The 110,087-nt window shown below is 66.1% G+C and carries 111 protein-coding genes and 1 pseudogene (1 of these 112 running past the window's edge); 57 read left to right on the top strand and 55 right to left on the bottom strand.

What is annotated here, in order from left to right:
• A protein-coding gene (locus VXJ37_RS10110; RefSeq protein ID WP_331322907.1) for a glycosyltransferase family 2 protein crosses the window boundary here: on the bottom strand, positions 1 to 499 show its 5' end (the start). The gene continues 1,460 nt to the left of window position 1, outside the view; only the first 499 of its 1,959 coding nucleotides appear in the window; it begins with the start codon at positions 497 to 499; the stop codon falls past the left edge of the window.
• A complete protein-coding gene (locus VXJ37_RS10105; RefSeq protein ID WP_331322906.1) occupies positions 496 to 1,608 on the bottom strand; it encodes a PP2C family protein-serine/threonine phosphatase in 1,113 nt (370 codons plus the stop codon). Before VXJ37_RS10105 ends, VXJ37_RS10110 begins: the two co-directional genes overlap by 4 nt.
• A gap of 259 nt (positions 1,609 to 1,867) precedes the next feature.
• Here VXJ37_RS10105 and VXJ37_RS10100 point away from each other — a divergent pair, with 259 nt between their 5' ends.
• Complete coding sequence (locus VXJ37_RS10100) at positions 1,868 to 2,149, top strand: hypothetical protein (protein WP_331322905.1); 282 nt, start codon at positions 1,868 to 1,870, stop codon at positions 2,147 to 2,149.
• 229 nt (positions 2,150 to 2,378) lie between these two features.
• Here the strand turns inward: VXJ37_RS10100 and VXJ37_RS10095 are convergent, their stop codons facing one another.
• The 8 genes from VXJ37_RS10095 to VXJ37_RS10060 all read right to left on the bottom strand — a co-directional run bounded on the left by VXJ37_RS10095 (position 2,379) and on the right by VXJ37_RS10060 (position 10,350).
• Entirely contained in the window at positions 2,379 to 2,792 is a 414-nt protein-coding gene (locus VXJ37_RS10095) for a hypothetical protein (protein WP_331322904.1), read from the bottom strand.
• A gap of 141 nt (positions 2,793 to 2,933) precedes the next feature.
• Positions 2,934 to 3,413 (bottom strand): thioredoxin-dependent thiol peroxidase, encoded by a 480-nt coding sequence (gene bcp / locus VXJ37_RS10090; protein WP_331322903.1) that lies wholly within the window; start codon positions 3,411 to 3,413, stop codon positions 2,934 to 2,936.
• 81 nt (positions 3,414 to 3,494) lie between these two features.
• A complete protein-coding gene (locus VXJ37_RS10085; RefSeq protein WP_331322902.1) occupies positions 3,495 to 4,145 on the bottom strand; it encodes a winged helix-turn-helix domain-containing protein in 651 nt (216 codons plus the stop codon).
• Between the two features lie 9 nt (positions 4,146 to 4,154).
• Positions 4,155 to 5,498, bottom strand: a complete 1,344-nt coding sequence (gene allB / locus VXJ37_RS10080) for an allantoinase AllB (RefSeq protein WP_331322901.1) — start codon at positions 5,496 to 5,498, stop codon at positions 4,155 to 4,157.
• Entirely contained in the window at positions 5,491 to 6,684 is a 1,194-nt protein-coding gene (locus tag VXJ37_RS10075) for a glycerate kinase (RefSeq protein ID WP_331322900.1), read from the bottom strand. Before VXJ37_RS10075 ends, allB begins: the two co-directional genes overlap by 8 nt.
• Positions 6,685 to 6,686: 2 nt before the next feature.
• Complete coding sequence (gcl, locus tag VXJ37_RS10070; RefSeq protein ID WP_331322899.1) at positions 6,687 to 8,477, bottom strand: glyoxylate carboligase; 1,791 nt, start codon at positions 8,475 to 8,477, stop codon at positions 6,687 to 6,689.
• A 153-nt stretch (positions 8,478 to 8,630) separates the two neighbouring features.
• Positions 8,631 to 9,509, bottom strand: a complete 879-nt coding sequence (locus VXJ37_RS10065) for a 2-hydroxy-3-oxopropionate reductase (protein WP_331322898.1) — start codon at positions 9,507 to 9,509, stop codon at positions 8,631 to 8,633.
• A 40-nt stretch (positions 9,510 to 9,549) separates the two neighbouring features.
• Complete coding sequence (locus tag VXJ37_RS10060; RefSeq protein WP_331322897.1) at positions 9,550 to 10,350, bottom strand: hydroxypyruvate isomerase family protein; 801 nt, start codon at positions 10,348 to 10,350, stop codon at positions 9,550 to 9,552.
• 193 nt (positions 10,351 to 10,543) lie between these two features.
• On the opposite strand from VXJ37_RS10060, the gene VXJ37_RS10055 reads away from it, so the two are divergent.
• Positions 10,544 to 11,371, top strand: a complete 828-nt coding sequence (locus tag VXJ37_RS10055; protein ID WP_331323013.1) for a hypothetical protein — start codon at positions 10,544 to 10,546, stop codon at positions 11,369 to 11,371.
• 148 nt (positions 11,372 to 11,519) lie between these two features.
• Entirely contained in the window at positions 11,520 to 12,563 is a 1,044-nt protein-coding gene (locus VXJ37_RS10050; RefSeq protein ID WP_331322896.1) for a LacI family DNA-binding transcriptional regulator, read from the top strand.
• A gap of 108 nt (positions 12,564 to 12,671) precedes the next feature.
• Here VXJ37_RS10050 and VXJ37_RS10045 read toward each other — a convergent pair whose 3' ends face one another.
• Both VXJ37_RS10045 and VXJ37_RS10040 read right to left on the bottom strand, forming a co-directional pair.
• Entirely contained in the window at positions 12,672 to 13,961 is a 1,290-nt protein-coding gene (locus VXJ37_RS10045) for an MFS transporter (RefSeq protein WP_331322895.1), read from the bottom strand.
• A gap of 73 nt (positions 13,962 to 14,034) precedes the next feature.
• On the bottom strand, positions 14,035 to 15,249 hold the full coding sequence (locus VXJ37_RS10040) for a M20 metallopeptidase family protein (protein WP_331322894.1): 1,215 nt from the start codon (positions 15,247 to 15,249) through the stop codon (positions 14,035 to 14,037).
• Between the two features lie 140 nt (positions 15,250 to 15,389).
• On the opposite strand from VXJ37_RS10040, the gene VXJ37_RS10035 reads away from it, so the two are divergent.
• The 6 genes from VXJ37_RS10035 (at position 15,390) to VXJ37_RS10010 (ending at position 20,865) form a co-directional block, all read left to right on the top strand.
• Positions 15,390 to 16,409, top strand: coding sequence for an Lrp/AsnC family transcriptional regulator (locus VXJ37_RS10035; RefSeq protein WP_331322893.1), 1,020 nt, complete (start codon positions 15,390 to 15,392; stop codon positions 16,407 to 16,409).
• Positions 16,410 to 16,583: 174 nt separating this feature from the next.
• Positions 16,584 to 17,981 (top strand): cation:dicarboxylate symporter family transporter, encoded by a 1,398-nt coding sequence (locus tag VXJ37_RS10030; protein WP_331322892.1) that lies wholly within the window; start codon positions 16,584 to 16,586, stop codon positions 17,979 to 17,981.
• 59 nt (positions 17,982 to 18,040) lie between these two features.
• Positions 18,041 to 18,340 (top strand): putative quinol monooxygenase, encoded by a 300-nt coding sequence (locus VXJ37_RS10025; protein WP_331322891.1) that lies wholly within the window; start codon positions 18,041 to 18,043, stop codon positions 18,338 to 18,340.
• Positions 18,341 to 18,434: 94 nt separating this feature from the next.
• Entirely contained in the window at positions 18,435 to 19,313 is an 879-nt protein-coding gene (locus tag VXJ37_RS10020; RefSeq protein ID WP_331322890.1) for a Rieske 2Fe-2S domain-containing protein, read from the top strand.
• Between the two features lie 78 nt (positions 19,314 to 19,391).
• Positions 19,392 to 20,027 carry a GyrI-like domain-containing protein gene (locus VXJ37_RS10015; protein ID WP_331322889.1) on the top strand — a complete coding sequence of 212 codons (636 nt, stop codon included), beginning with the start codon at positions 19,392 to 19,394 and terminating at the stop codon, positions 20,025 to 20,027.
• Positions 20,028 to 20,037: 10 nt separating this feature from the next.
• Complete coding sequence (locus VXJ37_RS10010) at positions 20,038 to 20,865, top strand: MBL fold metallo-hydrolase (RefSeq protein WP_331322888.1); 828 nt, start codon at positions 20,038 to 20,040, stop codon at positions 20,863 to 20,865.
• Positions 20,866 to 20,936: 71 nt separating this feature from the next.
• Here VXJ37_RS10010 and VXJ37_RS10005 read toward each other — a convergent pair whose 3' ends face one another.
• From VXJ37_RS10005 to VXJ37_RS09985, 5 genes are all read right to left on the bottom strand, one after another.
• Positions 20,937 to 22,337 (bottom strand): HNH endonuclease signature motif containing protein, encoded by a 1,401-nt coding sequence (locus VXJ37_RS10005; protein ID WP_331322887.1) that lies wholly within the window; start codon positions 22,335 to 22,337, stop codon positions 20,937 to 20,939.
• A 163-nt stretch (positions 22,338 to 22,500) separates the two neighbouring features.
• A complete protein-coding gene (locus VXJ37_RS10000; RefSeq protein ID WP_331323012.1) occupies positions 22,501 to 23,700 on the bottom strand; it encodes an N-acetylglucosamine-6-phosphate deacetylase in 1,200 nt (399 codons plus the stop codon).
• Complete coding sequence (locus VXJ37_RS09995) at positions 23,690 to 24,505, bottom strand: copper homeostasis protein CutC (RefSeq protein WP_331322886.1); 816 nt, start codon at positions 24,503 to 24,505, stop codon at positions 23,690 to 23,692. Before VXJ37_RS09995 ends, VXJ37_RS10000 begins: the two co-directional genes overlap by 11 nt.
• Positions 24,490 to 25,269: a glucosamine-6-phosphate deaminase gene (gene nagB / locus VXJ37_RS09990; protein WP_331322885.1), complete on the bottom strand. Its 780-nt coding sequence runs from the start codon at positions 25,267 to 25,269 to the stop codon at positions 24,490 to 24,492. Before nagB ends, VXJ37_RS09995 begins: the two co-directional genes overlap by 16 nt.
• Positions 25,270 to 25,307: 38 nt before the next feature.
• Positions 25,308 to 26,558, bottom strand: a complete 1,251-nt coding sequence (locus VXJ37_RS09985; protein ID WP_331322884.1) for a PTS transporter subunit EIIC — start codon at positions 26,556 to 26,558, stop codon at positions 25,308 to 25,310.
• A 33-nt stretch (positions 26,559 to 26,591) separates the two neighbouring features.
• Here VXJ37_RS09985 and VXJ37_RS09980 point away from each other — a divergent pair, with 33 nt between their 5' ends.
• From VXJ37_RS09980 to VXJ37_RS09970, 3 genes are read left to right on the top strand one after another with little or no spacing between them, the layout of a single operon-like run.
• On the top strand, positions 26,592 to 26,813 hold the full coding sequence (locus VXJ37_RS09980; protein ID WP_331322883.1) for a hypothetical protein: 222 nt from the start codon (positions 26,592 to 26,594) through the stop codon (positions 26,811 to 26,813).
• Positions 26,788 to 27,018, top strand: coding sequence for a glucose PTS transporter subunit EIIB (locus tag VXJ37_RS09975; protein WP_018760887.1), 231 nt, complete (start codon positions 26,788 to 26,790; stop codon positions 27,016 to 27,018). The genes VXJ37_RS09980 and VXJ37_RS09975 overlap by 26 nt, the downstream gene beginning before the upstream one ends.
• Entirely contained in the window at positions 27,018 to 27,476 is a 459-nt protein-coding gene (locus VXJ37_RS09970; protein WP_331322882.1) for a PTS sugar transporter subunit IIA, read from the top strand. Before VXJ37_RS09975 ends, VXJ37_RS09970 begins: the two co-directional genes overlap by 1 nt.
• An 8-nt stretch (positions 27,477 to 27,484) precedes the next feature.
• Here VXJ37_RS09970 and VXJ37_RS09965 read toward each other — a convergent pair whose 3' ends face one another.
• Entirely contained in the window at positions 27,485 to 28,237 is a 753-nt protein-coding gene (locus tag VXJ37_RS09965) for a GntR family transcriptional regulator (protein WP_331322881.1), read from the bottom strand.
• Positions 28,238 to 28,380: 143 nt separating this feature from the next.
• Here VXJ37_RS09965 and VXJ37_RS09960 point away from each other — a divergent pair, with 143 nt between their 5' ends.
• Complete coding sequence (locus tag VXJ37_RS09960; protein ID WP_331322880.1) at positions 28,381 to 29,265, top strand: hypothetical protein; 885 nt, start codon at positions 28,381 to 28,383, stop codon at positions 29,263 to 29,265.
• 102 nt (positions 29,266 to 29,367) lie between these two features.
• Here the strand turns inward: VXJ37_RS09960 and VXJ37_RS09955 are convergent, their stop codons facing one another.
• Together VXJ37_RS09955 and VXJ37_RS09950 are read right to left on the bottom strand one after the other, a co-directional pair.
• Complete coding sequence (locus tag VXJ37_RS09955) at positions 29,368 to 30,855, bottom strand: cation:dicarboxylate symporter family transporter (RefSeq protein ID WP_331322879.1); 1,488 nt, start codon at positions 30,853 to 30,855, stop codon at positions 29,368 to 29,370.
• A gap of 157 nt (positions 30,856 to 31,012) precedes the next feature.
• Positions 31,013 to 32,269, bottom strand: coding sequence for an SLC13 family permease (locus tag VXJ37_RS09950; RefSeq protein WP_331322878.1), 1,257 nt, complete (start codon positions 32,267 to 32,269; stop codon positions 31,013 to 31,015).
• A 265-nt stretch (positions 32,270 to 32,534) separates the two neighbouring features.
• On the opposite strand from VXJ37_RS09950, the gene VXJ37_RS09945 reads away from it, so the two are divergent.
• Positions 32,535 to 32,798 carry a hypothetical protein gene (locus VXJ37_RS09945; protein ID WP_331322877.1) on the top strand — a complete coding sequence of 88 codons (264 nt, stop codon included), beginning with the start codon at positions 32,535 to 32,537 and terminating at the stop codon, positions 32,796 to 32,798.
• 1 nt (position 32,799) lies between these two features.
• Positions 32,800 to 33,732 (top strand): threonine/serine dehydratase, encoded by a 933-nt coding sequence (locus tag VXJ37_RS09940; RefSeq protein ID WP_331322876.1) that lies wholly within the window; start codon positions 32,800 to 32,802, stop codon positions 33,730 to 33,732.
• A gap of 41 nt (positions 33,733 to 33,773) precedes the next feature.
• Here VXJ37_RS09940 and VXJ37_RS09935 read toward each other — a convergent pair whose 3' ends face one another.
• The 3 genes from VXJ37_RS09935 to VXJ37_RS09925 all read right to left on the bottom strand — a co-directional run bounded on the left by VXJ37_RS09935 (position 33,774) and on the right by VXJ37_RS09925 (position 36,229).
• Positions 33,774 to 34,127 (bottom strand): hypothetical protein, encoded by a 354-nt coding sequence (locus VXJ37_RS09935; RefSeq protein WP_331322875.1) that lies wholly within the window; start codon positions 34,125 to 34,127, stop codon positions 33,774 to 33,776.
• A gap of 300 nt (positions 34,128 to 34,427) precedes the next feature.
• Entirely contained in the window at positions 34,428 to 35,060 is a 633-nt protein-coding gene (locus VXJ37_RS09930) for a YitT family protein (protein ID WP_331323011.1), read from the bottom strand.
• Between the two features lie 50 nt (positions 35,061 to 35,110).
• Positions 35,111 to 36,229, bottom strand: a complete 1,119-nt coding sequence (locus VXJ37_RS09925; RefSeq protein ID WP_331322874.1) for a histidinol-phosphate transaminase — start codon at positions 36,227 to 36,229, stop codon at positions 35,111 to 35,113.
• Positions 36,230 to 36,312: 83 nt separating this feature from the next.
• Between VXJ37_RS09925 and VXJ37_RS09920 the strand changes: the two genes are divergently transcribed.
• Complete coding sequence (locus tag VXJ37_RS09920) at positions 36,313 to 36,792, top strand: Lrp/AsnC family transcriptional regulator (RefSeq protein ID WP_331322873.1); 480 nt, start codon at positions 36,313 to 36,315, stop codon at positions 36,790 to 36,792.
• Positions 36,793 to 36,989: 197 nt separating this feature from the next.
• Here the strand turns inward: VXJ37_RS09920 and VXJ37_RS09915 are convergent, their stop codons facing one another.
• A complete protein-coding gene (locus tag VXJ37_RS09915; protein WP_331322872.1) occupies positions 36,990 to 37,946 on the bottom strand; it encodes an SRPBCC family protein in 957 nt (318 codons plus the stop codon).
• A gap of 252 nt (positions 37,947 to 38,198) precedes the next feature.
• Here VXJ37_RS09915 and VXJ37_RS09910 point away from each other — a divergent pair, with 252 nt between their 5' ends.
• Positions 38,199 to 38,810, top strand: a complete 612-nt coding sequence (locus VXJ37_RS09910; RefSeq protein WP_331322871.1) for an NADPH-dependent FMN reductase — start codon at positions 38,199 to 38,201, stop codon at positions 38,808 to 38,810.
• An 87-nt stretch (positions 38,811 to 38,897) separates the two neighbouring features.
• Here VXJ37_RS09910 and VXJ37_RS09905 read toward each other — a convergent pair whose 3' ends face one another.
• The 3 genes from VXJ37_RS09905 to VXJ37_RS09895 all read right to left on the bottom strand — a co-directional run bounded on the left by VXJ37_RS09905 (position 38,898) and on the right by VXJ37_RS09895 (position 41,303).
• On the bottom strand, positions 38,898 to 39,371 hold the full coding sequence (locus tag VXJ37_RS09905) for a sensor histidine kinase (protein WP_331322869.1): 474 nt from the start codon (positions 39,369 to 39,371) through the stop codon (positions 38,898 to 38,900).
• 90 nt (positions 39,372 to 39,461) lie between these two features.
• A complete protein-coding gene (locus VXJ37_RS09900; RefSeq protein ID WP_331322868.1) occupies positions 39,462 to 40,178 on the bottom strand; it encodes an ABC transporter ATP-binding protein in 717 nt (238 codons plus the stop codon).
• Positions 40,179 to 40,202: 24 nt separating this feature from the next.
• A complete protein-coding gene (locus tag VXJ37_RS09895; protein WP_331322867.1) occupies positions 40,203 to 41,303 on the bottom strand; it encodes an FtsX-like permease family protein in 1,101 nt (366 codons plus the stop codon).
• A 166-nt stretch (positions 41,304 to 41,469) separates the two neighbouring features.
• Between VXJ37_RS09895 and VXJ37_RS09890 the strand changes: the two genes are divergently transcribed.
• The 4 genes from VXJ37_RS09890 to VXJ37_RS09875 all read left to right on the top strand — a co-directional run bounded on the left by VXJ37_RS09890 (position 41,470) and on the right by VXJ37_RS09875 (position 45,457).
• Positions 41,470 to 42,780, top strand: coding sequence for a sensor histidine kinase (locus VXJ37_RS09890; RefSeq protein WP_331322866.1), 1,311 nt, complete (start codon positions 41,470 to 41,472; stop codon positions 42,778 to 42,780).
• Positions 42,777 to 43,436 carry a response regulator transcription factor gene (locus tag VXJ37_RS09885; protein WP_331322865.1) on the top strand — a complete coding sequence of 220 codons (660 nt, stop codon included), beginning with the start codon at positions 42,777 to 42,779 and terminating at the stop codon, positions 43,434 to 43,436. Before VXJ37_RS09890 ends, VXJ37_RS09885 begins: the two co-directional genes overlap by 4 nt.
• Before the next feature lie 117 nt (positions 43,437 to 43,553).
• The gene (locus VXJ37_RS09880) at positions 43,554 to 45,167 is read left to right on the top strand and encodes an AMP-binding protein (RefSeq protein ID WP_331322864.1); all 1,614 of its coding nucleotides are present in this window, start codon (positions 43,554 to 43,556) and stop codon (positions 45,165 to 45,167) included.
• A 101-nt stretch (positions 45,168 to 45,268) separates the two neighbouring features.
• Positions 45,269 to 45,457 (top strand): hypothetical protein, encoded by a 189-nt coding sequence (locus VXJ37_RS09875; protein WP_331322863.1) that lies wholly within the window; start codon positions 45,269 to 45,271, stop codon positions 45,455 to 45,457.
• 189 nt (positions 45,458 to 45,646) lie between these two features.
• Here VXJ37_RS09875 and VXJ37_RS09870 read toward each other — a convergent pair whose 3' ends face one another.
• Positions 45,647 to 45,949 carry an antibiotic biosynthesis monooxygenase family protein gene (locus VXJ37_RS09870; RefSeq protein WP_331322862.1) on the bottom strand — a complete coding sequence of 101 codons (303 nt, stop codon included), beginning with the start codon at positions 45,947 to 45,949 and terminating at the stop codon, positions 45,647 to 45,649.
• Positions 45,950 to 46,153: 204 nt separating this feature from the next.
• On the opposite strand from VXJ37_RS09870, the gene VXJ37_RS09865 reads away from it, so the two are divergent.
• The gene (locus tag VXJ37_RS09865) at positions 46,154 to 47,335 is read left to right on the top strand and encodes a GAF domain-containing sensor histidine kinase (RefSeq protein WP_331322861.1); all 1,182 of its coding nucleotides are present in this window, start codon (positions 46,154 to 46,156) and stop codon (positions 47,333 to 47,335) included.
• A 61-nt stretch (positions 47,336 to 47,396) separates the two neighbouring features.
• Here VXJ37_RS09865 and katG read toward each other — a convergent pair whose 3' ends face one another.
• The 3 genes from katG to VXJ37_RS09850 form a co-directional block, all read right to left on the bottom strand.
• A complete protein-coding gene (gene katG / locus VXJ37_RS09860) occupies positions 47,397 to 49,691 on the bottom strand; it encodes a catalase/peroxidase HPI (protein WP_331322860.1) in 2,295 nt (764 codons plus the stop codon).
• A 516-nt stretch (positions 49,692 to 50,207) separates the two neighbouring features.
• Positions 50,208 to 50,528, bottom strand: a complete 321-nt coding sequence (locus tag VXJ37_RS09855; RefSeq protein ID WP_331322859.1) for a DMT family transporter — start codon at positions 50,526 to 50,528, stop codon at positions 50,208 to 50,210.
• The gene (locus VXJ37_RS09850) at positions 50,525 to 50,881 is read right to left on the bottom strand and encodes a DMT family transporter (RefSeq protein WP_331322858.1); all 357 of its coding nucleotides are present in this window, start codon (positions 50,879 to 50,881) and stop codon (positions 50,525 to 50,527) included. The genes VXJ37_RS09855 and VXJ37_RS09850 overlap by 4 nt, the downstream gene beginning before the upstream one ends.
• A gap of 279 nt (positions 50,882 to 51,160) precedes the next feature.
• Here VXJ37_RS09850 and VXJ37_RS09845 point away from each other — a divergent pair, with 279 nt between their 5' ends.
• Together VXJ37_RS09845 and VXJ37_RS09840 are read left to right on the top strand one after the other, a co-directional pair.
• On the top strand, positions 51,161 to 52,894 hold the full coding sequence (locus VXJ37_RS09845; RefSeq protein ID WP_331322857.1) for an ABC transporter ATP-binding protein: 1,734 nt from the start codon (positions 51,161 to 51,163) through the stop codon (positions 52,892 to 52,894).
• Positions 52,891 to 54,918 carry an ABC transporter ATP-binding protein gene (locus VXJ37_RS09840; protein WP_331322856.1) on the top strand — a complete coding sequence of 676 codons (2,028 nt, stop codon included), beginning with the start codon at positions 52,891 to 52,893 and terminating at the stop codon, positions 54,916 to 54,918. Before VXJ37_RS09845 ends, VXJ37_RS09840 begins: the two co-directional genes overlap by 4 nt.
• Positions 54,919 to 55,173: 255 nt before the next feature.
• Here VXJ37_RS09840 and VXJ37_RS09835 read toward each other — a convergent pair whose 3' ends face one another.
• Positions 55,174 to 56,265: a type I restriction endonuclease gene (locus VXJ37_RS09835; RefSeq protein WP_331322855.1), complete on the bottom strand. Its 1,092-nt coding sequence runs from the start codon at positions 56,263 to 56,265 to the stop codon at positions 55,174 to 55,176.
• A gap of 268 nt (positions 56,266 to 56,533) precedes the next feature.
• Between VXJ37_RS09835 and VXJ37_RS09830 the strand changes: the two genes are divergently transcribed.
• The 4 genes from VXJ37_RS09830 to VXJ37_RS09815 all read left to right on the top strand — a co-directional run bounded on the left by VXJ37_RS09830 (position 56,534) and on the right by VXJ37_RS09815 (position 61,242).
• Entirely contained in the window at positions 56,534 to 58,000 is a 1,467-nt protein-coding gene (locus VXJ37_RS09830) for an HNH endonuclease signature motif containing protein (RefSeq protein ID WP_331322854.1), read from the top strand.
• 419 nt (positions 58,001 to 58,419) lie between these two features.
• On the top strand, positions 58,420 to 59,478 hold the full coding sequence (locus tag VXJ37_RS09825) for a hypothetical protein (protein ID WP_331322853.1): 1,059 nt from the start codon (positions 58,420 to 58,422) through the stop codon (positions 59,476 to 59,478).
• 177 nt (positions 59,479 to 59,655) lie between these two features.
• Positions 59,656 to 60,111, top strand: a complete 456-nt coding sequence (locus tag VXJ37_RS09820; protein WP_141945734.1) for an SRPBCC family protein — start codon at positions 59,656 to 59,658, stop codon at positions 60,109 to 60,111.
• A gap of 237 nt (positions 60,112 to 60,348) precedes the next feature.
• Positions 60,349 to 61,242, top strand: coding sequence for a patatin-like phospholipase family protein (locus tag VXJ37_RS09815; RefSeq protein WP_331322852.1), 894 nt, complete (start codon positions 60,349 to 60,351; stop codon positions 61,240 to 61,242).
• A gap of 53 nt (positions 61,243 to 61,295) precedes the next feature.
• On the opposite strand, the gene VXJ37_RS09810 is transcribed toward VXJ37_RS09815, so the two are convergent.
• From VXJ37_RS09810 to VXJ37_RS09800, 3 genes are all read right to left on the bottom strand, one after another.
• On the bottom strand, positions 61,296 to 62,657 hold the full coding sequence (locus VXJ37_RS09810) for an MBL fold metallo-hydrolase (RefSeq protein ID WP_331322851.1): 1,362 nt from the start codon (positions 62,655 to 62,657) through the stop codon (positions 61,296 to 61,298).
• A gap of 128 nt (positions 62,658 to 62,785) precedes the next feature.
• Positions 62,786 to 63,070 (bottom strand): DUF427 domain-containing protein, encoded by a 285-nt coding sequence (locus VXJ37_RS09805; RefSeq protein WP_331322850.1) that lies wholly within the window; start codon positions 63,068 to 63,070, stop codon positions 62,786 to 62,788.
• 82 nt (positions 63,071 to 63,152) lie between these two features.
• Positions 63,153 to 63,512 carry a VOC family protein gene (locus tag VXJ37_RS09800; RefSeq protein ID WP_331322849.1) on the bottom strand — a complete coding sequence of 120 codons (360 nt, stop codon included), beginning with the start codon at positions 63,510 to 63,512 and terminating at the stop codon, positions 63,153 to 63,155.
• Between the two features lie 262 nt (positions 63,513 to 63,774).
• On the opposite strand from VXJ37_RS09800, the gene VXJ37_RS09795 reads away from it, so the two are divergent.
• The 4 genes from VXJ37_RS09795 to VXJ37_RS09780 all read left to right on the top strand — a co-directional run bounded on the left by VXJ37_RS09795 (position 63,775) and on the right by VXJ37_RS09780 (position 65,730).
• Positions 63,775 to 64,089, top strand: a complete 315-nt coding sequence (locus VXJ37_RS09795; protein WP_331322848.1) for an ArsR/SmtB family transcription factor — start codon at positions 63,775 to 63,777, stop codon at positions 64,087 to 64,089.
• On the top strand, positions 64,086 to 64,493 hold the full coding sequence (locus tag VXJ37_RS09790) for an SRPBCC family protein (RefSeq protein ID WP_331322847.1): 408 nt from the start codon (positions 64,086 to 64,088) through the stop codon (positions 64,491 to 64,493). The genes VXJ37_RS09795 and VXJ37_RS09790 overlap by 4 nt, the downstream gene beginning before the upstream one ends.
• Positions 64,494 to 64,596: 103 nt before the next feature.
• The gene (locus VXJ37_RS09785; protein WP_331322846.1) at positions 64,597 to 64,845 is read left to right on the top strand and encodes a hypothetical protein; all 249 of its coding nucleotides are present in this window, start codon (positions 64,597 to 64,599) and stop codon (positions 64,843 to 64,845) included.
• A 180-nt stretch (positions 64,846 to 65,025) separates the two neighbouring features.
• Positions 65,026 to 65,730, top strand: coding sequence for an SOS response-associated peptidase (locus VXJ37_RS09780; protein ID WP_331322845.1), 705 nt, complete (start codon positions 65,026 to 65,028; stop codon positions 65,728 to 65,730).
• Between the two features lie 396 nt (positions 65,731 to 66,126).
• Here the strand turns inward: VXJ37_RS09780 and VXJ37_RS09775 are convergent, their stop codons facing one another.
• The 3 genes from VXJ37_RS09775 to VXJ37_RS09765 all read right to left on the bottom strand — a co-directional run bounded on the left by VXJ37_RS09775 (position 66,127) and on the right by VXJ37_RS09765 (position 68,357).
• Positions 66,127 to 66,690 carry a hypothetical protein gene (locus VXJ37_RS09775; RefSeq protein ID WP_331322844.1) on the bottom strand — a complete coding sequence of 188 codons (564 nt, stop codon included), beginning with the start codon at positions 66,688 to 66,690 and terminating at the stop codon, positions 66,127 to 66,129.
• A gap of 69 nt (positions 66,691 to 66,759) precedes the next feature.
• Positions 66,760 to 67,878, bottom strand: coding sequence for a DUF5671 domain-containing protein (locus tag VXJ37_RS09770; RefSeq protein ID WP_331322843.1), 1,119 nt, complete (start codon positions 67,876 to 67,878; stop codon positions 66,760 to 66,762).
• On the bottom strand, positions 67,875 to 68,357 hold the full coding sequence (locus tag VXJ37_RS09765) for a hypothetical protein (protein ID WP_331322842.1): 483 nt from the start codon (positions 68,355 to 68,357) through the stop codon (positions 67,875 to 67,877). Before VXJ37_RS09765 ends, VXJ37_RS09770 begins: the two co-directional genes overlap by 4 nt.
• A 323-nt stretch (positions 68,358 to 68,680) precedes the next feature.
• Here VXJ37_RS09765 and VXJ37_RS09760 point away from each other — a divergent pair, with 323 nt between their 5' ends.
• From VXJ37_RS09760 to VXJ37_RS09750, 3 genes are all read left to right on the top strand, one after another.
• Positions 68,681 to 70,051: an MFS transporter gene (locus VXJ37_RS09760; RefSeq protein WP_331322841.1), complete on the top strand. Its 1,371-nt coding sequence runs from the start codon at positions 68,681 to 68,683 to the stop codon at positions 70,049 to 70,051.
• 86 nt (positions 70,052 to 70,137) lie between these two features.
• The gene (locus tag VXJ37_RS09755) at positions 70,138 to 71,394 is read left to right on the top strand and encodes an aminopeptidase P family protein (RefSeq protein WP_331322840.1); all 1,257 of its coding nucleotides are present in this window, start codon (positions 70,138 to 70,140) and stop codon (positions 71,392 to 71,394) included.
• Between the two features lie 73 nt (positions 71,395 to 71,467).
• Positions 71,468 to 72,304 carry an IclR family transcriptional regulator gene (locus VXJ37_RS09750; protein ID WP_440589794.1) on the top strand — a complete coding sequence of 279 codons (837 nt, stop codon included), beginning with the start codon at positions 71,468 to 71,470 and terminating at the stop codon, positions 72,302 to 72,304.
• A 40-nt stretch (positions 72,305 to 72,344) separates the two neighbouring features.
• Here the strand turns inward: VXJ37_RS09750 and VXJ37_RS09745 are convergent, their stop codons facing one another.
• Positions 72,345 to 73,097 (bottom strand): ZIP family metal transporter, encoded by a 753-nt coding sequence (locus tag VXJ37_RS09745; RefSeq protein ID WP_331322838.1) that lies wholly within the window; start codon positions 73,095 to 73,097, stop codon positions 72,345 to 72,347.
• A gap of 120 nt (positions 73,098 to 73,217) precedes the next feature.
• Between VXJ37_RS09745 and VXJ37_RS09740 the strand changes: the two genes are divergently transcribed.
• Complete coding sequence (locus VXJ37_RS09740) at positions 73,218 to 73,682, top strand: peptidase (RefSeq protein ID WP_331322837.1); 465 nt, start codon at positions 73,218 to 73,220, stop codon at positions 73,680 to 73,682.
• 54 nt (positions 73,683 to 73,736) lie between these two features.
• A complete protein-coding gene (locus VXJ37_RS09735; protein WP_331322836.1) occupies positions 73,737 to 74,027 on the top strand; it encodes an antibiotic biosynthesis monooxygenase family protein in 291 nt (96 codons plus the stop codon).
• Between the two features lie 86 nt (positions 74,028 to 74,113).
• On the opposite strand, the gene VXJ37_RS09730 is transcribed toward VXJ37_RS09735, so the two are convergent.
• Positions 74,114 to 75,730: a PucR family transcriptional regulator gene (locus VXJ37_RS09730; protein WP_331322835.1), complete on the bottom strand. Its 1,617-nt coding sequence runs from the start codon at positions 75,728 to 75,730 to the stop codon at positions 74,114 to 74,116.
• A gap of 106 nt (positions 75,731 to 75,836) precedes the next feature.
• Here VXJ37_RS09730 and VXJ37_RS09725 point away from each other — a divergent pair, with 106 nt between their 5' ends.
• The 3 genes and pseudogenes from VXJ37_RS09725 to VXJ37_RS09715 all read left to right on the top strand — a co-directional run bounded on the left by VXJ37_RS09725 (position 75,837) and on the right by VXJ37_RS09715 (position 79,663).
• Positions 75,837 to 77,369 (top strand): purine-cytosine permease family protein, encoded by a 1,533-nt coding sequence (locus tag VXJ37_RS09725; RefSeq protein ID WP_331322834.1) that lies wholly within the window; start codon positions 75,837 to 75,839, stop codon positions 77,367 to 77,369.
• 64 nt (positions 77,370 to 77,433) lie between these two features.
• A complete protein-coding gene (locus VXJ37_RS09720; RefSeq protein WP_331322833.1) occupies positions 77,434 to 78,381 on the top strand; it encodes a polysaccharide deacetylase family protein in 948 nt (315 codons plus the stop codon).
• Positions 78,382 to 78,427: 46 nt separating this feature from the next.
• Positions 78,428 to 79,663, top strand: a pseudogene (locus VXJ37_RS09715) (amidohydrolase).
• On the opposite strand, the gene VXJ37_RS09710 reads toward VXJ37_RS09715, so the two are convergent.
• Positions 79,660 to 80,496, bottom strand: a complete 837-nt coding sequence (locus VXJ37_RS09710) for a helix-turn-helix transcriptional regulator (RefSeq protein ID WP_331322832.1) — start codon at positions 80,494 to 80,496, stop codon at positions 79,660 to 79,662. The pseudogene VXJ37_RS09715 and the gene VXJ37_RS09710 overlap by 4 nt on opposite strands.
• Positions 80,497 to 80,581: 85 nt before the next feature.
• Between VXJ37_RS09710 and ilvD the strand changes: the two genes are divergently transcribed.
• The 5 genes from ilvD to VXJ37_RS09685 all read left to right on the top strand — a co-directional run bounded on the left by ilvD (position 80,582) and on the right by VXJ37_RS09685 (position 85,951).
• Positions 80,582 to 82,441, top strand: a complete 1,860-nt coding sequence (gene ilvD / locus VXJ37_RS09705) for a dihydroxy-acid dehydratase (protein ID WP_331322831.1) — start codon at positions 80,582 to 80,584, stop codon at positions 82,439 to 82,441.
• A gap of 81 nt (positions 82,442 to 82,522) precedes the next feature.
• Positions 82,523 to 83,296, top strand: a complete 774-nt coding sequence (locus tag VXJ37_RS09700) for a hypothetical protein (protein WP_331322830.1) — start codon at positions 82,523 to 82,525, stop codon at positions 83,294 to 83,296.
• Positions 83,297 to 83,353: 57 nt separating this feature from the next.
• On the top strand, positions 83,354 to 84,172 hold the full coding sequence (locus VXJ37_RS09695) for an oxygenase MpaB family protein (protein ID WP_331322829.1): 819 nt from the start codon (positions 83,354 to 83,356) through the stop codon (positions 84,170 to 84,172).
• A 103-nt stretch (positions 84,173 to 84,275) separates the two neighbouring features.
• A complete protein-coding gene (locus VXJ37_RS09690; protein WP_331322828.1) occupies positions 84,276 to 85,511 on the top strand; it encodes an MFS transporter in 1,236 nt (411 codons plus the stop codon).
• Positions 85,512 to 85,555: 44 nt separating this feature from the next.
• Complete coding sequence (locus VXJ37_RS09685) at positions 85,556 to 85,951, top strand: (R)-mandelonitrile lyase (protein WP_331322827.1); 396 nt, start codon at positions 85,556 to 85,558, stop codon at positions 85,949 to 85,951.
• Between the two features lie 76 nt (positions 85,952 to 86,027).
• On the opposite strand, the gene VXJ37_RS09680 is transcribed toward VXJ37_RS09685, so the two are convergent.
• The gene (locus tag VXJ37_RS09680; RefSeq protein WP_331322826.1) at positions 86,028 to 86,450 is read right to left on the bottom strand and encodes a universal stress protein; all 423 of its coding nucleotides are present in this window, start codon (positions 86,448 to 86,450) and stop codon (positions 86,028 to 86,030) included.
• A gap of 121 nt (positions 86,451 to 86,571) precedes the next feature.
• Complete coding sequence (locus tag VXJ37_RS09675) at positions 86,572 to 87,465, bottom strand: helix-turn-helix transcriptional regulator (protein WP_331322825.1); 894 nt, start codon at positions 87,463 to 87,465, stop codon at positions 86,572 to 86,574.
• Positions 87,466 to 87,604: 139 nt separating this feature from the next.
• Here VXJ37_RS09675 and VXJ37_RS09670 point away from each other — a divergent pair, with 139 nt between their 5' ends.
• Positions 87,605 to 88,621 (top strand): zinc-dependent alcohol dehydrogenase family protein, encoded by a 1,017-nt coding sequence (locus VXJ37_RS09670; protein ID WP_331322824.1) that lies wholly within the window; start codon positions 87,605 to 87,607, stop codon positions 88,619 to 88,621.
• Positions 88,622 to 88,782: 161 nt separating this feature from the next.
• Positions 88,783 to 89,823, top strand: a complete 1,041-nt coding sequence (locus VXJ37_RS09665; protein WP_331322823.1) for an NAD(P)-dependent alcohol dehydrogenase — start codon at positions 88,783 to 88,785, stop codon at positions 89,821 to 89,823.
• A 113-nt stretch (positions 89,824 to 89,936) separates the two neighbouring features.
• Here VXJ37_RS09665 and VXJ37_RS09660 read toward each other — a convergent pair whose 3' ends face one another.
• From VXJ37_RS09660 to VXJ37_RS09630, 7 genes are all read right to left on the bottom strand, one after another.
• Positions 89,937 to 90,974 (bottom strand): nitronate monooxygenase, encoded by a 1,038-nt coding sequence (locus VXJ37_RS09660; protein ID WP_331322822.1) that lies wholly within the window; start codon positions 90,972 to 90,974, stop codon positions 89,937 to 89,939.
• 85 nt (positions 90,975 to 91,059) lie between these two features.
• Positions 91,060 to 91,518: an SRPBCC family protein gene (locus tag VXJ37_RS09655; RefSeq protein ID WP_331322821.1), complete on the bottom strand. Its 459-nt coding sequence runs from the start codon at positions 91,516 to 91,518 to the stop codon at positions 91,060 to 91,062.
• A 190-nt stretch (positions 91,519 to 91,708) separates the two neighbouring features.
• A complete protein-coding gene (locus tag VXJ37_RS09650) occupies positions 91,709 to 91,903 on the bottom strand; it encodes a hypothetical protein (protein ID WP_331322820.1) in 195 nt (64 codons plus the stop codon).
• Positions 91,904 to 92,118: 215 nt separating this feature from the next.
• A complete protein-coding gene (locus VXJ37_RS09645; RefSeq protein WP_331322819.1) occupies positions 92,119 to 92,376 on the bottom strand; it encodes a hypothetical protein in 258 nt (85 codons plus the stop codon).
• Positions 92,377 to 92,989: 613 nt separating this feature from the next.
• Positions 92,990 to 93,778 (bottom strand): ATP-binding cassette domain-containing protein, encoded by a 789-nt coding sequence (locus VXJ37_RS09640; RefSeq protein WP_331322818.1) that lies wholly within the window; start codon positions 93,776 to 93,778, stop codon positions 92,990 to 92,992.
• Entirely contained in the window at positions 93,775 to 94,830 is a 1,056-nt protein-coding gene (locus tag VXJ37_RS09635; RefSeq protein WP_331322817.1) for an ABC transporter permease, read from the bottom strand. The genes VXJ37_RS09640 and VXJ37_RS09635 overlap by 4 nt, the downstream gene beginning before the upstream one ends.
• 86 nt (positions 94,831 to 94,916) lie before the next feature.
• Positions 94,917 to 96,035: a substrate-binding domain-containing protein gene (locus VXJ37_RS09630; RefSeq protein WP_331322816.1), complete on the bottom strand. Its 1,119-nt coding sequence runs from the start codon at positions 96,033 to 96,035 to the stop codon at positions 94,917 to 94,919.
• 114 nt (positions 96,036 to 96,149) lie between these two features.
• On the opposite strand from VXJ37_RS09630, the gene VXJ37_RS09625 reads away from it, so the two are divergent.
• The 5 genes from VXJ37_RS09625 to VXJ37_RS09605 all read left to right on the top strand — a co-directional run bounded on the left by VXJ37_RS09625 (position 96,150) and on the right by VXJ37_RS09605 (position 99,806).
• Complete coding sequence (locus tag VXJ37_RS09625; protein ID WP_331322815.1) at positions 96,150 to 97,202, top strand: LacI family DNA-binding transcriptional regulator; 1,053 nt, start codon at positions 96,150 to 96,152, stop codon at positions 97,200 to 97,202.
• A 190-nt stretch (positions 97,203 to 97,392) separates the two neighbouring features.
• The gene (locus VXJ37_RS09620) at positions 97,393 to 98,127 is read left to right on the top strand and encodes a GAF and ANTAR domain-containing protein (RefSeq protein WP_331322814.1); all 735 of its coding nucleotides are present in this window, start codon (positions 97,393 to 97,395) and stop codon (positions 98,125 to 98,127) included.
• A gap of 92 nt (positions 98,128 to 98,219) precedes the next feature.
• A complete protein-coding gene (locus tag VXJ37_RS09615; RefSeq protein WP_331322813.1) occupies positions 98,220 to 98,552 on the top strand; it encodes an ArsR/SmtB family transcription factor in 333 nt (110 codons plus the stop codon).
• 12 nt (positions 98,553 to 98,564) lie between these two features.
• A complete protein-coding gene (locus VXJ37_RS09610) occupies positions 98,565 to 99,062 on the top strand; it encodes an SRPBCC family protein (protein WP_331322812.1) in 498 nt (165 codons plus the stop codon).
• Between the two features lie 150 nt (positions 99,063 to 99,212).
• Positions 99,213 to 99,806 carry a J-domain-containing protein gene (locus VXJ37_RS09605; RefSeq protein ID WP_331322811.1) on the top strand — a complete coding sequence of 198 codons (594 nt, stop codon included), beginning with the start codon at positions 99,213 to 99,215 and terminating at the stop codon, positions 99,804 to 99,806.
• Positions 99,807 to 99,849: 43 nt separating this feature from the next.
• On the opposite strand, the gene VXJ37_RS09600 is transcribed toward VXJ37_RS09605, so the two are convergent.
• Positions 99,850 to 102,021 (bottom strand): transglycosylase domain-containing protein, encoded by a 2,172-nt coding sequence (locus VXJ37_RS09600; protein ID WP_331322810.1) that lies wholly within the window; start codon positions 102,019 to 102,021, stop codon positions 99,850 to 99,852.
• Positions 102,022 to 102,199: 178 nt separating this feature from the next.
• On the opposite strand from VXJ37_RS09600, the gene VXJ37_RS09595 reads away from it, so the two are divergent.
• Positions 102,200 to 102,826, top strand: coding sequence for a PadR family transcriptional regulator (locus VXJ37_RS09595; protein ID WP_331322809.1), 627 nt, complete (start codon positions 102,200 to 102,202; stop codon positions 102,824 to 102,826).
• Between the two features lie 72 nt (positions 102,827 to 102,898).
• On the opposite strand, the gene VXJ37_RS09590 is transcribed toward VXJ37_RS09595, so the two are convergent.
• The 3 genes from VXJ37_RS09590 to VXJ37_RS09580 all read right to left on the bottom strand — a co-directional run bounded on the left by VXJ37_RS09590 (position 102,899) and on the right by VXJ37_RS09580 (position 105,671).
• Positions 102,899 to 104,233: an ammonium transporter gene (locus VXJ37_RS09590; RefSeq protein WP_331322808.1), complete on the bottom strand. Its 1,335-nt coding sequence runs from the start codon at positions 104,231 to 104,233 to the stop codon at positions 102,899 to 102,901.
• 324 nt (positions 104,234 to 104,557) lie between these two features.
• Positions 104,558 to 105,352, bottom strand: a complete 795-nt coding sequence (locus VXJ37_RS09585; protein WP_331322807.1) for a carbon-nitrogen hydrolase family protein — start codon at positions 105,350 to 105,352, stop codon at positions 104,558 to 104,560.
• Positions 105,353 to 105,434: 82 nt separating this feature from the next.
• Positions 105,435 to 105,671, bottom strand: a complete 237-nt coding sequence (locus tag VXJ37_RS09580; RefSeq protein ID WP_331322806.1) for a DUF2630 family protein — start codon at positions 105,669 to 105,671, stop codon at positions 105,435 to 105,437.
• An 84-nt stretch (positions 105,672 to 105,755) separates the two neighbouring features.
• Between VXJ37_RS09580 and VXJ37_RS09575 the strand changes: the two genes are divergently transcribed.
• Positions 105,756 to 106,154 carry a hypothetical protein gene (locus VXJ37_RS09575; protein WP_331322805.1) on the top strand — a complete coding sequence of 133 codons (399 nt, stop codon included), beginning with the start codon at positions 105,756 to 105,758 and terminating at the stop codon, positions 106,152 to 106,154.
• 12 nt (positions 106,155 to 106,166) lie between these two features.
• Here the strand turns inward: VXJ37_RS09575 and VXJ37_RS09570 are convergent, their stop codons facing one another.
• The gene (locus tag VXJ37_RS09570) at positions 106,167 to 106,526 is read right to left on the bottom strand and encodes a YnfA family protein (protein WP_307304114.1); all 360 of its coding nucleotides are present in this window, start codon (positions 106,524 to 106,526) and stop codon (positions 106,167 to 106,169) included.
• Between the two features lie 54 nt (positions 106,527 to 106,580).
• Between VXJ37_RS09570 and VXJ37_RS09565 the strand changes: the two genes are divergently transcribed.
• The 3 genes from VXJ37_RS09565 to VXJ37_RS09555 all read left to right on the top strand — a co-directional run bounded on the left by VXJ37_RS09565 (position 106,581) and on the right by VXJ37_RS09555 (position 110,042).
• A complete protein-coding gene (locus VXJ37_RS09565; protein ID WP_331322804.1) occupies positions 106,581 to 107,606 on the top strand; it encodes an LLM class flavin-dependent oxidoreductase in 1,026 nt (341 codons plus the stop codon).
• A gap of 143 nt (positions 107,607 to 107,749) precedes the next feature.
• Positions 107,750 to 108,847 carry a ferredoxin reductase gene (locus VXJ37_RS09560; protein ID WP_331322803.1) on the top strand — a complete coding sequence of 366 codons (1,098 nt, stop codon included), beginning with the start codon at positions 107,750 to 107,752 and terminating at the stop codon, positions 108,845 to 108,847.
• A gap of 13 nt (positions 108,848 to 108,860) precedes the next feature.
• Entirely contained in the window at positions 108,861 to 110,042 is a 1,182-nt protein-coding gene (locus tag VXJ37_RS09555; RefSeq protein WP_331322802.1) for a fatty acid desaturase family protein, read from the top strand.
• The last annotated feature ends 45 nt before the right edge of the window (positions 110,043 to 110,087 follow it).

The raw sequence follows: 110,087 nt of genomic DNA, 5'->3' as shown, positions 1-110,087 counted from the left end.
GGTCCGCGTCCAGGATCAGCAGGAACTCGCCGTGGGTGACCATGAGGGCATTGTTGAGGTTGCCGGCCTTGGCGTGCCGCGGCAGGTCCTTGGTCCAGTCCCCACTGCGCGTGACGTACCCCAGGCCGTGCTGTTCGCACAGGGACTTGAGCTCGGGGCGGGCGCCGTCGTCCAGAATCCAGGTGCTGTGCGGGTGCCGGATCCTCTGGGCCGCCAGCGCGGTGGTCAGGACCATGTCCAGGTCCTCGTTGTACGTGGTGATGAAGACGTCCACGGTGGCGTCGTGCGGTGGCTGCGGAGCGCCTTTCCGGATCTTCAGCTTCCACACGGTCATGCCGAAAAGCATCACGTCGATGAGGCTGTACGTTTCGGCGGCCACCAGGGGGAGGGCGATCCACCAGGCGTCCCAGTTGAGGGACGCCATCCAGCGCCAGGCGATGTAGTTCAGGCCGGTCAGGACGGTCAGCACCACCACTACCCGGGTCCAGAACCGGGTCACGCGGCTGACTCCAGGGGGAGCCGGCGGACCACGACCACCGTGACGTCGTCTTCGGCGGTCTCCGCGGGGGCAAGTGCGAGGATGGCGTTGCTGGCTTCCTGGGCAGATCCTGCAGACTGGGTGGCCTGCCTGACGGCGTCCGTGAAGTCCTCCACGGACCCGAACACGTCCAGCACGCCGTCGCTGACCACCACCAGCGAATCGCCCGGGGCCAGCGCTAGCTCCGACTTGGGCCATTGCGTCCCCGGCCAGGCGCCCACAGGCGGTCCACCCGAGGGCAGGCGGTCCGCGGGCCCCTCGGGCTGGACGTGCAGCGCAAGCCCGTGGCCGGCGTCGACGTAACCCACCTTGCCGGAGGCGGCGTCCAGCCGGGCGTGGAACAGGGTCACGAAGGAATTGGACGAATCCAGGTCGCTGGCGATCGCCTTGCTCGCTGCCGCAAATCCGGCGTCCAGATCCTGCCGCAGGCCCGTGGAGCGCATGACGGCGCGGACTGTTGCCGCGATGAGCGCTGCGCCCATTCCCTTGCCCATGGCGTCGGCGAAGGTCAGGTGCAGCCCCTCGGGCGTCTGGTACCAGTCGTAGAAGTCACCGCCCACACTGCGGGACGGGCGGAAGAGGCCGGCGACGTCGTAGCCGTCCACCCTGATGTCCTCCTTGGGCAGGAGGCTTTGCTGAACTTCCGTGGCGCGTTCAAGTTCGTTGCGGGCCGCGGAAGCCGCAGCGGGGGAGGGCCGGCGGCGGAACAGGGCATTGATGCGTGACTGCAGTTCCCTGGGGCTGAAGGGCTTGCTGATGTATTCGTCGGCACCGTTGTCCAGGCCGGTCAGCTTGTCCAGTTCGTCCGCCCGGGCGGTGAGCATCACTATGAATGCGTCGGAAAACTCGCGCAGGAGCTTGCAGACCTCCAGCCCGTCAAGGTCCGGCAGATTAAGGTCCAGGGTCACCAGGTCCGGCTTGATCCGGCGCACCTCCTCCACTCCCGGCAGCCCGGCGCCGGCCTGGGTGACGTCAAAGCCCTGCTTCGCCAGGACACGGACCAGCAGTCCGCGAATGTCCGGGTCATCTTCGATGACCACCGCACGGCGGGATTCGGAGGGAGAGACCATAGCTCTACTTCTACAGTATTAAGCCGCACACAGCATGTCTTAGGGTTCACAGTTTCCGGTGACTTCGCTGACAGCCGGATACGTGCCCTCCTCCTGCCCCAGGAGTGGCTCAGCAGATCTTGCGGAAATCTTGGCGTCTGCTTGCCGGGACGTTGAGGTGGGGCAGCCACACTCGAAGGAAACGCAGCAGCTTCGCGGCCACGAGGTACGACGACGAACCGCACGGAAGCTGGACGGCTTGCGGAAGGCGGGGAAGCCAATGGAACAAGTAAAAAGGAGTGGAAGGGACAAAGGCAGGGCACTGCTTCGCCTCTACTTCCACTCACGAAAGGTAAGGGCGGCCGCCAGGGAGTTGGAACACGCGCTCGCGAAATCACGGGAAGTATCCAGTTGGCCGGGAGACCGGCTCCCCGTCGGCGAGGAGATGTCCCGGCACGTGGAGAAACTGACGCGGCGGCTGAAGCTGGAGACCGAGGCGCACCACAGGCTCGAAATCCTTTTTAAGACTGCGGGTGGAGGGCATTCCATAGCGGCCCTGTAGGTGCCACACTTAGCAGCAATCGATTGGCTGGGGGATAGTCAGGAGATTGCTGTGAGTTTGTTCCTCGGCTGGTCGTACCTGTTGGCGGGACTCATGACCATGGATGCGATGCTGCTTGCGTTGTGGGCCATGGAAGTCGATTGGGGCAAGTACTGGCGCCGCAAGTAGCCCTCACGGAACCCAGGGCCAGCCCCGGGCCGCGACGCACCCCGATGGCAATGCGGTCACCCTACTCTTCCGGAATCCGGCCGATGCTCCAGGCGGCAACCCGGCGGACATCAACCCTGGTTGCCTGCAGCGGCAGCTTGGTTCCGCACGAAAGCAGTACGGGTCCCAGGAAGTGGAGGTACCGTCGCCCGGCTTCTGTGCCGGCGCCAACCGCCGCCGGCTCCCAGGAATCGAGGACCCCGGCGATGGCCCAGCTGCCGATCCGCACCTGGTCGTTCTGCCGCTGCCTCCACGCCTGCTCCGACACCAACGACCCCGAGATGACGGCACCGTCAACCACCACGGTCAGTTCCAGGGTTGCGTCGGGGCCTGTCCCAAAGACCGAGTCCAATACCAGCGCCAGGCGCGGGTCCGCCCCGTACTCCGGCGCTTCCTTATCCATCCCGTCGTCCATGGCCGTCCCTTTCCTCATCATGGGTGGAGCTGAATGCCTGTTCAGCCCAGTTTTCCCCCCCATATGCGCAGGTCGCGGCAGAGACCGCCGGTTAAACGCCGGACGCCCAAGCAGTATGTGCTGGGGCGTCCGGGGGAATGCTGCAGGAAGTGATGGCGGGTCCTAGACTCCCAGGGCTTCCTTCAGGCGGCCGACGTGGCCGTCGGCCTGGACCTGGTACTGGGCCAGGGTGACGTTGCCTTGGGGGTCCACGACGACGGTGGAGCGGACAATTCCCTCATGGATCTCGCCGTTGACCAGTTTCTCGCCCCAGGCGCCGTAGGCCAGGGCGACTGCGTGGTCGGGGTCAGAGAGCAACGGGAAGGTCAGCGAGAAGTCGCCGCTGAAGCCGGCCAGGGCTTCCTGGGCGTCGGGGGAGATGCCGATAACCTCGTAGCCCTTGCCCTGCAGCGATGCAAGGCTGTCGCGGAAGTCGCAGGCCTCGGTGGTGCAGCCGGGGGTGGCGGCCTTGGGGTAGAAGTACACGATGACGTTCTTGCCACGGTAATCGGCCAGAGAGGTCTCGCGGCCCTGGGCGTCCCGGAGGGTGAAATCAGGAGCCGGGGTGCCGGGCTGAAGCTTGGTGGTCAGGGTGGGGCTCATGGCGTTCCTTTGTAAGACTCGGTCAGTGATGGCCAAACATCCAGTGAAGCGGGTCACCGCTTACTGATTCAAACCAGCGCGTCATATGCAGTATTCCGCAGGACCCCGAACGGCCGCGTGCGGACCCGGAACGAACTGGTACCCGCCGCCGCGGACGGTGGCCACGGCATGGCGGGCAGTGCCCAGTTTCTTGCGGATCCTGCCTACATAAACGTCGATGGAGCGTGCGGTGGCGCCGGGAAAATCCAGTGATTCCAGGAACTCCTGCAGTTCCTCGCGGCCCACCGTGCGGGACAGGTGCGTCACCAGGTACCGCAGCACCTTGTACTCGACACCGGTCAGGGCCACCGGCTTGCCGTCCAGCAGGACGGCGTCGGCGGCGAGGTCCACGGCGACCCGGCTGACGGGCCCGGCCGACGGCGGCAGGCGGGCGCCGCCGTCGTCCATTGAAAGAGCCGGGCTGGTTGCCTCCGCCGCGGAGGAAGCGCGGGAGGAGTCATCTTTTGCTTCCTCCGCGGCGGACGTGGGGGCTCCGGCGGCAGGCCAATGGACTTCCGCCTCCGGAGCAGTCTGGAGGGCCCTGGCAAGGACCATTTGGGCGGCGTGGTGCAGGACTTCGGGACTGGTTCCTTCGGCCGGAACCACCCAGACGGCCAGGCCATGTGCGGTGGCTCGCCTCGGCGGAACCCGGTGCGGAGCCGTGGTCCGTGGATGATGGGCTTCCACTGCCATGACGGGCCCTTATACGCCGCCGCGGCGGAGCAGCCTGCCCGTTGGGGTCTGGCCGTCCACTACGGCGCCGCGGAGAAAGGTCCTGCGCACCACACCGGACAGGGCCTTGCCGTCGTACGGGGTGATGGGGTTCTTGTGCTTGAGCTTGGACACGTCCACCACGAACGCCTCGTCCGGGGCGAAAACGGCGAAGTCGGCGTCGTAGCCCAGCGCCAGCTGCCCCTTGTTGGTGAGGCGGGCCAGGTTGGCGGGCTTCTCCGCCATCCAGGAGACGACCTGTTCCAGCGGGATGCCGCGGTGGCGTGCTTCGGTCCAGATCAGGGACAGGCCCAGCTGGAGCGAGGAGACGCCGCCCCATGCGACGGCGAAGTCGCCGTTCTCCAGGTCCTTCAGGTCCAGGGTGGAGGGGGAGTGGTCCGAGACGATGCAGTCGATGGTGCCGTCCTGCAGGCCCTGCCACAGCAGCTCACGGTTGGACGCCTCGCGGATGGGCGGGCAGCACTTGTACGCGGTGGCGCCGTCCGGGATTTCCTCCGCCATGAGCGTGAGGTAGTGCGGGCAGGTCTCCACGGTGAGCTTCACGCCGTCGCGCTTTGCGCTGGCAATCATGGGCAGTGCGTCCGACGACGACAGGTGCAGGATGTGCGCACGCGCACCGGTCCAGCGGGCCCGCTCGATGACCTCGGCGATGGCCTTGTTTTCGGCGCCGCGCGGACGGGAAGCCAGGAACGTGGAGTAGTGGTCGCCGCCCGGGTGGGGTGCGCGGTCGATGGCGTGCGAGTCCTCGGCGTGGACGATCATGAGCGAGTCGAAGGACTTCAGCTCGACCATGTCTTCTTCCATCTCGTCCGCGTCCAGGTGCGGGAACTCGTCCACGCCTGAGTGCAGGAGGAAGCACTTGAAGCCGAAGACGCCCTCGTCGTGCAGGGGGCGGAGATCGGCCTTGTTGCCGGGGATGGCGCCGCCCCAGAACCCGACGTCGATGAACGCCTGGTCCTCGGCCACCTCGCGCTTGAGCTTGAGGTTCTCCACCGTGGTGGTGGGCGGAACGGAGTTTAGCGGCATGTCGATAATGGTGGTCACGCCGCCTGCCGCTGCAGCGCGGGTGGCGGACGCGAAGCCCTCCCACTCGGTGCGGCCCGGCTCGTTGACGTGGACGTGGGTGTCCACCAGGCCGGGCAGCAGGGTCTCGTCGTCGGCAAGTTCGATCACTTCGGTGCCGGCCAGGCCGTTGCCCAGCGGCTCGATGGCCACGATCTTGCCGTTGCGCACCCCCACTTCGCGGGGGGCGATGCCGGCAGTGGTCAGGATGCGCCGGCCCCGGATGACGAGGTCAAAACGTTCTTCAGACACGGAGGTCCTCCTTGGTACTTGCGGCGGCAGGCCTGTTGGCCGCCAGCCCCGCACTGATTTGGGTGCCCAGCTGCTCGAGCAGCGGCCCTGCCTCTGCTATGCACCTGTTTACATCGGTTTCGAGCGCCGTCAAAGCATGGATGTCCTCGAATCCTGCTGCGGCCGCCTGCACCGGACCCAGGGTGGTCCGTCCGCAGACAGCGACGACCGGGACACCCTGGGCCGCCGCTGCCCGGGCAACCCCCATGGGCGTCTTGCCCAGCAGGCTTTGTTCGTCCAGGCTGCCTTCGCCGGTGATCACCAGGTCGGCGCCGGCGAGGCGGTCCGCCAGCCCCGTGAATTCGAGGACGACGTCGATGCCCGGCCGGCGCGTTGCGGCCAGCACGGCGATGGCTGCGTAGCCCACGCCGCCGGCTGCCCCGGCTCCCGGTGCTTCCGCGGCTTTAACCGCGCGAAATCCGATTTCCCTGGCCAGGACTTCGACGAACCTGGCCAGGGCGGCGTCGAGCATGCCGACGTCTTGTTGTGTGGCGCCCTTTTGCGGACCGAACACGGCTGCGGCGCCCTGTGCGCCCAGCAGCGGGTTGTCCACGTCGGACGCCAGCACAAAGCGGGTGTCCACCAGGCGGGGCTCGAAATCGGTGAAGTCGATGCTGTGCAGGTTTGCCAGCGCAGCCCCGCCCGGGGGAAGTTCGTTGTTCCTGCTGTCCAGGAACCTGGCGCCGAGCCCCTGGAGGAGCCCCGCGCCGCCGTCGGTATTGGCACTGCCGCCCACGCCGAGCACGATCCGCCGGCAGCCGGCGTCGAGGGCTGCCCGGATGAGCTGGCCGGTGCCAATGCTGGTGGCGGCGGCGGCGTCCGCCGACACCGGACGGCCACCCTTCCGCACATTAGGGACCAAGGCAAGCCCCGACGCGGTGGCCATCTCGATGACGGCCTCGTGCCCGCGGACCGCGTAGTCCGCCACCACCGGCTGCCCGGTGGGCCCGGTGACCGTTGCCGTGCGGCGGGTGAAACCGGAGCCGACGGCAGCGTCGAGGGTGCCCTCGCCGCCGTCGGCCACCGGAATCCGGACCACGTCAAGGTTGCCGCCGGCACCGCGCTGCAGACCCTTTTCCAGGTGGCTGCACACCTCCGGGGCCGACAGCGATCCCTTGAACTTGTCCGGGGCGATCACGATGCGCATGGTTAGGCCTGCAGTGCCAGGATGGCGGTGGGGGCGTCGGCTGCGGTCTCGGCCAGTTCCTCGAACTCGTTCACGGCGTTGATTTCCACGCCCATGGAGATGTTGGTGACCTTTTCCAGGATCACTTCCACCACCACGGGAACCTGGAACTCGCCCATCAGGGCCTTGGCCTTGTCGAACGCGGCAGCGAGGTCGCTGGGGTCCTCCACACGGACGGCCTTGCAGCCCAGGCCCTCGGCCACCTTCAGGTGGTCAACGCCGTAGCCGCGGGTGTCCTCTGACAGGTGCGCGCTGTTGATGTTCTCGAACGCCAGGGACACGTTCTGCTCCATGTTGAACCCGCGCTGGGACTGGCGGATCAGGCCCAGGTAGGAATTGTTCACCACCACGTGGATGTAGGGGAGGTTGAACTGCGCGCCCACGGCCAGTTCTTCGATCATGAACTGGAAGTCGTAGTCGCCGGAGAGGGCCACCACGGTCTGGTCCGGGTTGGAACGGGCGACGCCGAGCGCAGCCGGGGCGGTCCAGCCCAGCGGGCCTGCCTGGCCGGCGTTGATCCACTTGCGCGGGCCGAACACGTGCAGCATCTGCGCGCCGGCGATCTGCGACAGGCCGATGGTGGACACGTAGGTGGTGTCGCGGCCGAAGGACTTGTTCATCTCCTCGTACACGCGCTGCGGCTTGATGGGGATGTTCTCGAAGTGCGTCTTGCGGTGCAGGGAGGCTTTGCGATCCTGGCACTCGGCAACCCAGGCGCTGTAGTCCGGCAGGGACCCTGCCGCTGCCCGCTCCTTGGCGAGCTCAACCAGCCCGGCCAGCGCCGCGCCGGCGTCGGACGCGATGCCCAGGTCCGGCGAGAACACGCGGCCGATCTGCGTGGGCTCGATGTCGATGTGCACAAACTTGCGGCCGGCGGTGTAGGTTTCCAGGCCGCCCGTGTGGCGGTTGGCCCAGCGGTTGCCGATGCCGATCACGAAGTCGCTCTGCAGGTAGTTCTCGTTGCCGTAGCGGTGCGAGGTCTGCAGGCCCACCATGCCGGCCATCAGCTGGTGGTCGTCCGGGATGGTGCCCCAGCCCATCAGTGTGGGGATGACCGGAACGTTGAGGGTCTCGGCCAGTTCCACCAGCTGCGCGGAGGCGCCGGCGTTGATGATGCCGCCGCCGGCCACGATCAGCGGGTGCTTGGCGGCCAGGAGCATGTCCAGGGCCTTTTCCAGCTGCTTCCGGGAGGCCTTGGGCTTTTCAACGGGCAGCGGCTCGTACGTGTCGATGTCGAATTCGATTTCGGCCATCTGCACGTCGATGGGCAGGTCCAGCAGCACGGGGCCGGGGCGGCCGGAACGCATCAGCTGGAAGGCCTTCTGGAAGGCGCCGGGAACCTGGCCGGGTTCCAGGATGGTCATGGCCATCTTGGTGACGGGCTTGGCGATGGACTCGATGTCCACGGCCTGGAAGTCTTCCTTGTGCAGCTTGGCCACGGGGGCCTGGCCGGTGATGCAGAGCATTGGGATGGAGTCTGCCCAGGCGGCGTAGAGGCCGGTGACCATGTCGGTGCCGGCAGGGCCGGAGGTACCGATGCAGATGCCGATGTTGCCGTCCTTGGCGCGGCTGAAGCCGTCGGCCATGTGGCTGGCGCCTTCAACGTGGCGGGCCAGCGTGTGGCGGATGCCGCCGTGGGCGCGCATTGCGGAGTAGAAGGGGTTGATGGCGGCGCCTGGCAGGCCGAACGCCTCGATGGCGCCTTCCTTTTCCAGGATGGCCACCGCTGCATCAACGGTACGCATCTTGCTCATGGGGTGCTCCTTGAAAGCTTGAAAGTCTGTTTTTGGGTGTGCTGAAGTACCCCCACGAGCCGTCGTGGGGCACTTTGGGGGTGGCCGCCGTCGTAATGGACGACGGCGGCCGGAGTGTCCGTGTCGAAGTGCCCCGTTTGGGCGGGGCTGCTCCTACTTCCTGCCGCTGAGCTGCAGGACCTGCTTGAAGAGTCCGGAGTGGTCCAGGCCGCCGTCGCCCTGGTTGACGGTGGCGGCGACGAGCTGGGCGGCGACGGCACCGAGCGGGATGGCGACGTTGGCTTCGCGGGCCGCGGCGGTGACGATGCCCAGGTCCTTGTGGTGAAGGGCAAGGCGGAAGCCGGGGTCGAAGTTGCGGTCCAGCATCTTCTGGCCCTTCTGGTCCAGGACCTTGGAGCCGGCCAGGCCGCCGCCGAGGACCTTGAGGGCGGCGTCGGTGTCCACGCCGTAGGCCTCAAGGAAGGCGATGGCCTCGCCGAGGACCTCGATGTTGACGGCGACGATCAGCTGGTTGGCAGCCTTGACGGTCTGGCCAGAGCCGGAGGGACCGACGTGGACAATGGTCTTGCCCACCGCGTTCAGGACATCCTGGGCGTCGTCGAAGTCTGCCTTGTCGCCGCCCACCATGATGGAGAGGACGGCGTCGATGGCGCCCTGTTCGCCGCCGGAGACCGGGGCGTCGAGCGGGCGGATGCCGGCTTCGCGGGCTTCGTCGGACAGGCGCTTGGCGACGTCGGGGCGGATGCTGGAAGCATCAATCCACAGCGTGCCCTTTTTGGCGTTGGCGAAGACGCCGTCCTTGCCGCTGACCACGCCTTCAACGTCGGGGGAGTCCGGCACCATGGTGATGACGACGTCGGCTTCCTTGACGGCGTCAGCGATGCTCGAGGCGCCCTTGCCGCCTTCGGAGACCAGCTTGTCGATCTTGTCCTGGCTGCGGTTGAAACCGGTGACGGTGTGGCCGGCCTTGACCAGGTTGATGGCCATGGGCAGGCCCATGATTCCGAGTCCGATGACTGCAACGTTGCTCATGATGGTTCTCTTTCTGAAGTCTGTATGGTCTTGGCGGTGGTCAGCGTGCGGCGTGCTGGCGGATGGCCCAGCTGAAGGCCGTCTCCTGCGGTTCCTTGTACTCCAGGCCGATGTAGCCTTCGTAGCCAAGTTCGCGGCTCCGGGCGATCCATTCGCCGAGCGGCAGGGTGCCGGTGCCGGGGGCGCCACGGCCGGGGTTGTCGGCGATCTGGATGTGGCCGAAGTCCTTGGCATGGTTTTCGATGACGGATTCGACGTCGTCGCCGTTGACGGCCAGGTGGTAGAAATCGGCGAGGAGCTTGACGTTGCCGACGCCGGTTTCCTCCTTGACGCGGGCGATGACCTTGAGTGCGTCGTCGGCGGTGAGGAGCGGGTACCTGGGTGCGCCGCTGACGGGTTCGAGGAGGACGGTACCGCCAATGCGGGCAACGCCTTCGGCTGCTGCCGCCAGGTTCTTGACGGCCAGCTCATCCTGCTCTTCCGGGGTGAATTCGTCCTGCCGGTTGCCGTAGAGGGCGTTGAAGGCCTTGCAGCCCAGGCGCTCGCCGATGCCTGCAACGACGTCGATGTTGTCCTTGAACTCCGAGCAGCGTCCCTTCCAGGAAACAAGGCCGCGGTCGCCGCCCGGCATGTTGCCGGCGTTGAAGTTCAGCCCGGTGAGCTGGACCCCGGCGTCCTTGATGGCGTTCTCGAACCGGGTGACCTCGCTGTCCGCCGGGACGGAGGTCTCGAAGGGCCACCAGAACTCGACGGCGTCGAAGCCTGCTGCCTTGGCGGCGGCCGGGCGCTCGAGCAGGGGAAGCTCCGTGAGGAGGATGGAGCAGTTCACTGTGTACGTCATCGTAGGTCCTTCCGGGGAGGGGCTTTGATCTATCTTCCATCGCTTCCGGCATCCTTGCTGTTTCCGCTTTGTGGAATTTAGATTCTGCTTTATGAAAAGTGTAGGGAACTTCTGGTGGGGTAGTCAAGGGGAGGCGCGGGCGGGAGACTGGTAATGGAGTAAGTCCGCTCTACTGGAATGGATGGGAGCGATGATGGCCGGCGCCCGCCTGCGTCTCCTGGCCTGGTTCATGGCCCTGGCCGCAATCCTTGCGGGCTGTACCCCAGGAGGGAGCCTCCAGCTGTCCGTGACGGCTCCAGCGCAGGATGCTGCCACGGCTGCCCCGACGGCAGCTGCGGCCCCCGCGCGGGCGCCCATCCCCGCGCCGGCACCCGCCACGTCACAGGCTCCGTCACCAGCGCCGGCGCCCGTTGCCGCGCCCCAGCCGTTCGCCCTGGACCTGTACCGGGAAGGCGACTTTGTTCCGCAGTACACCTTCGACTGGTGTGTGGCCGCGAGCGTCCAGATGGCCCACAACCTCATCGACGCCACCGGGGGTGGAACCTGGGCGGACCGGGCCCAGCAGAATGAACTGTGGGAGATGGCCCGTGCCCACTCGTCCGATTCGTTCAACGGCGCGAACCCCTTCGGCTGGGCGCAGGTGCTGACCGACGCCGGGATGGGGCCGTACCGCGTGGTGAGCATTCCCGGCTATGAGGAAGCGCTGCGCACCGCGGCAAACGCCCTGACGGATACAGGGAGGCCGGTGGGTCTGGTCATGTGGAGCGGGCGGCACGCGTGGGTGATGAGCGGATTCGAGTCCTCCGGTGATCCGCACCAGTTTCCGGCGTTTGCGGTGACCGGCATCCGCGTACTGGATCCGCTGTACCCCTACGGCAGCGGGCAGTGGGGGCCTTCGCCCGCGCCCGACGCCCTGCTCAGCCCGGAACAGTTGGCCACGCAGTTCGTGGTCCGCGAGCCGCGCCGCTGGAGCAGCGCGCTGCCGGCGGGGTATCTGCTGGTGTTGCCCGTCGCCGCCTGACCAGGTTCCTTGCGTGCCGCGGCGCGGGGTTCCCCAGGGTGATCCGGGCCTTGCCGCTGCCTCCGGGCCATTGCTTGCGGATCACCGGCAGCGAGTAGCCTACTGGTAACCCAAGGGGTATTGCCGACCATGAGGAATTTGTACACAGATGAGTAACAAGAACGTCGGCATCAGGGACGTGGCAGTGGCCGCCGGTGTCTCGGTGACGACCGTTTCCCACGTCCTCAATGATGTGTCCTATGCCAGGGTGAGCGCGGAGACGCGTACCAAGGTGCGGTCCGCCGCGGAGCAGCTGGGGTACGGCCCAAACCGCCTGGCCCAGGCCCTGCGTACCCAGCGGACAGGCATGCTGGGCCTGGTCAGCGAGGATATCGCCACCACGCCGCACGCCGGGCGCATCATCCTGGGTGCCGACGAGGCCGCCAAGGCCCGCGGCTACAACCTCATGATCATCAACACCTCCGGCTCCGCCAGCCTCGAATCCCGGCGGGCAGACGTGGCGGCCCTCCTGGACCGCCGCGTGGACGGAATCCTCTACGCCACGATGTACCACCGGAACGCGGAACTGCCGGACAACCTCGGGAACGTGCCCTCCGTCCTGGTCGACTCTGTGGCCGCAGGCGGCAACATCACGGCCGTCATTCCGGATGAGGAAGGTGGAGCCCGGGCGGCTGTTCGCGCGCTCCTTGATGCGGGCCACACCCGGGTGGGCTTCATCAACAACACCGTCGATGTACCGTCTACACGCCAGCGGCTCCGGGCTTTCCGTGCGACCCTCACGGAAGCAGGGCTCGACGGCGCCGCGGCACCTGTCGAGACGGAAACCGCCGGAGTGCCGGGCGGCTACGAGGCAGCCCGCCGCATGCTGGCCCGGGAGGGACGGCCTACAGGCCTGTTCTGCTATAACGACGAGATGGCCATGGGCGCATACCGTGCTGCTGCTGAGCTGGGCCTTGCCATTCCAGCGGACCTGTCGATTGTCGGTTTTGATGACCAGGAACTGATCGCCGCCAACCTCCATCCCGGCCTCACTACGGTGGCGCTTCCCCATTACGGCATGGGTGCCTGGGCAGCCGAACAACTCATTGACGGCATCGAGGGCAAAGTGGACCTTTCACGGACCGCACTTTCCCCCACCATTCTGGGCTGCCCGCTGGTGGCCCGGGACTCCGTGGCGGCGCCGCAGCACTGAGCGGCCCCCAGATTCGGGCACAGCCCGGCAGTGGCCATGCTCCAGCAACCGGCAAAGGTTCCCCCGGTGCCGGTGAGCGCGCCGGGGGACCCTTTGACGGGCAGGGGCCTAGTGGGTGAGGTCCTTGCCCTTGGTTTCAGGGATGGTGAATACGAATGCCGCGCTGATCACCAGCAGCAGCACCGCGTACACGTTGAACACCTGCGGTGCGCCCAGCGAGGTGCCCAACCACTGCTGCAGGTACGGCGCGGTGCCGCCGAAGACTGCCACGCAGATGGAATAGGGGACGCCTACTCCCACGGTGCGGATGGATGTGGGGAACAGTTCGGCGTACACGGCCGGAACAATGGCAGCGCTCGCGGCGACGAAGACCAGCATGACGGACATGCTCACTGCCAGCTGCCAGGCCGAATCCTTGAGCAGCCAGGTCATGGGGAAATGCAGCACCGCGGAACCGATGGCGCCGGCCCAGAGAACCTTCTTGCGGCCAATGCGATCGGAGAGCTTGCCCCAGACCGGGAGGGCCGCGATGAAGACAATGTTGGCCACCACACCTGCCCACAGCGCTTCGCCGCGGTCGATCTTCAGGGCGGTGGTGGCGTAACTGGGGGCCACCACTCCCCAGATGTAGTAGATGACGGTGAGGCCAACGGTCAGTCCGATCACCTGGAGCGCCTGCTTGCGGTAGCGGACGATCTGCGGCCAGATCGGGGCGCGCTTTGCGGTGGCGGCCTCGCCCTGGAACGCTTCGGTTTCGTGCAGCCGCGACCGCATGATCAGCGCATACAGGCCCATGGCGGCGCCGATCAGGAACGGCACGCGCCAGCCCCAGGCGTTCATCGCCTCGGTGCTGAGCGCCATGTTGAGCACGGCGCCCAGGAGGGTGCCGAACAGGATGCCCACGGTCCCGGATGTGTAGATGAGGGTGGCCCAGAAGCCGCGGTGTTCCCTGGGGGCCATTTCGGACAGGTACGTCTGCGACGACGGCAGCTCACCGCCGTGCGCCAGGCCCTGCACCAGCCGGGCCGCCAGGAGCATCATCGAAGCGAAGGCTCCGACGCTGGCGAAGGTGGGTGCGATGCCAATCATCAGGCTGCCCAGCGAGGCGAGGCCAACGGCGAGGGTCATGGAGGACTTGCGGCCAATGCGGTCGCCAATCCACCCGAAGAGGAAGCCGCCGAAGGGCCGTGCCACGAAGCCGACCGCGAAGATCGCCAGGGTGGACAGCACGGCCGACGCCGGGTCCTCCTTGCTGAACAGCTGGCTGGCGATGAACGGGGTGAAGGTGGCGTAGATGGCCCAGTCGTACCACTCGACGGCGTTGCCGATGCCGGTGCCAACGATGGTCTTGGCGGTGGACATGCGTCCAGTCTGGGGCTTGCTTACTGCAACGGACATGGTCTTCTTCCTGCTCGGTTGGTTTGCTGGCCCGGCAGCGGCGCTGCTGCCGGGAACTGCATGGTTTCGGTGGTTAGGAGGCTGTGGCGAGTGCGGCCAGCCGCGAGATGGCGAGTTCCGTATAGAGCGCGGCCCCGTCAGCCAGCACGGCGTCGTCGAACGTTGCGTACGGTGAGTGGTTGAACGGCGAGGCGTCGTGGTCGCCGTCCGGGGCCACGGCGCTGAGCCCGATGAAGGTTCCGGGCACCTCTTCCAGTACGCGGGAGAAGTCCTCCGAGCCGCTCAGCGGGGTGGCCCAGCGTGAAAGGCGGCGCTCGCCGAACAGCACCGTGATCACCTTTTCGGCCGTGTGTGTTTCATCCTCGCTGGTGATGGTGAGCGGATACTCCTGCAGGTAGTCGACGGCGACCTCCACGCCGTGCGCAGCCGCGATCCCCTTGAGCAGGCGCGGTACCGTGTCCATCATTTTCAGCCGCGACGCTTCCGAGAATGTCCGGATGGTGGCCTCGATCCTGGCGGTTTCGGGAATGACGTTGCGTTTGGTCCCGGCGTGAAGCACGCCGACGGACAGGACCACGGGATCGAACATGTTGAACTGCCGGGTCACCATCACCTGAAGTGCCGTCACCATCTCCGCGGCCACCGTGACGGGGTCCTTCGCCGAGTGCGGGGCGGAGCCGTGACCGCCGGCGCCGAGCACCGTGACCTCCAGGCCGTCAGAGGCACTGAGCATGACGCCCGGCTTGGTGCAGAAGGTGCCGTGCGGTTCCAGTGACGAAAACACATGCATGCCGTAGGCCGCGCTGACCCGGGTGCCGGCGGCGTCCAGGACGCCTTCACGGAGCATGTAGCTGGCGCCGTCGAAGCCCTCCTCGCCGGGCTGGAACATCAGGACGACGTCGCCCTGGAGCTGGTGCCGCTTCTCCGCCAGGAGCGTGGCGGCTCCGGCGAGCATGGACGTGTGCAGGTCGTGGCCGCAGGCGTGCATGGCTCCGTCGACCTGGGAGGTGAAATCCAGTCCGGTTTTCTCCTGCACAGGCAGTCCGTCCATGTCCGCCCGGAGGAGGACCGCGGGGCTCCGTCCGCCGGCATTCCCACCCCGAAGGACCGCCGTGACGGAGGTCGTTTCCTTGCCCAGCGTGATCTCGTAGGGCAGACCGTCCAGCGCCTCAAGGACCCGTTCCTGCGTTCGGGGGAGATGGAGGCCTACTTCCGGCTGCCGGTGCAGGTCGTGGCGGAGTCGGACCAGGTCTTGCTGCAGGTCTTGGGCGTCGTCGGTAATGGGCACGTGGCTACTCCTTGGAATCAGGCATCAGGACTTGGGGACTATTCTGAAGTGGCGTGGTTCACATCCGTGGAAAGCGCTGGAATTATTTACTCGGCATCTGTTTCGGGCAGGATTCGCGCAGTGGGAGAAAGTGGTGCCAGATGGAGCTCAGTGAGGATGACCTGGCGCTCATCCAGGTCCTGCAGGCCTGGCCGAGGCTTGGCTGGTCGGATGCCGCGAAGGTGCTCGACGTGCACGCCACCACGCTGGCGGCCCGCTGGGAGCGGCTCACCTCGAGCGGGGCCGCATGGGTCACGGCGCATCTCGCCGGCGATCCCAAACAGATGCTCCTTGCCTATGTGGCCGTGGACTGCGAGATGCACCGGCGGGACAGTGTCACGGCGGAGCTTGCCGCTGTTCCGGAGATCGTTACCGTGGAAGAGGCAGCCAGCAACCGGGACCTGATGCTGACAGTGATCACGCGCTCGCTGGAGGAGTTCAGCGAGAAGATCATCTCCCGGCTCAAAACCGTAGAGGGGCTGACCAAATACCAGGTGGCGCTGTGCACCCGGCTGCACAGCAGCGGCGACGACTGGCGGCTGAACGTCCTGAGCCGGTCCCAGCTGGCAATGCTCCGGACGCTTGCGTCCCCCGCGGGACCGGAATCCGCCCAGGCATCCCAGCTCCCGGAGAGCCACCTGGACCTGCTGCCGTTCCTGGCCCGTGACGGCCGGGCCACCGCCGCGGACATTGCCCGCTCCCTTGGCCGGCATCCTGCCACCGTCCAACGCCAGCTGAACCGGGTACTGGCCAGCGGCATCCTGTCATTCCGTTGCGAAATTGCCCAGCGGTACTCGTCGTTCCCCGTGACCTGCCAGTGGTTCGTCAATGTTCCGGCCGGGCAGCATGAGGCGGCAGCCGCGGAAATCCGCACCATCAGCAATGTCCGCCTCAGTGCCTCCACCACCGGGCCCACAAACTTCGTGATCATCATGTGGCTGCACACGCTGGCCGATGTCATGTCAGCCGAGCTTGCGCTGCAGCAGAAGGTCCCCGGCATCGAGATCGTGGAAAGTGCCGTGATGCTGCGGACCGTCAAGCGGGTGGGCTGGATGCTGAAGCAGGATACGACGGCGAGTGGCGCCGTCGTGCACGCCGGAAGCCTTGGCGCCGCAGACTGAAGCGGCAGGGCGGCGCAGGTACTTCCCGGCGCGAGCTTAATACTTCCGCATTACGGATTTATCTTTCCGGAAACATGGGTTTTTTAGTTTGGGATGACCAGCGGCGTTCATTGCGCCGCCTCCCCAGGCAGTTCCCGCCCAGGCGGCCTGCCTCATGACGAACAGGCACAGAGCATGAAGACCTTCCCGCCCGCTACCCTGACGCCACCGACCGCCAATGCCCGCAGAAAGCCCTTGTACGCCTCTCTCTTCGTCCAGATCCTGGTGGCGGTAGTGGCGGGCGTGTTGATCGGGCACTTCTGGCCGGACCTCGGCGCGGGCCTCCGCCCGCTCGGCGACGGGTTCATCCAGCTGATCAAAATGATCATCGCGCCATTGATCTTCCTGGTGATCGTGACCGGCATCGCCGCGGTCAGCGACGTTAAGGCAGTGGGCCGGGTCGGTATCAAGGCGCTGGCCTACTTCACCGGCGCCACCCTGTTCGCCCTTGTCTTCGGCCTGCTGGTGGCCAACCTTGTCCAGCCGGGAGCGGGGCTCAACATCGACCCTGCCACCCTGTCCCAGGACGCCCTCAACGCCAAGACCGCCACCGCCCCGCCCAAGGATGCCGGCGCCTTCGTGCTCGGCATCATCCCTACCAGCGTTGTGGGCGCCTTCGCCAGCAACAACCTCCTCCAGGTCCTCTGTTTCGCCGTGTTCTTCGGGGCGGCGATCGTCGTCGTCGGCCGCGAGCGCTGCCAGCCGGTGATCACCCTGATGGAAACCGTGCTGGAACTGTTCTTCAAGATCATGGGCTGGGTAATGCGCGTGGCTCCGATCGGGGCGTTCGGGGCCATGGCCTTCATCATCGGCCAGTACGGCCTCGACTCCCTCGGAACGTACGCGGTGCTGATCGGCGCCTGCTACGGCGCCGCGGTGGTGTTCATCGGGCTGCTGTTCGTGGTGGCGTGGGTTTACCCCCGTGTGCCGCTGTGGCAGTTCCTCAAGTACACCCGCGAGGAGTTCCTCCTGGCGCTGGGCACGGCATCCACCGAGTCTGTCCTGCCGCGGATCATGACCAAACTGACCAACGCCGGCTGCTCCCGCGCCACCACCGGACTGGTGGTCCCCACCGGCTACTCCTTCAACCTGGACGGCGCAGCGATCTACCTGTCCATCTCCTTGCTCTTCCTGGCGCAGGCTTTCGGCTACAACCTTGACCTGGGACAGCAGCTCGCGGCCCTGGGAATCCTGATGCTGACATCCAAGGGCATGGCAGGAGTTCCGGGATCCGCCTTCCTTGCCCTGTCCGCCACGGCAGGGGCACTGGGGATCTTCCCAGTGGCCGGAGTGGCCCTGCTCCTGGGCGCCGACCGGCTGATGGACTCCATGCGTGTGGTGGTGAACCTGCTGGGCAACTGCGTAGCCACGTTCGTGGTGGCCAAATGGGAAGGCCAGTTCGACCGCGAGGCGATGCTGCGGGCATTTGCCGGTGGCGATGCAGCTGCCGACGAGGCAGACCAGCCAACCGTTGCCCCGCTGCCCACCGCTGTCACTCCCTCTGCCCCCGCCGCCCCCGCCGCGGTGCGCTAGGTGCATCACGCCGTCGTCCGGTCCGTGCTGGTATCTGGTCCGTGCTGCACACTGTCCCTATGACTTTTGCGAACGTGGGAATGCTCGGAACCAAGCCCGGCCAGCGCGACGCCCTCGTGGCCATCCTGCTTCGGCCCAAGCCAGGGCTGAGGGAAGCAGGGTGCCTGCTCTACGAAGTGGGGGTCAATGAGGACGTTCCGGACACCGTGTTCGTCTCCGAACTGTGGGAGTCGGCGGAGGCGCACCAGGCGTCGCTGCAGCTGGGCAGTACCCGCGCTGCCATCGCCGAGGCCATGCCGTTGCTGTCAGGGGAAACAGCGGCGCACCGGTTCACGGTTCTGGGGTCGCCACTGCGGTGACCCCGGACCCGGCGTATCCTCGCCCCCTGGTACTGCCTCGAAACATGGGGGTTCCGTGATGAGTGTTCGACCTCATTCGGGGTAAGGGGGACACATGAAACCGTTGCCCGCACTTGAGCTTGTCACCCGCCTTGAGGACGCCGAATGGCTTGACCCGCTGGCCAAGAGGGTCCGGAAAGCCGTCAAAAAGGTCATCAAGCCCCAATGGGCCCGGGATATCCTGCACGGCGTCCCCATCGGCCACCCGGTGCATCCCCTCGCGGTCCAGGTTCCCATCGGTGCGTGGCTTTCGGCCGGCGTGCTCGATGCCGTCCCAGGGGGCGAGAAGGCTGCGAGGCTGCTGATTGGCGTGGGCGCTGCCAGCGTGCTCCCGTCCGCGCTCGCCGGGTTCACCGACTGGTCCCAACTCCACCCGCAGCAGCAGCGGGTTGGCCTGGTGCATGCAGCGGCCAACGTCACGGCGACGGGCCTCTACGTCGCGTCGCTGGTCCAGCGGGCCAGGGGCAGCCAGGGCAGCGGCAAGGTGCTCGGATACCTGGGGCTTGCCACGGTCAGTGCCGGCGGCTTCCTCGGCGGCCACCTCTCCTACCGGCAGGCGGCAGGGGTCAACCACAGCGAGGAAATCCCGCACCGCTTCCCGTCGGGTTGGCACCCGCTCATCCCGCTGGCGGAGCTGCCGGAGGGAGGACTTCACAAGCAGACCGTGGCAGGCATTCCGCTGCTGGTTCACCGCGACGGCGACACCGTCAACGTGCTCTCCGACGTCTGCAGCCACCTTTCCGGACCGCTGCACGAAGGCAAGATCAAGGACGACGGCGGCGACCCGTGCGTCGTGTGCCCCTGGCACCGGAGCACCTTCTCGCTGCGCACCGGCGAGGTGAAAGCCGGGCCCGCCACCTCCCGGCAGCCCGTCTTCCAGACACGCGTCACCGGCGGACTCGTGGAAGTCTGCCTGCCCGGGGCGGACGGGTAGAGGCCGTTCGGCCCTACCGGGGGCGGCCGGGCGGCGGAAGACTGGGTCCGTGACGGGGTCCAGGGGAGTGGATGCCAGGTGAGCGATCTTCGCGAGGACGTGTCGGTCCTCTACAAGGGGCGGAAAGGGTCGGTCGACTTCATTGACGTTCCCTTGCTGCTCTTCGCCCTCATACCGGGCCAGGGTGACCCGGAGGGACCGGAATTCGCCGACGCGCTCCAGGCGCTCTTCACGCTGAGCTACGCTGCGCATTTCGGGCTCAAGAAGCAGACCGGCGAGCTCACGAAAGTGATGCCGCTGGAAGCGTTGTGGTGGTTCGATGGGGCCGGGGATGAGGACTCCCCGGAGGCAGTGCCAGCGGGCTTCGGCGGCCTCCCGGGAACCGGACGCGGGTCATGGCGCTGGCAGGCCATGATGGTGCAGCCCGAACCCCTCGATGAAGCCTTGCTGGAGCAGGCCCGGGAGCAGTCCCGCGGCAAAGAACTCCCTGCACTGGACCGCCTGCGCTTCGAACGGTGGGAAGAGGGCCGTTGCGCGCAGACGCTCCACGTGGGTCCTTATGCTGACGAAGCTGGCACCATCGCCGTGCTGGACGCCGCCATAACGGCCGCCGGGTTGAAGGTCCATGGCAAACACCACGAAATCTACTTGGGCGACCCCCGCCGCAGTGCGCCTGAAAAACTGCGCACACTGATTCGCCATCCCGTGGCGTGAAGGCCCCATCATGCGCCTGACCGAACCACGGGAGATTGCCTCCGGCGTGCTGATGATGACCGCAGGGTCCGGTCCCTTGGCCGTGAACCTGTACCTCGTCAGGTCCGGCCCCAGTTGGGCCCTTGTTGATTGCGGCTGGGCCCACAGCGCGGACCCGGTTCATCGGGCGGTGGAACGGGTGCTCGGCCCTGGGAATGCCCCCAGTGCCATCTTCCTGACGCACATCCATCCCGACCATTCCGGTGCTGCCGGTGCCCTTGCCCGGCTGTGGGACGTGCCGGTGTACGTCCACAAAGCCGAGTTGCCCATGGCGGCCGGCAGATACGTCCCTGAATTCTCAATGCCGTTGGACCGCTGGATCGTTGCGCCGTTCCTGTGGTCGCTCCCGGCGCGTGCCCGTCGTCGGCTTGAAGCGGCGGGAGATATCAGCGACGTAGTCCACGGCCTGCCGGGGGACCGGGAGCTGCCGGGTCTGCCTGGCTGGACTGCCGTTCCTACCCCGGGCCACACCCCAGGTCACGTGGCCTACTGGCGATCAAGCGATGCTGTCCTGATCACCGGTGATGCAGTGGTGACCGTGAACTTAAACTCGGCAGGCGGACTCCTGCTGGGAGTACCGGATCTGTCCGGGCCGCCGCGCTACACGACGTGGAACTGGAAGCAATCCATGGACTCGGTTTCGCAGCTTGCCGGCCTGGGACCACGAGTGCTGGCGCCCGGCCATGGCCGGCCACTGGCCCTTGGCACGGTCTCCCGGTTGAGGGCCCTCACCCAGAAGGAACGCGCGCGACGGCTGGCATTTCGTCGACGGCTCGCTGGAGCGCCCAGGCCGATCTAGCCTGGCGCGCCCAATCCGAAACAGCACAGCCCTTGAGTCCGTTGTACTGTCCCCCTTTCTCCTCCGCCCGTTTAGAGCGCGAGGCGCTGCAGCAGCACGACCTCCAAGGGACTTTGCACGGAAGGCAGGAGCCATTGCGGCCAGTGGGGTGGTTGGGGGTCCGGGTGTTCGGGTTGGTAGTGGCGTCCGGTGGGTGAGGTCCAGCCCGGTGGGTGTTTCGTGGTGGCTGGATCCGGTGTCCAGGTGCTGTGGTGTTTGAGCCGGTGGTGCTTCGGGCAGACCTGGGCGAGGTTGCTGACGTTCGTGCTGCCGCCGTGGTCCCAGGCCTGCAGGTGGTCGGAGTCGTTGTCGGGGGTGTGGTTGCTGCAGCCGGGGAAGGTGCATTTGGCGTCCCGCATCCTGATCCAGCGTTTGATGGTCTCGGTGAGCCGGTAGTTTGTCCGTCCGATCTCCAGGGGTGCCCCGTCGCGCGGGTCGATCAGGACCCGGTAGAACGATTCCGCCGCGTCCGCGACGAGTCTGCGGGCCATGGCGGCCGGGATCGGTCCGAAACCGTCGAGCGTGGCGGGTTCGTCGGTGAGGCCGAGGAGGGAGAACACCGGCACGGTGACCAGGACATCGGCACGCGGGGCGGGGACTTTCCCGGGCCTGGTGCTGGTTTCGGCAGCCTCGTGTGGAGTTTCGCTGGCAGAGGCGGCAGTTCCTGTGCCCGTGGCGGTGTCCTCGGCCTGTTGGGTCATGCCGGCGCCGAGCAGGAGGGATGCGGCGATGTCGGGCCGGAGCTGGGTCAGTGTTCTGTCCTCCGCCGGGTTTTGGAGGCCCCGGGCTGTGGCGGTGGTGCGGTTCCAGATGGCGCAGGCTGTGTCCCCGGGGAGGTAGAGGGAGAGCCAGGCCATGCCGTCCCTGTCGGGGGTGTATTCCATCCGCCGGTCAGCGGCACCTTTGGCGTGGCGTTTCCCGATGGACTCGGGGTGGTGGCGTTCCCGCCAACTGCGGACTTTCGCCCGGAACCGTGAGGGGACAAGTTCGCCGGGGGCTGCGCCCCGGGAGGGGTTGGGCGCGTCGGGGTCGAAGAAATGCTCCACCAACGCAGCCGCGTCGATCGGGTCGAGGCCCTCGGTTTCGTCCGCCACGATGCGGGCGTGCTGCCAGGACACGGCCCCGGCGGACAGGGCCTCGAGCACCGGCGGCAGGGAACAGACCCGTCGTGACTGCTCCACCAACGCCCCGGCGGCCGCAGAGCTGACGGTCAGGACCCCGGCGATCTCCTCCACGGTGGACATCTCCGCGTAAGTGCGGTCCTGCACGGAGGCATCCGGCGGAGACATGGCCTGCTGCAACCCCATGCAGTCCGCCGCATCCCGCGCTTTCACTGCCGCGAGCTGCGCCTCCAGCCGGGCAACAACCTCCAACCGTCCCAGGCACAACTCATACCGCCGCTGCAGGACGTCACTATCTCCAGAGGGCAGCACTCAGCGCAGGATGTTCGAGATTCCGGTCCTCAAGAACCAGCGCGTCAAGGGCAGCCACAGAGGCACGAACACCCTCCAACACCGCCCCACAACCACCGCTGATTCCCATACCCACATCATCCTGCGGGGGTCTGACAATTAGCTTTGGCCAGGGCCACGCAGCTCAGCCGGGCTCGCTGACCCACTCGCCACGGCGCAGCACCTTGGCCAGGTCCAGGTCCTGGCCAAGGACCACGACGTCGGCCTGCATCCCGGGGCGCAGGTCGCCCACATACGCAGAGAGGCCCAACAAGGATGCCGGGACGGCCGAGGCTGAGGTCACCGCATCCCGCAAAGGGACGCCGGCAGCCACGCAGGAGCGGACAACGTCCAGCAGCGTGCTGGTACCCCCGGCAATGGCCCCGGTGGCGTCAACGCGGGCCACGCCGCCGGCCACCGTGACGGAGAGTGACCCCAGCCGGTACTGTCCGTCCGCCAGGCCGGTAGCGGCCATGGAATCCGTCACCAAAGTAATGTTCCGGGGCCCCACCAGGTCAAATACCAGCTTCACCGTTTCGGGTGCCAGGTGCACGCCGTCGGCAATCAGCTCCACCGCTGCCTTGCCGGCCCGGGCCGCGCTGAGGCTCGCCGATACGGGGCCGGGGGACCGGTGGTGCAGTGGAGGCATGGCATTGAACAGATGGGTCACCGTTGGGCGCTTTCCGCCGTCGGGGTGGCCCGCCACATCCAGGGCCGCTGCGGCGCGCGCCAGGAAACCCCCAGCGGTCGCATGGTCCGCTGCGGTGTGTCCCAGGGACGGGATGATGCCGCGGGCCCCAATCCGGCCGGCGAGTTCGGCGGCGCCGGGCAGTTCGGCAGCGAGGGTCATGGACGCCAAGGTTGGCCCGGCCGCGGCCAGCATGCGGTCCACCAAATCCGGGTCGGGTCCCAGGAGCAGGCCGGGATCGTGTGCGCCGCACTGCTGGCCCGAGAGGAACGGACCCTCCAGATGCGAGCCTGCAATCAGCCCGAGGCCCGCCAGCTCCCGCAGCATTCCAAGGTTCCGGACCAGGTCCTCCGGCTCTCCGGTAACCAGGCTGGCCAGCAGTGTGGTGGTTCCACGGCTGTGCAGGTAGCGTGCCGCCCGCCCGGCGCCGTCCGGATCGCCCTCGGAGAAATCCGAACCATAGGCACCATGGCAATGCATGTCCACCAGGCCGGGGACCAGGACCTGGGCCGCGGGTGCGTCCGGCGGAAGTTCTCCGGGGAAGTCCTGAGCGGGCCCCGCGAAGGTGACCAGGCCGCCGTCGGCCGCCACTACCCCGTCGGCAATATCCAGCGACGCGGTGACGATGCGGCCGCGGAGGACAACGTCATCGCCCATCATTGAAGGTCCTTCGTTCGTCGGTTGCGTCAGCGGCCACTGCGGCAGCCATGCGTGCGGCCAGGTCCGGATCCGCGCCGCCGCCGGCCCTCTCCCCGCCGCCCTCAGCGCGCCAGCGCCGGGGCCGCGCCGAGGTGTGTACGGCGTGGACTCCCGCTTCAATGAGTGACGGTACCAGCGCCAGGGTGACACCGCCGCCGGCCATGATCCGGACCGAGGGTGCGCTCCGGCGTCCCTCCTGCACCATCCTGCCCAGCATCGCCAACCCCGCGGCGCAGTCGGCGCCGCCACCGCTGGTGAGGACCCGGTCCACCCCGGCGTGCTCCAGCCGGGAGAGCGCTTCCGCCGGGTCCATCCCGGCGGCCAGGGCTGCATCGAATGCACGGTGGAACGTGACCTCGGCGTCCGGCTTCACGGCCCTTGCTGCCGCCACAATACGGTTGATCGCGGGAACGTCCGGGCCGCCGTCGGACGCCAGCACACCCACCACCACTCCGGCGGCTCCGGCTGCCAGGGCCATGACGGCATCGCGCTCAACGACATCCAGTTCGTCCCGGGCGTAGGTGAAGTTGCCCGGCCGGGGACGCACCAGGACGTGGACGGGAAAGCCAAGGCCGCATGCCTGCTCAATGGTGCCGGTGCTCGGCGTGATGCCCTCTGTTTCCGCCAGGGCTGCGCACAGTTCAACGCGGGCCGCGCCCACCCTGGCGGCCAGCCGGACGCCGTCGGCATTCTCCACAGCCAACTCCAGCTGTGGCACGGTCCGGGCGGCGGGAACCCGCCGGGAGCTCAGAGTCCCTGCCATGCCGGCTTCCGGCTGAAGGTGTCCTGGTAGTACCCGCGGTGAGCGAGCCGTGAGGCTGCGGCCTCGTCCAGCAGTACCGATACGTGCGGGTGCAGTTGGAGGGCCGAGGCCGGGCAAAACGCCCCGACGGGACCTTCGACGGCGGCAGCAACAGCCTCTGCCTTGGCCTCGCCCATGGCAAGCAGCAGCAGATGCCGGGCCTCCCTGATGGTTCCCAGGCCCTGGGTGAGAACATGGTCCGGCACGTCCTCCGCGGCGTCAAAGAAGCGTGCATTGTCCAGGCGGGTTTGCCGGGTAAGCGTCTTGATGCGGGTGCGGGAGGCGAGCGAGGACATGGGCTCGTTGAAGCCCACATGGCCATCCGTCCCGATGCCCAGGAGCTGGATATCCACCCCTCCCGCGGCGGCGATCCGGTCCTCATAGGCGGCAGCCTCCGCCTGGGGATCCAGGGCCATGCCATCCAGCCCGTGGACCGCACCCGCACCGAAGTCCACGCTCGCCGTGAATTCCGCCCGGATGACGGAATGGTAGGACTGCGGATGCCCGGCAGGCAGGCCCACGTACTCGTCCAGCAGGAACGCCTGGGCTGCTGCAAAGCTCAACCCGCCATTGCGGTGCCGGTCGATGAGTTCCCGGTACGTGCCCAGGGGAGTGGAGCCTGTGGCCAGTCCAAGGACGGACGGCCCGCGGCGGACCTGGTCCTCGATGGCGTCCGCGGCCGTCCGGGCAACGTCGTCAGGGGTGGGAAGAATGATGATTTCCATGCGGTCTGATGCTTTCGGCTGGAGCTGGTGTTGGCGGACTACTTTGCGGCTTCGGTTTCCACCGTTACTTCGTCGTCTTCGCGGCCCGGCGTGCGCAGGTTCCAGCGCTTGATGACGAAGGAGAAGAGGAAGTAGTAGATCGCCGCGTACCCCAGGCCGATCGGGATCAGCAGCCACGCGTTCTGCGCCTTGCCGAAGTTGAGGACGAAGTCGATCAGGCCGGCTGAGAAGGTGAAGCCGTCGTGGATTCCCAGCGCGTTGACCAGGGCCATGGAGGTTCCGGTCAGGGCTGCGTGGACGATGTAGAGCGGGAAGGCGACGAACATGAACGAGTACTCGAGTGGTTCGGTGATGCCGGTGAAGAACGCCGTGAGCGCGGTGGAGAGCATGATGCCGCCCACGATCTTCTTCTGCGAGGGCTTGGCGTGGCGCCAGATGGCGAGGGCCGCGGCGGGGAGGCCGAACATCATGATGGGGAAGAAACCGGTCATGAAGGTGCCCGCGGCGGGGTCTCCGGCGAAGAAGCGGTTGAGGTCGCCGCGGACCAGGTGGCCGGATGCGTCGGTGTAGTCGCCGATGAGGAACCAGACACCGGAATTCAGGATGTGGTGGAGCCCGGCCGGGATCAGCATGCGGTTGGCGAAGCCGTAGATGCCGCCGCCGAGTACCGCGTTGCCTGCCACGGCCTGGCCCACTGCGGTGAGGCCTGCGTTGAAGAGCGGGTACAGGAGGGCGAGGACGACGCCGGCCACCAGGCTGGTGACGGACGTCAGGATGGGCACCAGGCGACGGCCGCTGAAGAAGCCGAGGAAGTCAGGCAGCTTGGTGCGGTAAAACCGCTGCCAAAGCCCGGCGGACAAGAGGCCCACCACGATTCCGGCGAGGACACCGTAATTGATCATGGCCTGCTTTCCCGCGGGGTCCAGCTGCCCGTCGAGGACGAGGGGGGACATGGCCTTGAAAACGCCGTCGATCACCATGTAGCCAACCACTGCTGCGAGGGCGGTGGAGCCGTCTGCCTTCTTGGCCCAGCCGACAGCAATGCCGACGGCGAAGATGAGTGGCAGCCAGGTAAAGACTGCGTTGCCGGCGGCGGAGATGACCGCGGCTCCGCCCTCGAAACCGGGGATGGCACCGAGCAGGTCGGCCTGGCCGATACGCAGCAGGATGCCCGCTGCGGGCAGGACTGCGATGGGGAGCATCAGGCAGCGGCCCAGCCGCTGAAGGGTGGCGAAGGCCCTGTTCGGCTTCTTCTCTGGGGCCAGGGCGGTGGTCTCGGACGTTGACATGGTTGCACCTCTGCGGGGTTCGGATGGGGGCTTGTGGAGAAACGGTTCCAGCCGGTACTGTCTGGTTATGACCAGTTCAGTGTGATTCATCCCACGGTCGGTGTCAAGGAAGGAAATTTCCTCCAGGACAAGCCGCCCGTGGCAAAAGAAGCCATCATTGGTCGTACCCGGGCCGCCGGCCCAGGTTTGAAGGATGTGCTCCGCGCGGGCACCGTCAGAAAGGGCAGCCATGTCCAAAGCAGAAAAAATCATTGAAGGCCTGGGCGGAGCCGGCAACATCGTGGAAGTGGAAGCGTGCATCACGCGGCTGCGCACCGAGGTCAAGGATTCCTCGCTTGTGAACGAGGCCTCCCTCAAGGCTGCAGGAGCCCATGGTGTCCTGGCCGCCGGCACCGCGGTCCAGGTGATTGTGGGCCCCGAGGCGGACACGCTCGCCGAAGACATCGAGGACCTCCTCTAGTGGCGGCGTCCTTGCCCGTCCTTGCCCCGATCGGCGGCGTGGTCGTTCCGCTGGCCGACGTCCCGGACCCTGTCTTCGCTGGACAGATGGTGGGTTCCGGCGCGGCGGTGGAACCACCTGCGGGGGTAGCGTTCGACGTCGTGTCCCCGGTTGCGGGGAAAGTGGTCAAGATGCTGCCGCACGCCTTCGTGGTGGTTGAGGCGTCCGGCCGCGGCGTCCTCACGCACGTGGGAATCGACACCGTAAAGCTCAAGGGCGAAGGATTCAAGGTGCTGGTCAGCCAGGGCGACACGGTTGAAGCCGGCGAGACGGTCATGCACGTGGATCCCACTTCAGCCCTGGCCGCGGGTTACTCGATGGTGAGCCCCGTCGTCGTACTGGATACCAAGCCCGACACCGCGACCGTCAGCGCCGGCGGCTCGGTAGCCGCCGGCGAACTGCTGTTTACGCTCGGCTGAAGCGCCTTCTAGAGGCGGACCTCCATGGTGAGGGAGTAGCGGTCCGAACGGTACCAGGAGCGGGAATGTTCGATGGCCAGCGCGCCGGAATAGGACACCCGGTCAAAGGCAAGCACCGGCGCGCCCGTTCCCGTTCCGAGGAGCGCCCCGACGTCGGCCGGGGCGCCCTCGGACCGGACGCTCTGGCGTGCCCTGTCAATCTGGTGCCCGAACTGCGCAGCCAGGGCTTTGTACACCGAGCCGGTGAGGTCGATGCCCAGCAGTCCGGGCGCGTGCTGGGGGTTGTACCAGGCGTCGTCCACGCTCACCGGCCGGCCGTCCGCCAGGCGGAGCCGCTTGAGGTGGAAGGCCTCCGTGCCCGGGGCGAGGCTCAGGGCGTTTGCAGTGTCTTCCCGCGCTGGGACTTGTTCCGCCACCAGCACCACCGTGCTGGGAACATGGCCCATCGCTTCCATCTCCTGCGTGAACGAGGCCAGGTGCAGCGTGGACTGGACGGGTGAGTCCGCCACGAATGTGCCCTTGGCCGGAACCCGCACCAGGTGACCTTCGTTGACCAGACGGCCGATCGCAGCGCGCACGGTGATGCGGCTGACGCCGTAGGAATCCATGAGGGAGCGCTCGCTGGGCAGCCGGGCGCCGGGCTCCAGCTCCTCCTTGGCAAGCTTGAGGATAATGAGCCGGAGCTGCTCATGCTTGGGCACCTGCGAGTTGTTGATGGCCGCGTTGGCCACCTGCGCGGTGCTGCCTGGTGTGGCCGACATCCAGCCCCTCCTCATTCTGGAGCGGTCCGGTTAGGACCACTTCCTCGGATTATTCCACACCAAACCTGCGGTTATTTTGTGTTCACAGTGGGAACCTTTGAAATACAGGTACTAAGCATGCTGTCTATTTGGAGGGTCACCTGATGCGAAAAGTTTCTGCGCTTGGAGTTGTAGCTGCGGCGATGCTGGCGCTGGCCGGCTGCTCGGGAGGAGGCGGCGGTACTGCCAGCCCGTCGGGCACTGCCACCACGTCCGCCTCTGCCAGTGCGACTGCGGAGGCCAAGGTGTATTCGGAGGACGAGTTGCGCAACCTCATCTCCGGGATGAAGGACGATGACGGCAACGAGCTCAAGTTGTACTCCAAGGACCAGGTCGCCCAGGGCGGCAACATTGCCAACCTGCTCATGAGCACGGCCACCATCGATCCCAAGGACTGCAAGGACATCGCAACCGCCGGCCTGCTGGACAAGGTGGAGAACGGTAACGTTGCCGTCGCGCTTTCTGAAGGTAACCAGCCGCGCACGCTGTCCGCACAGTCCGGCAGCGACGGTCCGGATGCAGTCAAGACCCTGAATGACATCAGCGGCAAGATGGACCAGTGCGCCAAATTCTCCGTTTCCGCACTGGGACAGAAGTACGACGTCTCCAGTCAGGAACTCCAGGCGAAGACCGACGCTGACAAGACCTTCGCCACCGTCAGCACCCGCAGCGGCGATAACCAGCAGAAACTGATGCAGGTTTCCGCCGCCCAGGGACGCCTGCTGGTGGTTGCCACCAAGAGCGGCACCGACCTGGGAGACAAGGACCAGAAGGAGCTTGAGGGCCTCATCAACGATGTCCTGAAGAAGGCTGAGGGCGGCGCAACCTCAAGCCCCGGCTCCACCAGTTCGTCCGGTTCGGCAGGCATGTCTTCGCCGGACAGCTCGGCGTCCTCCACTGCCTCGTCCACCTCGTCCTCCACCTCTTCGGCGACGATGTCCTCGGGCAGCGACGCGTCGTCGTCGGCTTCCCCAACGTCCTCGCGGTAGGCGCAGCACGGCAAAAAGCAGCACGGCAAAAAGCAGCGCGGCAAAAAGAGGGTGCCGCCCGGGACCTGAAGTCCCGGGCGGCACCCTCTTCTCTGTGACTGTTTACTTCGCTTTGCCACCCAGGTGGACGCCGGCGCCAGTGTCCACGGGAAGTTCGGAAACCAGGTCACGGGTGGGCGCGCCGCGGAACTTGGGTGAGGGTTCCTGCCCTTCCGTGAGGCGCTGCAGTTCCTGCCCCTCGAAATCCTCCTCCTTGCCGAGCAGGATTGCCGAGTCATGGTTGGTGATCTCGCCCCTGAAGGCCCGGACCATGACGCTGCGGTCGAACTGGCCTTCCCATTTGGACACCACAAACGTGGCGACGCAGTTGCCCAGGAGGTTGACCACCACGCGCATTGAGTCCATGAGCCGGTCTGCGCCCAGGAGGAGCGCGACGCCGGCCACCGGGAAGATGCCGAGCGCTGCGGCGGTTGCCGAGAGGGCAAGGAATGACGAGCCGGGGACGCCTGCCATGCCTTTGGATGTCAGCAGCAGCACCCCAAGTGCTGCCAGCTGCTGGCCGAGGTCAAGGTGGTGGCCAAAAGCCTGGGCCAGGAAGAGCAGCGAGATCGAAAGATAGATCGCTGCCCCGTCCAGGTTGAAGGAGTAGCCGGTGGGAACCACCAGGCCCGTGGTGGCGCGGGAGCAGCCGGCGTTGGTCAGTTTGGTCATGATCCGGGGCATCACTGCTTCGGTGGATGCCGTGCCCAGGGCCAGGAGGAATTCCTCCCGGGTGTACTTCAGGAACTGCCAGAGCGGCACCCGGGCAAAACTCCACGCCACAACGAAGAGCAGGCCGATGAAGATTACTGCGGCGCCGTAGCAGGCCGCGATCAGGACCGCGTAGGTGCTTAGGGTATCCAGCCCGTACTGGCCGATGATGAACGCCATGGCTCCGAATGCGCCAAGCGGTGCCACCTTCATGATCCAGGCCATGATCTTGAAGATCAGTTCCAGGACCGTTTCCATCAGGTTGATGACCGGCAGGCATTTCTCCCGGCCGATGACGACGATTGCAGCGCCGAAGAAGACGGAGAAGAACAGGACCTGCAGGAGGCTGTTGCTGGCAAATGCGCCGATGACGCTGGCCGGAATGATGTCAAGGATGAATGAAGCGGCATCCTTGGGCGGCGCCGTGCCGGTCTTCGCATCCAGGTCCGCCTGGGACAGTGTTGAGGGGTCGATGTTCAGGCCGGCGCCCGGCTGGACGATGTTTCCGACGATCAGTCCAAAGACCAGGGCGAACAGCGTGGCTGCCGTGAAGTAGAGCAGGGCCTTGACCCCAACCCTTCCAACCGCCTTGACGTCGCCTACGGCTGAAATTCCGGTAACAATCACCAGGAAGATCAGCGGCGCGATGATCATCTTGATGAGTTTGATGAAGCCATCTCCAAGCGGCCTCAGTTGGGAACCGAGGTCGGGCCAGAAATGCCCGATGAGTACACCTGCCACGACGGCGATCAGAATCTGGAAGAAGAGCGACTTGTATAGTGGCTTCCTCTTCGCGGGCACCGAACTCGCCTTCAGTGCCTCAGGGTTTGGGATCTTCATTGACCTTTGCCTATCAATTGGGAACAACCCGTTTGCGGGGCTGTTTCCAAAGTAATCCTCATCACACTTATTCCGCAAGAGGAAAACGAATTTCCGCATTATGGAACACTAATCGCGCTTTGTGACCGCTGACCCGTGGGCTCCCGGGCATCGAGCCCTAGATGATGCCGGTCGGCACCAAAAGCGCCCAGGCAAGGGCGGGAGCCACCAGCACCACGCCGCCCGCGTAGAACATGAGCTGCCGGTAGACCCGCTGCCTGTCGTCCTCGCGGGCATTGGCCACCACCAGGGCGCCGTCCGTGGAGAAAGGGGAGACGTCGACGACGGTGGCTGCGATCGACAGCGCGGCCACCGTCCCGGAGGCGCTGAGCGAGCTTGTGGCGAGCAGGGGGCCGGCCATGGGGATGAACGCGGTCAGCAGCGCGGTGGAGGAGGCGAAGGCCGAGCCAACGCCGATGACGTAGCAGAGGACCAGTGCGATCAGCAGCGGAGCGCCCAGGGCCAGGGCCTGGTTGGCCACGGTGTCGATGACGCCTACGTGCTGCAGCAGGGAGACGTAGGTGATCATGCCGGCCACCAGCAGGACCGTGGACCAGGAGATACCGCTGATGAAGGTCCTGTGCTCCTTGATATTGATGAAGGCGAGCAGGAGGCCTGCGGAGAGGGCCACGAAACCGATGGGCATGTGGAAGCCGAGGGTGCACACGAGCATCGCGGCGATCAGTGCCAGCGTCAGGACCTGCTCACCGTGGGGCCGGTCGGTGACCGGCGTATCGATGTGCGCGTGCTGGCCGCCGGTGCCGTCCCGGAGCCTGCCGGTGAGGGCGAACAGGATGATGGTCAGCACCGAGAGGATCAGGTTCAGGACGAAGCTCGCGGCGAACAGGCCGCCCTGGGAGATGGGGAAATGGTTCCGCAGGGCGATGTCATGGACCAGTACCCCGGCGACCGAGAGCGGGGAGAAGCCGCCTGCGTGTGCGCCGTTGATAATAAACGCGCCCATGGCCACGGGGTGGAGCCGGGATTCGTAAGCGAACCCAAGGGCCGCGGGAGCCAGCAGCGCGATCGCGGCGGGGGAGAACGTGCCCAGCGAGGTCAGCGCTGCAGCGGCCAGGAAGAAGACCCAAGGCAGCAGCAGCGTCCTTCCGCGGACCATTCGCACGCAGGCCCTAACCAGGATGTCGATGGTGCCGTTCCGCTGCGCCATGCTGAAGAAGTAGGTCACGCCGATGATGGTCAGCACGATGCTGGCCGGAAACTCCTCCAATATCTGCTGGTCGGACATCCCCAGCATGAAATAGCCGACGCCGAAGGAGGCCACCAGCGCCATCACGCCGATGTTGAGGGGCCACCTGGTGGCGATGACGAACATCGCCACGAGGATTACCAGTGGGATGATCTGCACAACGGTCATGATCGGCTCCGGGCTCGGGCGGCCGCCTGGTTTAACACGCCGCGGAGAACGAGGGCAAGTGTACCCGGGATGGCCACGCCGGCCACCGTCCAAGCAGGATACGACGCCGGGTGGGAGTGTGCGCGTGCGCCTCCGGAGTTTCCGGGGCACCGGAGGGACAAAACTGCCTGTGGTTTTCATGGCCGGGTCCTGGAAAGCCCTTAGGCTGGAGGCCGGGCAGGAGCTTCCCCGCCCGGCAAAGCAGTCCCAGGTGAAAGGCAGGACCATGACCGTTTCCAGCGACGATCCCCAGAACACCACCGACCTTCGGGGGCCGGGCGACCCCGACGAGGCCAAGGACCAGGCCGCGAAGGCGCCCCAGTCCGGCCAGCATCCGGAACAGCCGGGCGCAGCGAACATCCGTGAGGAACAGCAGGCCCATGCAGCCGGAACCGTGCCGGCGTCGTATTTGGGAGGCGAAGAGGCGGCCGGGGAGTCCAAGCCGGAAGAGGCTCTGGAGGAACCAGGCAGCTGGGACGACGAAGTCTGAGATGATCTTCCGCGCCGATATTGATCAGGCCGCGCGCCGCACCGCAGGCCTCATCCGCAGGACGCCCGTCATGGCGGCGGATACGGATGGCTTTCCCGGCTCCGTGTGGTTCAAATGCGAGTTCATGCAGCACACCGGGACCTTCAAGGCACGTGGCGCCCTGAACCGCATCCTGGCCAGCAAGGAGCGCGGGGAACTGCAGGCCGGCGTCGGCATCGTGGTGGCGTCCGGCGGGAACGCCGGGCTGGCCAACGCCTATGCGGCCAGGCAGCTTGGCGTGCCGGCCACAGTGTTCGTCCCCGAGGCCGCGCCTGCCGTGAAAGTGGCCAAGCTGAAGGCCATCGGCGCCACGGTGGTCCAGGGCGGGGCGGAGTATGCGGCAGCCTATGAGGCCGCGGTGGCGCATGCGGAAGAAACCGGCGCCGTTTACTGCCACGCCTATGACCAGCCGGAAATCGCCGCCGGCGCCGGAACCGTTGGGACCGAGCTGCTGGAACAGGTGCCGGACGTGGATACCGTCCTGGTGGCCGTGGGTGGAGGCGGGCTGATGGCGGGAGTGGCTGCCGGCGTCGAAGGATCAGCGAAAGTAGTGGCCGTGGAACCTTCAACAGCACCCACCCTGCACGCCGCACTGGCCGCCGGGAAACCCGTGGACGTGGCGGTGTCGGGCGTTGCAGCAGACTCCCTGGGTGCCCGCCGCGTGGGCGATATCGGCTTCTCAGTGGCGGTCCGCTGCGGCGTCGAAAGCGTCCTGGTCAGCGACGCGGACATCATTGCCGCACGCTCGGCACTCTGGAACGACTACAGGATGGTGGTGGAGCACGGCGCTGCAGCGGCCTACGCTGCGTTGACCTCCGGCGCATATGTGCCGGGGACGAACGAGCGCGTTGCCGTCATTCTCTGCGGTGCCAACACGGATCCGGCCACGCTTTGATCCAGCCCGGGCAGGCAGGCCGCCCGGACTGGACCAGCTGACTACTGGCCGCCGGCCTGGCCGCAGAACTTCGTGTAGGTGCTGCCGGCTTCCTGGTAGCCGGCCTGGAGATCGGCCAGCTTGCCCTTGTCAGGGTCTTCCTTGGCCTGCTCGTCCGTGTACGCCAGGATCTGGGCAAGGGCGGGCTTGAGGTCGTCCGAGGCCACCGCGTGGATGGGGCGGATCTGGTTGGCGAGGTTGTTCATGCCAGTCTTGCCGGCGTTGTTTGCGGGGTTCGACACGACGGCCTGGATCCGCTCGCACGTTTCGGCGGTGGTCAGTTGGTGTGTGGCTGTGCAGGCCGTGGCAGAGGCAACGAGGCCGGCGGCAAACAGGGCTGTGGCGAATTTCTTCATGGGTCCCTCGGTAGTGGTCAGAGGTTTCGATTGTAAGCAGATTGGGTGCCCCCATGCCTTCGCAGGTCCTCCACCTGCCTGAAAGTAACGCCTGGAAGTAGTTCCCTAACACGGAACCGGCCGGCAGTTCCAAACTGCCGGCCGGTTCCGCGGGATGCCCGCGTTGGAGATGGCGGGGTACTGGATGGTGCTTCCAATATGTCCTGCGCCCATGATTCCGATTGTTGTCACACGGGCGGCAACACCCGCCCTTGACAGATATTTCACGTGGCTGCGGGGAATAAAAGGCAGGGTGCGTGCCTACTTTCCCAGGTATCGGCCGGGCCGGTGGTTCAGGGCAAGGACCAGGTTCAGGAGGGTGGCGCCGGCAGCGGACAGCAAAACCATCAAAGGAGACACGAGGACCAGTGACGCCAGGACAATGGCAACGTCAAGGACCATCTGCACATACCCTGCCCGCCATCCCAGCTTCTCCTGCAGCAGCAGGGCCAGGATGTTGAAACCGCCCAGGCTGGATTTGTGCCGGAACAGGATCAGGAGTCCGACGCCGGCCAGCAGGTTTCCGGCGAGCACGCCATACAGCGGATCGAGATGAAGCGACCCCAGCGCTGCCGGGTGCAGGCTGGCCATCAGCGAGACAAGGGCAATGGCGCCGCCCGTGCGGAGGGCGAAGTTCCAGCCCTTCTTCCAGACCGCCAGGCCGAAGAACGGCAGGTTCACAGCGAAAAAGATGATGCCGAATGGGAGTGCCACGGAATAGCTGAGCAGCAGGGCCAGGCCGGCGGTCCCGCCCGTCACCGCTCCGCTCGACTTGAGCAGGAACAGCCCCAGCGACGCCGCAAAGGTGCCGGTGAGGATGCCCAGGACGTCCTCAACCACGGAATGGCGGACGGCCGACGGCGGCGCGGGAGGTCCCGCCGTCGGCTCTTCCACGTGCGCGGCAGGCGCAGCAGTGGAAACTTCGGAAGTTTCCGCGAAGGTGCTCACTCAGCGGCACCCCCTTCAGGCACGAACCGGCCGCGGTCGGCCAGCACGGCAAGGACCCGGTCGTTGGTAGCGGCGTCAGCGAGGGTGATGCGGACGCCGTCCACGGCGTAGCCGCGCGCCAGGATATCGGCCCCGGACAGTGCGTCCAGGAGCTGCATGCGCAGCTCGTCGGAGGCCCGGATCCAGTAGAAGTTGGCCTGGCTGTCAGGGACGTCCCAGCCGTAGCCGCGGAGGGCCTGGATAACCCGGCGGCGTTCCCGGGCCACCGCCTCGGTCCGCTCGATGATTTCCTCGCCGGCGGCCAGTGAGGCAACCGCGGCTGCCTGTGCCATCCGGTTTACACCGAAAGGGATGGCGGTCCGGCGCAGGCCTTCGGCAATATCGGGGTGCGCGATGGCGTAGCCGATCCGCAGCCCCGCGAGCCCGTAGGCCTTGGAGAAGGTCCTCAGGATGCAGAGGTTGGAGTACCGGCGGTAGAAGTCCAAGGAGTCGACGCCGGGGCCGCGCTGGAATTCGATGTAGGCCTCATCCAGCACCACCAGCACGCGCGGTGGCACTGAGCGCAGGAACTCCTCCAGTGCTTCCGGGCTGATGGAGACGCCCGTGGGGTTGTTGGGCGAGCAGAGGATCACAACGCGGGTTCGGCCGGTGATGGCTGCTGCCATGGCATCCAGGTCATGGTGCTCGCTGGCAAGCAGTGGCACGGGCACGGACACGGCCCCTGCCACGGCCACCAGGATGGGGTAGGCCTCGAAGGACCGCCAGGCGTACACCACTTCATCGCCATGCCCGCAGACGGCGGAAATGATCTGCTGCAGTACGCCGGAGCTTCCCGGCCCGCAGGCTACTTCGTCGGCAGTGAGATCGAAGTGGCGGGCAATGGCATCACGGGCCTCCACGGCGCCCATGCTGGGGTACCGGTGGATCCGGTCTGCCTCGGCAGACATCGCTTCAAGGACCGAGGGCAGGGGAGGGAAGTGGCTTTCGTTCGAGGCAAGGGCGGCCGTCAGGTCAGACTGGGCGCTCTTGCCGGCCACGTAGGCGGGGAGTTGGGACACGGCGGTGCGGACCTCGGGGGCCGTGGCTTCCGGAAGGGTGCTTGTCATGGACAGCATGGTGCGGGAGTGCAGTGCAGTTGCGCAACAGAGCTGTATCCGGCAGGACAGATCCCCTTCCTCGAAGCGTGGATGGTGGCAAAATGCTCACTATGCACCTCATTGATGCTCTTGACGCAGAGATCCTCCTCACACTGGACCGGGACCCGCAGGCAACGGTCCTGTCCCTCTCGAGGACGCTGGGAGTTGCCCGCAATACCGTCCACGCCCGGCTCCGCCGCCTGGCCAATGATGGCAGCCTGGCTCCTTTCAGCCAGCGCGTGCGGACGGAGGCGCTGGGCCTGCCCCTCATCGCCTTCATCTCGATTTCCATCAGCCAGTCGGTCAGCGACAAGGCCGTTGCCGCGCTGCAGAACATCCCGGAGATCATCGAGATGCACGCCACCACGGGAGACGCCGACCTGCTCGCCAAGGTGGCCGCGAAGGACCCCGCCGACCTCCACCGCGTCACCAACGCGATGCTGGCGATTGACGGCGTCGTCCGCACCAGCACAGCCATGTCGCTGGTGGAAGTGATGCCCACCCGGACGCTGCCGCTGCTCCAGGCGGCGGCGCGCAAGTAGCGGATGCGGTTCAGGCGAACAATTCCAAAGCGTCGATGCGGGCGCCCACGAAGGCGGTAAGGATGGCAGGCTGGATGCCTCCGGTCATGGTCTGGATCTGGCCCTGTTCTGCCCCTGACAGCAAAGCGCCGCCCGCCTTGGGGGAAGGCGGGCGGCGCTTTGCTCATGGTTCAGGCGCTTTGTTTCCTGACCGGGACCTAGTGGCCGCCGAGGTTACCGCCAACAGGCGGCAGGCCGCCGTCGGCATTGCGGTCGTCTTCGCGGCGTTCGCCGGCGCTCAGGTTTTCGCCCGCCACGGTGTCGTCGGACTCGCCCGTCGTGTCCACCAGGCCGTTGGTCTGGTCGAAGGCGTGCCCGATCCTGTCATCACCAAGGTCTGCGACCGAGCCGGTTGAGCCGGCTGCCGCCGTCGTGCCCGCTGCAGGCACCGTGCCCGCGTCCGCCGCACCGGCTGTGGAGCCTGTGGTGAGCGGTTCTGCTGGAACCGCCGGCTCTGCCGGAACCACCGGAGTGGTGTCCGCAACCGTCACGTCTGCCGTCTCGGTCTTGTCCTTGTTGCCACCGGCCGCCATGGCAGCTGCTGCGCCCGCAACCGCTGCAATGCCCACACCGGCAGCTACCTTCCCGGAAACCCCGGCCTTCCCGGAATCGCCGCGGGACGCGCCTGCATGCTCAACCCCCGGGGTGCCTACCGTTGTGCCGGGGTTGACCGCACCGCGCCAGGCGCCGCTTGCATAGCCCTCGTCTTCGATGAATTCCTTGAACCGCTGCAGGTCGGCTTCGGCCTGCCGGTCAACAACGTTGAGCTTGTCGCCCACCTTCTCGATCAGGCCTTCGGGCTCGTATTCAAGCGTCAGCTGCAGCGATGTCTGGCCGCCGCCCACGTCCTCGAACTCCACGGCGCCAGCGTTGGTGGCGCCGTCCGTTGCTGCCCAGGCAACCTTGCGGTCCGGGACTTGCTCAAGGATTTTGGCCTCCCACTGCCGGCGGACGCCGCCGATTTCGGCCACCCACTCCAGCCGGTCATCGCTGAGCTGCGTCACGCTCTTGACGCCGCCCATGAAGTGCGGGAAGTCCTCGAACTGGGTCCACTGGTTATAAGCCGTGCTCACCGGTACGTTCACCAGAATGCGTTTTTCCACCTTCGTGCTCATAACGTCTCCTTTGCTGTGTCACCGGGAGCTGATGACTCGGTAATAATCATCAGCATGCTTACCAATGTACCTTCTGGTCCGGCATGTTTCCAGAGTCGTCCCGGTCCGTTCCTTTGGCTGGGTGGAGAGTGTCCCCACACCCTGGCCGGAGCTCGCCCGCGTGTGCTGGACTGGTGGAGCAATGAGCACCACCCGCCGTTTCCAACCGAACCCAGCCAGCCGGCGCAGGCCGGCTGTTGGAAAGGACCACTCATGGCAACGTACAAGATCGGCTACTTCGTGGGCAGCCTGGCCACCGGCTCCATCAACCGGGTCCTGGCCCAGGCCCTGATCAAACTGGCACCCGAAGAACTCGAATTCAAGGAGATCCCCATCAGGGACCTCCCGCTCTACAGCTACGACTACGACTACGACTTCCCACCGGAAGGCCGCGCCCTCAAGGACGCCATCGAGGCCGCTGACGGGATCCTGTTTGTGTCGCCCGAATACAACCGGTCCATTCCCGGCGCCTTGAAGAACGCCATCGACTGGGGCTCCCGTCCGTGGGGAACCAACTCCTTTGCGCGCAAGCCCACGGGGATCATCGGCGCGTCCCCTGGCAGCATCGGCACCGCGGTCATGCAGTCCTCCATGCGCGCAGTCCTCAGCTTCCTGGACGCCCCGCAGCTGAATGCTCCCGAGGCGTACGTCAAGTACGACCCCGCTGTGTTCGGCGCCGAGGGCGAAGTGAAGGATGAGTCCACAACCAAATTCCTGCGCCACTATATGGATGAGTACGCCGCGTTCGTGGCCAGGGTCCTGGCCGCCAACGCCCCCGGCCACATCGGTGACCTGGAGCCGGACTCCGCCAAGCTCTCCCGGTAGGTCGCCGGCGGAGGTTTCCCGAAAGTGGCATACGGATGCCCGCCGTCCCAGCGACGGCGGGCATCCGAGTCTGGTAATCCGGTTCTGTCAGTCCAGTGGCAGTGTCACAGTGACGCTGGTGCCTTGGCCGGGGGTGGAGCTGACATTGACTGAGCCGCCCGCTTCATGCACCGCCACTGTCATCAACCGCAACCCATATCCGTGGTGCCGCCCGGAGGTGGCGAGGTTGCTGTCGAAGCCCGTGCCGTCGTCGGACACTACCAATCGGATACCGTGGTCAACCGCCGCCAGCTGAAGGGTGAGCGTGTGTGCGGCAGAGTACTTGTAGGCGTTGCTGAGTGCCTCCCGGGCCGACTGGTACAGAAGGGATGCAGCGTCCGAGGGGATCTCAAGTCCCCAGTGCGGGGTGTCCCAGAGGACCGCGGTCCCTCGCTGGCGGAGCGGCGCGGTGAGCCGGTCGATGCACCCGGCGAGCCCCAACGACTGGAAATCCAAGGGGTGCTGGTCTGTCAGCACACCGCCTACGGCGGTAACTTCGTTGTCTGCTGTCTTGCTTCCCATGACTTCCTGCTCCCCACAAGCTGGTTTGGTCTATGGCTCCAGCGTGGACCCGCATCGTCTAGGGACGGCAAGGTTTGCCTCAAGATCCCATCAATTCTCCGTGTGATGGCCATAAGCAGGGACCACCGGCGTGCTGAGCCTGCCGTCGCGCATGATGGCCACCACGTCCGTCAGCGGCACGAATTCGGTGTCATGGGTAACCATCACCGTTGCCACCCCGAACTCCGAGGTCACCTGCCGCAGGAGGCCGATGATCGAGGCGCTGCGCTCGTGGTCCAGCGCCGCCGTCGGCTCATCCACCAGCAGCACCTTGGGACTTCCCATCAGTGCGCGGGCGATGTTCACACGCTGCCGCTGGCCCCCGGAGAGCTGGTGCGGGAGCTTGCCCGCGCTTGCGGACAGCCCCACCACGTCCAGCAGTTCGGCTGCCCCGGCCTTGGCCGTTTTGGCGGATCGGCCGCGCAGGTGGTGGCTGATGATGAGTTGCTCGGCGGCAGTGAGGGACGGAAGCAGATTGGGCTGCTGGAAGATGATGCCCACCTTCTCCCGGCGCAGAGCGGTGAGTTCCTTGTCCTTCATGCCCGCGGTGTCGGCGCCGTCAATGACGACCTGGCCGCTGGTGGGGCGGACCAGGGTGGCGGCAGTGGCCAGGAGGCTGGACTTACCGGAACCCGACGGCCCCACAAGGGAGACCAGCTGTCCCGCGTGGGCCGTGAGGCTGACCCCGTCCAGGGCAGTGGTGGTTCCGCCGCCGTCGGGGTATTCGAGGGTGACATTGACCAGGCTAAGGGGAGCGGTGGTGGTCATAGTGGTTCCTTTCAGGAGGATGGATTAGTTGCCGCCGAGTGCCAGGAGTGCATCGACCTTGGTGACGCGGCGGACGGCCAGTGCCGCACCGGCCAGGCCCAGGGCAACAATCCCGACGACGGGAAGCACCGTGGTGCCCACGTTCAGCTGGAACGGGGCAGCCTGGGCGGCGAAGGTGCCGGCGGCAACGCCCGCTGCCCCGCCGGCACCAGCACCTGCCAGCAGGACGATGGCCGCCTGGGTCATGGCATCCCGGAGGATGTAGGAACCGGGGGCGCCCATGGCCTTCAATACAGCGATGTCGCGGGTCCGCTGGATGGTCCAGACGGTCAGGAAAGCCACGATCACCAGGGCGGAGATTCCGTACAGGAACGCCTGCATCAGGGTCAGGGACCCGTTCTCGCTCTTGAAGGAGCCCAAGGCCTGGAAGGATCCGGTGCGGGACGCACTGACGGTGTGGGCTGCAGCGTTCGCCGCGGCCTCATCCGCAGACGCCCCGGGCCCATAGGTGACGGCCACGACGGTGGCCAGTTGGGCGCCGGTCACGTGCGCCGTCCTTGCCCACGCGGGCAGCGCGGTCCACACCACGCTGGTGTGGGCGTACCACTGGTCCGGCACCACGGCGGCGACGGAAAGCTCCGTGCCGCCCAGGGACACCTTGTCTCCCTGGCCCACGGACAGCGCCTCCGCCGTCGACGAGCCGAGCACCGCCGTTCCGGTGGACACCTCAACCGGCGCCAGGTCGCTTCCCGGCCGGATACCGAACACGGCGACGTTCGCCGTTCCGGGGCCATCCGCCGCCTGCGCGCGGGTCTGCGTGATGCCCAGCGGCTCGGCCGACTGGACGCCCAGCTGGCTCTTCCAGCTGTCCACCTGCGCGGCCGTCACGGAGCTTTCCGTGTACGAGCCCTTCGGGGTGCCGGCGCCGGGGGCGCCGAAGACGATGGTGTCCACCGGCTTCGCGGCGGCCACGCCGAGTTTGCCGATGGCGGATGTGGATTGTTCGGCGAGGCCCGCGGTCAAGCCGGACAGCATCACCAGCAGGAGGGTGATCAGGGCTACGACGCCGCCCATCATGGCGAACCGGCCTTTGGCGAAGCGGATATCGCGGATTGCCAGGAACACGTTGATTCTTCTCTCAGCAGGGGTGGATTCTTCTGTCCTTCCACTCTCCCGGGGGCCGGCCGCGCGGGCATCGCGGGGACGGTTGATCCGCAGGAATGAAAGGGTTGAGCTGCGGGTCAACCTTTTGGTTGATCCGTCCTGGGCCCCCCGCGCATAAGCTGATGGAATGCCTGCCACGTCCCTGCCGCAAACACCGGAGAGGCCCGGCGGCGTCCCTGCGCGGGGGCCGTTGAATGCCCTGGAGAATGCATCCTCGGCTGCCATCCTGAGGGTCCTGCGGGTCACCCTGCACGCAGGTTTTGCCGTGCTGCTGGCCGTCGGCCTGGTGCGGATGCTGACGGCCGGTGGGCCCCTGCGATGGGTGTGGGCGGGCGCCGGAGTAGTCCTCGCCACCGTCTACCTGGCCGGCACCGTGCTGGAAAAGCGCCACGCCGAAGGCCGGACGGGATTGGATCCGCGCCGCTACGGCCTGCTGTGGCTGGGATTGGTCACCGGGCTGTGGGTGGTCCTGCTGGCCGGAAGCGCCGACTTCGCCTGGCTGGCCTTCCCTATATTCTTCCTTCACTTGCACCTGCTGCCCCGTCGCGCCGCGCTGCTGGCCATCACCCTGATGACCTTGGCGGTGATCGCATCCCAATGGGCTGCCAGCGGTGCCCCCGTGCCGCACGTGGCCGCCGTCGTCGGCCCGGTCCTCGGGGCGATCTTCTCGGTGATCACGGGCCTGGCCTATGCCGCCCTGTACCGCGAGGCCGAAAACCAGCGGCGTGCGGCGGACGAGCTGCGCCGCACGCGGGAGGAACTGGCGCTATCCCAGCACGGGGCCGGCGTGCTGGCAGAGCGGGAGCGGCTGGCCCGGGAGATCCACGACACCTTGGCGCAGGGCCTGTCCAGCATTGTGCTGCTGGGGCGGGCCGCGGAGAAGTCCCTCGCCGAGGGCGATGCCGCCACTGCGTCCGGCCGCCTGGCATTGGTGCAGCAGACGGCGGCGGACAACCTTGCCGAGGCACGCAGCTTTGTCCGCGGCCTGTCCTCGCCACAGCTTGAAGGGACCACGCTGGTGGAAGCCCTGGACCGGCTCTGCGGGGCCACGGAGACCGGCGCCGCGGCCGCCGGACTTGCGCTGCGCTGCCGGCTGGAGGTGGACGGCCAGCCGCAGGACCTGCCCCAGCCCGTTCGCGTGGCCCTGCTGCGTGCGGCGCAGGCGAGCCTCGCCAACGTCCGCAAACACGCCGGGGCCGCGAACGCCGTCGTCACCCTTGCCTTCCTGGACACTGAGGTGACCATGGACGTGTACGACGACGGCACGGGCTTTGACCCGGCGGCTGCGGCAGGTGCTGCGTACCCGGCGGACGGCAGCGGGTTCGGGCTGCGCTCGCTGGAGGAGCGGGTCGCCGCGTTGAACGGCTCCCTGGCGGTGGAATCGGCGCCCGGCGAGGGCACGGTGGTGGCCATCCGGTTGCCCCTGGAGGAGCGGTGAGCGAAGTACGGGTCCTGCTGGTGGACGACCACCCGGTGGTGCGTGCCGGGTTGCGGGCCATGCTCACCGGCTTTGAGGGTATTGCGATCGCCGCTGAAGCCGCCGACGGCAGGGCGGCCCTGGAGGAACTGGCACGGTTGAAGGCCTTGGGCGACGTGCCGGATGTTGTGCTCATGGACCTGCAAATGGGGGCGGGGATGGACGGCGTCACGGCCACCGCCGAGATCCGGAAGCTTCAGCCGGCTCCGCCGGTGCTCATCCTCACCACCTATGACACGGATGCTGACATCCTGGCCGCGGTGGAAGCAGGGGCCAGCGGCTACATGCTCAAGGACGCGCCACCGGAACAGCTGCAGCAGGCGGTCCTGCAGGCTGCCGCCGGCGGTACAGTCCTTGCGCCCCGGGCTGCCGCCCTGCTGATGGACCGGGTCAGCAACCCGGGCACCTCGCTGACCCCCAGGGAGGTACAACTGCTGGAACTGCTGGCGACCGGCCTGTCCAACCGGGCCATCGCCAAGCAGGTCTTCATTTCCGAGGCCACGGTCAAAACCCACCTGGTGCATATCTACGGCAAACTCGGTGTGGATAACCGCACTGCCGCGATCGCCGCCGCCACGCAGCGGCGCATCATCCGGCCGCCTGGCGCCAAGGGGTGACCTGTGGGCGCATGGCGGCAGGACGTGTCATGTGACGGCCACTCCAGTGCAGTAGGTTGATTCCACTGCGTTTACACATGCCGGTGTTCCAAGGTGCCGTTGTTCAAAGGAGAATGAATGTCCCATCCGGTTCCAGCCGTCGATGCCCTTCTCGCCGCTTATGGTGCGCCGGACGCCTGCGCGGCCGAGCTCCTGTGCGACAGCCACAATCCCAACGCTGTTGCCTTCACCGTGGTTGAATCAGACCTCTCCGCGGAGGACATCACCTACGGCGAGCTCCGGGAGCGCTCCGAACGCGGTGCTGCCGCCCTGGCGGAGCTTGGCGTCGGCCCCGGGGACGCCGTGGCCACCCTGATGGGAAAGTCGGCAGATCTTGTCGTGATGCTCCTTGCCATTTGGCGGCGGGGGGCCGTCCACGTGCCGCTGTTCACGGCCTTTGCGTGGCCGGCCATCGAACTCCGCCTTACAGCGTCCCGCGCCAAGGTGGTGATCACTGACGCCAACCAGCGGGAGAAGATCCAGGAAACCGGGGCAGCTGTGGTGGTTGCCGGTGACGAAGCCTCCCCGCCGGACCTTGCGCTCACGCCGCTCCTGGCCAGCCAGCAACCCGGTATCGCGGCCGAGGCCGTGGGAGGTGACGGTCCCCTGGTCCTGATCTTTACGTCGGGAACCACGGGCGCCCCCAAGGGTGTGCCGGTGCCGGTCAGGGCGTTGGCCGCCTTCCGTCAGTACGTCGGGCTGGGCCTGGACGTCAGTGAAGAGGACGTCTTCTGGAATGCCGCTGACCCCGGCTGGGCGTACGGCCTGTACTACGGGATCCTTGGGCCCATGGCGGCGGGACGGCGCAACCTCCTCCTGCGCCCCGGGTTTTCCCCGGAACTCAGCTTCAAGGTGCTGGAGGCATTTTCCGTCACCAACTTCGCGGCGGCTCCGACGGTGTACCGCACCATGCGCGCCAAAGCCGACGCCGGAACGGGCCCTTTCCACCTTCGCCGTGCATCGTCCGCAGGCGAGCCCCTGACCCCGGAGGTGATCGGCTGGGCCCGGGAAGTGCTGGGTGTTCCGGTGCGGGACCACTACGGACAGACCGAACACGGGATGATGATCATCAATGCCTGGCACGATGACGTGCGGACGGAGCTGAGGCCAGGTTCCATGGGCCGCCCCCTGCCGGGATGGAGTTGCGCGGTCCTCAAGGACAACGCCGACGAGCCGGCCGCGCCGGGTGAACTGGGCCGCGTCGCCGTCAACGTGGCGGGGAGCCCCATGATGTGGTTCACAGGGTATCAGGATGCGCCGCAGAAGACCGCCGAAAGGTTCAGTGCGGACGGCAAGTGGTACCTGACCGGTGACGCGGGCATGGTGGACGCGGACGGCTACTACTTCTTCTCCTCCCGCGACGATGACGTGATCATCATGGCCGGATACCGGATTGGCCCCTTCGATGTGGAAAGTGTTTTGTCCACCCATCCGGCGGTCCTGGAAAGCGCCGTTGTGGGCGCTCCCGACGAACTGCGCGGGGAAGTCCTCGAAGCCTATGTCGTGCTGGCCGACGGGACCACGGGCAATGATGCCCTGGTGGCCGAACTCCAGGCCATGGTCAAGACGCAGTTCGCCGCACACGCCTATCCGCGCCGCATCCACTTCGTGCAGGACCTTCCCAAGACGCCGTCAGGAAAGCTGCAGCGCTACATCCTGAGGCAGCAGCGGGCCGCGGCATCCGGCAGCTAGCAGGCGACCCCCATTCTGCGGGGCAAAAATGTCTGGGTGTCCCAGAGCCTTTTCCATTCGAGGCTGTTAGCGTGGAGGGCCCAGCCACAGAAGGAGGAGCGATGTCCATCAATTCACCTGATTCACTGCCTGAGGACGATCCGCAGGAGGGCACGGCAGCCAGCAAGGGCAACGCCGACGGCGGGATCCCCGGCGGGAAGGACGGCGTCGGGATTTCTGATGGCGCCGCACCCAACACCTTTGAACCCGAAGAGGACCCGGACGCCGCCGCAGGAGCCGACGACGACTGACGCCGGTCAAGTGACGGGCCCACTGCTCAAGGTTGGCTCAAGATTGCCCCAAGAGGCTGGTTTTGGGTGTAGCCGCCTACCTACCGGCCGGTAATTTCTTAGTAGCTTCCACGTCAGTTCCCCGGCAGGAAGCGTTGGAAGTCCCCGCGCTGGAGCCTGACTCGCGCGGGGACTTCTCCCAATCCCAATTCACGGTCTCCCGGCAAGTACCGGCTCGAAGTGCCCAACCACGGGAAAGGGCTCGTAGAACCGGTGGAGAAGGGCCCGCCATTGCTGATATTCCGCGGAGCCGCGGAAACCGACGGTGTGGTCCTCCAGTGTCTCCCACTCCACCAACAGCAGGTAGGTGTTGGGGCTTTCGATTGAGCGGGACAAAGACAGCGCCATGAAGCCGGGCATCGAAGCAATAATCGTCCGGGCTTGCTGGAAGGCTGCCTCGAACTCCTCTTCCTGGCCCGGGATGACCGGTAGCAGGGCATGTTCAGTAATCACTTCGCCAAAGTATCAATCCAGTAGTGCCTTCGCGGCCTGGCTCCGACGCCGCGCGGCCGGCAGGTGGGAATCGGTTCCCGGGATATCGTTGCCGGGTTGTACCATCACCCGGTGACCCTTTTGCGGTCTGGAAAGGGACGAACAGTGGCGGCCACTCACTCGATAACGGCAGCTCCCGGGGATTCAGCCGCCCGGGATGACCTATTGCAGGAATACGGTCTGGCCCTTCCCGCCAGCGAGGGGCGGCAGTCCGGCGTTGACGTGGCGCTGTCGATGGAGCCACTCCAGAACCTGGTCCAGCTGGCCGCCAAGCTCTGTCGAGTCCCCTTCGGCGTGATCAACGTCGTCACCAGCGACGAGCAACAGCAGGTGGCCGCCGTCGGCTTTGAAGCCACGGTCTGCGCCCGAAAAGACTCGATGTGCTCAAAGGTCTTCCTGTCCGGGAAGACAACTGTTGTCCCGGACGCATCGCTGGACCCCCGGCTCGCATCGAACCCGTTCGTGACAGGGGAAATCGCCTCCGTCCGGTTCTACGCGTCGGTGCCGCTGGAGACGTCGTCGGGGTTTGTGTTGGGGTCCCTGTGCGTCTTTTCGAACTCGCCGGGGACGCCTGCGAAGGACCAGCTGGACATGCTGGAGATCCTGGCCCGCCAGGCAGTCCAGCTCCTGGAACTTCAGCGGCGTACCCTGCAGCTGAAGCGCGCCCTTACTGAAGTCAGGGAAAGCAACGCGAAGCTTGCAGAGTTTGCCGGCCGTGTCAGCCACGACCTGCGCGGGCCCCTCACCACCATGCTGGGCTACGTGGAGATGGCCGGGGACGAGGTTGAAGGAGGCCACCCCGCAGCGGAATACCTCCAGATCATCGGCGCCAGCGGCCAGCGGATGCTCGCGATGCTCGAGGACGTCCTGACCTACTCCCGAATGGGCGGCAGCATCCAGCGGCAGCGGGTTTCCCTCCACGCCGTGGCGGCAGAGGTTGCCAGAGATCTTGGCCTGTCCTTCGGTCCCGGCGCCGTCCTGGACAGCGAAGACATGACGCTCCACGTGGACCGCGGCCAGCTGCGCACCCTGCTGCAGAACTTGGTGGCCAATGCGGTGAATTACCGGAGCCCGGACCGGGACCTCAAGGTGCGCATCAGCGGCATCGCCAACTATCAGGGAACCACGCTGCTGGTGGCAGACAACGGCAAGGGAATTGCCCCGCAGGACCGGCAGCGGGTGCTGGAACCGCTGGTCCGGCTGCACCGGAAGGGCGACGGATCCGGCTCCGGCCTGGGGCTGGCCATCTCGCGGCGGATCGTCGAAGCCCACGGCGGAGAGCTGGCCCTGAAGGAGACGCCGGGAGGCGGCACTACCGCTGCGATCAGTCTGCCGGCCGAACAGTAAGCGGGGCCCGGACTGGCTGCGCGTGCGCCAGTCCGGACCCCCGTCAGTCAGTTGACCGGCCTCAGTTCAGGTCGAAGCGGTCCAGTTCCATGACCTTGGTCCAGGCGGCCACGAAGTCGTTGACGAACTTCTCCCTGGCGTCCTCGCTGGCATAGACCTCGGCCAGCGCCCGCAGCTGTGAATTGGAACCGAAGACCAGGTCCACCGGCGTGGCCGTCCACTTCAGTTCACCGGTGGCAACATCGGTGATCTCGTAGACGTTCTCCTCGGACGCGGAGGCCTTCCATTTGGTGCCTGGCGAGAGCAGGTTGACGAAGAAGTCGTTCGTCAGGGCCTGCGGCTTGTCCGTCAGCACACCATGGTTGGAGCCGCCCACGTTGGTGCCCAAGGCACGCATGCCGCCCACCAGCGCCGTCATCTCCGGTGCAGAAAGGTCCAGCATGTATGCCTTGTCCAGCAGCAGGGTTTCGGGCTGGAGCTTCAGGCCGGGGCGCAGGTAGTTGCGGAACCCGTCGGCGCGCGGCTGCAGGTAGCCGAAGGACTCCACATCGGTCTGCTCCTGAGAGGCGTCCGTGCGGCCCGGGCGGAAGGGCGCGGTGACGGGGAATCCGGCGTCGGCCGCTGCCTTCTCCACGGCAGCCGCGCCGCCAAGGACAATCAGGTCCGCCAGCGAGACCTTCTTGCCGCCGGGCTGCGCCGAGTTGAACTCTTCCTGGATGCGCTCCAGCACCGGAAGGACTGTGTCCAGCTGCTCCGGTTCGTGGGCCTCCCAGCTGCGCTGCGGCTCCAACCGGATCCGGGCACCGTTGGCGCCGCCGCGGCGGTCCGTCTTCCGGTATGTGGCCGCCGAGGCCCAGGCCGTGCCCGCGAGCTGCGGGATGGTCAGGCCGGAGTCGAGAAGCTTGGCCTTCAGGGATGCGATGTCCTGGTCGTCGATCAGTTCATGGTCGACGGCGGGAACCGGATCCTGCCACAGCTGCGCCTCCGGGACCCACGGGCCCAGCATGTGCGGACCCACGGGGCCCATGTCACGGTGCAGCAGCTTGTACCAGGCCTTGGCGAACGCCAGGGCGAACTCGTCCGGGTTCTCCAGGAACCGGCGTCCGATCTTCTCGTAGGTGGGGTCGAACCGCAGCGACAGGTCCGTGGTGAGCATGGTGGGGCGGTGCTTTTTGTTGGGGTCGTGCGCGTCCGGGATGATCTCGGGAGCGTCCTTGGCAACCCACTGGTGGGCGCCGCCGGGGCTCTGGACCAGTTCCCATTCGTATTCGAAGAGGATCTCCAGGAAACGGTTGCTCCACTGCGTCGGCTTGTCCGTCCAGGTGACCTCAAGGCCTGACGTGATGGTGTCGCCGCCCTTGCCGGAGCCGTACGTGCTCAGCCAGCCCAGGCCCTGCGCCTCAAGGTCCGCGGCCTCCGGCTCGGGGCCCACGTGTGCGTCTGCGGGGCCGGCGCCGTGGGTCTTGCCGAAGGTGTGGCCGCCGGCAATCAGTGCGAAGGTCTCCTCATCGTTCATCGCCATCCGCTTGAAGGTTTCGCGGATGAACGCCGCTGCGGCAACGGGGTCCGGGTTGCCCTTGGGGCCTTCGGGGTTGACGTAAATGAGGCCCATCTCGGTGGAGCCGACCTTGTCCGCCATGGTGCCCTCACCGGTGTATCGCTCATCGCCGAGCCAGGCGTCCTCGGGGCCCCAGAAGATCTGCTCGGGCTCCCACACATCCTCGCGGCCAAACGCGAAGCCGAACGTCTTGAAGCCCATGGACTCAAGGGCAACGTTGCCGGCGAGGACCAGGAGGTCCGCCCAGGAAAGCTTCTGGCCGTACTTCTGTTTGACGGGCCACAGCAGGCGCCGGGCCTTGTCGAGGTTGGCATTGTCCGGCCAGCTGTTCAGCGGTGCGAAGCGCTGGCTGCCGTCGCCTGCGCCGCCACGGCCGTCAAAGACGCGGTAAGTGCCCGCAGCGTGCCAGCTCAGGCGGATCATCAGGCCGCCGTAATGGCCGAAGTCCGCCGGCCACCAGTCCTGGGAGGTGGTCAGGACTTGGCTGATGTCCTGCTTGAGGGCATCGACGTCGAGCTTCTGGAATTCCTCGCGGTAGCTGAAGGACGGGCCAAGCGGGTTGCTTGCCTGGCCCTGCGTGTGCAGCACGGACAGGTCCAGCTGGTTGGGCCACCAGTCCTGGTTGGTCCGGGGGCGTGTGCCCTTGGGCTGCGGGGTATCAATGGCAGGATTTTCACTTTCACTGCCGTTGGCGGTGGCACTGCCATGGGCCACCGGGCACCCGCCCTCAACCTTCTGGTCCAGGCCCTGCGCGCTCCCGGGGGTGGGGACCGGGGGATGGTCTTGGGGTTCGGTCATGTGCTTATTCCTTCCGTTGGGCCGAGGCCGCGGTTGGACTCGGGCAGCCGGTGCAACTCTCCTATTTGAACATGGACGCGGGGGAGGGCAAGACCCCTCCTTCGATGCCGGGTCCGTTCGTTTGGGTTAGTGGTCCGTAACAGTCGGTAAACGGTTGTGGGACATTCCGGGTGCCATCCCATAATCAAAATGCGGCTCTTCCCTGTGCCAGCCTCCCGTGATCGACGATCGGCCGGACAGGCTCCAGATCCGCGCCCAAAACACTCCCGTTCCACCTTTGCGTGGAGACCACCAAAATTTCAGGAACAACTTCATGGACGGTTCAAGCCTTGTCGCTCTCTTCCTCGCAAGGTGTGACGATACTGCCACGAGCGCGCTGCCCCGTGCGCCTAGGAGGGTCCGGGCAGCGAAGCTTGGCCTTTCCCGGCGGGAAGCCTTCAGGGGCCGGCTGGCAAGTGCGCTGCACCGACTTGCATGGGCGATTGAACCTGAGCCGACGGGCACGTACTAGCGCCGTCAGTGCGCTGCACCCAGCTCGATCAGCAGGACGCCTCCGATGATGAGGCCGAGCCCCAGCATCATGACAAGGGTGATGGTTTCCCGGAAGAAGATGCGACTGGCCACGGCGGTCAGAGCCACGCCTGCTGCTGCCCAGATGCCGTAGGCCACCCCAAGGGGCATCCCCTGGTCCAGGGTCAGCGTCAGGAATGTGAAGGCCACGGCGTAGCCGACGCCGACTGGTACATACCAGCGCCGCTTTCCACCGGAGGCCACGCGCAGGAACATTGTGGCGGTCACCTCCGTCAGGATCGCGCCCGCCAGCAACAGCCACATCATTGACTGGCCATTTCCGCCGCAGGTTCCTCGGCGGGCGCCTTGTGCGAGCCGAGTTCGACGCACAGGACCCCGCCGATGACCAGGGCAACGCCGATCAGCATCACCGGACTCAGTGCCTCGCCAAAAATGAGGGCCGCCAGCAGCACGGTGAGGGTGACGCCCAGGGCAGCCCAGATGCCGTAGGCAACTCCAAGGCCCAAACCGTGGCGGAGGACTCCCGCGAGAAGGGCGAAGGAGGCAGCGTACCCGAGGACAACCACGACGAAGAGGCCGGGATTGTCCAAGGCGGCCTTCAAGGAGAGGGACGCTGTCACCTCACTGAGAATCGCCCCGGCGAGAAAGATCCATTTCATCCAGCAGTCCTTGCACGTCGTTTGGGTGGGTTCCCGTGGGTGCAACACCGCGATTGCTCCGGGTGTTCCCGGTTTTCCGCGAAGGGTGTTGCTGGTCATGCAGCCCACCAGGGTGGCGAATGTCCATGGCATTCTTCCGATGCCATTCTGCCGCCGCCGTACGCCCTGAGAGAACCACACAAGTTCTTCGGAGAACGCCCGATTAAGTCTGAGGTTCCGGACGTACACTGACCTTCGCACCACGTTTGTGGACATTCCGTCAGGTGAGGGCTTTTGCGTATGCTCTGGAAGTTGCTCGTCGAATACCTGCGGCCGCACCGGCCGCTGCTGGCCGCCGTCGTGGTCTTCCAGCTGGCGCAGTCCATCGCGTCGCTGTACCTGCCCACGATGAACGCCGACATCATTGACCAGGGCGTGGCCCGGGGCGATACCGGCTACATCCTGTCCACCGGCAGTGTCATGCTGCTCATTACGCTGGCGCAGATCGCGTGCGCAGTGGTTGCCGTGTACTTCGGTGCCAAGGCCGCCATGGGGTTGGGCCGGGACCTGCGCGGGGCCATCTTCGAGCGGGTGGGGCAGTTCTCCGAACAGGAGGTCAGCCGGTTCGGTGCCCCCAGCCTCATCACCCGCTCCACCAACGATGTGCAGCAGGTGCAGCAGCTGGTGCTGATGTCGGCCACGCTGATGGTTGCGGCACCCATGCTCAGCATCGGCGGGGTGATCATGGCCATCCGGCAGGACGCCCAGCTGTCCTGGCTCATTGCCGTGTGCGTCCCGGTGCTGCTCATCGCCGTCGGCCTGATTGTCACGCGGATGGTGCCGCTGTTCCGCAAAATGCAGGCCCGGATCGACACCGTGAACCGCGTGCTGCGCGAGCAGCTCACCGGCATCCGCGTGGTGCGGGCGTTCGTGCGCGAGGACATGGAAACGGAACGGTTCGCCGGCGCCAACACGGACGTCACCGACGTTGCCCTCCGCGCAGGGCGCCTGATGGCCCTCATGTTCCCCACGGTCATGCTGATCCTGAACGTCTCCAGCGTGGCGGTGATCTGGTTCGGTGCCTTCCGGATCGAGGACGGCTCCATGCAGGTGGGCACCCTGATCGCCTTCCTGAGCTACCTGATGCAGATCCTGATGTCGGTCATGATGGCCACGTTCATGGCGGTGATGATTCCGCGTGCGTCGGTATCGGCGGACCGGATCGGCGAGGTGCTGGGGACCAGTTCCAGCGTGGTGCCGCCCGAGCGGCCGGTCACCAGTGCGGTCCGGCGCGGCGAGCTGGAAATGCGCGACGTCGGATTCGCCTACCCGGGTGCCGACCAGCCCGTCCTTTCCGGGATCAGCTTCACCGCCCGTGCGGGGCAGACCACGGCGATCATCGGCAGCACCGGTTCCGGCAAGACCACACTGGTGAACCTGATGCCGCGGCTCTTCGACGTCACCTCCGGCGCCGTGCTGATGGACGGCGTGGATGTCAGGGACCTGGACCCGGACCTGCTGTGGGGACACATCGGCCTGGTCCCGCAGAAGCCCTACCTGTTTTCCGGGACCGTCCGCAGCAACCTTCTGTACGGAAACCCGGACGCCACCGAGGACGAACTGTGGGACGCCCTGCACATTGCCCAGGCCAGGGACTTCGTCGAACGGATGGAGGAGGGACTGGATGCGCCCATCTCGCAGGGCGGCACCAACGTCTCCGGCGGGCAGCGGCAGCGGCTTGCCATCGCCCGGGCCCTGGTGAAGCGGCCCGAGCTCTACATCTTTGACGATTCGTTTTCATCCCTGGATACGGGCACCGACGCCCGGCTGCGCCAGGCGCTCAAACGCAACATCGCGGGAGCCACCATGGTGATCATCGCCCAGCGCGTGTCCAGCATCGTTGATGCGGACCAGATCCTGGTGCTCGACGACGGCAGGATCGCTGCCCAGGGAACGCACCACGAGTTGCTGGAGACGTCCGGGACTTACCGCGAGATTGTCTCGTCCCAGCTGGCAGCGGAGGAGACGGTATGAGCCACGGACCCACTCCGGCGCGCGGCACCAAAGCCACGGCCGCCCCCGGACCCGGCCAGGCCGCCGTCGTACGCATCCCCAGGCCGCGCGGCGGCCCCGGCCACGGCGGACCGTTTGCCGGGATGAATGTGCCCGCGGAAAAGGCGATGAACTTCAGCGGCTCCGCCAAACGCCTGCTGGACACACTGCGGCCGGAACGGTTCTGGTTGATGCTGGTGCTGCTCATGGCCGTGGCGGGCGTGGTGCTGCAGGTGATTGGGCCGCGGCTCCTGGGCGAGGGCACCAACCTGATCTTCTCCGGCGTGGTGTCCAAGCAGCTGCCGCCGGGGATGACGCAGGCGCAGCTGGTTGCGATGCTGCGGGCGTCGGGGGACAACCAGAAGGCAGACATGCTCAGCGCCATGACGCTGACGCCGGGCGCGGGGATCAATTTTGCTGCGCTGGCGAGCGTTTTGACGTGGGCTCTGGTGCTGTATGTGCTGGGCTCGGCGTTCATGTGGGGGACGGCGTATGTGCTCAATGGCGTGGTGCAGCGGACAGTGTTCGGGCTGCGCGAGCAGATTGAGGCGAAGATCAACCGCCTGCCGCTGCGGTATTTCGATTCGATCCAGCGCGGTGAGCTGCTCAGCCGGGTGACCAACGATGTGGATAACATCTCGCAGAGCCTGCAGCAGTCCATCAGCCAGGCGGTGACGTCGGTGCTGACGGTGGTGGGCGTGCTGGTGATGATGTTCATCCTGTCGCCCACGCTGGCGCTGATCGCGCTGGTGACCATTCCGCTGACGCTGGGGATCACCGCGCTGATCGCCAAGCGCTCGCAGAAACTGTTCGTGCAGCAGTGGACCAACACGGGCGAGCTGAACGGGCAGATCGAGGAGACCTACACCGGGCACGCGCTGGTGAAGGTGTTCGGCCGGCAGCGCGAGGTGGGGGAGCGGTTCCGGCAGAAGAACGCGGAGCTGTATGAGGCGAGCTTCGGGGCGCAGTTCATTTCCGGGCTGATCATGCCTGCCATGACGTTCATCGGGAACCTGGTGTACGTGGGGATCGCCGTGGTGGGTGGCCTGCAGGTGGCGTCCGGGGCGATGCAGTTGGGCGATGTGCAGGCGTTCATCCAGTACTCCCGGCAGTTCACCCAGCCGCTGGCGCAGCTGGGGTCCATGGCAAATCTGCTGCAGTCCGGGGTGGCCTCTGCCGAGCGCGTGTTCGAGCTGCTGGACACGGAGGAGCAGTCCGCGGATCCTGTGGGTGCTGCCTTGCAGAGCCCTGATGGTGCAGGGCGGGGGCGGCTGGTGTTCGAGGATGTGTCCTTCTCATACTCGCCGGACAAGCCGCTGATCGGCGGGTTGTCCCTGGTGGCGGAGCCGGGGCAGACAGTTGCCATTGTCGGGCCCACCGGGGCGGGAAAGACCACGCTGGTGAACCTGATGATGCGGTTCTATGAGCTGGACGGCGGGCGGATCACGCTGGACGGCGTGGACATCACCACCATGACCCGGCACGACCTGCGCTCGCGGATGGGCATGGTGCTGCAGGATACGTGGCTGTTCGGCGGCACCATCCGGGACAACGTTGCATACGGGCGGCCCTCTGCTTCTACCGGAGAGGTCCTGGAAGCGGCACGGGCGACGTACGTGGACCGGTTCGTGAAATCCCTCCCCGAGGGTTACGACACCGTGCTGGACGATGAGGGGTCCAACGTGTCCGCTGGCGAGAAGCAGCTGCTGACGATTGCGCGCGCGTTCCTGGCGCAGCCGTCTGTGCTGATCCTGGACGAGGCGACGTCATCGGTGGACACCCGGACCGAGGTGCTGGTGCAGAAGGCCATGAGCGCCCTGCGGTCGGACCGGACGTCCTTTGTCATTGCGCACCGCCTGTCCACGATCCGCGACGCTGACCTCATCCTGGTGATGGAAAACGGGCAGATCGTGGAGCAGGGGAACCACGCGTCCCTGCTGGCTGCCGGCGGGGCTTACGCGCGGCTGTACGAGGCCCAGTTCGCGGCGCCGGTGGCGGAGGTTTAAGGGCTGCTATGCTCCCCGTGCTTCGTTCTGCCGGCACGCATAAATTCCAGCGGGGTTTTTATTAGCGTAGAACCACGCCTGGGCCCCAGACCAAGAACTGTCGCTGCGTTCACGGCTTCAGCGGAAACATATCGTCATGACAGCGTCGATCATAGCTAAGTCCAGCCCGATGGGGTGGCCCCCGGCCATTTTTTTGCACGGCGTGGGAATCGGCGATTCCAGTAAGGAGCGGGTCGAAGGCGGTTACGGACGCGTTCACAGGTAGCTCTTCACGGTGGCGCGCAGCGCTTCGGTGTGCTCGTAGATTTCCTCGAGGGAATCAATGGGGACCCGGGTTTCTTCCTTGCTGTCGTTGAAGATACCGATGTACTTCTGCGTCCGGTTGAAGTGAAGACGGGCAATGGGCTTGCGGTTGTTATTGTCCAGAAGAACTGCAAAATAGGACTTCGCGTCCCGTTGAGCGACTCGAACTGGCTTCACCTCGCTACAGACGATTGCGCGCACAATTTGGTAGCCCTCGATCTCCTCAAGAGTCGTCTCCAAACCATCAGCCTCAGCGAGATCCGCTTCTGCAACCGGAGCGCTAGTGACGGCAGCGGGTACTGCCGCTTCATCAGTCTGGGGAAATCCGGGGTTTCCGAGGGCCTTCTTCAGTCGTTCGTTGACTTGGTCATTGAGGAACTGCTTGGTGGCCTTCGCAACCAGCGTCGTAAACTGCTCCCGCACCTTTTGTGTGTAAGGCCCGGAATAGACGCGCGCCGTCAGGAACTTGACCCAATCATCTTCTGGTTCCTTGAACTGGGCTGCCAGCGTCCTTTTGAGTTCGCCGATGTATTTCAATTCGCCGGCTGCGCTGATGATCGAATCCAAATCGAAGACGTCCTTGGAGAGCTTTTGGAGCTCGGGGATCAGAGACTGGTCGATATCGTTCAGGTCCAGCACAAGAAAGGGCTTGGCATCCATGCGGTTCGGTGCGTCCAGATCGGTGAAGAACTGATAGACCTCACCGTTGGTCAGGATGGCGATACGAGCATTGGTGACGGCGAAGTACCGGAAAAGCTGTGAGGCATGCTCGATCTTTACGGGTTCCGTTGACTTCTTGCACTCGATCAAGATTTGGACTTCGCCGTCCTTGACGACCGCGTAGTCGATCTTCTCGCCTTTTTTGAGTCCCACATCGGCGATGAATTCCGGGACGACCTCCAATGGATTGAAGACATCGTAGCCAAGAATTGTCGAAATGAACGGCATAACGAACGCGTTCTTTGTTGCCTCCTCCGTCTGAATAACACCCCGCTGCTGACGCACCTTTGCCGCCAGCGCTGAAAGTTTTTCTGCAAACTCCATGACTTACCCCCAATTAGGCCGCTATTGATGGACGCATCTATGTGTCCATTAAGTTCAAGCTGATGAAGCAAAAACTTACATCCGAACAGCGACATTTACACGCATTGGCCGTTCAATTCCCCCCGGTCCGCGCCCATCCTGGAAGATGAAGGCGCACGACGACGGGTGGCCACCTGCCGTCGCCGGCCCAGCACAAGCCGGGCGGGGCTTGTGCGGGGGCCATAGGCGGCGAACTCAAAATGTCAGACCCTGGTGGCAGGCTGTGGTTATGGAAACCAGGGCGGTTGTGGATGCGAAGGGCGGGGCCGGTCTGGCTGATGCCGTCACGTCCCTGACCGCGATGGTGGACGAACTGACCGGAGCCCTGGGCGGATCTTCGGAAGCTGCGGATAATGCTTACGGCGTTGACAGTCATGATCCGCTTCGGGAGCTTGCCGTGTCCTGCCTGGACGGCCTGGGCGCCGTGGCCCGGATCGAGGCTGCCACTGCCGCGGTGAAAGTGCGGTTGCTGGCGCAGTATGCAGAGGCAACTGCCGCGATGGAAGCGCCGGCCGAAAGCGCCTACGAGTCGTCGGCGCGCGAAGTGAGCTTGGTCGCGGAAATCGCGTGCGTGCTGACTGTTGGGGAACGCGCCGCAGCAGCACTGCTGGGGGAGGCCCACGCGCTGACCCGGACCTTGCCGGCGGCACTGGCTGCCTTGCAGGCCGGGGAGATTTCATGGCAGCACGCCCGGATCCTCGTCGACGAAACCAGCGGTCTCGGCACTCCCGCTGCTGCTGCACTGGAGGCGCACTTCCTGGACCCGGGCGCACCGAATGCGGCCAGGGGCGCCCCCGCGGGGGAGCTGGCACCGGCCCGCTTCCGCCGGAAGGTGCGTGCCTGGCGGGAGCGCCATCATCCGGAATCCCTCCAAAGCAGGCCCGCGAAGTCGGTTGAAGACCGGCGGATGGAGTATTCGCCGGACCGCGATGGCATGGCATGGATCTCGCTCTGGGTGGCTGCGGGCACGGCGTCTGCCATTTGGAACAAAACGTCTGCCTTGGCGCGTGGACTGCAGGGACCTGATGAACCGCGCACGCTGACCCAGCTCAGGGCTGATGTGGCCGACGGTTTGCTGCTGGGAAAACCGGGTGAGCTGGCCGGGTCTGTGCCGTCTCTCAAGGCGGATGTGCTGGTCACGGTTCCGGTCTTTTCCCTCCTCGGTGCCACGGACGAACCCGCCGAACTCGACAACTACGGACCCATCCCGGCATCGATGGCGCGTGCACTCGTTTCGGAAGGCGCCAGCTCGTTTTACCGCGTACTGGTGGACCCCCGCGACGGAACGCCGCTTGAAATTGGCCGGACCAGCTACCGGCTCCCGGAGGCACTCAAGCGGTGGTTGAGGATGCGGGACGGAAAGTGCACCTTCCCAGGCTGCAGCAACCCCAGCCAGGACAACGAAGCGGACCACCTCGTAGCCTGGGAGCGCGGAGGCGCCACCGGCATCAGCAACCTCGGGCAGTTGTGCCCCAAACATCATCGACTCAAGCATCGAAGCGGCTGGAGCCCCGGTCCGGCTGCCATGAATGAGCCACCCGGTTGGATCTCGCCAGCCGGCCGTCACTACAACGCCGAACAACCGGACCGGGAACCAACACTTTGGCCCCCGGGCTGCCTGCCGGAAACCGGCTGCCTGCCAAAGGAAGGCAGCCCACTGGAGGCAGTGATCGTCGACTTCCTCATGGCCTCGTAGCCGCTGGATCAAACCCGCGCGTGGCAAATTGACGCCCGTAAGCAGCCAGTAGCTGTGTTGCCGGCGGCATGGGGGCGGTCCTGCGTGTCCTGCCGACGTACCGGCGCTGTAGGCCCGCCGGTTGACGTTCGCGAACCGGCGGGCCCCGGAAGACGCACGAGCACTTCGCAGCTGACGCGCGAGCACGTTGTCCCTTCCCGTTCACCCGCCAGCCACCGTGGCGCCGCAAACCGTTACGGCAGGCAGAGCAGTCTTTTCACGCACCCTTCCGCCCTCCAACAGTTCCTTACCGCCCGCGACTCCTCAGCCCGCTGCGCCTAAACCCCGGTCCTGCCGGGAACAGTCCAGCCCGGCACAGACGGGTCCGGCCCAGCCCAGTTCACCGCCAACCCAGAGCCCACGAGAAACAGGACCATCCCATGCCCTCAAAGACAATGAAAACCGCGACGGCGGCACTCACCCTGGCGTTCGGCCTCCTCGCGTCCCAGCCCGCCTTCGCCGGATCAGCCCACGCGGCGGATAACAGCAACGACAGCAACCAGGCTTTCACCTTCGCCGCCATCGGTGACATCCCGTACGGCGCCACCGAGATCGCCAAGTTCCCCTCGCACATCCAGGATCTCAATGCGGACAAGGAGCTCAAGTTTGTAGCACACGTGGGCGATATCAAGAACGGCTCTTCCGTCTGCTCTGACGAGTACTTCTCCTACATCCGCGCCCAGTTCGACACTTTCACCCACCCGCTGGTCTACACGCCCGGGGACAACGAGTGGGTGGACTGCCACCGCACCAACAACGGCGCCTACAACCCCTTGGAACGCCTGGCCAAGATCCGGGAGGTCTTCTTCAACCAACCCGGCAAGACCCTCGGCGCCACCATGCCGGTGAAGTCGCAGGAGAACCTGGAGCTACCCGAGGATGTCCGCTTCGAGAAGAACCGGGTGGCCTTCTCTGCTCTGAATGTCCAGGGCAGCAACAATTCGCTCCTGCCGTGGACCGGGCTGGGCAAGACCACCCCGACGCCGGAACAGTTGGCCGAGGTGCAGCACCGGACTGACGCCGTCATCGCGCAGATCCACCAGACGTTCGACGACGCCAGGCGCAGCAACGACCGCGCTGTGGTGCTCATGCAGCAGGCCGACATGTTCGATCCGTCGCTCCTGGCCGACGCCACCGCCAATCCAGACACCGTCTCCGGCTTCCGGGAAGTCGTGCAGGCCATCGTCGAAGAAACCAATAGCTTCGACGCTCCCGTCTACCTCATCAACGGCGACAGCCACATCTTCACGGCGAACCAGCCCCTCGCCGCCGGTTCGCCCTGGCTGGACGTCTACGGCGCACCCGCCGCTGACAACCTGCAGCGCATCACCGTGGACGGCGCCAACAATGCCGTGGACTACGTCCGCTTCACAGTGGCCGGCAACAATGCCAAGGGAGACGACGTCCTTAGCTGGGAAAAGGTCCCCTTCAGCCAGTAGGCACCAGCGGGAAGGGGACGATGGCGGGTACCCACCCGCCGTCGTCCCCTTCCCGCTTTTAGGTCTGGACACTGATGATGGGCGGACTTATCGTGCAAGGGTGGCGGCTGCCTGACCGGCAGGATGGCAAGCCTTGCCGGTCCGCTGTTGCGGCCGTCCAATAGAAGGAGGCAGCAGATGGCACACGTTCAAGAGGTTGAAGAGACCGTTGAAGTCGCCGTCCCGGTGCGGACCGCGTACAACCAGTGGACCCAGTTCGAATCCTTTCCGAAATTCATGTCCGGCGTGGAGTCGATTACGCAACTGACGGACACCACCAACCACTGGATCACCAACGTGGGTGGCGTCAGGCGGGAGTTCGATACGGAAATCGTCGACCAGGAGCCAGACGACCGGATCGCCTGGCGCAGCATTGACGGCAAGTCGCACGCCGGCATCATCAGGTTCACGCCGCTGGACGCCAACCACACGAAGGTCAAGGTCCACTTCGAATGGGCACCGGAAACCGTTACTGAAAAGGCCGGCGCCGCACTCAAGATCGACGAGATGCAGGTGAAGGCCGACATGCGGAAGTTCAAGGATTTCCTTGAGTCCCGCGGCACTGAAACGGGCGGCTGGCGCGGCGAAGTCTAGGAAAGAAGCCAGGGTGGGCGGACGACGGCGGGCGCCCACCCGCCGTCGTCCGGTTCCTGTACCTGTTGTGTACCGCGGGGTCGGTGTGTCAGGATTCCCCTGATCGTGACCCGTCCCAGGAGGTGAGACCCATGAATGCTGTATCCGTAATGGGCGCTCCCCTGAAGCCAACGATCTCGCGGTTGAACTAGCCGCCACCGGGAGCGCCGAACACGCTATTCGCGAAAGGCGACTCCCATGAACTCAACACCATCCTCACAGGCCTCCTCCCAACGCGCCCTCGTCCTTGGCGGCGGCGGATCAACAGGCAACGCATGGCTGGTCGGCGTCCTCGCCGGCCTGGCCGATGCGGGCCTGGACATCACCGGCGCCGATCGCGTCATCGGAACCTCCGCCGGATCCACCGCCGCCGCCCAGATCGCTGGTACCACTCCGGCCGAACTCTATGCCGCCATTCTTGACGCACCGCTCCCGCAACGGCCCCGCCCGGCGGCAGCCGCAGCGTCGACCAATCCCGTGCCAAACCACCTTGCGCGGACCGGCAGGATCATCGCCGCCTCCAAGGACGCGTCCGACATGCGGCGGAGGATGGGTGCGGCCGCCCTGGACCTGGCCGAAGGCTTTGACGCCTCCGAGCGCTGGCGTGCAACCGTCGCCGCACGGTTGCCGAAACCCGAATGGCCGGACCACGAACTGCTCATCACTGCGGTCGACGCAGAGACCGGTGAACCGGTGGTCTTTGACCGCCACAGCGGCGTGGACCTGGTGGACGCGGTGGCCGCGAGCTGTTCCAGCGCCTCCGCGTACAGGATTGGCAACCACAGCTATATCGACGGCGGCTACCGGCGCAACGAGAACGCCGACCTGGCCGCCGGCTGCGGGCGCGTACTGGTGTTGTCACCCTTCGGCGGGAGGACGAGGATGCCGCTGGAATGGGGCATGCAGCTGCCAGCGCAAGTGGCGGAGCTGCAGGCGGCCGGCAGCACGGTGGAAACGGTTTTCCCGGACGGCGAATCAGAGCACATGTTTGGGCCCAACGCGATGAACCTGTCCCTGCGCCCGGCAGCCGCAGAAGCCGGCTACAACCAAGGAAAGGCACTGGCCGAACGGCTCTCGCAATTCTGGTGCTGACAACAAGGGGCAACCAGGCAAAGCTGACGACGGCGGGCGCCCACCCGCCGTCGTCAGTGCTCCTTCGGGTGTACCACTGGAAGTCCGGCCTTCTCCGCACGGTTGAAGTTCCCGTCAATGTGCACCACGTCGCGGCCGGCGCGCTGCAGGAGGCTCGCCGCCACGGCCGAGCGGTATCCCGAGCCGCAGTGTACCCAGAGCCGCCCAGGGGGGACTTCGTCCATTCGGCGGAGCAGCTCGTGGACAGGGATGTTCACGGCGTCCCGGATGTGGGAGTCCCGGAACTCATCGGTGCGCCGGACGTCCAGGACGGTGTCATCCCCGGGCTTCTGCAGGACTTCCTTCCAGCCCACGCTCCCGTACCGGGAGGTGGCCGCCCCCGGTGCCACTTCCGCGGGTCCAGTGCCGATGGCTGCATCCGGGTTGTCGATGCCAATGCGGGACAGATCCCGGATAGCGTCCTCCACGTCCTGCCGCCCGCCGACGAGGGTCAGCTTTTCGTTCCAGGGGAGCACCCAGCCCAGGAACGCGGTGAACTGCGTGCCGTCGCCGTATTCAAAGCTGACGCTCCCGCTGAGGTGGTTGCCGGCAAACGCAACGCGGTTCCGCAGGTCCACCACCCACTCGCCGCGCCCCAGCCGGGATACCAGCTCATTCCCGTCCAGGGAGTCCGGCAAGTCCAGGGCCGGCGCGGTGGGCCCGGCCATGTTGATGGGAGCCATGTGCGCGTAGTAGGAGGGGTAGGCCGTGAGGTTATGGATGAGCTCGCGGACAAAATGCTCTTCGTCGGCGTCGGTGAGGGCATGGTTTTCCGCCAGCTGCTCGCCGATGGTGGAGGATTCCGCTCCGCTGGCCGGCCCTGATGAACAGAAGGAACCGAAGCCATGGGTGGGGTAGAGGCCAGCGTCCTTGCCGGCTTTCGCCACCAGGCGGCGTACCGAGGCGTACTGGTGGTGGGTCAGCGGCTCGGTGTCTTCCGCGCTCACCAGGTCGGTGCGTCCCACGGAGCCGTAGAGCAGGCTGCCGCCGGAAAACACGGCCTGCCGGTCACCGTCGGTGATGATGTAGGAGAGGTGGTGGTGGGTGTGCCCGGGCGTCGCAACCGCTTTGAGGACCAGCCTCCCGATGTGGACGGTGTCACCGTCCGAAACCGGCTGCCGTTGGTACGGGACGTCATCCTCCGCGCTGACCAGGTAGGCAGCGTTGTGCGCCTTGGCCAGCTGCAGGCCACCTGTTACGTAGTCATTGTGGATATGGGTTTCCGCCACGTGCGTGATTCGCACGCCGGCATCGGCCACAGCCTTGTCTACACGGTCGGTGTCGCGCTGGGGATCGATGACCACACCCACCTCCCCGTCGTGGACCAGGTACGTGCGGTCGCCGAGTTGGGGCGTTTCGATCGTGACGACTTCCATGTCCCAATTCCTCCTCGAATGGGTGCTCACCTGATCGTCACGTTACCCCGCGTCCAATGCGGCCGGTACCCCCGCAAACGGAAGCGGACGACGCCGGGTCCCCCCGGCGTCGTCCGCTTCAGTCCCTGCTATTCCTCGATGGTGACGCCGCGCCAGAATGCGATCCGGTCCTCGATGTGCCTGGCGCGCGCCTTGGGCTCCGGGTAGTACCAGGCCGCGGCATCGTTCAGCTCGCCGTCCACTTCCAGCGTGTGGTAGCTGGCCGTCCCATTCCAGGGACAAAAGGTGTTCTTGGTGCTCTCCCGAAGGTAGGCCGCGTTGACGGCGTCGCGCGGAAAGTAATGGTTCCCTTCCACCACCACGGTGTCCGCGGACTCGGCAATGACTTTCCCGTTCCAGATAGCCCTGACCATGAGGTTCCTTCCGTCGCTGCCGCCACAGAATCGTGACGGTACGGATGCCAACGGCCGGGCCGGCGGACTTGTTCCCGGGGCCCTACTCCGGGCTCTTGTCGATCACACAGAACCGGTTTCCGTCCGGATCCTCGAGGACTACGAAGTCGGGATCTTCGGGGTACATGTCCCAGTCGACGCGCTTGGCCCCGAGCGAGACCAGCCGTTCCACCTCCGACTCCTTGTCATCCGCATACAGGTCCAGGTGGATCCGCGGGTGCTCCTGCACGTGGGTTTCGCTGAGCATCAGGGACAGTAACGCGCCAGGGCCCGACGCCGGCGCAAGGGTCACCCACGTATCGTCACCTTCTTCCCGCGGGACATAGCCCAGGGCGTCATGCCAGAAGCTGGTGGCGGCGGCGATGTCGTTGACGCCGAGGACAATGGTTCCGATAGTCAACATCGGGCCAGCCTAAACCTGGCAGATGCAGTCCCGCTAGACTCGCCAGCATGGGGGAGAACAACACGCCTGATAAGGGCCGACCGCCCAAACGCGCCTAGGTTCCGGCCGCAGATCGGCCTGGCCCTCATGGTCGCGGGGCTGCTGGTGCCCGCCTTCCGGGCGGGATACAGGATGGGCCGGCGGGGGACATCCCTGGGCGGCGGTAACGCCTGAACAGCCACGGCGGTTGATATGTCGGAAATTTCCGACGTATACTTCCGGGGTGCTTCCCGATGTCTTCGCTGCCGTGTCCAACCCGGCCCGGCGCGTCATCCTGGACGAGCTCAGGCACGGCCCAAGGACGGCCGGCGCACTCACCGGGATGCTGGACCTCAGCCGGCCGGCAGCGTCCGAACACCTCGCAGTGCTCCGCGAAGCAGGACTGGTCCGGGAAGAGCGGCAGGGCAGGAACAGGGTGTACCACCTCCAGCCTGCGGCTCTGGCCGAGATCGGCGGCTGGGTAAAGCACTTCGAGCACTACTGGAACCAGCGGCTGGATGCCCTGGCAGACCTTCTGGACGAGGAGAAACCGTCATGACCGAGAACGCCATCCGACTGGAACGCCGCTACGCCCACCCCAGGGAAGCAGTGTGGGCCGCGCTGACCACCCCCGAGCTGCTGGCCCGCTGGTGGGCGCCGGGCAACATTGCCCCCGTAGAGGGCCACCGCTTCACCATGGACATGGACGCCTGGGGCCAGCAGCAGTGCGAAGTCCTCACCGTGGACCCCGGCACCTCCATCAGCTTCCTTTTCTCCGAAGGCCAGCTGCACACCACCATCACCTGGCGCCTGGAACCGGTGGACGGCGGCACCATCCTCCACTTCGAGCACGCAGGCTTCCAGCTGGACACCCCCATGGGCCGCCATGCGATCGAGGGCATGGGCAACGGCTGGCCGGGACTCCTCGGCCGCCTCGACGGCATCCTCGCCCACGTCTCCTGACGCAGTTGGTGGGCGTACGACGGGGGGAAGCGCCCGCCGTCGAACGCCACCCGGTGCTCCTTCCGGCCGTTTACTGATGGAAGGAGAGGGGTAACCATGAAGTATGACTGACTCCGGACCCGGCGGCGCCAACGACCCCTTTGACGGCAATGACGAGATCGTTGCCGGAACCGATCACGCGGAGACGCCTGAGACCATCGCCGAGGATGTCCGGCACGACATCCAGCTGGGCCACGTCCAGGACGACGTCAGCCATGTCCTTGAGGAACGCTTCGAGGAAGCAGGCATCCAGGCCCGGCCCGAAGAAGTGGACGACCTCGCCGAAGAAATCGAGCGGGAAGCCTCCAGCTGACCCCTGGACCGGGCGGGCCTGAAACGGCGGGTAACGACCTGGACCAGTGCGCTGGCCGTGTTGGGCGCATGGCCCCCAGGGGTCATACCGGTGGTCCAGGTGGCCCGCCCCTTGCAGCCGGAATGATGACGCCGGGCGGGGGCAACCGCTGACCAGGGCCGCGTCCGGCAGAATGGCCTTATGTGCGGCAGATACGTAATGTCCAAGGCCACCGGCGACCTTCTGAGCTACTTTGACGCCAAGGAAGTCGAGGGTACCCCGCCCCCGCCCAGTTGGAATGTGGCACCCACGGAGCCGGTTCCGATAGTGGCCGAGCGGCTGGACGAAGGCAGCATCGAGCGGCACCTGCTCGTGGCCCACTGGGGACTGGTCCCGTCCTGGGCCAAGGACATCAAGATCGGCAACAAACTGATCAACGCCCGCAGCGAAAGCATCCTGGAGAAGCCCTCGTTCCGCAAGGCGGCAGTGAAAAGGCGCGCCATCCTTCCCGCTGACGGCTACTACGAATGGCAGAAGACGGAGGACGGCAAGAAGATCCCCAACTACCTGTACTCCGGGAAGGAACCGGTGCTGGGCTTCGCGGGCCTGTACGAGTGGTGGGCCGACCCGTCCGTGCCCGAGGATGACCCGGGCAGGTGGCTTCTCAGCTGCACCATCCTGACCACCACCGCGCAGGACGCGCTGGGGCACGTCCACGACAGGTCGCCGGTGATCATTCCCCGCGACCGCTTTGCTGACTGGCTGAACCCGGACCTGACGGACAAGAACGACATCCAGCACCTGCTGGACTCGTTGCCCGAGCCGGTCCTGACGCCCCGGGTGGTCAGCACCAGGGTCAACAGCGTACGGAACGACGGGCCGGAGTTGATCGAACCGGCCGAGTGACAATGTTGTCTCCGGGGCCGTCCGCCTGCCAGCCGTGGCTTTAGGGCCAGTCGGCCCGGGTGAAGCGGATGGGACTTCGCAGCGTCAGAAGGCAGTCCGACGTCCACTCCGCCGCCCTGCGGCCGTCCAGCGGATCAGGCGCAGCAACCTGCCCAGCATCCTGGTTCGCGGTGTCCTGAAGACCTTCGGCTGAGCTTTTCATATGTCCCCCTTGGCAAAACCTGTGTGCCAACCCTAGGGACCGCCGGAGGCGCAGGGAAGAGGGTTAATCCACTGGCGGGATAAACTTCGCAAATCTTGAGGATGACTGCCCATATGCCGGTGGCAGCCAGCACCGTTCACCCATCGCCGGCCTCCTTCGCCAGCTCAAACGCTAGGCGGCGCTGCGTTGCCCAGCTAGGGGCGTAGGACCCGGCCAGGTGCCGCGCTGCCGCTGACCGCAGCGCTGCCGGCGGCCGCCAGGGGAATGACCTCCACCGGGGAACCAGGTCCCGCGAGTACCAGCACATATTGCGCTGCGACCCCCTCCAAGGCAGCCGCAACCTGCGCGACGGCCTCCGCAACCCCCGGCAACGGGGCGGACGACGGCGGAAGTCCGGGGCCCCCGTCGTCCGCCCTCAGCCAGGTGGTCACCTTGGCGCCCCCGGTGGCTTCCGTGATCCCGCGGGCGAAGGCCTCGGGGTTCACGGCGCCGGCCGCGTAACCACTGACCAGGGTGATCCGCTCAATCACCCTTCTAGGGGCGGGGGCAGCGGCCGCGAGCAGGGCGCGGTCGTGGCGCCACAGGGCAAAGTGGTAGCCCGCCACCAGCCCCGCCGCCACCAGGAGGCCGAGCGGCGCGCGGATGCGGTCCAGCAGGCTGCCGCCGGAAACGTCACCCAGCAGGTACTCGAAGAGCCGGTAGCCGATGACGAGCAGGGTAATGAGCGCCACCACGGCGCTGACGCCAAAGAATGCCACCAGGTAGAGGCGGCGGCCCGGCGGAATGTCCCCGGCGGTCCGGGGTTGGTGGCGGGGTTTCCACGCCAGCTACCAGACCGGTGCTCCCACCGCCAGTGAGCTGAGGCCGCCAAGGAGCAGGGTCCGGGTGGCACCTCCGGCGAGCGGAGAGACGGCGGCAGCCAACAGGGCATTCACCACTACCCCTACACCCGAGGCAGCTGCGGCAAGTGCCGCCGCGGACGTGACCAGGAGGCTGGCACGCCGGGTCCGGGTGGAGCGGTGGACGGAGGCGGTGCGGTGGAAGCGCCACACCAGCGCCCCGATGGCCGCGGCGGCGATTGCCGGGGCGAGTGGCTCCAGCAGGTCGTTGATGGGGCCGCTGCGGTCGAACGCCAGCCGCAGGAGGACAAACAGGATGACACCCAGCCCTCCCAGGGCGGTGATGCCGGCCATGAAGACGCCCACGCCAATGATCGTGACGTCCACCAGCCCGGTCTGGAACCTGCGGCCGCCCTCCCGGAACCAGTGCCACCACCACACCGCCGCTCCGCCGGCCGCCCAGATGAGGGACCTGATTACATCGAACCACCAGGGTTCAAAGCCGGCCGTTGCCGTGAAACCCCGGATCGCAACGTCCAGGAGGACGCTCAGTGCGGCGATGGCAGCACCGGCGCCCATCAGCAGTCCGAAGACCGAGCCGACGACGGCCCTCACGTCCTCGAGGTGCGATGACGGCTTGCGGGGGTGCTTCCACATCCACCGGTGCCACCCCCAGATCGCGGCCCAGACTATTCCGTTGGCCAGTGGGGACGGCCACTGGCTTTCCTGCGTGCCAATAAAGGATGAGGCGAGATCCAGCAGCGACGTGGTGGCGATGATGAGCGAGACCGCGTACATCCCGGTCAGGTAGAGGCCCCAGCCGGGCGCCCTGCGCTCTGCCTCGTCGTCAAGCCGCCGCCAAACGAACCACCACAGCAGCAAGGCCAGTGGGCCGCCGATCAGGGTGAAGGCCAGCGACAGGGCCAGCCCGGCGACGTCGCCGGAGACCAGCGTGGACGCGGTACGGAAGAGGCGCTCCAGCAGGCCGCTGAGTCCGGAGGCTGCGATCACCACCAGGGCAAACAACAGGACATACAGGATCAGGCGGCGAAGGGTTGCCAGTCCGCCGGCCGGGGCGGAGGCTGTGGCGGCTGCAGGGGAGCTCATTGCTTCACCGGCGCTACGGTGCAGGCCATCAGCGGATACGGCGGCTGGTCAATCATCCATTTCCCATTCACTTTAAGGAGCGAGAAGGCGTCTTCCGTCTCGTACTCGGACGGGCCGAACGGTCCGCCCTGGGACGAGTGCACGATCGAAACCCTCACGGTGGCTGTATCGGTGCGTTCCGTCGTCGAAACCAGGACCACGCGGGCCGGACTTGGCTCGCCCGTATACGCGCCGCTGCACCGGCTCCTGGCACCCTCGGTGAGGTAGGACCCGGCGGCGGGGAGGTCGCCGTCGATTACTGCTTTGCTGTACCGCTGGACCACGCCGGCGGGGCTTGCCTCATCCAGCGGGGCAGGCTCGCCCCGGGTGAAGACCACTGCCAGGGCCACCACCACCAGCACCACCACCACACCCACCAGAGCGAGCAGGATCCTGTCGGGTCTTCGGGCCGAACGGTCCGCCGCCGTGGTGTCGTCCATGGGGGAAGTATGGGGCATGCAGGGGGTGTTCGCCCGTGTCTTTTGGCCCGTATGTGGGAAGGCCCGGGACCGCACACGGAATTTGCAAGGGGCAGTGCCCCCGCAGCGACGACACGCGTTGCTTCATAGAGACAACTATGTTGCTTTGAACGCAACTATTTTTGTGCAGCTCAATGGAGCCTGTCTGATCGCCGCCACGAGCTCTTCTGTTGGCAAAGCCTAAGCATGGCTTTGGGAAAACTCTTGACTGTGTTGCGCGTCACGGCCTATCTTGAAACAACCACGTTGCAAGCAATGCAACTCCAACTTTTATTGGTGGTTTCATGAGTACCGAACAAAACTCACCCGGGGCAGGAGTGGTTGCCGCTGACGCCAACCTTTCGGCCCGGGCAGGCCAGGGAGTGGAAAACGCTGTGGCCAGCAAGGACGTACGACGCCGGGTGGTCACCGCCAGCTTCATCGGCAACTTCGTCGAATGGTTCGATTACGCGGTGTACGGCTACCTGGCCGCAGTCATTTCCTCAGTCTTCTTTCCAGAAGCGGACCGGCAGACCGCGCTGCTGGCTACCTTCGCCGTCTTTGCCATCTCGTTCTTCGTCCGTCCCCTGGGCGGCTTCTTCTGGGGTCACATCGGCGACAAGCTGGGCCGGCGCAAGGCCCTGTCCCTGTCCATCGTCATCATGTCCGTCTCCACGTTCTGCATCGCCCTCATCCCCGGCTACGGAACCATCGGCATGCTGGCCCCGCTCCTGCTGCTTCTGGTCCGCGTGGTCCAGGGCTTCTCCGCGGCGGGGGAGTACGCCGGGGCTTCAGCCTTCCTGGTGGAATACGCGCCGGCCAACCGCCGGGGACTCTATGCCGCCGTCGTCCCTGCCAGCACCGCTGCGGGCCTGCTCCTTGGCTCGCTGATCGCGGCACTTCTCAGCTCGGTGCTCAGCACCGACCAGCTGCACGAGTGGGGCTGGCGGCTGCCGTTCCTGCTGGCGGCTCCCATGGGCCTGATTGGCCGCTACATCCGCACCAAGCTGGAGGACACCCCGGCCTTCCGCGCACTGGCTGACCAGGAAGAATCCGCTCCCAAGGCGCCCGCGCTGGACATGTTCCGCACCTACCGCAAGCAGCTGGTGATCGCGTGCGGCGCGGTGCTGCTCAACGCCGTCGGCTTCTACGTCATCCTCAGCTACATGCCCACGTACCTGTCGGAGGAACTGGGCTTCGGCCCCACCGAGTCCTTCCTCGCCACCACCATCGCGCTGGCCAGCTACATCGGCTTCATCTTCCTCACCGGCATCGCCTCGGACCGCTTTGGCCGCAAGCGCATGCTGATCACCGCATCCGTGCTGTTCATGCTGCTGACCGTTCCCGCCTTCATGCTGCTGGATACCGGCAACTTCCTGGTGATCGTCCTGGTCCAGATCCTCCTGGGCGGCATGCTCACCCTGAACGACGGAACGCTGCCCAGCTTCCTGGCCGAGCTGTTCCCCACCAAGGTCCGGTACAGCGGCTTCGCCGTCAGCTTCAACCTTTCCAACGCCCTCTTCGGCGGCACGGCCCCGTTCATGGCCACCCTGCTGATCGGCATGACCCAGAGCAAGCTGGCCCCCGGCTGGTACCTCGTCGCCGCCTCCGCCGTCTCCCTGATGGCCGTGCTGTTTGCCGCCGAAACCTCCCGGAAGCCACTCAAGCACCTCTGACCAAGAGGTCTCCACAAGCCAACCTCACTACGCAAACCAACACCGGCTGCACAACGGCAGCCGGCACCCATTAGAAAGGCACACCCGTGACCATCACCGCTGACAACGCGTCCTCCATCGCCGAACTGGAGCGCCTCAAGGTCCTCCACATCGGCTCAAAGGGCAAGCTCACGTTCTCCGACGCTGAGTTCGAGCGCCGGCTGGGCGGCCTGCGCCGGATCATGGCCGCCAAGGACCTGGATGCCGTCATCCTCACCAGCTACCACGGCATCAAGTACTACTCCGACTTCCTGTACACCACGTTCGGCCGCAACTACGCCCTCGTCGTCACCGCAGACGACTCGGTCACCGTCACCGCCAACATCGACGCCGGCATGCCGTGGCGCACCTCCTACGGCGAGAACATCGTCTACACCGACTGGCGCCGTGACAACTTCTACTTCGGCCTGCAGGAGGCCCTGCGCCAGCGCGGCGTGAAGGCCAACCGGATCGGCGTCGAGGACGACTTCCTCCCGGGCCTGACCCGCGAGAAGATCTCCGCTGCCTTCCCCGGCGCCCAACTGCTGGACGTCTCCCAGGACGCCATGCGCCAGCGCATGATCAAGTCCGCCGAGGAAATCGAGGTCATCAAGCACGGCGCCCGCATCGGCGACCTGGGCGGCGAAGCCATCCGTAACGCCATCCGCGAAGGCATCAGCGAGTACGAGGTTGCCCTGGTCGGCACCGAGGCGATGGTGCACGAGATCGCCAGGACGTTCCCCCACCGCGAAGTCCGGGACACCTGGGTGTGGTTCCAGTCGGGCATCAACACCGACGGTGCCCACAACTGGGCCACCACCCGCAAGCTGCAGCAGGGCGACATCCTCTCGCTCAACTGCTTCCCCATGACCTCCGGCTACTACACGGCCCTGGAGCGCACCCTCTTCCTGGGCCAGCCGGACGAGCGGTCGCTGGAACTGTGGAACATCAACGTCGAGGTGCACCGCCGCGGCCTGGAACTCATCAAGCCCGGTGCCGTCTGCAAGGACATCGCCGCCGAGCTCAACGAGATCTACATCAGCCACGGCCTGTTGGCGAACCGCACCTTCGGTTACGGCCACTCCTTCGGCGTCCTCAGCCACTACTACGGCCGCGAAGCTGGGCTGGAGCTGCGCGAGGACATCGACACCGTCCTTGAACCCGGCATGGTGGTCTCCATGGAGCCCATGATCACGGTTGCGGACGGCCTGCCCGGCGCCGGCGGCTACCGCGAGCACGACATCCTGGTCATCGGCGAGGACAACTCGGTGGAGAACATCACCAAGTTCCCGTTCGGGCCCGAGCACAACATCATCGAGGCGTAAGCAACTGAACAGCCGGGGCGGTGCCGTGGACCACGGCGCCGCCTTCGGCGTCTACCGCAGACGATAGGGAAAGATGGTGTCCACCATGACTCCTGCAAAGACCTCCGACAGCAACGGCAACGGATCCGGCACCAACGGCGGGCAGGACGCGAAAGGCGCCTCCGTCGTCGTCAACGCCATCGCCGTCCTGCGCACCTTCACCGCGGACGAGCCGCTGCTGGGGGTCACCGAAATTGCCAACCGCGTGGGCATGCACAAGAGCAGCGTCTCCCGGATCCTGGCAACCTTCGAGCAGGAAAACCTTGTGGAGCGGGACCCGGAAACCAAGCGGTTCCGCCTGGGCCTGGGGCTTATCGCCGTCGCTGGACCGCTGCTGGCGGAAATGGAGGAACGCCGGGTGGCGTACCCGGTGCTGCGGCAGCTGACCGAGCAGACGGGGGAAACCAGCGCCCTCATGCTGTGGAACGGGGACGAGGCCATCTGCGTGGAGCAGATCGCCAGCCACCACCAGATCAAGCACACCACGCCCCTCGGTGCCCGTTACCGGGACGCGATGAGCGCTTCCGTCCAGGTGTTCCTGTCCACGCTGCCGGCCGAGCGGGTGCGGGAGCTGCTGCGCAGCGGGACCATCACCTTTCCAGGATTGGACGACGACGGACTGGCGGCTTATGAGGCCCGGCTCCAGGGTGTTGCGCAGCGGGGATGGGCGGGGAACTACGGCGAATCGTCCATGGACGAGGTGGGCGTGGCCGCACCCGTCCGCGACCACCGCGGTGACGTTGTGGCCGCGGTCCTCATTCCGGCGCCCCGCTTCCGGGTGTCCAGGGAACAGTTCGAGAGCCTGGGCGACGCCTGCGTGGCGGCAGCCGCCAAGGTGACCACCCGCCTGGGCGGCAGACCGGCAAGGTGAGCCTGGAAAGGCAGGCCTTTCCAGGCTCCACGGGGGCTCGTCAGCGTAACGCTTGTTCAATCATGAGCACCGAGAGGAAACCGATGTAGAAGGCGCTTGAGCCGATGGCGGTCTCACCCTGGGCGTGCGCCTCGACGAGGAGCTCTTCCGTGGCCAGATACATGAACGCCACGGCCCCAAAGGCAAGCACTGCGGCCAGTACCACCGGCGTGGCCCCGGCGAGCAGCCACAGGCCAAGGAATGTACCGGCGACGGTGAGGAGCGACAGGAGTACGGGGACCGCAATAACCACTGCGCTCCGGACTTCCGTACCGAGGGCCCCTGCCAACGACAGGCCGACAAAGAGGTACTCGATGGCCAGGGCAATCGACAGCAGCACCCCGGTATGGCCGCCGGCGGTGAAGCCGGCCCCGAGGATGAGCCCGTCGATAAAGAAGTCAACGGCTGTCGCGCCGATCATCCCCCATGGGAGGCCGGAGGTCTGCAGGGCGCCGGTCCCTTTTTCAAGACGTCCCGTGAGGGCGCGCATGCCGAACATCACTGCAATACCGGCGGCGAAACCGACAATTGCGACCAGTCCGCTTTCGCGCACCACGTCCGGCAGTAGTTCCAGGGCTGCGGCCGCGATGACCACACCGGCCGCGAAGTGCTGCAGTCCGCTGGTGGCCCGCGGCCCCGGAGTGCGCAGGGTGGCTGAGATGCCGGCCCCGCCGGCTGCAAGTACCGGGACAAGGGTTAGAACCAGTTCCGCAGACTGCACAAATCCCACCCGCCCCGTTCCGTCCCTTCGCATCCACGCCCATCGTAGGACGTGCAGCGGTTTCAGGCGCCCGGGCCGGCAGGGACCGTAGTCCCGACGGAGCCAACTGTCCCTTGCGATAATGTTCGGGTGCATGCAGATAAGGCCCGTGGCTTGAATCCGGAGGACCCTGGCCTCTCCACCCTCTCCACCGTCCAGATCCCGGGGCACGGCCGCTTCCACGTGACTGGCTCAGCCCTGGAAATGGTGCGCGTGTTCGGTGGGGTACTTCATTGCTACCTGGGCAATGGCGGCTGCAGGAAGCAGGGCCTCTACTTTTCCCGGACCCTGCCCCGTAAGCCACTGCGCTGCCGCATCATGCCAGAACAGCGGGACCAAACCCATCTAGGGACCGGGGAGCCCGACATGGAGATCAGCGTTGGCCACGACCTCGCTCCCAAGCTGGATGGAGCAGTCCTGGACTTCGGTCTCTACAACAAAATGCAGCGCTTCGTCTGGCGGTCCCTCCCCGGTGTGAAAGGGCCCCAATGCACCTGCCTCCGTTCAACCGGAGTCCCGGCCGGCAAACGGTCCCCCTGCCTCGATGATGCCGGGATCGGCCTGACTGACCTGCCTTAGCCACTGCTTTCCGGACTGTCCCGCACCCACCCACCCCAGAAAGGAACACCAACCATGTCTGTCGTAAAGATCAACGCAATCCACGTCCCGGAGGGAAAGGGTCCCGAACTTGAACAGCGTTTTGCGGCCCGTGCGCACGCTGCCGACGGCCAGCCGGGATTCGAGGGCTTTCAGTTGCTCCGGCCAGTCAAGGGCGAGAGCCGCTACTTTGTTGTGACCACCTGGTCCACGGAAGAGGATTACCAGAACTGGCGCAACGGCCAATCCGGCGAACAGCACGGTGGCGACCGCAAACCGGTGGCCACCGGCGCCGACCTGCTTGAGTTCGAAACCGTCGAATTCTGATTTACCCTCCATCCCCGGCTGGCGGTTCCCGGTGGGGAATAGCCCGATCCACGGCCTTTTGTCCCCCCCTTCCCGCAGGTTGGAGGTCAGGGCAGCCCTGCCATCCGGGCCGCCAAGTGCAGCGCCGCGAGCCGGCCGGTGCCGCGAGGGTCTCCTCCGCACAACTCGAAAATCCGTTGTAGCCGGTGATGCATGGACTGCCGCTCCAGGTGCAGTTCGCGGGCTGACTGCGCCGTGTTGCAGCCCGAGTCCAGCCACACCTGAAGGGTCTCCAGGAGTTGGGACTGGCGCTGCGCGTCATGCTCCAGCACTGCCCTCAGCTGCCGGTTGACGAACGCATCGCGTGCCGAGGCGTCCAGGCAGGTCAGGGCGAGGCTTTCCACCGCGGCGTCCCCCGCATCAATGACCACCAGCCCGCGGGCGGGATACCGCCTGCGGGCCGAGGCGTTCCGGCGCCGGATCTGGCGAATCTCCAGGGCACGGCGGGCTTCCGCCAGCGACCAGGCGGCTTCCGCCACTCCGCCGGCCAGCGGCCCCACGGCGATCACGGCATCCGGGTCCCCCTCCAGCGCCTGCAGCGCCTCCAACAGCCGGCGCCTTTCCCCGGCGGGATCGGCGCGGGGCAGGCCAATCATCACCACCAGTTCGGCGTCGTCGAGGTAGGCGGCGCAGGGAATCCGCCGCGAACTCAGGAAATTTTCGACGGCGCCACGCAGCTCTTGCGGCGACGCCGCGTGGATTGCCGCCACCACCACGGGGGAATCCGTGGGGAAGCCGGCGCCCGGCGCCAGCTGCTCGAGCCGCCACTCCGGTGCCGCGTTGAGTACGGCGCGCATCAGTTCAGCCCCTGCCAGGGCGTGCAGCCCGGGGGGCGTGTGCTGCAGCAGTGCCAGCCCAAGGATGTCCACGGCCCGTTCCCCGGCCACCCGCGCCAGCGCCGTGTCGGCGTCCTCCGGTACCTGAACCTCCAAGCGGCCCATCAGGACGCCGCGCACGGGGATGTCCACGCTGATCACCGCTCCGGCGGCTGCCGGAAAAAGGCTGCCGTGCCCGCCCTGGCCCGGGCCGGCGTCGTGGGCTGCTCCTTCGTCCGGCTGCGCCTCCTCCGCCTTCGCCCCTTGCGTCCCAAGCCAGCCCTCGGGGACGGCGCTGCCCAGGGTGACTCCCCATGGGGAGGTGAGCTTCACGCCGGATCCGGTGATGCCCGCAAGGACGCCCAGGATCTTGTCCAGCGAGGCGCCGTGGGCCAGCTCCGCGGCCATGGCCCGCGTGGCGGCGTCGGCCTGCTGCAGGTGCCCCACCGACTCGCTCACCAGCATGGAGTTGATGGCCTGCATGACGCCCACGAACGGAACCACCTTGCGCAGTTCCACAACGGGCAGGCCGAACTCCTCCGCCGTCTGCAGCATGTCGGCAGGAATCTCCGGCAGGGCGCCCCCGGTTTCAATCGCGAGCGCAGCAATGCCGCGCTGGGCCAGTTCGCGCACATAGTCTTCGCGTTTGGCCGGCGTGGCCGTGGCCAGGGTGATGCCGCCGCACAGAAGCAACTCCCCGCCCCGGAGCAGGGGAGCGATGTCCAGGACTTCGCTGGAGTGGACCCAGCGGACGGGCTGCGCATCTGCCACCGCGCCCAGCGGGTGGACCACTGGGTCTGCGGCGGCGAGGGCGGGATGGGCGAGTATTTCGCCAAGAAACACTGACACGACGTTCCGTAACGTAGTAGGAGGATCTGTTCGACAGATCGTATCTTGTTCCTTGTGATGAGGGCCACATAGCCTTTTGGTACTTATCCACCTCACGGAGGCCCCCATGCAAGAAAAGCTTTCTTCAGCCGCGCACGGCCAACCAGGCGAGGCCGCGCAGGACCACAGCGTTGTGGACCACGAAGCCTGGCTGCAGCCCATTCCTGAATCAGCACGCACACGCAAGGTATCCGGCCAGTTCTGGATCTGGGCGGGAGCCAACCTGGCCCCCATCAACTGGGTGCTGGGGGCACTCGGCATCCAGTTGGGACTCGGGCTCGCGGACACCATCACGGTCCTGGTGCTGGGCAACCTGATCGGCATGCTGCTCTTTGGCTGCTTCGTCCTCCTTGGCCAGAAAACCGGAGCCACCGGCATGGTCCTGGCCCGGGCAGCCTTCGGACGCCGAGGCAACTACCTGCCGGCCGCCATCCAGGCCCTGCTGGTCATCGGCTGGTGCGCGGTCAACACCTGGATCATCCTGGACCTGGTCATGGCGCTCTTCGGAACCCTCGGCTGGGTAGACCCCGAAGCCCCCAACTACGGCTGGAAGATCGGCGTTGCCACGTTCATCATGGCCCTCCAGGTGGCCATTGCCTGGTTCGGGTACAAGGCCATCGCGGCCTTCGAGAAATGGACCGTGCCGCCCACCATCCTCATCCTCGCCGTCATGTCCGCCGTCGCCTGGTTCGGCATGGACATCAACTGGGGCTACGCCGGACCTGCCGGCGCCATCCTGGAAGGCTCCGAGCGGATCGCGGCCATGAGCGCCGTCATGACCGCCATCGGCATCGGCTGGGGCATCACCTGGTTCACCTACGCCGCTGACTACTCCCGGTTCGTCAGCACCAGCGTCCCCAAGAAAAAGGTGTACCTGGCCTCCGTGCTGGGCCAGTTCATCCCCGTGGTGTGGCTCGGCGTCCTGGGCGCCAGCCTGGCCACCAACAGCGGCCAGATCGATCCCGGCAAGCTGATCGTGCTCAACTTCGGCGCCATGGCCCTGCCTGTGCTGCTGATGGTGCTCCACGGCCCCATCGCCACCAACATCCTGAACATCTACACCTTCTCCGTTGCCACGCAGGCCCTGGACATCTCCATCAGCCGGCGCAAGCTCAACCTGTTCGTCGGCGTCTTCTCGCTGGGCGCCGTCGTCTTCTTCATCTTCCAGGAGGACTTCGCCGCGGTGCTCGACGCCTGGCTGATCGGCCTGGTGGCCTGGGTGGCCGCCTGGGGCGGGATCATGCTGGTGCACTACTTCTGGCTGGAGAAGCGCTGGCCCGCTGGCACGGACCGCCTGTTCGACGGCGTCGGCACCAAGCGGCTGCCAGGCGTGAACTGGGCGGGCGTCGTCTCCCTCGTGGCCGGCATCGTCGCCACCTGGCTGTTCATGTACGGCCTGATCCCCATCATGCAGGGACCCATCGCGGTAGCCCTGGGCGGCTGGGACCTCTCCTGGCTGGCCGGCGGCCTGACCAGCGCCGGCGTGTACGCCATCCTCGGGCCGCGGCAGCACATCCGCTACCTCGCCCTCGAGCCCCGGGCGGCAGCTGAAACCGAGGGCCAGCCGGCCGGCACCACGCCCGCCCTTCCCGCCCTCTAAGCGGCACAACTCCTCTTCCCCGCAGAACCTGGCGGGCGCCCTGCGCCCGCCGAAAGGATTTCCCGTGAACCAGCCCGCCATCGCGGACCCCCTGCACCCCATCATCTGGCCCGACGGCGCCAAAGCCGCCGCCTCCTTCACCTTCGACGTGGACGCCGAGTCCTGCACCATCGCCCACGACCCCACCAGCACGCGGCGCATGTCCCTGATGACCCACCAGTCCTACGGCCCCAAGATCGCCGTACCACGGCTCCTGAAGATCCTGGAGCGCCAGGACATCAAGGCCACTTTCTTCATCCCCGGCTTTACCGCCGAGTCCTACCCGGACATCGTGCGGCGGATCGTGGATGGCGGCCACGAGGTAGCCCACCACGGCTACCTGCACGAACCCATGCAGGGCATCGACGCAGCCACCGAGGCCCGCTACATTGACCGCGGCCTGGAGGCGCTGGCCAAAGTGGCCGGTATCCGTCCCGTGGGCTACCGGGCACCCTGGTGGGAACTGAACTGGCACTCCCCGGGCCTGCTGGCGGACCGCGGCTTCCTCTACGATTCAAGCCTGCTCGACGGCGACGCCCCCTACCGCTTCGCCGTCGCCGTCGATGATCCCCGGGACATCGTGGAGATCCCCGTGGACTGGACCCTGGACGACTGGGAGCAGTACGCCTTCTACCCGGGAGTGACGGGCAGCGGCGTGATCGAGAGCCCGGCCAAGGTCCTGGAAATGTGGACCCTCGAGGCCGAGGCACACCACTCCCAGGGCAGCTGCTTCGTCCTGACCAACCACCCGTTCATCTCCGGCCGGCCGTCCAAAGCCGTGGCCCTGGAGCAGCTGATCGAGCGGGTGAAGGGCATGGACGGCATCTGGGTCACCACCATGGAGCAGATTGCCCGCCACACCAAGGCCACGGTGTCCGAGGTCCACACCCACGCGCGGATCGACGTGCCGGTATTCCCGGGCGCGGGTGCGCAGTTTGAGCCGGCCGTGGTGCGGCAGGGGGCGCTGGCCTAGAGTTGGCCCCAAGGGGCCGGCGCTGCCGGCCGGGAGGAGCGCCCGCATGGACATCATGTACAGCCTTCAGGACGGCATCGGGCAGGAGTTGTCCTGGCAGATCCCGCTCTACGAGCAGCTCCACCGGAACCCGGAACTGGGGCTTGCCGAACACGAAACGTCCGCCGCGGCAGCGGACAACCTGGCCCGCTGGGGCTTTGACGTCCGACACTTCGGCGGCACCGGCGTCGTTGGCGTTCTTGCCAACGGCGCCGGTCCCTGCGTGCTGGCGCGGGCCGACATGGATGCGCTTCCGGTCGCTGAGGCGACGGGGGCACGCTACGCCTCCGCCACACCCGGCGTGATGCACGCCTGCGCGCACGACATGCACGTGGTGGCCCTGCTTGGCGCGGCAAAATACCTTGCCGAGCACCGGGACACCTGACAGGGCACCTACATTGCCCTGTTCCAGCCCGCTGAGGAGACGGCGGCGGGCTCGCAGGCAATGCTCGACGACGGCCTGGCCGCCGGAATCCCGCGGCCGCACATCGCGCTGGCCCAGCACGTCATGCCCACCGAGGCGGGAACCATCGGCACCACGCCGGGCCCGGTCCTGTCGGCCGGTGACTCGATCCGGATCACCGTCCACGGCCGGGGCGCCCACGGATCAATGCCGCACAAGTCGGTCGATCCGGTGGTCCTGGCTGCCTCGATCGTCCTGCGCCTGCAGACGGTGGTGTCCCGTGAAACGACGCCGGGGGAGTTCGCGGTGCTGACCGTTGGCTCCGTGAACGCCGGTGCCACCGCCAACATCATCCCGGACCGGGCGGAACTGCTGCTCAACCTGCGGACCTACAGCATGGAAACCCGCAGCCAGATGATCGCCGCCATCGAGCGGATCGTGCGGGGCGAGTGCGCTGCGGCGGGCTCCCCGCAGGAACCGGAGTTCGAGTACTACGACCAATACCCGCTGACCAGCAACGATCCGGAGGCCAACGCACGGGTCACGGCGGCCTTCACCAGGTCCTTCGGGGCGGACGCCGTCTACCCCACGGCCCCGCAGACGGCGTCAGAGGATTTCAGCCGCATTCCCGACGCCTTCGGCATCCCGTACGTGTACTGGATTGTCGGCTCCGTGCCCCCTGAAACCTACCGCCGGTCCGTGGCTGCGGGGACTGTGGACACGGACATCCCCGCCAACCACTCCCCGTTCTTCCTGCCGGCCGTGGATCCCACCCTTCGCACGGCCACCCAGGCGCAGGCCGCCGCCGCCCTGGCTTATCTGGGCACTGACGCCGCTTAGCCCTTCGCCGCCATCAGCGACTGCATCTGCGCGGCGGCGTCGCTGCCCGGGGCCGGGGTGTACACCACGATGTGCAGGTCCGGCCGGTCGGAAGGGGACACCTGGTGGTGTTCCAGCTGCAGCACTCCCACCGCCGGGTGGTGGAACAGGCGCTCACGGGACTCAAAGCCCAGGATGTCGTAGAGGTCCCAGCCGTGCCGGAATTCGGGGCTTGCTTCCTTAAGCCGCTCCACCTGGTACTGGATGTCCGGGTCACCCAGGCGCTGTCCGGTTTCGGCCCGGAACTCGGCAAGGAACCTCTTGCTGGTGGTTTCCCAGTCCGGCAGCAGGTTGCGGACGTAGGGGTCGGTGAACACCAGCCACAGCAGGTTCCGGTCCGCGGGTGCCACGGTGGCGATGTTGGGGTAGAGCGCCGCATAGGACTTGTTCCAGCCCGCCACCCGCCAGTCCGGGAACAGTGCGAAGGAGGGGTTGGGGTCCAGTGCGTCCATCAGCCGCTGAATGTGCGGCGGGGCGGCATCGGCGGCCGGTCCCGCAGGGGCCGCGGAGGCGTACCCGCCGAGGGACAGCACATAGCCCAGGCCCGTCCCCGACAAATGCAGGGCGCGGCTTACGGCCTCCAGGACCTGCCGGGACGGGCTGATGTCCCGTCCCTGTTCAAGCCAGGTGTACCAGGTGACGCTGACGCCGGAGAGGAAAGCCACCTCCTCGCGGCGCAGCCCGCGGTCCCTCGCACGCCCGATCGGCGGCAGCCCATAGTCGGCCCGGAGCGCCTGGTCGCGCCGGGCCCTCAGGAAAAGGCCGAGTTCTTTGCGGCGGCCGGGATCACTCACCGGAAAATACTATTACTCTGGTACTCCCACTACTAGTAGCAGCGCTGTCTTCCGTCCGCGTCGCCAAGGCAAGAGGATGGTAAGCATGCCTGCACTCCGCTCTAAAACAGTCACCCATGGCCGCAACATGGCCGGGGCCCGCGCACTGCTGCGCGCCTCCGGCGTCGCCAACTCCGATATCGGCAAGCCGATCATCGCCGTGGCCAACTCCTTCACGGAATTCGTTCCCGGCCACACCCACCTCGCCCCTGTGGGCCGGATCGTCTCCGAGGCCATCCTTGCCGCCGGTGCCGTGCCGCGCGAGTTCAACACCATCGCCGTTGACGATGGCATTGCCATGGGCCACTCCGGCATGCTCTACTCGCTGCCGTCCCGCGACCTGATCGCCGACTCCGTGGAATACATGGTCAACGCGCACTGCGCCGACGCCCTGGTCTGCATCTCCAACTGCGACAAGATCACCCCTGGGATGCTCATGGCCGCCCTGCGCCTGAACATCCCGGTGGTCTTCGTCTCCGGCGGCCCCATGGAGGCTGGCCGTGTGACGCTGACTGACGGCTCCGTGCGCTCCCTGGACCTGGTGAACGCCATCGCCGACGCCGTGGACGAGTCCATCTCCGACGCCGACATCAACCTCATCGAAGAGAACGCCTGCCCCACCTGCGGTTCCTGCTCCGGCATGTTCACCGCCAACTCGATGAACTGCCTCACGGAGGCCATCGGCCTGTCCCTGCCGGGCAACGGCTCCGTGCTGGCTACCCACACCGCACGCAAGGCACTGTACGAGAAGGCCGGCGCCACCGTCGTCGAGCTGGTGAAGCGCTACTACGACGGCGGCGACGACTCCGTGCTGCCGCGCTCCATCGCCACCGCGAAGGCCTTCGACAACGCCATGGCCCTGGACATTTCCATGGGCGGCTCCACCAACACCATCCTGCACCTGCTCGCCGCAGCCCAGGAGGCCGGGGTTGACTACGGCCTTGCCGAGATGGACGCCAAGTCCCGCCAGGTGCCCTGCCTGGCCAAGGTGGCCCCGAACGTCGCCAAGGACAAGACCTACTACATGGAGGACGTGCACCGCGCCGGCGGCATCCCGGCCCTGCTGGGCGAGCTGAACCGCGGCGGCCTCCTGCACAAGGACGTCCACTCCGTGCACTCCAACGACCTGGACGGCTGGCTGGACGACTGGGACATCCGCGGCGGCAAGGCCACCGAGGAAGCCAAGGCCCTGTGGCACGCCGCCCCCGGCGGCGTCCGCTCCTCCACCGCCTTCTCCCAGTCGAACGAGTGGACCTCGCTCGACACCGACGCCGCGGAAGGCTGCATCCGCGCCGTGGAGCACGCCTACTCCAAGGACGGCGGCCTGGCCGTGCTCCGAGGCAATGTGGCCGTCGACGGCGCAGTGGTGAAGACCGCGGGCGTGGACGAATCCATCTGGACCTTCTCCGGACCTGCCGTGGTCTGCGAGTCCCAGGACGAGGCCGTGGAGAAGATCCTGAACAAGCAGGTCAAGGAGGGTGACGTGGTGGTGATCCGCTACGAAGGCCCCAAGGGTGGTCCGGGCATGCAGGAAATGCTGTACCCCACGTCCTTCCTCAAGGGCCGCGGCCTGGGCAAGAAGTGCGCGCTCATCACGGACGGCCGCTTCTCCGGCGGCACCTCGGGCCTGTCGATCGGCCACATCTCCCCGGAGGCTGCCTCCGGTGGTGCCATCGCCCTGGTGGAGGACGGCGACATCATCAGCATCAACATCAGCCAGCGTTCAATGCAGCTGGAGGTCTCCGACGAGGTCCTCGCCGAACGCCGCGAGAAACTGCTGGTCAACGGCGGGTACAAGCCCAAGGACCGGGACCGCCAGGTGTCCGCAGCCCTGCGCGCCTACGCCGCCATGGCCACCTCGGCGGACAAGGGCGCCGTCCGGGACGTGTCCCTGCTGGAGCGCTAGGCCGGGTCCCCGGGCGGGGGGAGGGCAGGTCAGGTCCTCCGGCCCTCCTCCGCCCGGGCAAGCCGCCCCCACACTGGAAGGGTGCGCAGGTTCCTCAAAGCACTTTTGGCAGCCTCACTGACCGCCCTCGCCCTCTCCGCGTGTTCGCCGCAGCCGGGAACCCCACAGCCGGCACAGTCCTCATCCACCAGTGCCTCTGCACCGGCAAACAGCCTGCCCGCTGCGCCAACGCCGTCGGGCACTCTCTCCCCATCACAGTCGGCCGGGCCGGGCGGCACCACGCCCGCCGCAACGAAGTGGACCACGTTCCAGACGGCGGACCACACCATGGCGTTCGATCTTCCCGCTGCCTGGAGCGTCAGGGACCCGGCGGGGGAACTGGCCGAAGGGGGAGGGACCTACGCGGAAGTCAGGAACCAGGCCGGGAAGGTCATGGCAACGCTGCGGACCAACATGGCCATTGGATCGTCCTGCACGCAGAAGTACCCGTATGAGGTGCTGGACAGTGCGGATGTCCCGGAACTGTCCCGTGACGGCGTGGTGCCGCAGTTCGTCTTCGAGACCAGGGGAAACGCTGTGACGCCGGGACCGCCGGGCGTCCAGGCGGCCGGTTACGGCATCACTTCCGGGCCGCCACCCACCGGACCTTCCGCGTGCCCCATCATCCATTTCTTCCGGTGGCCGCCCAACAGTGCCATGTTCGGCGCGTTCTACGATCCCGAAAACAACGCGACCCCCGGCGACCCGTCACTGCCGTACCAGGAACTGGCGAAGAAGTACCGGGAAACGGCCGAGTACGCGGACATCAAACAGATGATCACGTCGCTGCGGCCCGTTCAGGGTGATGGGTACTAGGCGCGACGGGACGAAAGGCCCCATCTGCTGCCACACCCCCTCCGGTAGCCTTTTCACATGGTTCAGGGCGATGCCGATTTCCGGGCCGAAGGCATCCTGCTTGCCGGGGCGGGACGGGCTATCCTGCTGCAGCTTGCCCAACCCGCAATCGGCCGCGGGGTGGCTGCCCACAGTACCTTCACCCAGCGCCCTGTAGACCGGCTCAAGGGCACACTCACCTACGTCTATGGCATCGTTTATGGAACCGAGGAGCAGGTCAGGGAAGTCCGCCGCAGGGTCAACCAGGCGCATGTGCCGGTACGCCGTCCCGCGGACGAGTCCTCTGCCGGCTACAGCGCCTACGACCCCGCGCTGCAGCTCTGGGTGGCGGCAACGCTCTATGACACGGCGCTGACCATCGTTGAGAAGATCCGCGGCCCGCTGGACGACGACGCAGCCGACGCCATGTACCGCGACTATGCGCGGATCGGCACCGCTTTGCAGCTGCCACCTGAGATGTGGCCGAAGGACCGGGCGGCGTTCCGCCGCTACTGGGAGGAGCAGCTTTCAACCCTCCGGGCGGAGGAAGAAGGCGTGCGCGTGGGACGCGGCCTGCTGTTTCCCACGCACACCGCACTCTGGTACCGCGCCATCATGCCCGCTGCCAGGTTCCTCACCGCAGGGCTCCTGCCGGGGCAGCTGCGGCAGGACTTCGGCCTTGCGTGGAGCGACCGGCACCAGCGCAGGTTCGACCGCACGTGGCGCGTCCTTGCCGTGGCCTATCCGGTTCTCCCGCTGCGCATCAGGCACTGGTTCAAGGACTACTGCCTGGCCGAACTTGAAAAGGACCTCCGAAAAAGCCCGCAGAACATGCAGCAGCAGGGGACCACTGCCTAGGTCCGCGGCCCCGTCGCTTTAAGTCGTCCCTAAAGGGGTTCTGCCAAGACCGGTTTCAGCAGGGCCCTCGCTAGGTACCTGCGTTCATGTGTTTCATGGAGGCATGGCCCCCGAAGCAACAGTCACCAACGCCAGCGCGCCCCCAAAACCAGACGCGCAGCACCCTGCGCATTGGGGAGGGGTCTTCGCGATGTCCCTGTGCGTGTTCGCCTTGATCGCGTCCGAATTCATGCCCGTCAGCCTGCTCACGCCCATGGCCGCCGAGCTGCAGGTTTCAGAGGGGATGGTGGGGCAGGGCATAGCGATTTCCGGGCTGTTCGCCGTGGTGACCAGCCTGTCGGTGTCCACCGTGGCCGGCAGTATGAACCGCAAGACGCTCCTGCTGGGACTCACCACGCTCATGGCAGTTTCCGGAGTCCTGGTTGCGCTGGCACCGGGATACCTGGTCTTCATGATTGGCCGCGCACTGATCGGGGTGGTCATTGGCGGGTTCTGGTCCATGTCCGCCGCCACCGCCATGCGCCTGGTACCGGCCCGCCAGGTGCCGCGCGCCCTGGCCATCTTCAACGGGGGCAATGCCCTGGCCACGGTGGTGGCTGCACCGCTGGGCAGCTACCTGGGCTCGGTCATCGGATGGCGCGGTGCGTTCTTCTGCCTGGTGCCCGTGGCATTGCTGGCCCTTGCCTGGCAGTGGGGCAGCCTGCCGGCCATGAAAGCGGAACGGCCCACCGGGGAGCCCCGAAACGTCTTCACCATTTTCGCCGCCTTCAGGAGCGCCCCTGTCGCCTGGGGCATGGCTGCCTGCGGCTCCTTCTTCATGGGACAGTTCGTGCTGTTCACCTACATCCGTCCATTCCTGGAGACCGTGACAGGCGCCGGTGCGGCCCCGGTGTCCCTGGTCCTCCTGGTCATCGGGGTGGCCGGATTCGTGGGTACCCTGCTGATCGGCCGCTTCATCGGGAAAGGCCTCTACCGGACGCTGGTAGTCATCCCGGCGCTCATGGCGGCCATCGCGGCAGCCCTCGTGCCCTCCGGCGGCTGGTTCGCCGCCGTCGTGGTTCTCTTGGGGATGTGGGGCCTGCTGGGCACGTCCGCGCCCGTGGGCTGGTGGAGCTGGATCGCGAAGGCCATGCCCCATGACGCCGAGTCCGGTGGCGGCCTGATGGTGGCCGTGGTCCAGACGTCAATCGCCGCCGGATCAACCGTGGGCGGGGTGCTGTACGACTCCGCCGGCTACCGCGGGACCTTCCTCGCCGGCGCCGGCATCCTTGCCGTCGCTGCGGTCCTGGCGTTCCAGACCGCCCGGGCCACGCTTGCCCGGACGGGACAAACCCAATGACCATCCGGCCCATCAGACCCTGACCCACCCAACAGGAGGAGAACATGAAATACATCAAAAGCGGCGGCCAAACGGGCGCCGGGCCCAAGGAATGGTTCACCGGGACAGTGCAGATCGATGGAATCCGGAACCCTGACGGGCAGTCGGCCATCGGCTGCGCGCACGTCCGCTTCGCTCCCGGCGCCCGCACCGCCTGGCACCACCACCCCAAGGGCCAGACCCTCTACGTGACCGATGGGATCGGCCTGGTGGCCCGCCGCGGCGGCGAAGTCCAGGAGATCCGCCCGGGCGACGTGGTGTACATCGAACCCGGGGAAGAGCACTGGCACGGTGCCACGGCGGACCGCTTCATGGCGCACGTGGCCATGCAGGAAGCCGACAGCAACGGCCAGGTGGTCACGTGGCTCGGCCATGTCACCGACGAGGAATACGGGGCCTGAACAACCCTTCAGCAAAAAGGTGGGCGGACGACGGCGGGAGGTCCCGCCGTCGTCCGCCCACCATTAAGGGGGAGGGTCAGTCCTCGTAAGTGTTTGCGATGTAGACATCGCACGGGGCGTTGTGCGCCACGCTGTTGGCCACGCTGCCCAGCAGCCGGCCGATGCCGCGCATCCTCCGGTTGCCCACCACGATCAGCCGGGCGTTCAGGCGGATGGCTTCCTTGATCAGGGAGTCTGCCGGCTTGCCGCGGGCGGCGAAGTGGGTGACTTCCACCCCGGGCCTGGAGCTGGCCAGATCCTTGGCCACGATCTCCGAGCTGTCAGCGTTCGAGATCCTCACCTTGTCCGAGCCCACACCGTAAGTTTCGGAGTTTTCGCTCTCAAACGCGGTGACCACATGGAGTGACGCGCCCAGGGATTCCGCCAGGCCCAACGCCACCTCCGCAGCTTTCCGTGCCGACGGGCTGGCATCCACACCTACAACAACTACTCCACTCATCTTTTCGCTCCTTCGCATAGTCCTGGCATCAACGTCCATCTGCCAGTCTAGGGACTACCCGCCAGGAGCCCCGGTATCACAGCCGTGTGGAGCCGGCACGGGCAGGCCCAGGTGTGCAGCCTCAGGTGCGGACCTGGCCCTGCGCCGACTCCGCGATGTTCCCGGTCACCGCCCACGAGGCGAGGAGCTTGAGTGCCTCCGCGGAGGAGCTGCCGGGAGTGGCGGGGTAGACGGTGAGGGTATGGCCGGGATCCTCTTCCAGTCCCAGCACCTGGTAGTTCAGTTCCAGGAGGCCCACCACCGGGTGTTGGAAGAACTTGGTGCCCGCATAGTGGCGGCGGACGTTGTGGGCCGCCCACAGAGTCCGGAACTCGTCACTGCGCATCGACAGCTCGCCAATCAGCTCTGCGATGCCCTTGTCATGGGGGTTGCGCCCGGCTTCGCGGCGGAGGATGGCCACATTGGTGTTGGCCGCCCGGTCCCAGTCCGTGTAGAAGTTCTGCGCGCGCGGGTCCAGGAAAATGAAACGGGAGTGGTTGGCCGGCCGTGACGGGTTGCGGTACATGTCCGAGTACAGGGCGTAGCCCAGGGTGTTGGCGGCCACGATGTCCATCCGGTTGTTGCCGATGAACGCCGGGGCGTCCGTGATGGCATCCAGGAGGTACTGCAGCTCCGGCCGGACCTTGGAGGGTGCCGAAGCACCGGCGCCGGCGGCGCGTTGGCGTCCGGACGTATTCGCAGCCCTGGCCAGATCGTACAGGTGGTCGTGCTCGGCCCGGTCAAGTTCCAGGGCTCCTGCGATGGCGTCCAGGACGCTGTCCGAGACGCCGCTGAGGTTTCCCCGTTCCAGCCGGGTGTAGTAGTCCACGCTGACCCCGGCCAGCCGCGCCACTTCCTCGCGCCGAAGCCCCGGGACGCGCCGGCGGCCCCCATAGGGTTCGATGCCTGCCTGCTCCGGGGTTATGCGCCCGCGGCGGGAGGACAGGAACTGCCGGACCTCGGCTCGGTTATCCATAGGGAACACGTTACGACGAACGGCCCAACGCTAAGGAGGTTCTGCCAAAACCAGTTACAGCAAGGCCCTCGCCAAGGGTTCCCGGAGCGGGTTTGATGGGATTGTCCGCTTTCAGCCTTTCACCATTTGGAGGACCACCATGCGCGCAACCATCATGCATGCCCCCGGGGACGTCCGGGTCGAGGACCGTGACAAACCCGCCATCCAGCAACCCACGGATGCGATCATCAAGGTTGTTGCCGCCTGCGTGTGCGGCTCGGACCTGTGGCCCTACCGTGGCGCCGACACCCTTCACGAGCCCAGGCCCATGGGCCACGAGTACGTGGGGATCGTGGAGGAAGTGGGCGCTGACGTGAAAAATGTGCAGCGTGGCCAATTCGTGGTGGGGTCCTTCTTTGCCTCTGACAACACCTGCGAAATCTGCCGCTCCGGCTACCAGACCGGCTGCGTGCACCGGCAGGGCGTAGGCGGTTCCCAGGCCGAGTACCTGCGCGTACCGCTGGCAGACGGCACCTTGGTGGCCACCCCGGGCGCGCCCGAAGGCGGCAAGATCCCTTCACTGCTTGCGGCCTCGGACGTCCTGGGCACCGGGTGGTTCGCGGCCAAGGCCGCAGAGGTGGGCCCCGGCAAGACGGTGGCGGTGGTGGGCGACGGCGCCGTTGGGCTTTTGGGGATCCTGGCGGCACAGCAGATGGGCGCCGCGCGGATCATCGCCATGTCCCGGCACGCGGACCGGCAGGCGCTGGCCCGGGAGTTCGGGGCCACCGACGTCGTGGAGGAGCGCGGCGAAGCGGGCGTGCAGAAGATCAAGGAGCTCACCGACGGGCTGGGGGCGCACTCTGTCATCGAAGCCGTGGGCACGCAGGAATCGATGATGCAGGCCATCCAGGCCACCCGTGCCGGCGGCCACGTCGGTTTCGTGGGCGTATCCCATGACGTGGCCCTGCCCGGCCGCGAGCTGTTCTCCTCGCTCGTGCACCTGCACGGCGGTCCCGCTCCGGTCCGGCAGTACCTGCCGGAACTGATCGACCTCATCCTGGCCGGTGACATCGAGCCCGGAAAAGTCTTCGACCTCGAACTCCCGCTGGACCAGGCCGCCGAGGCATACAAGGCCATGGATGAACGCCGGGCCATCAAGGTCCTGCTCCGGCCGTAGCCGCTTTCTGCCACGATGCGCCTTGTGGCATCTGGGTCTGCGGAGGGTAGGACTCGCAAGACCAGTCACAACAGGGCCACCTTGGAACAAGCATTTCCCGGATCTGTTCCGAACAACCCCGGTAGCATTAAGAAGTCCCCCCAACAGATCACAGGAGAACCATGACTACCGTCAAGGCTTATGCATCCCCGTCCGCCACGGAGGACCTGGTGGCTACCACCATCGAGCGCCGCGAAGTGGGTCCCCACGACGTCATGATCGACATCAAGTTCGCCGGCATCTGCCACTCGGACATCCACACCGTCCGCGGTGACTGGGGCCCGCAGCAGTACCCGCTGGTGCCCGGCCACGAGATCGCCGGCATCGTCACCGAGGTCGGCGCAGAAGTAACCAAGCACAAAGTTGGCGACCGCGTCGGTGTTGGCTGCATGGTCAATTCCTGCAAGGAGTGCGCAAACTGCCAGAAGGGCGAGGAACAGTACTGCCTCAAGGGCAACATTGGCACCTACGGCGCCGTTGACGGCGATGGCACCATCACCCAGGGCGGCTACTCCACCCACGTAGTGGTCACCGAGGACTTCGTCGTGACCATCCCCGAGGGCATCGAACTCGACGTCGCCGCACCCTTGCTGTGCGCCGGCATCACCACCTACTCACCGCTGCGCCACTGGGGTGCCGGCCCCGGCAAGAACGTTGCCGTCGTCGGCCTCGGCGGACTGGGCCACATGGCCGTCAAGCTGGCCCACGCCATGGGCGCTGAGGTGACCGTGCTGTCCCAGTCGCTGAAGAAGCAGGAAGACGGCCTGAAGCTGGGCGCCGACCACTACTACGCGACCAGTGACGAGAACACTTTCTCCGAGCTCGCCGGCTCCTTCGACCTGATCATCAACACGGTCAGCGCCTCGATCGACATCAGCTCCTACCTCGGCCTGCTCAAGCTCGACGGCGCCCTGGTCAACGTCGGCGCGCCCGCTGAGCCGCTTCCGGTCAACGCCTTCGCGCTGATTGGCGGACGCCGTTCCTTCGCCGGCTCCATGATCGGCGGCATCCGCGAAACCCAGGAGATGCTCAACTTCTGCGCCGAGCACCACCTGGGCGCCGAAATCGAGGTCATCCCGGCCGAGAAGATCAACGAAGCCTACGAACGCGTCCTTGCCTCGGACGTCCGCTACCGGTTCGTGATCGACACCGCCACCCTCTAAGGCACCACCAGCGCTTCCAACTCACGACGGCGGGCCGGCTCCCACAAGGGGCCGGGCCGCCGTCGGGCTTTAAGGAACCGACCGACGGCGGGACAAGCCATTGCGGCCAGGCCTTAGGGCGCGAGGCATTTCAGGATTGAAACCGCGGAGCCCTCCATGGTTTGCCGGTAATTGATGCCGGCCCACAGGTTCAGCCACTCAGGCTCTCCTGCTGCCGCGGCCGCGGCACGCAGGGGAGTGGTGAGGTGGTGGATTTCCGGATAGCCGTAAGGGGCGTCGCCGTCATGGCGGCGCATGAATTCGTTGTGCAGGCCGCGGGCGTTGCGGCCGGAGAAGACGCGGGTGACGTCGGTAGTGGTGAAGTGATCCGGCGCCGCCAGGGCAGCCCGGTGCACCGGCTTGGTTCCCGCTTCGTCGGCGCGCAGGAATGCCGTCCCGGCCTGGACAGCCACGGCGCCGACGGCGAGCGCGGCCTGGGTGTGGTCCGCAGTGGCAATGCCCCCGGCCCCGATGAGGGGTACCTCGAGGTCGGTAAGGTCGCCGAGAATTCCGTGGAGGGGCACCAGCGGGGGAGGCCCGTCCGGCTTGAACGTTCCCCGGTGGCCGCCGGCTTCGGGGCCCTGCACGCACAGGGCATCCGCTCCGGCGGCGAGTGCCCGGAGCGCTTCTTCGCGGTCCGTGACAGTGGCTATCACGTAGACGCCCCGCTGTTTCAGCGATTCCACCACGCCGGACTCGGGGAAGTCGAAGGTGAACGAAACCACCGGGGGTGCCAGGTCCAGCAATGCTTCGAGCTTCGCGTCCCAGTCGTCATCATCATGCTTTGGCTCTCCCAGCGTGACACCGAACCGCTCAGCGTCCGGAGCCAGTGACGCGGCATAACGCTGCAGGTCCTCGTGGCTGATAACCGGGGGCTGCGGTACAAACAGGTTGACGCCGAACGGGTGCTTGGTCTGCGCCCTGACAGCCTCGATGTCTGTCCGCATCGCTGCAGCTGTCCGGTACCCGGCCGCAAGGAAGCCGAGGCCCCCGGCGGCGCTGACTGCCGCGGCCAATTGCGGGGTGGAGGGGCCGCCGGCCATGGGCGCCTGGATCACCGGCAGGGCCAGCGCCTCGAAACGGAACCTGGTGGCCTTCTGCTGGGTACCCATCTGCCCTCCGCTGTTCGGTACGTACCTGACGAATGCTACGCCGGTCCACGCTCCCGTTCGAGGCGGCAGGTGAGGGCCGCCACGGTCAGCGTGGTCCGGCTTCCACCAGGAGCTTGAGGTTCTCCAGGGTCTGTTGGCGTGCCCTTTCCTGCATCCGCTCGATGATGAGTTCATCCGCGAAGCGTCCGATGGCGCTTCCGGGAACGTTGTAGTCAAACTCGGCGGTCACCTGGGTGGTGGCCTCGCCGTCCGGTTCGTAGTCCCATGTCTGCCACCCCTTGAGGGGCCCGTCGAATTCGATTCTCACCCGCTGCCCGCCGGCCGTGGTTTGCTCCCGTGCTGCCACCCTTGTGGTGACATGGAACGGAACCCCCGCCATGAGGTATTTATGCTCGACGACGGTTCCCGTGCCGCCGTCGCCCTCGATTTTCTCTGCCTCGCCCAGGTTGACCCACCACGAAGCCCAGCGCTTCGGGTCTGACGCCACCTCGACGACGCGTTCCACTGGTGCGTTGATCGTCGTGTCCACCTTGATATGGCCCATTGAATCCTCCTCGTGCTCCGGCCGGACAAGTGGTGATGACCAGACGCTACATACACCGTGCCGGGAGAAACAGGGGCAAAGGGTCCATGAGGCGGTCAAGCCCTTCAACCCGGCGAGGGCAGCAAAAAGGGCGCGTACGACGGCGGAACAGTCCATTCCCGCCGTCGTACGCGCCCTTTGTTGGGGCTGCCTAGAACGCCAGTGCCGGCTCGTCGCCGCGGACGCTCAGGGTGAAGGTGTTGGGTCCGCTGCAGGTGACGGCGATGCGGCAGCTGGTGGTGTTGTGGCGCGAGGAGAGATCGGAGACCGCGGAATCGAGGGTCTCGTGGAGGGAAGCACGGTCCCAGATCTTCAGCGTCACGGATTCGGCAGTGTTAAACGTCATTGTTCAGTACTTTCCTGTATCAAGCCGGCAACATGTCCGGCGGTGGCCTGTCCGCTCCGGGGGTCGGTGGCCTGCGCTCACCGGTGGGCCTCGTTGCGTCACCAGGATGTCAAGGGCGGGTATTGCCCTGCCCATCCATAGTGCCCGTGCCGACTGATGGGACTCAACCAAATCGCGCGTTTATTGCGAGTGAATCTCATCACGTGTGACCGGAGTCACGAACTCCCGTCCCCATCCGCCGATAGTTCCCGCAGGGCGGTGGCAATCAGCCCTGCTTGGGCGACTGGAAGGTGCAGTGCCTCGTTGAGGTAGGCATCCAGGGACATTTCGTCAGCGTCACCGCCAAGGCCGTAGTAGTACGTCCACAGCCTGATCATGGGGACTTGGGCGGCACGGAAACGCCGGGCCACGTCCTTCCGTTGCTCGTCGGCACCCAGTGGCTGGTCCCGACCGCCGGGGCAACAGGCATTCATTGCCGGTTTCCAAGCCATGGGGCGGGGCCGGGGACAGGCGAGGGGAGCAACGCGGAGCCGGGAGGGGCGGAGGGGCGCTTAGGTGGACTTTGGCTGTCCATAAGGCCTCGATCCTTCGTTGCGCCCGGAGTTGAGTTCCCGGCTGGCGGCCACCGCTCTTGGCGCGGATGGCCTGTGCATTCAACCCCGGGCCTGTCGCAATCCCGAAATTTCCTGTCTTTGACACTACGCTCCCGCGCGCGTTGGCGGAACGGGTGCGGTGTTAATCCCAGTGCTACCTGGCCCCGGGATCTGCATGGCATGGTGACCGATGACCAGAAGTCGGGAGGGGGTTTTGGCGGGTTTGAGCCAGCGTGCTCGCTGGCGCTTCACGATTTGACCGCTTCCCGCGCCAGTTCCCCCGTTTCGTTCCCCGGTGGGGGTATTTCCAGGTCGGCCGTAGACCAAGGTGGTCCTCGTCGCTGAGCCTGACCACGTCAGCCAGCGCGGCGAGGCGTTTTTAAAGCGGCGGCCACCGCCGCCCGTTCCCGGCAGGGACGACCTCGTCGGCCCTGCCGGGAAGCGGGGTGAACTCAGTGAAGAGCAGCGGCTGTCCTGCCGGCCGGGGTGTCGGTCATGCTGCCTTCGCCCCGGTCATGATCGCTACGGCGTCGGTCATGGAGTGGGTCTCGGGTGTGATGGTGGCGGCGCGCTTGCCGAGCCGCTGAATGTGGATCCTGTCGGCGACGTCGAACACGTGCGGCATGTTGTGGCTGATCAGGATCACGGGGATGCCACGGTCGCGCAGGCGCAGGATGAGCTCAAGCACCTGATTGGACTCCCGGACACCAAGCGCAGCCGTGGGCTCGTCCAGGACGACGACCTTGGATCCGAAGGCCGCGGCACGGGCGACGGCGACGGCCTGGCGCTGTCCGCCGGAGAGGTTCTCGATGGGCACGGTGACATCCTGCAGGGTCGAGATCCCAAGCCCGGCCAGCTCGGCCTTCGCGTTCTCCCGCATGGCCTTGGTGTCCATTAGGCGCATCAGGCTCCCGAGGGGGCCCTGGCGGCGCAGCTCCCGGCCGAGATACATGTTCGCGGCCACGTCGAGCGCCGGGGAGACTGCGAGGGATTGGTAGACGGTTTCGATGCCGGCGTCCCTGGCGTCCTGGGGGCGGCGGAAGTGGACGGGTTTGCCGTCCAGTCTGATGTCGCCCTCGTCGGGGATCTCTGCGCCGGTGAGGCACTTGATGAGGGTGGTCTTGCCGGCCCCGTTGTCGCCGATGATAGCCAGGACCTCGCCGGCGTGGAGATCGAGGCTGACGCCGTCGAGGCCCACGACGTGGCCGTAGGTCTTCACGAGGCCCCGGGCCGACAGTACGGGCACGCTCTGGCTCTTCGAGCCGTGTTCGATGGAGTTCACTTACGGACCTTCCTGATCCACTGGTCGATGGCGACGGCCCCGATGACGAGGATGCCGACGGCGAGGGTCTGATAGAGGACGTCGAGACCGACGAGCGCGAGCCCGTTGCGGAAGACCCCGACGATGAGGGCACCCAGGAGTGTGCCCCAGATGGTTCCGCGGCCGCCGAACAGGCTCGTGCCGCCGATGACGACGGCGGTGATGGCGTTGAGGTTGGCGTCGGTGGCGGCGTTGGGGCTGGAGCCGAAGTCACGCCCGATCTGGGTCCAGGCGGCGATCACCACGATCGCGCCGGCCAGCATGTAGACGCTCAGCTGCACCCTGCTGACGCGGATGCCGCTCAGGCGCGCAGCCTCCTTGTCGTCTCCCACGGCGTAGACGTGGCGTCCCCACGCGGTTCGGCCGAGGGCGTAGGCGACGACGAGGTAGAGCAATGCCATGAGCACGACGCCGAAGCTGATGTCGATCCCGGCGAGCTTGAAGGTCCCCCCTGTCCACGTGGCCAGGTCCGGAAGCTGGGTGCCCTGGACAGTGGCACCCTTGGAAACCAGCAGCAGCAAAGCGGTGAAGATGCTCAGGGTCCCCAGAGTGACGATGAATGGGGGAAGGGTTAGCCGGGTGACCAGGATGCCGTTCAGGGCGCCTGCAGCCAGGCCGGTGGCCAGTCCGGCGAGAAGGGCGATGGGGGCTGGTAGACCGAGTCCCGCAGCGGTGTTGCCCACGACCACTGAACTGAGCACCATCGCGGCCCCAACCGAGAGGTCGATCCCGGCTGTGAGGATGACCAGGGTCTCGGCGATGCCGAGGATGCCGATGACGGCGACCTGCTGGGTGATCAGGGACAGGTTGGATGGGGCCAGGAAGTGCGGGTTCAGCATGCCGAAGACCAGGATTGCGATCACGAGCACGACGCCGGGGCTGATCGCGGGGTAGCGGTGCAGGGTGCCACGGACTCGGGAAAGGGGTGTCCGACGGTCGATGAATTCAAGAGCGGGGTCGGGCGCCGGGGGTTTGGGCTCGGCGGAGGCCCGTGCTGGTGCGTGGGTTGCCATGATGGTGTCTCCTCGGGAGGGGAATCGCATTGGTTTCGGGCAGGGCCGGGGCGGCTCAGAAGGCGCCCCGGCCGTGTCGGATCGGATTACTTGGTGCCCCAGCAGATGCTCGAGGCTGAATCGGTAGTGATGCTGTCGAGCCCGCTGGCGGCCTTGTCAGTAACCAGCTTCGAGCCGGTGTTGTAGAAGTCGAGGCCGCTGCTGACCTCGGGCTTGGCGCCCCCGCGCGCGATCTTGGCGATTGCCTCCATGCCCAGCTGTGCCATCTTCGACGGGTACTGCTGCGCGGTCGCGCCGATGATCCCTTGCTTGACATACCCAACTCCGGCGCACCCGCCGTCGACGCTGACGATGGTGACGTCCTTGTCCCTCCCGGCGGCCTTGAGGGCTTGGTAGGCGCCGTAGGCCGCGGGCTCATTGATCGTGTAGACGACGTTGATGTTCGGGTTCTTCGACAGAAGCGTCTCCATCGCGTTGCGTCCACCGTCCTCGGCGCCCTGGGTCGCCTGGTGCCCGACGATCTCGTAGTCCCCGCCCTGGCCTCCGGTGTAATGGCCGGAAGCGGCCTCGCCGGCGTTCTTGGTCTTATCGCCGAAGTCGATGCCCATACCGTTGAGGAAGCCGTGGTCCCGGTTCACATCGACCGAGACGATCTGGTCGTTGAACAGGTCGAGCATCGCGACGACGGCTTTCTTCCCGCCGAGGGTGGCCGCCGTCCACTTCCCTATCGACTGTCCGGCAGCGTAGTTGTCCGTGGCGAAGGTGATGTCCACAGTGTTGGCGGGGTCCGGCGGGGTATCGAGGGCGATCACGTAAAGACCGGCCTTGCGGGCCTTGGTGATCTCGTTGTTCACGGCTGGGCCGTTCGGGGTGATCAGGATGCCCTTGTCGCCGCGGGAGATGGCATTCTCGATGGCCTGGATCTGCGAATCGGTGTCGCCGTCCTTCTTGCCGGCGGCAAGGGTGAGCTTGATGTTCGACTTCTGGGCATCGGCCTGCGCGGCGTCCTCCATGGCGACGAAGAACGGGTTGGTCGTGGTTTTAACGATCAGGCTTACCCCAACGGTCTCGTCCTGCGCGGCGGTCGCACCCGAGCTGGCTCCCGCAGATGAGCCGCAGGCGCTCAGACCCAATACTGCGGCGGCCGCGACGGCGGTCACGATGAAGGCCCGGTTACGTCCGGTGCCGGGGATGAAGTGCGTCATTGCATGTCCTTTCAAAGGGGGTGGCCTAAGCCGTTGACAACGATGTCATCGCTTATTTGTAGACTCGACCCCAAGGTTTGGCAAGATAGTGTTGGCGAGAGAAAGTGGGCTGTTATGACATCGTTATCTTCCGGTTCGGCCGATGCCGAGGTGCGCCGCGCGACGATCCGCGATGTCGCCCGTCTCGCTGGCGTGGGCACCAAGACCGTCTCCCGAGTGGCCAACGATGAGCCCAACGTGGCCGCGCCGACCGCTGAGCGCGTAAGGCAGGCAATGGCGCAGCTGCGCTGGGAGCCTGACCTGGGTGCGCGGAATTTGCGGAGGTCAGACGGGCGCACCCATACGATCGGGCTGCTCGTGGGCAGCGTGACCAACCCGTTCGCGGCCGAAATAAGCCGGGCGATCGGAGACGTCGCCGCGCGCCGTGGCTCCGCCGTCTTCACCTCGAGCCTCGACGAGGATCCGGACCGCGAGTTCGCATCGGTTGCCGCACTGATGAGACGCCGTGTCGACGGCATCGTGATCATGCCGATCGCCCCCAGCCAGGCCTACCTGCAGTCGGAGATCGACCGGGGGCTCGCAGTGGTCTGCGTGGACCGGGAACCGAGCGGGATCGCGGTCGACGCAGTGCGCTCCGACAGTCGGACCGCAGCCACAATCGCGGCCCGGCACTTGATAAAGCGCGGCCACCGCCGTATCGCCCTCCTGCTCGACCGTGAAGACCTGTGGACCGCCCAGCAGCGCCGGCTGGGGTTCCTCGATGCGATCCGCGGGGCGGGCCTCGAAGCCGCCGACTGCCCGATCCTGCCCGGACTGCGCGATTCGGAGTCCAGCAGCCTGGCCGTCGCCCGGCTCATGAAATCCGACGCCCCGCCCACTGCCCTCTTCGCCGGCAAGAACCTCATCACCTTCGGCGCGGTCCGGGCGCTGCAGCGCCTCGGACTGCAGCACCGCATCGCGCTCGTCGGCTTCGACGACTTCGAGTTCGCCGACCTCCTCGACCCGGGCGTGACTGTCATTGCCCAACGCCCCAGCCAAATCGGCCGGTTGGCCGCGGACCAGCTGTTCTCGCGGATCGAACGGCCTGGACCCAGGCCCTCCGAAGTGATCGACGTGCCCACGGACCTCATCGAACGCGGCTCCGGAGAGATCACGGCCTTCAGCTAGGGCCCATGCTACTGACTGCGCAACCGGCTCGGCCTCCTTAAAAGCAGCCGCAGGCGGTGGCCTGGTTCCCTTCCGGTTGACACACCACGTCCGCCGTATCTGGTGTGGTCACCGTTTCGGGCTCTCGAAAAATTCATCTCCCGCCCCGCGACGCTGACTCGGACGGCCGGTGGTACGTATAGTGAACCCCATGCTGAATCCTGCCAACAATGAGACCGTCCAGCACCTCCAGGAGGTTCTGGTGGGCGCTGAGGATGCCGTCCAGTTCCTGTCGGGTCTCTCGGGGCTTGCGGCAGCAGCAGTTTCTGAATGCGCGGGGGATGACATCGAATGCGCGGTAACGTTGAAACTCCGGCGCCGACCCGCTACTGCAGCCGGCAGCAGTGCCAGGGCCGTGGAACTGGACCTTGTTGAGCAGGCCCTGGGTGACGGCCCCTGCATCCGGTCCCTTCGTGAGATGACCCCTGTGATGATCGACGATGTCTCCACGGATCCACGGTGGACCACGTACAACCGGAAACTGATGGAAAGCAACGTCCACAGTACGTTGGGCGTGCCGCTGGAAATCACGTCGGAAGCCAGCGCCGCTTTGAACTTTTTCGCCACCAGGCCCCACGCGTTCACGGCAGACGTCTACGACAAAGCGGTGGGGTTCGCTGCCGCCGCCCACAACACGCTTCACCTCTCCGTGCGTATCAACACTGCGCAAAACCGCGCCGATGACCTGGAAGCCGCCCTCGAAAGCAGGACCGCGATCAACCTTGCCTGCGGCGTGATCATGGCGCAGAACCGGTGCTCCCAGGAAGAGGCCATGGAAATCCTCACCAAGGTGTCCAGCAACCGCAACCGGAAGCTGCGGGACGTGGCCAAGGAGCTGATCGAGCAGTTGTCAGGCACACCCGTCCAGACGCACTTCGACTCGTAGCCCCGGGCGGCAACGACGGCGGCGCCGGACCTGCGAATGTCCCGGCTGTTCCCCCTTGACACAGACCCAGCCGCGGAATAACGTGCAACCAAATGGTTGTAGAAAAGCTTAGCGAGGCCCAACTGGACCGCCTTTTCCAGGCCTTCGCCGACTCCACGCGGCGGGACATCGTCCGCCGGGTCACTGTAGGTGAGTACTCCGTCTCAGGTCTTGCAGCCCTTTACGCCATGAGTTTCGCCGCCGTCCAAAAGCACGTGGCGGTGTTGGAGCGCGCATCCCTGGTCACCAAGGAAAAGCGCGGAAGGGAGCAGATTGTGCGCGGCAACCACGAAGGACTGCAGACAGCCCGCCGCCTGCTCGATGAATACGAACACATCTGGCGGCAGCGCGCCGCCCGGATGGCCCACATTCTCGCTGAAGATTAGGAAGGCATTGCCATGGCAGTCATCAGTACGGAGAAGAATCCGGAAGCGCTGACCCTCACGCTCATTGCTGAATTCGACGCCGGGGTGGACCGCGTCTGGCAACTCTTCGAAGACCCGCGGCAGCTGGAGCGCTGGTGGGGCCCGCCCACCTGGCCCGCCACCTTCTACAAGCACGACTTCGTCCCGGGCGGCCGCGCCGGCTATTACATGACCGGCCCCGACGGGGAGAAGGCGCATGGCTGGTGGGAATTTACCTCCCTGGAGCCCCCGCGGGAGCTGCAGTTCAATGACGGCTTCGCGGACAGCGATGGCAACCCCACCGGGGAACTCGGCGTCAGCCACGCCACCGTCACCCTCGAGCCCGTAGGCGGGCGGACCCGGATGACGATCCTGTCCACCTTCGAGTCGGAGGAGCAACTGGAACAGATGATGCAGATGGGCATGGAGGAAGGCCTTAAGGAAGCGGTCGGCCAGATCGACGGCATCCTCGCCGGGCACGCCAACGCCTGACGGCGCAACATCCACTAACCTTTGCCACGGCGCCAGGGGGCGGACGACGGCGGGACGTCCCGCCGTCGTCCCCCACCTTGGGCGTTGAACGCGCCGGGGCGCCGCTGAATACTGGAAGGTGGGTTCAAGCGAGGAAAGGCGGTGGTGGATATGGGTACCGGCGCTGGGGATTTCCGAAAGCGTCTCGAACGGGCGGCGGAGCGGCGGTCATACCGCGGTGCCGGCATCAGCGCTGAGGAGGAAGCGGCGCTGGACGCCCTGGACGCGCAGGAGCGGGAGAAGCGCCGGAAGGTCAGCGACGCCGCCCGTGCCGAATACCTGGTCCGGGATGCCATGGCCCAGGGCAAGTTCGACAACCTCAAATACGCCGGCAAACCGATTCCAGGCCTCGGTGAGAGCTACGATCCGGACTGGTGGGTCAAGGGGCTGATCCAGCGGGAGAACATCAGCGGGCTCGGGCCTGCCGCCATCCTGCTCCGTGGCGAGGACGCCGAACTCGACGCAAAGCTGGACGCGCAGTACACGGAACAGCAGGTTCGCGACATCCTGCAGGACTTCAACCGACGCGTTATCGATGCCCGGCGGCAGCTTCAGGGCGGGCCGCCTGTCATCACCAAAACCCGTGACGTGGAAGAGGAAGTGGAACGTTGGCGCACCCGGAGGGCTGGCCGCGTCGAGGAGGTTCCTCCTGAACCGGAGCCCCGGCGCACCTGGTGGAAGCGGCTGTGGAGGGGTGCCGGCTAAGTTCCGGCGCGGGCCAGGCGTGCGCGGGGCACAGACGCAGGGACTATGGCCTGTAATTGGGGTTTGGACCAATCATCGAAGCGGGAGGTGGCGCGAACGGGGACGCGGGATAAAGCGGTGCCACCTTCAGCATGTAGTTGGCCCACTGCGGGCCCGCAATCATGTATCCGTCCAGGCTCGGGTAGAAGGTGCCGTTGATGGTCACGTTCTGTCCGGCCCGTTTTTGGCCTTCCAGCGCGTCTCCAAAGAAGGAAGCGGTGACCAGGCCGGTGGTGTATCCCACCACCCAGGTGGAACCGTTGTTATTGGAGGTACCGGTCTTGGCTGCGGTGGGAAGCTTGTCCTGCACCTTTGGATTGATCCAGACGCCCGAGCCCTTCTTCAGGACGTCCTGCAGCACCGAGTTGACGCCACGGGCCACATCCGGTTTGACGGCGTCGTGGCAGTCGGAAGCCTGGGCCGGCAGCTTGGCCCCGGCTGCATCCGTAATGCTCACCAACGCGATGGGAGCGCAGTAGCGGCCTTCGGTGGCGAAGGTGGCAAAGGCATTGGCCAGGGTGAGGGGAGCGACGCCCGTGCCGCCCAGCAGGTTGCCAAGCTGGTGCATGTTGACCGGGCTGCTGTCCAGGCCGCTGTGCAGGCCAACAGCGTCCACCATCTTTTGGATGCCACAGAAGTCCAGTTGTGAGGCGGACGCGAAAGTGGCGGTGTTGATCGAGTTGTACAGGCCGTAGTTGACGGGCATGGGCCGATAGAAGCCGTCCTCCGCATTCTGCAGGTCGTCGGCGGCACCAAGGGCAGGGTTAGCCTGCGCGGTGCTGTAGGCGCCCAGTACCTTTCCGCAGCTGTCCTTCCAGGGGAACCCCAACGGGTAGACCCGGCGGGAGGCGTCCACTTCAGCGGTGAGGGTCTTGCCCTCGTTCAGCCATTCCGCGAATGTGAAGGGCTTCATGGTGGACCCCGGCTGGAACCCGCCCGCGCCGTTCAGGTCATTGCCTTGGGCGTCTTTCGCATCCACGTTGAAGTTCAGGTTGGTATCGAACTTTCCCGGTTGCGGAAGGAACGCCGTGTTCTGGGCCATCGCCAGGATCTTGCCGCTGCCTGGCTGGATGCTTAGCAAGGAGGCCGCCCACCGGTCCGGGTTTGCGCCTGCGGTCCCGTCCACCTGGGCCTGGGCAGCGGCCTGCAGCCGGCTGTCCAGGGTGGTGGCGATGGTCAGGCCCCCACGGTACAGCAGCCGCTCCCGATCCGTTTCCGTAGGCCCGTAAGCGGGGTTGTTCAGGATCAGGTGCGAGATGTAGTCACAGAAGTAGGGTGCCATGGACGCGTAGGCGCAGCCCTGCTGCTGGGGCGTGATCTTCAGCTGGATGGGGGTGGCAACAGCCTGATCGTGCTGGGCCTGAGTGATCTTTCCCAGGCGCAGCATCTCCGACAGGACCAGGTTGCGCCGCCCGATGGACTTGTCAGGATTCGTGACCGGGTTGTACAGGGTGGGGCTGTTGACCACACCTGCCAGCAGGGCCGCCTGCGGAAGGGTAAGGTCTTTCGCGCTGATGCTGAAGAAGTAGCGGGCAGCGGATTCAATCCCATAGGCGTTGTTGCTGAAGAACACAATGTTGAGATAGCCCTCGAGGATCTGGTCCTTGGTGTACTTCTTCTCCAAGGTGATGGCCAGCTTCATCTCGCGGATCTTGTCGCCAATGTTCTTCTGCCCGTTCAGGACCACCGCATCCGGCCGGTCCTGCGAGAGTTGGGCCTCGTTCAGGACATTCGTGACGTACTGCTGGGTGATGGTGGATGCGCCCTGCTCGCCGCCCTTGGTCAGATTGGACACCAGTGCCCGCAGTATCCCTTGCGGGTCCACGCCGGCGTGTTCATAGAACCTGCTGTCCTCGATGGCAACGATGGCGTCCTTGATAAACGGCGACATCTGGTCCAGCGGCACTTTTATGCGGTTCTCCGCGTAAAAGGTGGCAATTTGCTGTCCGTCGGAGGTGAGTACCTTCGTCGCCTGCGACGGCGGCTGGACCGTCAGGTCCCCCGGCAGGCTCTCAAAGAAACCAATGGACGAACTCACGCCCATCCCCGCGGCCGCTACGGCCGGAACCACCAGGCTGGCGGCCAGGACCCCGCACATCACACTGGCCGCCAGGAACCCCAGGATCCTGCCCAGGGCCGCGCTGAAGCCATGCCTGCGCTTCCGCTTCTTCGCCATCCCTCAGCCCTCGTCCTCGAAGGTGCGATCAGAATACGCTCCTGCCGAGGGGGTAGCCAGATGTGGAAAGGTCAGGATTTGGTCACGGGAAGGCGTAGACAAGCGATAGTTAACGACATATCGTTAACTATCGCTGAAGAAGCGTCGACTAGGTGACGAATGAAAGGACGATGCCACCATGAAAGGCATGTTTGAAGACAAGAGCCAGGGCCCGGAATTCGGCAAGGGCCGCTTTGAACGGGGCAGGGGCCATAGGGGCCCGCACGGACACAGGGGCCCCGGTTTCGGCCCAGGGTTCGGGCCCGGGTTCGGGCCCGGGTTTGGTCCGGGGTTCGGTCCCGGGTTTGGTCCCGGCTTCGGCAGGGGTGGCCGGCGTGCTGGCCGGGGGGATGTCCGCGCCGCCATCCTCTCCCTCCTGGCGGAGGCGCCATCCAATGGTTACGGACTAATCAAGACCATTGCAGCTAAGACCGGCGGAATGTGGCGTCCCAGTCCCGGGTCCATTTACCCCACCCTGCAGCAGTTGGTGGACGAGGGGCTGATTGAGGCGCTCAGTGAAGGCCGGGGGACGGAGTTCGCCCTGACGGACGCCGGCAAAGCCTACGTGGCGGAACACGGCGAGGAGATGGAGAACGCCTGGAATGCTGAACCGGACAGTGCCGACAGGGACTTCCACCAGAGCATAGTCAAGCTGATGGGCGCCATCCATCAGTTCCGTGCGGGTGTTACGGAGGAGCAGCGTGCCGCTGCCATGGAGAAAATGGACGAAACGCGCCGCGCGCTCTACAAGATCCTCGCGGACTAGTGTCTGCGTGGACACCGGTTGGACGGGCCTTGCTGTCCGGCGCCGTCCAACCGGAACCTAAAGGGCCGTGACTTACGCGAAGGAGTCTTCCTTGGCGTGCTGTTCGGCACGGACCGCAGCGGCGGGGACGGGGGCTGCAGCGTGGTGGGTCAGCATGTGGCCCAGGGTGCTGAAACCGGACCCCATCTCGCCGAACGCGTAGGCTGTTTCGGCGTGCTCGGACAGGTCCACACCTGCGGTTTCCGCCTCGCGGCTGACACGGAACCCCACGGTCTTGTGGATGATTCCGGCAATGACAGCCGTGCCGAGGCCGGACAGCAGCAGGGTGATGACGACGGCGGCTGCCTGGGCGATGAGCTGCTGGACGCCGCCGCCGTAGAAGAGGCCGCCGCCCTGGCCGTTGACAGGAAGGGCGATCAGGCCCAGCGACAGGGTGCCGATAAGGCCGGCGCCCAGGTGGACGCCCACTACGTCAAGAGAGTCGTCGAGACCAAAGCGGTACTTGAGGTCGACGAAGATGCAGCATGCGGCGCCAGCCACCAGGCCCAGGCCGACGGCGGCCAGGGGGCTGATGTTTGCGCACGACGGGGTGATGGCCACCAGGCCGGCGACGACGCCGGAGGCAGCTCCGAGGGACGTGGGGTGGCCGTGGCGGATCTTCTCGGTGATCAGCCAGGTCAGCATGGCTCCGGCAGGGGCAACCAGGGTGTTGATCCAGATCAGTCCGGCCTGCTCCACGCTTGTTGCGGCACCGCCGTTGAACCCGAACCAGCCGAACCAGAGGATCGCCGCGCCGAGCATGATGAACGGGATGTTGTGGGGGCGGTGGTTTGGGTCCTTGGCAAAGCCATGACGCTGCCCGACGATGACCGCGAGTACCAGCGCCGCGGTGCCTGAGCTGATTTCCACCACTGCGCCACCGGCGAAATCGATGACCTGTCCGAACATTGCCGTGACGGCGCCGCCGGCGCTCATAAGGCCGCCACCCCAGATCATGAAAGCCAGGGGGCAGTAAATAACGGTGATCCAGACGGGAACGAAGAGGGCCCAGGCGCTGAATTTGGCGCGGTCGGCAATGGCTCCGCTGATCAGGGCGACCGTGATGATGGCGAAGGTGGCGCTGTAACCGGCCTTGAGAAGATCCGGGGAGCCGATCAGGTTCTGCAGGCCGAAGCTGGTGAAGGGATTGCCGAAGAGTCCCATGATGCCGTTGCCGGTTGTCATCGAGTAGCCCCAGAGGACCCAGACGACGCCGACGATCCCTGCTGAGATGAAGCTCATCATGATCATGTTGAGCGCAGCTTTGGCGCGGGTCATACCGCCGTAAAAGAGACCGAGCCCGGGGGTCATCAGCAATACCATGGCGGCCGAAATCATCAGCCAGACGTGTTGGGCAGTGATTTCCACCGGTGGGTCCCTTCGCAACGTGAACTAGGTGCGGGACCGCTAAGGCCCCTTGGCATTTCCCCCGGGTTCCATTTTTGGCGCCATGTGTTTCAGCCAGTGCCGCTTAAAGTTGCGCGCACGTTACACAAATCGCTCCTGCGTGAAGATCACGTATCGCGTATGTTTCAGGAATGTAAACGCCGCTTTCCCTCCCGCCCTGTCCAGGGCACGCCACCCCCTTGGGTTCCCAAGGAAAACAAGGCTCCGCAGCAGGCCCAAGGTGAGATCCGCCGTCGTGCGCCTTTTTGCCTTCTGTTTCAACGCCGTGAACGGCGCCTCACCGGTTTAAAACCGGCGGGCGTTGGCCAGCACCGGCAGCTTGGCCCGCACGTCATCCACGGCCGAGGGATCAATGTCGACGACGGCGAGCTCGGGCTTGCCGCCAAGCGCTACCACCGTCTTCCCCAGGGGTGTGACAACGGCGCTGTGGCCGATGCCGGTAGGTGCTGTTCCCGCAGGACCTGCACCCGTGGTCTCGGGATCGCCCTGCCCGCAGGCGACCACGAACGTGGTGCTGTCCAGCGCCCGGGCGCGGACCAGCAGATCCCACTGCTCGGCTTTGCCTTCGCCGGCTCCCCACGACGCACACACGATGTTCACCTGCGCGCCGGCATTGGCGTTCGCCGTGAACAGTGCCGGAAAACGCACGTCGTAGCAGGTGGCCAGGCCGAACACGGTGCCGTCAAGCTCGAACGTCACCGGTGCTTCCCCCGCGTCGACCGTCCTGGATTCGGTAAAGCCGAAGGCGTCAAAAAGGTGGACCTTGTCGTAAGAAGTGTCCACGCCGGGGCCGGTGACCAGCAGCGTGTTGCGGACGCGGCCGTCTTTCCCGGGGGTGAACATGCCCGCCACGATGGTGATCTCCAGCTCCCTGGCAATCCTGCGGACCTCGCCGGCCCAGGGCCCATCAAGTGGCTCGGCAATGTCCTTGAGCGGGTGGCCGAAGGCGCGCATCGTCGCCTCGGGGAACACCACCAGCTGCGCCCCGGCATTCTTGGCCTGGGCTGCGTAGTCCCACACCAGTTCGAGGTTGGCGGCGGTGTCGGCGCTGCTGATGATCTGGGCTACTGCGATGCGCATGGAAGAACTCAATCTGTTTGGAGAATAGAAACAGATGCCCGGGTCAAGCTGACCCGGGCACCAGGGGGCAGTCAGGCGGAGCCTACTGCCGGTAGCCCTCAACCTCGCTGATGGGGCGGGCTTCGGCGTCGTTCGGGTTTTCGCCTGAATCTTTCTTCGCCCGGCGTTGGCGCAACAGGTCCCAGCACTGGTCCAGGCTTTCCTCAACGTACTTGAGCCGTGCCTGGTCCGGCGCCTCCCCGTGGCCCGAGCCCTCGCGCAGCGAGTGCTCCTCTTCAACAAGGGCCTGGATGTGCGTCAAAATATCCTGGTCATTCATGGCTTCCCCTTACTCCGGTCCGGTCTCCTTCAGCGTACGTAGTAGGTGCTGAAGCCACCAGTCCCGGGCTGTACCATCAACTTCATGCCCACTGCGCTCGATATGGCAGGTCCCATCCTGGAAGTGCTCACGTGGTTATGCCTGCCTGCGGGGCTCGGGCTGCTGTTCTACACCGGGTTCCTCCGCCGCTTCGTGCACCCCTGGGATGTGGCTGAGGCCGTGGTGTACTCCGATTCCACCGGGGTGGGGTTCCGCTGGTTCGACCGGAAGCACCAGGTCCACAACGCTCCCATGTCCCCTTATGACATCAGAGACATGGCCGTAGGGGACACACTGCCCGTCTACTACCACCCCAAGCGCCCAACGCAATGGCAGACCACCGTCCCGGAGGAAGCCGGCAGGACGGCCTCGGTCCTGGGCCGTTGCCTGACCGCGATCGGGGCGGTGGCGCTGCTGGGAGGCTTCGTCCTGCCGATGTTCTAGGAGGACGGCCGGCTAACTGCCACTTCGGGGCGCGAACATGATCACGGCGACGCCCAGCAGGCAGACCAGGGACCCCGCGATATCCCACCTGTCCGGCCGGAAACCGTCAAAAACCACGCCCCACGCCAAGGAACCGGCCACAAACACCCCGCCGTACGCGGCGAGGATCCGGCCGAAATGGGCGTCGGGCTGGAAGGTGGCGACGAACCCGTAGGCCCCAAGGGCAACCACGCCGAGTCCTGCCCACCACCACTCCTTCCCTTCACGGACGGCCTGCCACACAAGCCACGCGCCACCGATTTCGGCTGCAGCGGCCAGCACGAACAGCACAATGGTCTTGAAAACACTGACCGTTTCACCCGGAATACCCACGCAGCCATCATGCCAGCCGGGAATGCAGCCGGTTGCCGGACGGTTGGGGGAGGTATGGAGCGCATCGGATTTCTTTCCTTCGGCCACTGGGGACCCGGCCAGGGTTCCCGCACCAGGACAGCGGCCGATGCCCTGCTCCAGGGGATCGAACTTGCGGTAGCGGCTGAAGAGCTGGGCGTGGACGGTGCGTTCTTCCGCGTCCACCATTTCGCCCGCCAGCAGGCATCCCCGTTCCCCCTCCTCTCCGCCATTGCCGCCCGGACCAGCCGCATCGAAATCGGCACGGGCGTGATCGACATGCGCTACGAAAACCCGCTGTATATGGCCGAGGAAGCTGCGGCGGCGGACCTCATCAGCGGCGGCAGGCTGCAGCTTGGCATCAGCCGCGGCTCACCGGAACCTGCCCGCGAAGGCGCGTCAGCATTTGGCTACAGCCCGCAACCCGGGGAAACGGATGCGGACATGGCGCGGCGCCATACCGCCGCCTTCCGCCAAGCCATCACTGGAGCCGGCGTTGCCCAGGCAGACCCCCGGTACGCCGGCGGCGCCACCGGACTCCTGCCCGTCCAGCCCCAGTCCCCGGGACTGGCGGAACGGATCTGGTGGGGCGCCGGAACCAGGAAGACGGCAGTCTGGGCGGCAGAACTGGGCATGAACCTCATGAGTTCCACCCTGCTCACGGAGGACACCGGCGTTCCGTTCCACGAGCTCCAGGCTGAACAGATCCAGCTGTTCAGGGAAGCCTGGGCGGCGGCAGGACACGCACATGTCCCGCGCGTTTCGGTCAGCCGGAGCGTCCTGCCCATCGTGGACGAAGAAGACAACTACTACTTTGCCGGGAGCGCCCTGCGGGACGGCCGCGACCAGGTGGGCGTCATCGACGGGCTCACCGCCAGGTTCGGCAAGAGCTACGTGGGCGCACCGGACCTCCTGGCGGAGCAGCTTGCAGCCGATACCGCTGTGCAGGCGGCCGACACCCTGCTGTTGACCGTTCCCAACCAGCTGGGCGTGGACTTCAACGCCAAGCTCCTGGGCAATATCGTGCAGTTCGTGGCCCCGGCCCTGGGATGGAGCCGATAGGACCCTGGGAACCTTTTGCGATACCGAACCGTTACTCTTAAAGTGCGGTGTGGGGGCTTCGCGCCCCAACTACACTGTGACTGCTGAACGGTCATATGACGGAGAGAGAGAAATATGGCTCGCGCCGCCCTAGGCTTTGACGCATGATCCGGCTACGACAGCTGGCCCAAGCGGCTTCGGTACTCACCACCCCCCTATCGCCAGAGGACGTCCTCTCGCTTTTCAACCCTGTCTACTCTGCACGGCAACTGCGCGGTGTGGTCACACGGGTAGTCCAGGAGACTGCCCAGTCCGCCACTATCTTCTTCCGGCCCGGCCGCGGCTGGAAAGCGCACCTGGCCGGGCAATGGGCGCGGATCGGCGTCGAACTCGACGGCGTCCGCCACTGGCGCTCCTACTCGCTCAGCGCCCCCGCCGGCAAGGACCCTGCCATTACAGTGACCGACGTCGGCGCCGTCTCCGGCACCCTGGTGCGCACCACCAAGCCCGGCGACGTCCTGTTCCTGGCCCCGCCGCAGGGTGACTTCGTGCTCCCAGAGCACCCCCGCCCCCTCCTGATGATCACCGCGGGCAGCGGCATCACTCCGGTGATGTCCATGATCCGCACGCTTGTTCCGCGGCGTCCTGATGCCGACGTCGTGCTGGTGCATTCCGCGCGCACGGCCGCCGACAGCCTGTTCAGGGAGGAACTGGCGGAACTCGCTGACCAGTTCCCGAATTTCCGGCTGGCGCACTGGTACACCGGCGAACAGGGCCGGATGGACTTCTCCAGCACCAAGGAGCTGGACGAGATCTGCCCGGACTGGAAGGACCGTGCGGCCTACGCCTGCGGCCCGGACAGCTTCCTGGACGACGCTGAAGCCTTGTGGAAGCGGGCCGCGCTGACCACCCGTGCCCCCGGCACGGATGTGGCGGTGGCCGGAGATGCCGGCAACCTGATGATCGAACGCTTCAACACCACGTTCAACGCCGGAGTAGGGCACGACGGCGGACTCGTCACCTTCGAAGCCTCCGACCGGGAGGTGGAAGCCGACGGCGACACCCCCATCCTGGACATCGGCGAGGACGCCGGGGTGCTGATGCCCAGCGGCTGCCGCATGGGCATCTGCCACAGCTGCCTTACGCCATTGCTCGCAGGGCAGGTCCGCGACCTCCGCACCGGGGAAATCCATGGCGAACCCGGCCAACTGATCCAAACGTGTGTTTCGGCAGCCGCCGGACCCGTCAACCTCGAACTCTGAGGAGCAGTACCGTATGTCTGTCATCTCACCCACCAAATCCAGCGCCGCAGGTGCCAACGCCGGCTCCTCACGCACTCGTCCCGGCAAGCTGGCCGAATCGGGCAGCCCGACCGTCAGGCCGCCGGCAGCCGCGCACCTTTCCGATGAACAGGTGGCGGAACTGGGCCGTGAACTCGACGCCATCCGGGATGAGATCCTGGCCAAGCGGGGTGCGGAGGACGCCGCCTACATCCGCCGCATGATCAAGATCCAGCGCGGCCTGGAACTCTCCGGCCGGGCCGCCCTGCTGGTGGGCAAGAACAAGGCCGCCTGGGTTACGGGTACCTCCCTGCTGAGCCTGGCCAAGATCCTGGAAAACATGGAACTGGGCCACAACATCCTGCACGGACAATGGGACTGGATGCGCGACCCGGACATCCACTCCACCACCTGGGAATGGGACTTCGTCACGCCGTCGCGGTCCTGGCAGCACACGCACAACGACCTCCACCACCGCTGGACCAACGTCGTGGGCAAGGACAACGACGTCGGATACAACCTCCTGCGCATGGACGAGCAGCAGCCGTGGAAGCCCATCAACCTGGCCAACCCGCTGTTCAATGCCATCCTGGCGCCGGTCTTCGAGTGGGGCATTGCCATCTACGACCTCGAACTGACCGAGTACAAGGAAGGCACCAAGTCCAAGGAAGCCCTGCTCAAGGACCTCAAGGCCCTGGGCAAGAAGGTCATCACCCAGTTCACCAAGGACTACGCCGCCACCCCTGCCCTGGCCATGCTGACAGGTTCTGCCAAGCAGGCCCTGTTCGGCACCATCGCCGCCAACGCCATCCGCAACGTCTGGGCCCACGCGGTGATCTTCTGCGGCCACTTCCCGGAAGGCACGGACACCTTCACGGAGGAGATGGTTGACGGGGAGACCCGCGGTGACTGGTACGTGCGCCAGATGATCGGGTCGGCCAATATCTCCGGCTCCAGGTTCATGCACCTCATGACCGGAAACCTCTCACACCAGATCGAGCACCACCTCTTCCCGGACCTGCCCTCCAACCGGTATGCAGAGGTGGCGCCCAGGGTGCGCGAGATCTGCCAGCGCTACGGCCTGAAGTACACCACCGGTCCGCTGCTGAAGCAGGTGGGTTCGTCCTGGGCCAAGGTCTTCAAGTTGGCGCTGCCCGGAAAAACTGCCCGGGCCTAGCCCGGAAGCCTGAACCGCGCAGGCTACCTCCATGGCGGGAAGTGG

Origin of the sequence: Pseudarthrobacter phenanthrenivorans (assembly GCF_036455295.1) — a bacterium.
Lineage (GTDB): Bacteria > Actinomycetota > Actinomycetes > Actinomycetales > Micrococcaceae > Arthrobacter > Arthrobacter phenanthrenivorans_C.
The sequence above is the reverse complement of the archived record's forward strand: the minus strand, read 5'-3'. Positions and strand labels throughout refer to the sequence as shown.

Bases quoted from the DNA above. Each gene is read 5' to 3' on its own strand.
- VXJ37_RS10105 (WP_331322906.1), bottom strand. From the start codon at position 1,608: ATGGTCTCTCCCTCCGAATCCCGCCGTGCGGTGGTCATCGAAGATGAC.
- VXJ37_RS10100 (WP_331322905.1), top strand. From the start codon at position 1,868: ATGGAACAAGTAAAAAGGAGTGGAAGGGACAAAGGCAGGGCACTGCTT.
- VXJ37_RS10095 (WP_331322904.1), bottom strand. From the start codon at position 2,792: ATGATGAGGAAAGGGACGGCCATGGACGACGGGATGGATAAGGAAGCG.
- bcp (WP_331322903.1), bottom strand. From the start codon at position 3,413: ATGAGCCCCACCCTGACCACCAAGCTTCAGCCCGGCACCCCGGCTCCT.
- VXJ37_RS10085 (WP_331322902.1), bottom strand. From the start codon at position 4,145: ATGGCAGTGGAAGCCCATCATCCACGGACCACGGCTCCGCACCGGGTT.
- VXJ37_RS10075 (WP_331322900.1), bottom strand. From the start codon at position 6,684: ATGCGCATCGTGATCGCCCCGGACAAGTTCAAGGGATCGCTGTCGGCC.
- gcl (WP_331322899.1), bottom strand. From the start codon at position 8,477: ATGAGCAAGATGCGTACCGTTGATGCAGCGGTGGCCATCCTGGAAAAG.
- VXJ37_RS10065 (WP_331322898.1), bottom strand. From the start codon at position 9,509: ATGAGCAACGTTGCAGTCATCGGACTCGGAATCATGGGCCTGCCCATG.
- VXJ37_RS10060 (WP_331322897.1), bottom strand. From the start codon at position 10,350: ATGACGTACACAGTGAACTGCTCCATCCTCCTCACGGAGCTTCCCCTG.
- VXJ37_RS10055 (WP_331323013.1), top strand. From the start codon at position 10,544: ATGGCCGGCGCCCGCCTGCGTCTCCTGGCCTGGTTCATGGCCCTGGCC.
- VXJ37_RS10050 (WP_331322896.1), top strand. From the start codon at position 11,520: ATGAGTAACAAGAACGTCGGCATCAGGGACGTGGCAGTGGCCGCCGGT.
- VXJ37_RS10045 (WP_331322895.1), bottom strand. From the start codon at position 13,961: ATGTCCGTTGCAGTAAGCAAGCCCCAGACTGGACGCATGTCCACCGCC.
- VXJ37_RS10035 (WP_331322893.1), top strand. From the start codon at position 15,390: ATGGAGCTCAGTGAGGATGACCTGGCGCTCATCCAGGTCCTGCAGGCC.
- VXJ37_RS10030 (WP_331322892.1), top strand. From the start codon at position 16,584: ATGAAGACCTTCCCGCCCGCTACCCTGACGCCACCGACCGCCAATGCC.
- VXJ37_RS10025 (WP_331322891.1), top strand. From the start codon at position 18,041: ATGACTTTTGCGAACGTGGGAATGCTCGGAACCAAGCCCGGCCAGCGC.
- VXJ37_RS10020 (WP_331322890.1), top strand. From the start codon at position 18,435: ATGAAACCGTTGCCCGCACTTGAGCTTGTCACCCGCCTTGAGGACGCC.
- VXJ37_RS10010 (WP_331322888.1), top strand. From the start codon at position 20,038: ATGCGCCTGACCGAACCACGGGAGATTGCCTCCGGCGTGCTGATGATG.
- VXJ37_RS10000 (WP_331323012.1), bottom strand. From the start codon at position 23,700: ATGGGCGATGACGTTGTCCTCCGCGGCCGCATCGTCACCGCGTCGCTG.
- VXJ37_RS09995 (WP_331322886.1), bottom strand. From the start codon at position 24,505: ATGGCAGGGACTCTGAGCTCCCGGCGGGTTCCCGCCGCCCGGACCGTG.
- nagB (WP_331322885.1), bottom strand. From the start codon at position 25,269: ATGGAAATCATCATTCTTCCCACCCCTGACGACGTTGCCCGGACGGCC.
- VXJ37_RS09985 (WP_331322884.1), bottom strand. From the start codon at position 26,558: ATGTCAACGTCCGAGACCACCGCCCTGGCCCCAGAGAAGAAGCCGAAC.
- VXJ37_RS09975 (WP_018760887.1), top strand. From the start codon at position 26,788: ATGTCCAAAGCAGAAAAAATCATTGAAGGCCTGGGCGGAGCCGGCAAC.
- VXJ37_RS09965 (WP_331322881.1), bottom strand. From the start codon at position 28,237: ATGTCGGCCACACCAGGCAGCACCGCGCAGGTGGCCAACGCGGCCATC.
- VXJ37_RS09960 (WP_331322880.1), top strand. From the start codon at position 28,381: ATGCGAAAAGTTTCTGCGCTTGGAGTTGTAGCTGCGGCGATGCTGGCG.
- VXJ37_RS09955 (WP_331322879.1), bottom strand. From the start codon at position 30,855: ATGAAGATCCCAAACCCTGAGGCACTGAAGGCGAGTTCGGTGCCCGCG.
- VXJ37_RS09950 (WP_331322878.1), bottom strand. From the start codon at position 32,269: ATGACCGTTGTGCAGATCATCCCACTGGTAATCCTCGTGGCGATGTTC.
- VXJ37_RS09945 (WP_331322877.1), top strand. From the start codon at position 32,535: ATGACCGTTTCCAGCGACGATCCCCAGAACACCACCGACCTTCGGGGG.
- VXJ37_RS09940 (WP_331322876.1), top strand. From the start codon at position 32,800: ATGATCTTCCGCGCCGATATTGATCAGGCCGCGCGCCGCACCGCAGGC.
- VXJ37_RS09935 (WP_331322875.1), bottom strand. From the start codon at position 34,127: ATGAAGAAATTCGCCACAGCCCTGTTTGCCGCCGGCCTCGTTGCCTCT.
- VXJ37_RS09925 (WP_331322874.1), bottom strand. From the start codon at position 36,229: ATGCTGTCCATGACAAGCACCCTTCCGGAAGCCACGGCCCCCGAGGTC.
- VXJ37_RS09920 (WP_331322873.1), top strand. From the start codon at position 36,313: ATGCTCACTATGCACCTCATTGATGCTCTTGACGCAGAGATCCTCCTC.
- VXJ37_RS09915 (WP_331322872.1), bottom strand. From the start codon at position 37,946: ATGAGCACGAAGGTGGAAAAACGCATTCTGGTGAACGTACCGGTGAGC.
- VXJ37_RS09910 (WP_331322871.1), top strand. From the start codon at position 38,199: ATGGCAACGTACAAGATCGGCTACTTCGTGGGCAGCCTGGCCACCGGC.
- VXJ37_RS09905 (WP_331322869.1), bottom strand. From the start codon at position 39,371: ATGGGAAGCAAGACAGCAGACAACGAAGTTACCGCCGTAGGCGGTGTG.
- VXJ37_RS09900 (WP_331322868.1), bottom strand. From the start codon at position 40,178: ATGACCACCACCGCTCCCCTTAGCCTGGTCAATGTCACCCTCGAATAC.
- VXJ37_RS09890 (WP_331322866.1), top strand. From the start codon at position 41,470: ATGCCTGCCACGTCCCTGCCGCAAACACCGGAGAGGCCCGGCGGCGTC.
- VXJ37_RS09880 (WP_331322864.1), top strand. From the start codon at position 43,554: ATGTCCCATCCGGTTCCAGCCGTCGATGCCCTTCTCGCCGCTTATGGT.
- VXJ37_RS09875 (WP_331322863.1), top strand. From the start codon at position 45,269: ATGTCCATCAATTCACCTGATTCACTGCCTGAGGACGATCCGCAGGAG.
- katG (WP_331322860.1), bottom strand. From the start codon at position 49,691: ATGACCGAACCCCAAGACCATCCCCCGGTCCCCACCCCCGGGAGCGCG.
- VXJ37_RS09855 (WP_331322859.1), bottom strand. From the start codon at position 50,528: ATGATGTGGCTGTTGCTGGCGGGCGCGATCCTGACGGAGGTGACCGCC.
- VXJ37_RS09850 (WP_331322858.1), bottom strand. From the start codon at position 50,881: ATGAAATGGATCTTTCTCGCCGGGGCGATTCTCAGTGAGGTGACAGCG.
- VXJ37_RS09845 (WP_331322857.1), top strand. From the start codon at position 51,161: ATGCTCTGGAAGTTGCTCGTCGAATACCTGCGGCCGCACCGGCCGCTG.
- VXJ37_RS09840 (WP_331322856.1), top strand. From the start codon at position 52,891: ATGAGCCACGGACCCACTCCGGCGCGCGGCACCAAAGCCACGGCCGCC.
- VXJ37_RS09835 (WP_331322855.1), bottom strand. From the start codon at position 56,265: ATGGAGTTTGCAGAAAAACTTTCAGCGCTGGCGGCAAAGGTGCGTCAG.
- VXJ37_RS09830 (WP_331322854.1), top strand. From the start codon at position 56,534: ATGGAAACCAGGGCGGTTGTGGATGCGAAGGGCGGGGCCGGTCTGGCT.
- VXJ37_RS09825 (WP_331322853.1), top strand. From the start codon at position 58,420: ATGCCCTCAAAGACAATGAAAACCGCGACGGCGGCACTCACCCTGGCG.
- VXJ37_RS09820 (WP_141945734.1), top strand. From the start codon at position 59,656: ATGGCACACGTTCAAGAGGTTGAAGAGACCGTTGAAGTCGCCGTCCCG.
- VXJ37_RS09815 (WP_331322852.1), top strand. From the start codon at position 60,349: ATGAACTCAACACCATCCTCACAGGCCTCCTCCCAACGCGCCCTCGTC.
- VXJ37_RS09810 (WP_331322851.1), bottom strand. From the start codon at position 62,657: ATGGAAGTCGTCACGATCGAAACGCCCCAACTCGGCGACCGCACGTAC.
- VXJ37_RS09805 (WP_331322850.1), bottom strand. From the start codon at position 63,070: ATGGTCAGGGCTATCTGGAACGGGAAAGTCATTGCCGAGTCCGCGGAC.
- VXJ37_RS09800 (WP_331322849.1), bottom strand. From the start codon at position 63,512: ATGTTGACTATCGGAACCATTGTCCTCGGCGTCAACGACATCGCCGCC.
- VXJ37_RS09790 (WP_331322847.1), top strand. From the start codon at position 64,086: ATGACCGAGAACGCCATCCGACTGGAACGCCGCTACGCCCACCCCAGG.
- VXJ37_RS09785 (WP_331322846.1), top strand. From the start codon at position 64,597: ATGACTGACTCCGGACCCGGCGGCGCCAACGACCCCTTTGACGGCAAT.
- VXJ37_RS09780 (WP_331322845.1), top strand. From the start codon at position 65,026: ATGTGCGGCAGATACGTAATGTCCAAGGCCACCGGCGACCTTCTGAGC.
- VXJ37_RS09770 (WP_331322843.1), bottom strand. From the start codon at position 67,878: ATGAGCTCCCCTGCAGCCGCCACAGCCTCCGCCCCGGCCGGCGGACTG.
- VXJ37_RS09765 (WP_331322842.1), bottom strand. From the start codon at position 68,357: ATGGACGACACCACGGCGGCGGACCGTTCGGCCCGAAGACCCGACAGG.
- VXJ37_RS09760 (WP_331322841.1), top strand. From the start codon at position 68,681: ATGAGTACCGAACAAAACTCACCCGGGGCAGGAGTGGTTGCCGCTGAC.
- VXJ37_RS09750 (WP_440589794.1), top strand. From the start codon at position 71,468: ATGGTGTCCACCATGACTCCTGCAAAGACCTCCGACAGCAACGGCAAC.
- VXJ37_RS09745 (WP_331322838.1), bottom strand. From the start codon at position 73,097: ATGCGAAGGGACGGAACGGGGCGGGTGGGATTTGTGCAGTCTGCGGAA.
- VXJ37_RS09735 (WP_331322836.1), top strand. From the start codon at position 73,737: ATGTCTGTCGTAAAGATCAACGCAATCCACGTCCCGGAGGGAAAGGGT.
- VXJ37_RS09725 (WP_331322834.1), top strand. From the start codon at position 75,837: ATGCAAGAAAAGCTTTCTTCAGCCGCGCACGGCCAACCAGGCGAGGCC.
- ilvD (WP_331322831.1), top strand. From the start codon at position 80,582: ATGCCTGCACTCCGCTCTAAAACAGTCACCCATGGCCGCAACATGGCC.
- VXJ37_RS09695 (WP_331322829.1), top strand. From the start codon at position 83,354: ATGGTTCAGGGCGATGCCGATTTCCGGGCCGAAGGCATCCTGCTTGCC.
- VXJ37_RS09690 (WP_331322828.1), top strand. From the start codon at position 84,276: ATGGCCCCCGAAGCAACAGTCACCAACGCCAGCGCGCCCCCAAAACCA.
- VXJ37_RS09685 (WP_331322827.1), top strand. From the start codon at position 85,556: ATGAAATACATCAAAAGCGGCGGCCAAACGGGCGCCGGGCCCAAGGAA.
- VXJ37_RS09680 (WP_331322826.1), bottom strand. From the start codon at position 86,450: ATGAGTGGAGTAGTTGTTGTAGGTGTGGATGCCAGCCCGTCGGCACGG.
- VXJ37_RS09675 (WP_331322825.1), bottom strand. From the start codon at position 87,465: ATGGATAACCGAGCCGAGGTCCGGCAGTTCCTGTCCTCCCGCCGCGGG.
- VXJ37_RS09670 (WP_331322824.1), top strand. From the start codon at position 87,605: ATGCGCGCAACCATCATGCATGCCCCCGGGGACGTCCGGGTCGAGGAC.
- VXJ37_RS09665 (WP_331322823.1), top strand. From the start codon at position 88,783: ATGACTACCGTCAAGGCTTATGCATCCCCGTCCGCCACGGAGGACCTG.
- VXJ37_RS09660 (WP_331322822.1), bottom strand. From the start codon at position 90,974: ATGGGTACCCAGCAGAAGGCCACCAGGTTCCGTTTCGAGGCGCTGGCC.
- VXJ37_RS09655 (WP_331322821.1), bottom strand. From the start codon at position 91,518: ATGGGCCATATCAAGGTGGACACGACGATCAACGCACCAGTGGAACGC.
- VXJ37_RS09650 (WP_331322820.1), bottom strand. From the start codon at position 91,903: ATGACGTTTAACACTGCCGAATCCGTGACGCTGAAGATCTGGGACCGT.
- VXJ37_RS09645 (WP_331322819.1), bottom strand. From the start codon at position 92,376: ATGAATGCCTGTTGCCCCGGCGGTCGGGACCAGCCACTGGGTGCCGAC.
- VXJ37_RS09635 (WP_331322817.1), bottom strand. From the start codon at position 94,830: ATGGCAACCCACGCACCAGCACGGGCCTCCGCCGAGCCCAAACCCCCG.
- VXJ37_RS09630 (WP_331322816.1), bottom strand. From the start codon at position 96,035: ATGACGCACTTCATCCCCGGCACCGGACGTAACCGGGCCTTCATCGTG.
- VXJ37_RS09625 (WP_331322815.1), top strand. From the start codon at position 96,150: ATGACATCGTTATCTTCCGGTTCGGCCGATGCCGAGGTGCGCCGCGCG.
- VXJ37_RS09620 (WP_331322814.1), top strand. From the start codon at position 97,393: ATGCTGAATCCTGCCAACAATGAGACCGTCCAGCACCTCCAGGAGGTT.
- VXJ37_RS09615 (WP_331322813.1), top strand. From the start codon at position 98,220: ATGGTTGTAGAAAAGCTTAGCGAGGCCCAACTGGACCGCCTTTTCCAG.
- VXJ37_RS09610 (WP_331322812.1), top strand. From the start codon at position 98,565: ATGGCAGTCATCAGTACGGAGAAGAATCCGGAAGCGCTGACCCTCACG.
- VXJ37_RS09605 (WP_331322811.1), top strand. From the start codon at position 99,213: ATGGGTACCGGCGCTGGGGATTTCCGAAAGCGTCTCGAACGGGCGGCG.
- VXJ37_RS09600 (WP_331322810.1), bottom strand. From the start codon at position 102,021: ATGGCGAAGAAGCGGAAGCGCAGGCATGGCTTCAGCGCGGCCCTGGGC.
- VXJ37_RS09595 (WP_331322809.1), top strand. From the start codon at position 102,200: ATGAAAGGCATGTTTGAAGACAAGAGCCAGGGCCCGGAATTCGGCAAG.
- VXJ37_RS09585 (WP_331322807.1), bottom strand. From the start codon at position 105,352: ATGCGCATCGCAGTAGCCCAGATCATCAGCAGCGCCGACACCGCCGCC.
- VXJ37_RS09580 (WP_331322806.1), bottom strand. From the start codon at position 105,671: ATGAATGACCAGGATATTTTGACGCACATCCAGGCCCTTGTTGAAGAG.
- VXJ37_RS09575 (WP_331322805.1), top strand. From the start codon at position 105,756: ATGCCCACTGCGCTCGATATGGCAGGTCCCATCCTGGAAGTGCTCACG.
- VXJ37_RS09565 (WP_331322804.1), top strand. From the start codon at position 106,581: ATGGAGCGCATCGGATTTCTTTCCTTCGGCCACTGGGGACCCGGCCAG.
- VXJ37_RS09560 (WP_331322803.1), top strand. From the start codon at position 107,750: ATGATCCGGCTACGACAGCTGGCCCAAGCGGCTTCGGTACTCACCACC.
- VXJ37_RS09555 (WP_331322802.1), top strand. From the start codon at position 108,861: ATGTCTGTCATCTCACCCACCAAATCCAGCGCCGCAGGTGCCAACGCC.